General features: G+C 52.3%; 79 protein-coding genes and 1 pseudogene (1 of these 80 cut by a window edge). 49 read left to right on the top strand and 31 right to left on the bottom strand.

Annotated elements, in window-relative coordinates:
- Positions 1-368: 368 nt before the first annotated feature.
- Complete coding sequence (locus ACJY2G_RS17165; protein ID WP_430320940.1) at positions 369-1,058, top strand: FadR/GntR family transcriptional regulator; 690 nt, start codon at positions 369-371, stop codon at positions 1,056-1,058.
- Here the strand turns inward: ACJY2G_RS17165 and rbsR are convergent.
- The 7 genes from rbsR to kup form a co-directional block, all read right to left on the bottom strand.
- Entirely contained in the window at positions 1,041-2,051 is a 1,011-nt protein-coding gene (gene rbsR, locus ACJY2G_RS17160) for a ribose operon transcriptional repressor RbsR (RefSeq protein WP_430320941.1), read from the bottom strand. The genes ACJY2G_RS17165 and rbsR overlap by 18 nt on opposite strands.
- Positions 2,052-2,981: a ribokinase gene (rbsK, locus tag ACJY2G_RS17155; RefSeq protein ID WP_430320942.1), complete on the bottom strand. Its 930-nt coding sequence runs from the start codon at positions 2,979-2,981 to the stop codon at positions 2,052-2,054.
- Positions 2,982-3,049: 68 nt separating this feature from the next.
- The gene (gene rbsB, locus ACJY2G_RS17150; protein WP_112290844.1) at positions 3,050-3,940 is read right to left on the bottom strand and encodes a ribose ABC transporter substrate-binding protein RbsB; all 891 of its coding nucleotides are present in this window, start codon (positions 3,938-3,940) and stop codon (positions 3,050-3,052) included.
- Positions 3,941-3,963: 23 nt separating this feature from the next.
- Positions 3,964-4,935 (bottom strand): ribose ABC transporter permease, encoded by a 972-nt coding sequence (rbsC, locus tag ACJY2G_RS17145; protein ID WP_112290846.1) that lies wholly within the window; start codon positions 4,933-4,935, stop codon positions 3,964-3,966.
- A gap of 6 nt (positions 4,936-4,941) precedes the next feature.
- A complete protein-coding gene (gene rbsA, locus ACJY2G_RS17140; RefSeq protein ID WP_120163942.1) occupies positions 4,942-6,447 on the bottom strand; it encodes a ribose ABC transporter ATP-binding protein RbsA in 1,506 nt (501 codons plus the stop codon).
- A 7-nt stretch (positions 6,448-6,454) separates the two neighbouring features.
- A complete protein-coding gene (rbsD, locus tag ACJY2G_RS17135) occupies positions 6,455-6,874 on the bottom strand; it encodes a D-ribose pyranase (protein WP_095924061.1) in 420 nt (139 codons plus the stop codon).
- Positions 6,875-7,088: 214 nt separating this feature from the next.
- Positions 7,089-8,957 (bottom strand): low affinity potassium transporter Kup, encoded by a 1,869-nt coding sequence (kup, locus tag ACJY2G_RS17130; protein ID WP_430320943.1) that lies wholly within the window; start codon positions 8,955-8,957, stop codon positions 7,089-7,091.
- A gap of 272 nt (positions 8,958-9,229) precedes the next feature.
- Between kup and ravA the strand changes: the two genes are divergently transcribed.
- The 23 genes from ravA (at position 9,230) to phoU (ending at position 33,465) form a co-directional block, all read left to right on the top strand.
- Positions 9,230-10,738 carry an ATPase RavA gene (gene ravA / locus ACJY2G_RS17125; RefSeq protein WP_120163944.1) on the top strand — a complete coding sequence of 503 codons (1,509 nt, stop codon included), beginning with the start codon at positions 9,230-9,232 and terminating at the stop codon, positions 10,736-10,738.
- A gap of 2 nt (positions 10,739-10,740) precedes the next feature.
- Positions 10,741-12,210 (top strand): ATPase RavA stimulator ViaA, encoded by a 1,470-nt coding sequence (gene viaA / locus ACJY2G_RS17120; RefSeq protein WP_430320944.1) that lies wholly within the window; start codon positions 10,741-10,743, stop codon positions 12,208-12,210.
- Between the two features lie 20 nt (positions 12,211-12,230).
- Positions 12,231-12,692, top strand: coding sequence for a transcriptional regulator AsnC (gene asnC / locus ACJY2G_RS17115; protein ID WP_095924057.1), 462 nt, complete (start codon positions 12,231-12,233; stop codon positions 12,690-12,692).
- Between the two features lie 88 nt (positions 12,693-12,780).
- On the top strand, positions 12,781-13,224 hold the full coding sequence (mioC, locus tag ACJY2G_RS17110) for an FMN-binding protein MioC (protein ID WP_112290852.1): 444 nt from the start codon (positions 12,781-12,783) through the stop codon (positions 13,222-13,224).
- Between the two features lie 379 nt (positions 13,225-13,603).
- Positions 13,604-15,493, top strand: coding sequence for a tRNA uridine-5-carboxymethylaminomethyl(34) synthesis enzyme MnmG (gene mnmG, locus ACJY2G_RS17105; RefSeq protein ID WP_120163946.1), 1,890 nt, complete (start codon positions 13,604-13,606; stop codon positions 15,491-15,493).
- Positions 15,494-15,622: 129 nt separating this feature from the next.
- Entirely contained in the window at positions 15,623-16,243 is a 621-nt protein-coding gene (gene rsmG / locus ACJY2G_RS17100; RefSeq protein WP_120163947.1) for a 16S rRNA (guanine(527)-N(7))-methyltransferase RsmG, read from the top strand.
- Positions 16,244-16,892: 649 nt separating this feature from the next.
- Complete coding sequence (atpI, locus tag ACJY2G_RS17095) at positions 16,893-17,291, top strand: F0F1 ATP synthase subunit I (RefSeq protein ID WP_112290857.1); 399 nt, start codon at positions 16,893-16,895, stop codon at positions 17,289-17,291.
- Between the two features lie 22 nt (positions 17,292-17,313).
- On the top strand, positions 17,314-18,096 hold the full coding sequence (atpB, locus tag ACJY2G_RS17090; protein WP_112290858.1) for a F0F1 ATP synthase subunit A: 783 nt from the start codon (positions 17,314-17,316) through the stop codon (positions 18,094-18,096).
- Positions 18,097-18,145: 49 nt separating this feature from the next.
- Positions 18,146-18,385, top strand: a complete 240-nt coding sequence (gene atpE, locus ACJY2G_RS17085) for a F0F1 ATP synthase subunit C (protein ID WP_004093904.1) — start codon at positions 18,146-18,148, stop codon at positions 18,383-18,385.
- 65 nt (positions 18,386-18,450) lie between these two features.
- A complete protein-coding gene (atpF, locus tag ACJY2G_RS17080) occupies positions 18,451-18,921 on the top strand; it encodes a F0F1 ATP synthase subunit B (RefSeq protein WP_095924051.1) in 471 nt (156 codons plus the stop codon).
- A 14-nt stretch (positions 18,922-18,935) separates the two neighbouring features.
- Positions 18,936-19,469: a F0F1 ATP synthase subunit delta gene (gene atpH / locus ACJY2G_RS17075; protein WP_015699277.1), complete on the top strand. Its 534-nt coding sequence runs from the start codon at positions 18,936-18,938 to the stop codon at positions 19,467-19,469.
- A gap of 12 nt (positions 19,470-19,481) precedes the next feature.
- Positions 19,482-21,023 carry a F0F1 ATP synthase subunit alpha gene (gene atpA / locus ACJY2G_RS17070; RefSeq protein WP_013577682.1) on the top strand — a complete coding sequence of 514 codons (1,542 nt, stop codon included), beginning with the start codon at positions 19,482-19,484 and terminating at the stop codon, positions 21,021-21,023.
- 62 nt (positions 21,024-21,085) lie between these two features.
- Positions 21,086-21,949 (top strand): F0F1 ATP synthase subunit gamma, encoded by an 864-nt coding sequence (gene atpG, locus ACJY2G_RS17065; protein ID WP_112290861.1) that lies wholly within the window; start codon positions 21,086-21,088, stop codon positions 21,947-21,949.
- A gap of 32 nt (positions 21,950-21,981) precedes the next feature.
- Entirely contained in the window at positions 21,982-23,364 is a 1,383-nt protein-coding gene (gene atpD, locus ACJY2G_RS17060) for a F0F1 ATP synthase subunit beta (RefSeq protein WP_015699278.1), read from the top strand.
- Positions 23,365-23,391: 27 nt separating this feature from the next.
- A complete protein-coding gene (locus ACJY2G_RS17055; protein WP_095924048.1) occupies positions 23,392-23,814 on the top strand; it encodes a F0F1 ATP synthase subunit epsilon in 423 nt (140 codons plus the stop codon).
- 271 nt (positions 23,815-24,085) lie between these two features.
- On the top strand, positions 24,086-25,456 hold the full coding sequence (glmU, locus tag ACJY2G_RS17050) for a bifunctional UDP-N-acetylglucosamine diphosphorylase/glucosamine-1-phosphate N-acetyltransferase GlmU (RefSeq protein WP_430320945.1): 1,371 nt from the start codon (positions 24,086-24,088) through the stop codon (positions 25,454-25,456).
- A gap of 226 nt (positions 25,457-25,682) precedes the next feature.
- A complete protein-coding gene (gene glmS, locus ACJY2G_RS17045; RefSeq protein WP_430320946.1) occupies positions 25,683-27,512 on the top strand; it encodes a glutamine--fructose-6-phosphate transaminase (isomerizing) in 1,830 nt (609 codons plus the stop codon).
- Positions 27,513-27,677: 165 nt separating this feature from the next.
- Complete coding sequence (rluF, locus tag ACJY2G_RS17040; RefSeq protein WP_430320947.1) at positions 27,678-28,562, top strand: 23S rRNA pseudouridine(2604) synthase RluF; 885 nt, start codon at positions 27,678-27,680, stop codon at positions 28,560-28,562.
- 216 nt (positions 28,563-28,778) lie between these two features.
- The gene (pstS, locus tag ACJY2G_RS17035; protein WP_112290868.1) at positions 28,779-29,819 is read left to right on the top strand and encodes a phosphate ABC transporter substrate-binding protein PstS; all 1,041 of its coding nucleotides are present in this window, start codon (positions 28,779-28,781) and stop codon (positions 29,817-29,819) included.
- Positions 29,820-30,010: 191 nt separating this feature from the next.
- Complete coding sequence (gene pstC / locus ACJY2G_RS17030) at positions 30,011-30,967, top strand: phosphate ABC transporter permease PstC (RefSeq protein ID WP_112290870.1); 957 nt, start codon at positions 30,011-30,013, stop codon at positions 30,965-30,967.
- 1 nt (position 30,968) lies between these two features.
- Entirely contained in the window at positions 30,969-31,856 is an 888-nt protein-coding gene (gene pstA, locus ACJY2G_RS17025; RefSeq protein WP_112290871.1) for a phosphate ABC transporter permease PstA, read from the top strand.
- 99 nt (positions 31,857-31,955) lie between these two features.
- Positions 31,956-32,723: a phosphate ABC transporter ATP-binding protein PstB gene (gene pstB, locus ACJY2G_RS17020; protein WP_430320949.1), complete on the top strand. Its 768-nt coding sequence runs from the start codon at positions 31,956-31,958 to the stop codon at positions 32,721-32,723.
- A gap of 10 nt (positions 32,724-32,733) precedes the next feature.
- Positions 32,734-33,465, top strand: coding sequence for a phosphate signaling complex protein PhoU (gene phoU / locus ACJY2G_RS17015; protein ID WP_112290873.1), 732 nt, complete (start codon positions 32,734-32,736; stop codon positions 33,463-33,465).
- A gap of 85 nt (positions 33,466-33,550) precedes the next feature.
- On the opposite strand, the gene ACJY2G_RS17010 is transcribed toward phoU, so the two are convergent.
- On the bottom strand, positions 33,551-34,243 hold the full coding sequence (locus ACJY2G_RS17010; protein ID WP_113876811.1) for a TetR family transcriptional regulator: 693 nt from the start codon (positions 34,241-34,243) through the stop codon (positions 33,551-33,553).
- A gap of 110 nt (positions 34,244-34,353) precedes the next feature.
- Here ACJY2G_RS17010 and ACJY2G_RS17005 point away from each other — a divergent pair.
- Positions 34,354-35,151, top strand: a pseudogene (locus ACJY2G_RS17005) (sugar phosphate isomerase/epimerase family protein); the annotation flags it as partial.
- Between the two features lie 22 nt (positions 35,152-35,173).
- Here ACJY2G_RS17005 and yieH read toward each other — a convergent pair.
- A complete protein-coding gene (gene yieH / locus ACJY2G_RS17000) occupies positions 35,174-35,839 on the bottom strand; it encodes a 6-phosphogluconate phosphatase (protein ID WP_430320948.1) in 666 nt (221 codons plus the stop codon).
- 152 nt (positions 35,840-35,991) lie between these two features.
- Here yieH and ACJY2G_RS16995 point away from each other — a divergent pair, with 152 nt between their 5' ends.
- Entirely contained in the window at positions 35,992-37,329 is a 1,338-nt protein-coding gene (locus ACJY2G_RS16995; RefSeq protein WP_112292033.1) for an NCS2 family permease, read from the top strand.
- Positions 37,330-37,404: 75 nt separating this feature from the next.
- Here ACJY2G_RS16995 and ACJY2G_RS16990 read toward each other — a convergent pair whose 3' ends face one another.
- The gene (locus ACJY2G_RS16990) at positions 37,405-37,974 is read right to left on the bottom strand and encodes an NADPH-dependent FMN reductase (protein WP_430320648.1); all 570 of its coding nucleotides are present in this window, start codon (positions 37,972-37,974) and stop codon (positions 37,405-37,407) included.
- A 91-nt stretch (positions 37,975-38,065) separates the two neighbouring features.
- Positions 38,066-38,791 (bottom strand): 4'-phosphopantetheinyl transferase family protein, encoded by a 726-nt coding sequence (locus tag ACJY2G_RS16985; protein ID WP_112287214.1) that lies wholly within the window; start codon positions 38,789-38,791, stop codon positions 38,066-38,068.
- Between the two features lie 323 nt (positions 38,792-39,114).
- Between ACJY2G_RS16985 and ACJY2G_RS16980 the strand changes: the two genes are divergently transcribed.
- Entirely contained in the window at positions 39,115-41,010 is a 1,896-nt protein-coding gene (locus ACJY2G_RS16980) for a methyl-accepting chemotaxis protein (RefSeq protein WP_120163117.1), read from the top strand.
- Positions 41,011-41,086: 76 nt separating this feature from the next.
- Here the strand turns inward: ACJY2G_RS16980 and ACJY2G_RS16975 are convergent, their stop codons facing one another.
- Positions 41,087-41,974: a LysR family transcriptional regulator gene (locus ACJY2G_RS16975; protein WP_430320647.1), complete on the bottom strand. Its 888-nt coding sequence runs from the start codon at positions 41,972-41,974 to the stop codon at positions 41,087-41,089.
- Positions 41,975-42,074: 100 nt separating this feature from the next.
- On the opposite strand from ACJY2G_RS16975, the gene ACJY2G_RS16970 reads away from it, so the two are divergent.
- On the top strand, positions 42,075-42,674 hold the full coding sequence (locus tag ACJY2G_RS16970; RefSeq protein ID WP_430320646.1) for a short chain dehydrogenase: 600 nt from the start codon (positions 42,075-42,077) through the stop codon (positions 42,672-42,674).
- Positions 42,675-42,745: 71 nt separating this feature from the next.
- Here the strand turns inward: ACJY2G_RS16970 and mnmE are convergent, their stop codons facing one another.
- The 5 genes from mnmE to rpmH form a co-directional block, all read right to left on the bottom strand.
- On the bottom strand, positions 42,746-44,110 hold the full coding sequence (gene mnmE / locus ACJY2G_RS16965; RefSeq protein WP_112287217.1) for a tRNA uridine-5-carboxymethylaminomethyl(34) synthesis GTPase MnmE: 1,365 nt from the start codon (positions 44,108-44,110) through the stop codon (positions 42,746-42,748).
- Between the two features lie 112 nt (positions 44,111-44,222).
- Positions 44,223-45,857 carry a membrane protein insertase YidC gene (yidC, locus tag ACJY2G_RS16960; protein ID WP_113876819.1) on the bottom strand — a complete coding sequence of 545 codons (1,635 nt, stop codon included), beginning with the start codon at positions 45,855-45,857 and terminating at the stop codon, positions 44,223-44,225.
- A 2-nt stretch (positions 45,858-45,859) separates the two neighbouring features.
- Entirely contained in the window at positions 45,860-46,117 is a 258-nt protein-coding gene (gene yidD, locus ACJY2G_RS16955; RefSeq protein ID WP_112287219.1) for a membrane protein insertion efficiency factor YidD, read from the bottom strand.
- Positions 46,081-46,440, bottom strand: a complete 360-nt coding sequence (gene rnpA / locus ACJY2G_RS16950) for a ribonuclease P protein component (protein ID WP_071823635.1) — start codon at positions 46,438-46,440, stop codon at positions 46,081-46,083. Before rnpA ends, yidD begins: the two co-directional genes overlap by 37 nt.
- Positions 46,441-46,458: 18 nt before the next feature.
- Positions 46,459-46,599 carry a 50S ribosomal protein L34 gene (rpmH, locus tag ACJY2G_RS16945; RefSeq protein ID WP_009637487.1) on the bottom strand — a complete coding sequence of 47 codons (141 nt, stop codon included), beginning with the start codon at positions 46,597-46,599 and terminating at the stop codon, positions 46,459-46,461.
- A gap of 695 nt (positions 46,600-47,294) precedes the next feature.
- Here rpmH and dnaA point away from each other — a divergent pair.
- The 6 genes from dnaA to ACJY2G_RS16915 all read left to right on the top strand — a co-directional run bounded on the left by dnaA (position 47,295) and on the right by ACJY2G_RS16915 (position 55,704).
- On the top strand, positions 47,295-48,686 hold the full coding sequence (gene dnaA / locus ACJY2G_RS16940; RefSeq protein ID WP_112287221.1) for a chromosomal replication initiator protein DnaA: 1,392 nt from the start codon (positions 47,295-47,297) through the stop codon (positions 48,684-48,686).
- Positions 48,687-48,690: 4 nt separating this feature from the next.
- Positions 48,691-49,791 carry a DNA polymerase III subunit beta gene (gene dnaN / locus ACJY2G_RS16935; protein ID WP_013573353.1) on the top strand — a complete coding sequence of 367 codons (1,101 nt, stop codon included), beginning with the start codon at positions 48,691-48,693 and terminating at the stop codon, positions 49,789-49,791.
- A gap of 131 nt (positions 49,792-49,922) precedes the next feature.
- Positions 49,923-51,011 carry a DNA replication/repair protein RecF gene (gene recF, locus ACJY2G_RS16930; protein WP_113876820.1) on the top strand — a complete coding sequence of 363 codons (1,089 nt, stop codon included), beginning with the start codon at positions 49,923-49,925 and terminating at the stop codon, positions 51,009-51,011.
- A 19-nt stretch (positions 51,012-51,030) separates the two neighbouring features.
- A complete protein-coding gene (gyrB, locus tag ACJY2G_RS16925; RefSeq protein ID WP_430320645.1) occupies positions 51,031-53,445 on the top strand; it encodes a DNA topoisomerase (ATP-hydrolyzing) subunit B in 2,415 nt (804 codons plus the stop codon).
- Between the two features lie 155 nt (positions 53,446-53,600).
- Entirely contained in the window at positions 53,601-54,416 is an 816-nt protein-coding gene (gene yidA / locus ACJY2G_RS16920; protein ID WP_430320644.1) for a sugar-phosphatase, read from the top strand.
- A 25-nt stretch (positions 54,417-54,441) separates the two neighbouring features.
- Positions 54,442-55,704 carry a DUF3748 domain-containing protein gene (locus tag ACJY2G_RS16915; RefSeq protein ID WP_430320643.1) on the top strand — a complete coding sequence of 421 codons (1,263 nt, stop codon included), beginning with the start codon at positions 54,442-54,444 and terminating at the stop codon, positions 55,702-55,704.
- Between the two features lie 61 nt (positions 55,705-55,765).
- Here ACJY2G_RS16915 and ACJY2G_RS16910 read toward each other — a convergent pair whose 3' ends face one another.
- Positions 55,766-56,143, bottom strand: coding sequence for a YceK/YidQ family lipoprotein (locus tag ACJY2G_RS16910; protein WP_217172450.1), 378 nt, complete (start codon positions 56,141-56,143; stop codon positions 55,766-55,768).
- Positions 56,144-56,524: 381 nt separating this feature from the next.
- Between ACJY2G_RS16910 and ibpA the strand changes: the two genes are divergently transcribed.
- Together ibpA and ibpB are read left to right on the top strand one after the other, a co-directional pair.
- A complete protein-coding gene (gene ibpA, locus ACJY2G_RS16905; protein ID WP_112287226.1) occupies positions 56,525-56,935 on the top strand; it encodes a small heat shock chaperone IbpA in 411 nt (136 codons plus the stop codon).
- 156 nt (positions 56,936-57,091) lie between these two features.
- Positions 57,092-57,526, top strand: coding sequence for a small heat shock chaperone IbpB (gene ibpB, locus ACJY2G_RS16900; protein ID WP_112287227.1), 435 nt, complete (start codon positions 57,092-57,094; stop codon positions 57,524-57,526).
- A gap of 74 nt (positions 57,527-57,600) precedes the next feature.
- Here the strand turns inward: ibpB and ACJY2G_RS16895 are convergent, their stop codons facing one another.
- Together ACJY2G_RS16895 and ACJY2G_RS16890 are read right to left on the bottom strand one after the other, a co-directional pair.
- On the bottom strand, positions 57,601-58,389 hold the full coding sequence (locus tag ACJY2G_RS16895) for a YopT-type cysteine protease domain-containing protein (RefSeq protein ID WP_430320642.1): 789 nt from the start codon (positions 58,387-58,389) through the stop codon (positions 57,601-57,603).
- 215 nt (positions 58,390-58,604) lie between these two features.
- A complete protein-coding gene (locus ACJY2G_RS16890) occupies positions 58,605-59,855 on the bottom strand; it encodes a valine--pyruvate transaminase (protein ID WP_120163123.1) in 1,251 nt (416 codons plus the stop codon).
- 252 nt (positions 59,856-60,107) lie between these two features.
- Here ACJY2G_RS16890 and ACJY2G_RS16885 point away from each other — a divergent pair, with 252 nt between their 5' ends.
- A complete protein-coding gene (locus tag ACJY2G_RS16885) occupies positions 60,108-61,319 on the top strand; it encodes a hypothetical protein (RefSeq protein WP_430320641.1) in 1,212 nt (403 codons plus the stop codon).
- Between the two features lie 68 nt (positions 61,320-61,387).
- Here ACJY2G_RS16885 and ghrB read toward each other — a convergent pair whose 3' ends face one another.
- From ghrB to ACJY2G_RS16835, 10 genes are all read right to left on the bottom strand, one after another.
- The gene (gene ghrB, locus ACJY2G_RS16880) at positions 61,388-62,368 is read right to left on the bottom strand and encodes a glyoxylate/hydroxypyruvate reductase GhrB (protein ID WP_113876828.1); all 981 of its coding nucleotides are present in this window, start codon (positions 62,366-62,368) and stop codon (positions 61,388-61,390) included.
- A gap of 38 nt (positions 62,369-62,406) precedes the next feature.
- The gene (locus ACJY2G_RS16875) at positions 62,407-63,687 is read right to left on the bottom strand and encodes an MFS transporter (protein ID WP_120163126.1); all 1,281 of its coding nucleotides are present in this window, start codon (positions 63,685-63,687) and stop codon (positions 62,407-62,409) included.
- Positions 63,688-63,744: 57 nt separating this feature from the next.
- A complete protein-coding gene (locus ACJY2G_RS16870) occupies positions 63,745-64,509 on the bottom strand; it encodes a sugar phosphate isomerase/epimerase family protein (RefSeq protein ID WP_120163127.1) in 765 nt (254 codons plus the stop codon).
- A 213-nt stretch (positions 64,510-64,722) separates the two neighbouring features.
- On the bottom strand, positions 64,723-65,757 hold the full coding sequence (locus ACJY2G_RS16865) for a LacI family DNA-binding transcriptional regulator (protein ID WP_430320640.1): 1,035 nt from the start codon (positions 65,755-65,757) through the stop codon (positions 64,723-64,725).
- Positions 65,758-65,825: 68 nt separating this feature from the next.
- Positions 65,826-67,112 (bottom strand): MFS transporter, encoded by a 1,287-nt coding sequence (locus ACJY2G_RS16860; RefSeq protein ID WP_430320639.1) that lies wholly within the window; start codon positions 67,110-67,112, stop codon positions 65,826-65,828.
- Between the two features lie 58 nt (positions 67,113-67,170).
- Entirely contained in the window at positions 67,171-69,297 is a 2,127-nt protein-coding gene (locus ACJY2G_RS16855) for an alpha-galactosidase (protein ID WP_430320638.1), read from the bottom strand.
- 140 nt (positions 69,298-69,437) lie between these two features.
- Entirely contained in the window at positions 69,438-70,445 is a 1,008-nt protein-coding gene (locus ACJY2G_RS16850; protein ID WP_430320637.1) for a LacI family DNA-binding transcriptional regulator, read from the bottom strand.
- A 102-nt stretch (positions 70,446-70,547) separates the two neighbouring features.
- The gene (locus tag ACJY2G_RS16845; RefSeq protein ID WP_112287239.1) at positions 70,548-71,210 is read right to left on the bottom strand and encodes an OmpA family lipoprotein; all 663 of its coding nucleotides are present in this window, start codon (positions 71,208-71,210) and stop codon (positions 70,548-70,550) included.
- Between the two features lie 221 nt (positions 71,211-71,431).
- On the bottom strand, positions 71,432-71,875 hold the full coding sequence (locus tag ACJY2G_RS16840) for an N-acetyltransferase (protein WP_430320636.1): 444 nt from the start codon (positions 71,873-71,875) through the stop codon (positions 71,432-71,434).
- Entirely contained in the window at positions 71,872-72,444 is a 573-nt protein-coding gene (locus ACJY2G_RS16835; protein ID WP_430320635.1) for a DNA-3-methyladenine glycosylase I, read from the bottom strand. Before ACJY2G_RS16835 ends, ACJY2G_RS16840 begins: the two co-directional genes overlap by 4 nt.
- 192 nt (positions 72,445-72,636) lie before the next feature.
- Between ACJY2G_RS16835 and ACJY2G_RS16830 the strand changes: the two genes are divergently transcribed.
- The 11 genes from ACJY2G_RS16830 to ACJY2G_RS16780 all read left to right on the top strand — a co-directional run bounded on the left by ACJY2G_RS16830 (position 72,637) and on the right by ACJY2G_RS16780 (position 85,863).
- Entirely contained in the window at positions 72,637-74,643 is a 2,007-nt protein-coding gene (locus ACJY2G_RS16830) for an autotransporter outer membrane beta-barrel domain-containing protein (RefSeq protein ID WP_430320634.1), read from the top strand.
- A gap of 166 nt (positions 74,644-74,809) precedes the next feature.
- Positions 74,810-75,724, top strand: coding sequence for a glycine--tRNA ligase subunit alpha (glyQ, locus tag ACJY2G_RS16825; protein WP_014333298.1), 915 nt, complete (start codon positions 74,810-74,812; stop codon positions 75,722-75,724).
- Between the two features lie 9 nt (positions 75,725-75,733).
- Positions 75,734-77,803 (top strand): glycine--tRNA ligase subunit beta, encoded by a 2,070-nt coding sequence (glyS, locus tag ACJY2G_RS16820; RefSeq protein ID WP_113876841.1) that lies wholly within the window; start codon positions 75,734-75,736, stop codon positions 77,801-77,803.
- A gap of 284 nt (positions 77,804-78,087) precedes the next feature.
- Positions 78,088-78,810 (top strand): DUF3053 domain-containing protein, encoded by a 723-nt coding sequence (locus ACJY2G_RS16815; RefSeq protein WP_113876842.1) that lies wholly within the window; start codon positions 78,088-78,090, stop codon positions 78,808-78,810.
- Between the two features lie 177 nt (positions 78,811-78,987).
- The gene (locus ACJY2G_RS16810) at positions 78,988-79,782 is read left to right on the top strand and encodes a DsbA family protein (protein WP_120163133.1); all 795 of its coding nucleotides are present in this window, start codon (positions 78,988-78,990) and stop codon (positions 79,780-79,782) included.
- A 235-nt stretch (positions 79,783-80,017) separates the two neighbouring features.
- The gene (locus ACJY2G_RS16805; protein WP_430320633.1) at positions 80,018-80,197 is read left to right on the top strand and encodes a hypothetical protein; all 180 of its coding nucleotides are present in this window, start codon (positions 80,018-80,020) and stop codon (positions 80,195-80,197) included.
- A gap of 33 nt (positions 80,198-80,230) precedes the next feature.
- On the top strand, positions 80,231-80,713 hold the full coding sequence (locus ACJY2G_RS16800; protein WP_430320632.1) for a hypothetical protein: 483 nt from the start codon (positions 80,231-80,233) through the stop codon (positions 80,711-80,713).
- 5 nt (positions 80,714-80,718) lie between these two features.
- Positions 80,719-81,510 (top strand): deaminase, encoded by a 792-nt coding sequence (locus ACJY2G_RS16795; protein ID WP_430320631.1) that lies wholly within the window; start codon positions 80,719-80,721, stop codon positions 81,508-81,510.
- Between the two features lie 507 nt (positions 81,511-82,017).
- The gene (locus ACJY2G_RS16790; protein ID WP_113876846.1) at positions 82,018-83,931 is read left to right on the top strand and encodes a PTS mannitol transporter subunit IICBA; all 1,914 of its coding nucleotides are present in this window, start codon (positions 82,018-82,020) and stop codon (positions 83,929-83,931) included.
- A gap of 98 nt (positions 83,932-84,029) precedes the next feature.
- Positions 84,030-85,178 carry a mannitol-1-phosphate 5-dehydrogenase gene (locus ACJY2G_RS16785; protein WP_120163136.1) on the top strand — a complete coding sequence of 383 codons (1,149 nt, stop codon included), beginning with the start codon at positions 84,030-84,032 and terminating at the stop codon, positions 85,176-85,178.
- Positions 85,179-85,314: 136 nt separating this feature from the next.
- Positions 85,315-85,863: an MltR family transcriptional regulator gene (locus tag ACJY2G_RS16780; RefSeq protein WP_014411435.1), complete on the top strand. Its 549-nt coding sequence runs from the start codon at positions 85,315-85,317 to the stop codon at positions 85,861-85,863.
- 130 nt (positions 85,864-85,993) lie between these two features.
- Here ACJY2G_RS16780 and ACJY2G_RS16775 read toward each other — a convergent pair whose 3' ends face one another.
- The gene (locus ACJY2G_RS16775; RefSeq protein ID WP_112287248.1) at positions 85,994-86,602 is read right to left on the bottom strand and encodes a LysE family translocator; all 609 of its coding nucleotides are present in this window, start codon (positions 86,600-86,602) and stop codon (positions 85,994-85,996) included.
- A gap of 145 nt (positions 86,603-86,747) precedes the next feature.
- Here ACJY2G_RS16775 and ACJY2G_RS16770 point away from each other — a divergent pair, with 145 nt between their 5' ends.
- Positions 86,748-87,969: the 5' portion of a PLP-dependent aminotransferase family protein gene (locus tag ACJY2G_RS16770; RefSeq protein WP_113876852.1), read on the top strand. It continues 278 nt past the right edge of the window; only the first 1,222 of its 1,500 coding nucleotides appear in the window; it begins with the start codon at positions 86,748-86,750; its stop codon lies beyond the right edge, outside the window.

Below are 87,969 nucleotides of genomic sequence, written 5' to 3'. Positions count from 1 at the left end.
TTAAAGAGCGTACGTTGCGAGACTTAACTCAGCAACGTGGGAGGCAGATAATACTCTTTCCCCCTGAAGAGTCAACCATTTTCTTTTACAAGATGCGGTGTTTTCACCGGGTTGAATCTTCCTGACTGGGCGACTTGGTTCTCGTTAGAGGAGTCGTTGTTCCCGGTCAGTGGAGGCGCATTATAGGGAGTTCTCAGAAGGCCGCAACCCCTAATTTCAAATAATTTACTGACCGTTCGCAAATTAAACAATTTCGCCCAAAACGGACAAATAGCGACCTATTTCAGCGTAAAACACACCAGTTTTAGACCAGAGGCTGGAGTAAACTCTCCTTTATAATAAGAGAAAAACATTCAGGAATACCTTACATGTTACTTAATGCCCATCAGCAAGCGGCTCAGCGCAACCTTTCTTATCTGCTGGCAGAGAAAATTGCACAACGCGTTTTGTCTGGCGAGTATCCGGAAGGTGCAATCCTTCCTGGTGAGAATGAGTTAGGGGAGATTTTTGGCGTCAGCAGGACAGCGGTACGTGAAGCAGTAAAAACACTGACCGCAAAAGGAATGCTTTTACCCCGTCCGCGGATTGGTACCCGGGTAATGCCTCAATCGAGCTGGAATTTTCTCGATCAGGAATTACTGACCTGGTGGATGACACGCGAAAACTTCGATCAGGTGATGGCGCATTTTATCGTACTACGCCGGGCTCTCGAACCGCAGGCTTGTGCGCTAGCTGCACTTTCTGCAAGTGAAGAACAAAAGCATCAGCTCTCTCTATATATGTATGAAATGCGCCAGCTGCATAACAGCTTTGATCGGGAACGCTGGATAACGGTCGATACCCAGTTTCATCAGCTGATTTATGAGGCGGGGAAGAATCCATTCCTGACGTCTTTCTCGAATTTGTTCAGTTCGGTGTATCAAAGCTATTTTCGGGCGATTACCGGCAATGAAGTGATTAAGCTGGAACATCACCAGCGGCTGACGGATGCCGTTCTTGCCGGTGATGCCATTACCGCCCTTCTGGAATGCCAGAGGCTGTTACTTACCGATGTATGATCCGACGGACTGACGCACGACCAGTTCCGGCGTGAGCACTAAAACTTGCGGCTCGGAATCCGGGTCCTGCAACCGATGTAATAAAGCATCGACGGCCAGTTCGCCCAGCGAGTCTTTGGGCTGATGAATGGTGGTCAGCGGCGGCATCATATATTGCGCCAGCTGGATGTCATCGTAGCCCATAACTGCCACATCATCGGGAACACGTAATCCACGCTGATAAAGCGCCTGATAAACGCCAACTGCCATTGCGTCGTTGCCAGCGAAAACAGCATGAGGCGGTTCGGGCAGCGCCAGCAACTCCTGCATCGCGGCTAATCCGCCTTCAAATTCAAAATCACCACTCACTTCATAACCGGGCAAAATCTTCAGACCTGCTTTATCCATAGCCTGACGATATCCACTCAGCCGTTCCTGCGCGGTAGTTTTATCCAGCGGGCCGGTAATACAGGCAATACGCTGGTAACCCTGACGGATTAAAAACTCTGTCGCCATTTCCCCGCCTAGCAAGGCGTTATCCTGAATGATATCAATGGCGCCATCAAAGGGTGACCAGTCCATCATCACAATCGGTAATGACGGATAACGGCTGATCGCTTCTTTTGAAGGCCGGTGATTTTCCGTACACATGATAAGCAGCCCGTCGACCCGCTTTTGCAACAACGTTTCGAGGCTACGGTTCATACGTTCTGCATCATTATCGGTATTACACAAAATCAGACTGTATCCGCGCTCATAGCAACTACGCTCAACACCCCGCACCACTTCTGAATAAAAAGGGTTACTGCTGGCAGTCAGTAACATGCCGAGAGTACGTGTCTGGTTCAGTTTCAGGCTGCGCGCTAACGCGGAAGGTGCGTAATTGAGTTGTTCAACGGCGGCATTCACTTTGTCAGCGATAGATTCACTGACAAAACGATTCTTGTTGATCACATGGGAGACTGTCGAGGTTGAAACGCCCGCGAGGCGGGCGACATCTTTCATGGTGGCCAATCAGGCCTCCTGTTGTGCAAGAAAATCGTCGATTTCTTTACGCCACGGCACGGAAGGTTGCGCACCAGGACGCGTCACTGCAATCGCCGCTGCCGCGTGTGCGAATCGTACCGCACTGTCCATCGGTTTGCCTTCCAGCAATGCTGTCACCAGCGCGCCGTTAAACGTATCGCCGGCCGCAATGGTATCGACGGCTTTTACACGGAATCCGGCCACTAACTTACCTTCACCATTCTGGCTCAGCCAGACGCCTTTACTGCCTAACGTAATGATGACAGTCCCGATGCCTTTGTCGTGCAGCGCTTTCGCGGCCCGTGCGGCATCTTCATTATTATCGACTTTAATTCCTGTCAGCTTTTCAGCTTCGGTTTCGTTCGGGGTGATCATATCCACCCGCGCCAGCAACTCATCGGGCAATTCACAGGCCGGAGCAGGATTGAGGATCACCTGCGTTCCGTTGTCTTTGGCAATCTTCGCCGCCGCAATCACCGTCTCAAGCGGCGATTCCAGCTGCATTAATAATGCTGATGCGCCAATGACCTGCTGTTTATAGCGATCAAGGTAATCGGGCGTCACAGCTTTATTCGCCCCCGCATCGATACCGATAACGTTCTCACCTTCCGCATTCACGAAAATCAGCGCTACGCCGGTGGTTGTATCTTTGATGGCTTCGATGGGTTGCGTATCAATATGATCACTGACCAGCTGTTTACGAACGCGCTCGCCAATATCGTCATCTCCCACACAGGCAATAAAAGAAATATCAGCGCCACTGCGACCGGCTGCAACAGCCTGATTCGCCCCTTTACCGCCAAAGGCTACGGTGTATTGCTTACCGATAACCGTTTCGCCCGGTTGCGGGAAGTGGTTGATATTCAAAATGTGGTCAGCGTTGATACTGCCGAGTACCACCAGTTTGCCTGTCTTCATGTGGAGATCCCTGAGTTAAATAGCGCCTCCCCGAAGGAGGCGCAGTGACAGCATAAATAAAGAGGGTATTACGGCTGAGCAACCAGTTTCAAATCAACAGGGATAACAGCCGGAACTTTCTCGCCTTTCAGCACTTTATCTGCAGTCTGAACACCGATCACACCGATTTGCTCAGGACGCTGTGCCACAGTCGCGCCCATTTTACCGCTGTTAACCGCTTTAATACCGTCTTCGGTGCCGTCAAAACCTACGACCAGTACATCCGTTTTACCGGCAGTCTGCAGGGCACGCAATGCACCCAGCGCCATTTCATCGTTCTGAGCAAACACGGCCTGCACATCCTGATGCGCGGTCAGCAGGTTCTGCATCACGTTCAGACCTTTGGTGCGGTCGAAGTCAGCAGGCTGGCTGGCGAGTATCTGGAAATGATGTTTTTCAGCCGCCTGAGCGAAACCTTTACCGCGTTCACGGGCAACAGACGTACCGGCGATACCTTCCAGTTCGATAACTTTGGCATTTTCGCCCAGTTTCTTAGCGATGTAATCACCGGCCATTTTGCCGCCGAAGGCGTTATCAGAAGCCACGTGGCTGGCGACAACGCCTTTGGTTGCCTGACGGTCAAGGGTGATCACCGGGATTTTCGCCTGGTTTGCCATCGCAACGGCGTTACCTACCGCATCAGAATCCGTCGGGTTGATCAGCATCAGTTTGGTGCCGCGAACGGTCAGATCCTGCACGTTCGCCAGTTCTTTCGCCGGGTTGTTCTGAGAATCAAGTACCACCAGGTTGTAACCCAGTTTGTCCGCTTCTTTTTGCGCGCCGTCTTTCATGGAAACGAAGAACGGGTTGTTCAGAGTAGAAACGACCAGCGCAATGGTGTCTTTCGCCAGAACGTTAGCACTGAAAGAAGCGGTGATCGCTGCGGCGGAAACCCAGACAGCCAGTTTTTTCATATTCATGGTCATAAGTCCTGTAGGAGAGGTTATTTGTTGCTTTTGTTATCCACCAGTACCGCCAGCAGGATGACAACTGCTTTTACGATCATCTGGTAGTAGGAAGAAACACCTAATAAGTTCAAACCGTTATTCAGGAAGCCAAGGATCAGTGCCCCAATCAGCGTTCCGACAATGCGTCCTTTACCCCCGGACAGGCTGGTTCCCCCTAATACCACTGCGGCAATCGCATCCAGCTCGTAACCTGTACCGGCGTTAGGCTGCGCAGAAGACAGGCGCGCCACTTCGATGATACTGGCCAGAGCCGCCAACAAACCACACAGGGAGTAGACGATAATTTTAACTTTATCGACGCTGATACCTGACAAACGCGTTGCGGATTCGTTACCGCCCAGCGCGTAGATATAACGTCCTAAGCGGGTGTGATGGAGCATGTACCAGGCCGCAATAAACACCACCGCCATCAGCCAGACCGGCGTCGGGATGCCCAGCGGGCGGCCGATACCAAACCAGCCGAAGACATCGGCAACATCATTAAAACCCGTGCTGATCGGGCTGCCGTTGGTGTACACCATCGTGATACCGCGCAGCAGCAACATCATGACCAGCGTGGCGATAAACGCCTGCACTTTGCCTTTGGCGACAATCACCCCGGTCACCGCACCGACGGCGGCACCCAGCGCCAAAGCTCCCGCCACCGCGACTAATGCATTCACTTCCAGCCCGACAATCGAGGCTGCCACCGCGCCGGTCAGCGCCAGCAAAGAACCGACGGATAAATCGATACCTGAGGTGAGGATCACCAGCGTCATGCCGACCGCCATAATGGCGTTGACCGACGTCTGCTGAAGAATGTTAAACAGGTTATTGAGCGTGAAGAAATTCGGGCTCATGGAAGAAACCACGGCAATCAACACCAGCAGCGCAATCAGAGACTTTTGCTCCAACAACCACTCTTTACTGATCCAGCGCTTCTTGGCTGGCAATGTCTGAGAACTCATATCTGATTACTCCTGCGTCACGCCGTATTGCTTGCCGACAGCGGCTGCCATCAACACTTCTTGCGTAGCCTGTTCTATCGGGAATTCACCGCTTAAATGACCTTCATGCATCACCAAAACACGGTCACTCATGCCGATCACTTCCGGCATTTCTGAGGAAACCAGGATGATGCTCAGCCCTTCGCGCTTGAACTGGTTTATAAGCTGGTAAATCTCTTTTTTGGCACCGACGTCAACGCCACGCGTCGGTTCGTCGAGGATCAGGACTTTTGGCCGCGTCATCAATCCGCGGGCAATCGCCACTTTTTGCTGATTACCACCGGAAAGCAGGCCGATTGTCTGCATCATCGACGGCGTTTTAATATTGAAGAGACGGATAAAGTCGCCAACGGCCTGCTGTTCTTCCGCGTGCCTGAGACGTCCGCCACCATGGCTGAAATAGCGCAGCGCAGTCAGTGACATATTTTCTTTCACTGACATACCGAGTACCAGGCCATCGCGCTTACGATCTTCTGAGATGTAAACGATGCCGTTTGCCAGTCCGTCCTGCGGTGAATGCGTGACCACTTCGCGTCCATCAAGCGACACATAGCCACTTTTACGCGGCAATGCACCGTAGAGAATTTTCATCAGTTCAGTACGGCCTGCGCCCATCAAACCGGAAATCCCCAGAATTTCGCCGCTGTGCAGATCAAAGCTGACGTTATCCACGCCCGGACCGCTGACATCACGCACCTGCAGACGCAACGCACCGCGCTGATGATTAATACGCGGGTATTGTTCTTCGAGACGGCGGCCGACCATCATTTCAATCAGCGTGTCTTCTTCCAGCGAACTGACCGGACGCTCAGCGATAAACTGCCCGTCACGGAATACCGTCACGTCATCGCAGATTTCAAAGATTTCTTTCATGCGGTGGGAGATATACACCACGCCACAGCCTGCGGCTTTCAGCTCGCGGATCACGCTAAATAAAGAGGCGGTTTCGGTATCGGTCAGGGCGTCCGTGGGTTCATCCATGATGATGACTTTCGACTCAAAGCTCAGCACCTTGGCAATTTCGACCATCTGCTGATCGCCAATTGATAATTCGCCAACCAGACGATCGCTTTTGTAGCGCAGGTTCAGGCGCGCCAGCAGTTTATCGGCTTCGGCATACATCTTTTTCCAGTTAATGCGGCCAAAACCGTTCACAAACTCGCGGCCCAGGAAGATATTTTCAGCGATGGTCAGCTGTGGGATCAGATTCAGTTCCTGATGGATGATGCCAATTCCGGCTTCCTGAGAAGCTTTCGGGCCATTAAACGCCGCTTCCTTGCCCAGAAAATGTACTGAGCCGGCATCTTTCTGGTAGATGCCGGTCAGCACTTTCATCATGGTGGACTTGCCCGCGCCGTTTTCTCCCACCAGCGCCATCACACGTCCCGGATAGACGCTGAGCGCCGCGCCGGAAAGTGCTTTAACGCCGGGAAAGGCTTTATCAATGCCTGTCAGTTGCAGCAAAGGTTGCATAAAGGCCTCAGAAGGTTACGCCGGCACACAGAATAACGTTCGCGTAAGGCGAACATTCCCCGCTGCGGATCACAGCCCGACTTTTTTCGCTTTGCGCTTTGAATGCCTCATGACTGACGTAATCCAAAGCAATGGTGTTTCCCTGGTGTTGTTCGAGTTGTGTCAATTGGGCGAGCAACGCTTCATGGAGTTGAGGATTTTTAGTGAGGATTTCCTCGGCGAGGATAGCCCGCTCAACCTGCATCTCATGTGTCACTACCTCTAAGACTTGTAAAAAGGTGGGAACTCCCTGGGTCAGAGCCAGATCGATGCGTTGGCAAGCTGCTGGCACCGGAAGTCCGGCATCGCCAATAACCAGCTGATCGGTGTGACCTAACCGGGCAATAACATGTGAGATTTCGGCATTTAACAGCGGTGACTTCTTCATTGTGAACTCCTACAGCGAAACGTTTCGCTCACGGATGAGTTTATTAACTTCATCACGCATGGCAACGGACAAGTGATGGAATTGTGATCAGCGTCGAAACGTTTCGCTGAATGATTCAGAAACCGCAGGGAAATTTGAGTTAGTCGTTTCAGAAACGAGAAAGCGAAAATAAAACAGGGCACCCGAAGGTGCCCTGTGACGGCAGAAATTAGTGTTAAATTTCTACCTGCGTACCGAGTTCGATCACCCTGTTAGGCGGAATTTCAAACTGATCCGGTGCGCGTAAGGCGTTACGGCTGAGCGCCATAAAGAGCTTGCCACGGAAGTAGAGATACCACGGGCGTTTGGTCAGGATCAGCGATTCGTGCGACATAAAGAATGAGGTTTCCATCATCCGGCATGGCAGCCCTTCCAGACCACAGCGGTGGAAAACCTCTTCCACATTCGGCGTCTCTTTAAATCCGTAACTCGCGACCACACGCCAGAACGTCGGAGAAAGCTGTTCGATGGTGACGCGCCGGACGTTATGCACATAAGGCGCATCTTCGGTGCGTAACGTCAGCAGTACCACGCGTTCATGCAACACTTTGTTGTGCTTGAGGTTATGCAGCAAGGCAAACGGAATGACGTTGATGGCACGGGACATATACACCGCGGTTCCCGGAACGCGAACCGGCGGGGATTTCTCCAGAGACGCAATCATCGCTTCAAGAGAGTTGCCGTGCTCGTTCATGCGGCGCATAAGGCGGAAACGCTCGCTTTTCCAGGTAGTCATAACGATAAACATGCACAAACCCAACGTCAGCGGCAACCAGCCACCGGAGAACAGTTTCGTGGCATTCGCCGCGAACAGCGGGATATCCATAAACAGCAGACCGATCAGCAAAAGCCCCACCAGGAACGGTTTCCAGTGCCAGTTTTTAAGCGCCACCGTACAGGAAAGAATACTGGTCAGCACCATCGTACCGGTCACAGCAATACCGTATGCCGCCGCCAGGTTGCTCGAATGCTCGAAGCTGGCGATAACGATAACCACCGCAAAATACAGCAGCCAGTTAATGGCCGGGATATAAATCTGACCCGCTTCCATTTCTGAGGTGTGAATAATGCGCATCGGCGGCAGATAGCCCAGACGCACAGCCTGACGGGTCAGGGAGAACACTCCGGAGATAACAGCCTGAGACGCGATAATAGTCGCCAGCGTCGCCAGCACCAGTAACGGAATTAAAGCCCAGTCAGGTGCCAGCAGGAAGAACGGGTTTTTAATCGACTCCGGATCTTTGAGCAGCAATGCGCCCTGACCGAAGTAGTTAAGCACCAGAGAAGGCAGCACGACGGTGAACCAGGCCAGACGGATCGGGAATTTCCCGAAGTGCCCCATATCCGCATACAGCGCTTCCACGCCGGTAATCGACAGAACAACCGCACCGAGCGCCAGGAAGGAAAACGACTTATGCTCGACAAAGAAGTTAACCGCCCACATCGGGTTCATGGCGCGAAGTACTTCAGGGTTCTGCATGATGCTGTTGACGCCGAGAACAGCCAGCGTCAGGAACCACAACAACATCACCGGCGCAAACAGTTTGCCCACGATGCCGGTGCCGTGTTTCTGAATAATGAAAAGCAGCGTCAGGACAGTAATAGAAAGAGGGACAATATAGGGGTCAAGTGAAGGTGCTGCGATTTCCAGACCTTCCATCGCGGAAAGAACAGAAATAGCCGGAGTGATCACCACTTCACCATAGAAGAAGCTTCCCCCAATCAGGCCGAGAATGACCAGTACGGCGGTGGTGCGTGCCGAAGTGTTTCTGCCCGCCAGAGACATCAGCGTCAGAATACCGCCCTCACCTGCGTTGTCCGCCCGCATCACATACGTGAGGTACTTGAGCGAAACAATGAGGATTAACATCCAGAAAATCAGAGAAAGAAAACCAAAAACGACGCTGGGTTCAACGTTGAAACCATAATGACCGGAAAAACACTCTCTTAAGGTATAGAGAGGACTGGTACCAATGTCGCCATAGACCACACCAATGGCGGCCAGGGTTACTGCTGGGAGTGACCGTTTATGTTCAGTGCTCATATTTCGTTTCTTTTCTTTTTTGCTCGAACATCTGTAAGCGATGCGTGCGCTCAGTCTTATGATGCCCACTAAAAGGCGCACAGTATGCACGAATAAATCTGATTGCCTACCCTTAAATGTGCAGCTAAACCAGGGTTCAGATGAACGGGGTCACAATTTTGATAATAGAAAATTTTTAGTAATCAACAAGCTATAACGATAAAAATAATCGTAGCTTCTCATAAGAACCCAGTACACTATTCAACAACTAAATGGAAACCGGAAGAGACAGTATGGCGCAATCTCCCCTTCTGGCAGAACGGATCGCCCGTCTTGCTAACGCACTAGAACATGGCCTGTACGAGCGGCAGGATGCCATACGACTTTGCCTGCTGGCCGCACTGTGCGGTGAAAGCGTTTTCCTGCTCGGCCCGCCGGGTATTGCAAAAAGTCTGATTGCCCGCCGTCTGAAATTTGCCTTCCGTCACGCCCGCGCGTTTGAATATCTTATGACGCGCTTTTCCACGCCGGAAGAAGTCTTTGGTCCGCTGTCGATTCAGGCCCTGAAAGATGAAGGCCGTTATCTGCGTCTGACCGAAGGTTATCTGCCGGAAGCTGAAATTGTCTTCCTTGATGAAATTTGGAAAGCAGGCCCTGCCATCCTTAATACGCTACTGACGGCCATCAACGAACGTCGTTTCCGTAATGGCGAGCGCGAAGCCCCTATTCCGATGCGCCTGCTGGTCAGTGCGTCTAACGAATTGCCTGAAGCCGACGGCGGTCTGGAAGCGCTGTATGACCGTATGCTGATCCGTCTGTGGCTGGATAAAGTGCAGGATAAGCAAAATTTCCGCTCGCTGCTCACCAGCCGCAATAATGAAAGCACCAATCCGGTGGCAGAGTCCCTGAGTATCAGCGATGAAGAATACCAACAATGGCAGCCGGAAATCGACAAAGTTACGCTTTCAGACAGCTGCTTTGAACTGATTTTCCAGTTGCGCCAGCGTCTTGATGCCCTGGATACCGCGCCTTATGTCTCCGACCGTCGCTGGAAAAAAGCCCTGCGTCTGTTGCAGGCCTGCGCCTTCTTCAGCGGCCGGAATGCGATCACGCCAGTCGATCTGATCCTGCTCAAAGACTGTTTATGGCACGACCTGAACACCTATAACCTGCTGCAAACGCAGATCGAACAGCTGATCACCGAACAGGCTTTTCAGCAGCAAACATTGCTGATGAAAATCCAGCAGCTTAATCAGCAATGGATGCAGCATCAGCAGCAACAAAGCTCACAGCAGTCCATCAAGCTGAGCAAAAAAGCCGGAATATTCAGCCGCAAGCCGCAATACTCCCTGCCTGACACGATGACCACCACCAGCCTGACATTATTACTGCAAACGCCTTTGCATCTGCATGACATTAAAGTCACGCATTTGCTGTTTGAACGTATCGTTCTGGAGGATTGGCTCAATAAAGGGGGCGTACTGAAAGCCAAAATCAATGGCATTGGCTTTGCTCAGACCGTTGATCTGGAAATCGACGATAAACAGCAATTGCTGGTGCTGGATGTGAGTCGTCAGAGCACACCGCTGACCCTGCCAGGACATGAGCATATTGCCGTTCCCGATGAGATGAAAAATACGCTCAGCGATCTCACCGCAAAACTGGCTCAGCAAAGGCATGAATTCGGCCAGCAGCAAAACTGCCTGTTTGTGCCGGCAGAATGGATGGCAAAAATAGAGGCCAGCCTGTTGCAGGTATCTGAACAGCTGCGTCATCAGCAACAGACGTTCAGCGGACACTGATCATGTTCAGTCTGGAGTCTTTGGATCTTCTGCTGGCCATCAGCGAGGCTGAACTGATTGAGGAATCGATCATCGGCCTGCTGGCGGCACCGGCAATGGCGGTTTTCTTCAAGAAATTCCCACGTCTCAAACGGGCGCTGACCAAAGATCTTCCCGAATGGAAGATGCGCCTTCGCCAGAGGATCCACGAAACCCCTGTTCCGGAAGATCTGGCGAAAGAATTCTATCTTTATCAGCATTGCCAGCAGACTGATGCCGTTACTTTTCAGTCGGAACTGCCTGCGCTTCTTGAAGAGCTTGAACGGCTAAGCTCCCCTTTCACCACAGAAGCCCGAACGTTGCAGGAGAATCATGAAGCCTCCCGCACCGCCAAAACTGGCAACAGCTTTCAGACCCTGTTCCTGCAGCGCTGGCGCCTGAATCTGACCTTCCAGACGGTGACCGTTCATCAGCAGTTACTGGAACAGGAACAGGAGCAGCTGCAGGAAGAATTGCTGCAACGCCTGGAGCTCAGCAGCGAGCTCTCTCCTTTATTAGCAGAGAACGATACGGCGGCCGGTCGTTTATGGGATATGAGTAAAGGAAAGCGCATGCGTGGCGATATCCAGTCGCTGGCGCGTTTCGGGGCATTTCTGCAGCAGCAACCTGAACTGATGCATCTGGCCGAACAGCTGGGGCGCAGTCAGACCGTCAAAACCAGCCCGCATGAAGATGCCAAAATGGAAACGCACCGGCTGATGGTGCGTGAACCCGCGACGGTACCGGAAGAAGTCAACGGTATCCATCAGAGCGACGATATTTTGCGCCTGATGCCAACGGAACTGGTAACGCTGGGGCTTCCCGAACTGGAGTACGAATTTTACCGCCGCCTGCTGGAAAAGCGGCTGATGACTTATCGGCTGCAAGGTGATGTCTGGCGTGAGAAAGTGGTTAAACGCCCGGTGGTTTATCAGCAACAGGAACCACGACCGCGCGGGCCTTTTGTGGTGTGCGTCGATACCTCGGGTTCTATGGGCGGTTTTAACGAACAGTGCGCCAAAGCATTCTGTCTGGCACTACTGAAAATTGCACTGGCGGATAACCGCCGCTGTTACATCATGTTGTTCGCCAGTGAAGTGATCCATTATGAACTGACGTCCAACGGCGGTCTGGATCAGGCGCTGCGCTTTCTGGGACAGCATTTTCGCGGCGGTACCGATCTGGCAGCCTGTCTGAATGCCACGCTGGATAAACTGGCGTCACCACAATGGCATGATGCCGATGCCGTGGTCATTTCCGATTTTATCGCCCAGCGCCTGCCTGATGAGGTGCAAAGAAAAGTCAGAACGCTGCAAAAAGAAAAGCAGCATCGCTTTCATGCTCTGGCGATGTCACATTATGGCAAGCCCGGAATCCTGCGGATCTTCGATCACATCTGGCGCTTTGATACGGGCGTTAAAAGCCGCGTACAACGTCGCTGGCAGCGAAATTAAGCCTACAGAGAAAGATAACCATGACTGAAATCTATCAGCTCGATGAGCTGGATCGCGGGATCCTGAATGCATTGATGGAGAACGCCCGTACCCCTTATGCGGAACTGGCAAAAGTGTTCACGGTCAGCCCGGGAACTATCCACGTCCGCGTAGAGAAAATGAAGCAGGCAGGTATCATTACCGGCGCGCATATTACCGTTAATCCCAAGCAACTGGGTTATGACGTGTGCTGCTTTATTGGCATCATTTTAAAAAGCGCCAAGGATTATCCGTCAGCGCTGAAAAAGCTCGAGAGTATAGAAGAAGTGGTCGAAGCCTATTACACCACCGGGCATTACAGCATTTTCATTAAGATCATGTGCCGCTCGATTGATTCCCTCCAGCATGTACTTATCAACAAGATCCAGACAATTGACGAGATCCAGTCAACCGAGACGCTGATCTCCCTGCAGAACCCCATCACACGTACCATCCAGCCCTGAGCACTGATTTCTATACCCCTATTATCCACAGGTAGATCCCAGCTCATTCACAGCGTACAATAGCCTCCTTTTCCCGGGTGAGAGCACCATGTCTGACATTACCCTGATCAGTGGCAGTACGCTTGGCAGTGCCGAATATGTAGCAGAACACGTGGCTGAGAAACTGGAAGAAGCCGGTTTTTCCACTCAGATGTTCCATGGCCCCGAGCTCTATGAAGTTCCGCAGGAAGGGATCTGGCTGGTTGTGTGCTCGACACACGGCGCGGGCGAGTTACCTGATAACCTGCAACCTTTTTTGGAGCAGCTGGAAGATCAGCAACCCGATCTGTCTAAAGTACGCTTTGGCGCATTAGGCCTGGGCAGCAGTGAATATGACACCTTCTGTGGCGCGATCGGTACGTTGGATCAAAAACTGACGTCATTAGGGGCAAAACGGATCGGTGATCGTCTTGAGATCGACGTGACTCAACACGAAATTCCTGAGGATCCGGCCGAGGTTTGGGTGATCAACTGGATTAATTTGATCAAATAAGTGTAAATTTCAGGCGATCAGATGTGGATAACTATGCTTAAAAGCAGGGTAAAACCCGTAGTTATCCCTCTAACAACTCCTGTACGCTTTTCATGCTGTGCATAACTCTCACTTCTGATCCCAGCTTATACTGTCCAGGATCACCGATCATTCACAGCATTCGATCCTTCTTAGCATACTGATCTTCATAAACAAAAATGACTTATGCACAGAGGATCGCGATCTTAATAGAAGTATTAATAAGAGATCTTTAAATAAAAAAGATCTTCTTTTAATTAGTGAAGATCCCCGGGGACTTGTGGAAGCTCAAAACTTGAGTAGAATCCCTCCTCCCAACGCCATACAAAGAAAGTTCGCTTGAACGCCGAGGTGCAGTCGCATGTTTTATCCGGATCAATTTGACGTCATCATCATAGGTGGTGGTCATGCAGGTACCGAAGCCGCCATGGCTTCTGCACGCATGGGACGTCAGACCTTATTATTAACCCACAATATCGACACGCTGGGACAGATGTCGTGTAACCCTGCAATTGGCGGGATCGGGAAAGGACATCTGGTAAAAGAAGTGGACGCACTGGGCGGACTGATGGCCACGGCTATCGATCATGCGGGCATTCAGTTTAGGATACTAAACGCCAGCAAAGGCCCTGCTGTCAGGGCGACACGTGCTCAGGCTGACCGGGTTCTGTATCGCCATGCAGTACGCACCGCACTGGAAAACCAGCCAAACCTGATGATCTTCCAGCAACCGGTTGAAGACCTGATCGTCGAAAACGATCGTGTCGTGGGTGCTGTGACCAAAATGGGGCTGAAATTCCGCGCCAAATCGGTTGTTCTGACGGTGGGAACCTTTCTGGATGGGAAGATCCACATCGGTCTGGAGAACTACAGCGGTGGTCGTGCCGGAGATCCTCCTGCGATCTCCTTGTCCCAGCGCCTGCGTGAATTACCTTTACGCGTTAACCGTCTTAAAACCGGTACACCTCCGCGTATCGATGCCCGCACCATTGATTTCAGCGTGCTGGCACAACAACACGGTGATAATCCGGCACCGGTATTCTCATTTATGGGCAACGTGTCGCAGCATCCGCGCCAGATCCCGTGTTACATGACCTATACCAACGAAAAAACCCATGATGTGATCCGCAATAACCTGGATCGCAGCCCGATGTATGCCGGGATCATCGAAGGGATCGGCCCGCGTTACTGTCCGTCGATCGAAGATAAAGTCATGCGTTTTGCCGATCGCAATTCTCATCAGATCTTCCTTGAACCGGAAGGCCTGACCAGTAATGAAGTTTATCCAAACGGTATTTCCACCAGCCTGCCATTCGATGTGCAGATGCAGATCGTCCGGTCTATGCAGGGGATGGAAAATGCCGTCATCGTTCGTCCGGGTTATGCGATTGAATACGATTTCTTCGATCCGCGTGATTTGAAACCGACGCTGGAAAGCAAATTTATCGCCGGTCTGTTCTTTGCCGGACAGATCAACGGCACCACTGGTTATGAAGAAGCCGCTGCGCAGGGCTTGCTGGCTGGCATGAACGCTGCCCGTTGTGCCACTGAGCAGGAAGGCTGGGCACCGCGTCGCGACCAGGCTTATCTCGGTGTGCTGGTTGATGACCTGTGTACGCTGGGCACCAAAGAACCGTACCGCATGTTTACCTCACGTGCTGAGTACCGCCTGATGCTGCGCGAAGATAATGCCGATTTACGTCTGACTGAAAAAGGCCGTGAGTTAGGTCTGGTTGATGATGCTCGCTGGGCGCGCTTCAACGAAAAACTGGAAATGATCGAACAGGAACGTCAGCGCCTGCGTGGCATCTGGGTGAACCCGCATCATGCACAGGTTGAAGAAATTAACGCGCATCTTTCTGCTCCGCTTTCTAAAGAAGCCAGTGCGGAAGAGTTACTGCGTCGTCCTGAAATGACCTATGAGCTGATCACAAGTCTTTCCCCGTTCGCACCTTCCGTTCCGGATGTACAGGCGGCAGAACAGGTAGAAATTCAGATCAAATATGAAGGCTATATTGCCCGTCAGCAGGAAGAGATCGAAAAACAGCAGCGCAATGAAAACACCGTGCTGCCGGTTGATCTTGATTACCGGCAGGTGAATGGTCTTTCCAATGAAGTGATCGCCAAGCTTAATGATCACAAGCCGACCTCCATTGGTCAGGCATCGCGGATCTCGGGTATTACGCCTGCAGCTATCTCGATCTTGCTGATCTGGCTTAAAAAACAAGGCTTACTGCGCCGTAGCGCATAAATCACATCTCAATGACCGCCCTTTGTAGCCAAAGCGGCGGTCAGTTCTTACTTTTCCCATCTTTCTGAGTGTTTTATCATTTCTCTACCGGGCTGTTCCCGGAATATCGACTCTTTCTGAGGATTCACTGTGCAAAAGAAACTGGACTCGCTGCTTGCTGCGGCAGGAATAGCGTTACCCGATCAGCAAAAACAGCAACTGATTGGCTATGTTGAACTGCTGCATAAGTGGAACAAGGCCTATAACCTGACGTCTGTTCGTGACCCGATGCAAATGCTGGTACGTCATATCATGGACAGCATCGTGGTGAATGAACACCTGCAAGGCAGTCGTTTCATTGATGTCGGCACCGGTCCTGGTTTGCCAGGCGTTCCTCTGGCCATTGTTCGCCCTGATTCACACTTCACGCTGCTGGACAGCCTGGGTAAACGTGTACGCTTCCTGCGTCAGGTTCAGCATGAGCTCGGGCTGAAAAATATCGAACCGGTACAAAGCCGTGTGGAAGAGTTTGAGCCAGAGCCGCCGTTTGATGGGGTAATTAGCCGTGCTTTTGCATCTCTTCAGGATATGCTTTCCTGGTGCCATCATCTGCCGCAAAAAGGGCAGGGGCGGTTTTACGCCTTAAAAGGGGTCAGCCCTGATGATGAACTGGCCGCATTACCGGAAGGTATCACTTTGGAATCTGTCATAAAACTGCAGGTACCAGAACTTGACGGGGAACGTCATCTCGTCATTCTTCTCTCAAACTAAAGTTGCGTTTTATCAAATAATATTTAAAAAACGGCTGTGTTAACACAGTTAAAATGAGCAGGCTAATTATATAGCGGTGGCAAACTCTCTATCACCGCTTTTTTACACACTGATAGCATTTAAGAGATGTTTTTATTTTAATCCGGACTGTAATAGTCACTTGTGAAATTGAACGTCCGTCACCCTGCGGATATTCAACTTGTAATGAAAATGTTGTTATTTGTTGGGTTGTTGTGTCAATAAATCGTGGTTATTTTTAAATAAGTTTGTTTAACGAGCAGTGTTTTATTAACAAATTGATTTATAAAGGTTTTAAAAGGCCTGATTAGCTAAAGACATTCAAACAGTGCAGGGTATATAAAGTGTCCTGCGTTAATTATGTGATCCAGTGCACGCTTCTTTGTCGGGTGATGAAATAACCGTATCAAACCAAAAAGGGCAAATTCAGCTATAGTTTGGTTGTTAAAATAGTCGTGAAGGGGAAAATTTAAATAATTGTTCACCTTTTCGCTACTTATCCATTGAATTCGTCCCTGTGCCCCGTATAATTTGCTCGGTTTTTGCTGCTTGACTCAAAACAGTAAAGGCAGTGATATACGGCATTCAGTCTACCTCCAGCTAGGTACTTGATACGGAGAGAACAAACGTCATGTCTGTATCCGGTATTTTACACAGTACAAATAGTGTGAAGGTTGCCAGAAAGCTGTTGATACTGCAGTTATTGACCTTTGTTCTGCTCAGTGCAGTATTTGGTCTTAAAAGCCTGGAATGGACCACATCGGCTCTTATGGGTGGTTTGGCCGCCTGGGTGCCAAATGTACTGTTCATGCTGTTTGCATGGCGCCACCAGGCGCAAACAACGGTCTCTGGACGGGTTGCCTGGTCCTTTGCTATCGGAGAAGCGCTGAAGGTGCTGGTTACGGTGATCTTAATGGTTATCGCACTTGGCCTGTTTAAGGCGGCATTTGCTCCGTTGGGGTTGGCCTATTTATCGGTGTTGATGACCCAGATTTTGGCACCGGCCGTCATTAACAGTTACCGTACTTAACTACTAAAGGGTAAGAGGCATCATGTCTGCATCAGGAGAAATCTCTACTCCACAAGAGTATATCGGTCACCATCTGACTCAGCTTCAGATCGGGACGGGATTCTGGTCGATTAACATCGATTCGATGTTTTTCTCCGTGTTCCTCGGAGTACTCTTTCTGGTTATTTTCCATCGCGTAGCCAAAAACGCCACCAGCGGTGTCCCGGGTAAACTGCAAACCGCAGTTGAACTGGTCGTTGGTTTCGTCGACAGCAGCGTGCGTGACATGTATCACGGCAAAAGCAAAGTGATTGCACCTCTCGCGCTGACCGTCTTCGTCTGGGTGTTTATGATGAACCTGATGGATTTGCTGCCAATCGATTTGCTGCCATTCATCGGCGAGCACATCTTTGGTCTGCCAGCGTTGCGTGTGGTTCCTACGGCTGACGTGAACATCACGTTGTCCATGGCACTTGGCGTATTCATTCTGATTCTTTTCTATAGCATTAAGATGAAAGGCTTTGGCGGTTTCATTAAAGAACTGACAATGCAGCCATTCAATCATCCGGTTTTCATTCCGGTTAACCTGATTCTTGAAGGTGTCAGCCTGCTGTCTAAACCAGTTTCACTGGGTCTGCGACTGTTTGGCAATATGTATGCGGGTGAGTTGATCTTCATCCTTATTGCTGGCCTGTTGCCGTGGTGGTCACAGTGGGTTCTGAATGTGCCTTGGGCCATTTTCCACATACTGATCATTACGCTACAAGCCTTTATTTTCATGGTTCTGACGATTGTCTATCTCTCGATGGCATCTGAAAAACACTGATTTTCTTTCAACACTACTGCGTTTTAACTGAAACAAACTGGAGACTGTCATGGAAAACCTGAGTATGGATCTGCTGTACATGGCTGCCGCTGTGATGATGGGCCTGGCGGCAATCGGTGCTGCAATCGGTATCGGCATCTTGGGTGGTAAATTCTTGGAAGGTGCTGCACGTCAGCCTGACCTGATCCCTCTGTTGCGTACACAGTTCTTTATCGTTATGGGTCTGGTCGATGCAATCCCAATGATTGCGGTTGGTCTGGGTCTGTACGTGATGTTTGCTGTCGCCTAACACTGAGTTCGCTCAGCGTTAATCGAACTACATCAAATAATTCACTTTGAAAGAGGCATTGTGCTGTGAATCTTAACGCAACAATCCTCGGCCAGGCTATCGCGTTCGTCCTGTTTGTCTGGTTCTGCATGAAGTACGTATGGCCGCCAATTATGGCTGCCATCGAAAAACGTCAGAAAGAAATTTCTGAAGGTTTATCTTCCGCAGAACGTGCCAAAAAAGAGCTGGACTTAGCGCAAGCCGATGCGACCGACCAACTGAAGAAAGCCAAAGCAGAAGCTCAGGTAATCATCGATCAGGCGAACAAGCGTAAAGCTCAAATCGTCGACGAAGCAAAAGCTGAAGCCGAGCAGGAACGTAACAAGATCGTGACGCAAGCCAAGGCAGAGATCGACGCCGAACGCCAACGCGCCCGTGAAGAGTTGCGTAAGCAAGTCGGAATTTTGGCCATTGCTGGCGCCGAGAAGATCATCGAACGTTCCGTGGATGAAGCTGCTAACAGCGACATCGTTGATAAACTGGTCGCTGAACTGTAAGGAGGGAGGGGCTGATGTCTGAATTTGTAACTGTAGCTCGCCCCTACGCCAAAGCAGCTTTTGACTTTGCCGTTGAGCACCAAAGCTTAGATCGCTGGCAATCCATGCTAGCGTTCACGGCTGAAGTCACGCGCAATGAACAAATTGAAGAACTGCTTTCCGGTGCTAGCGCGCCTGAAACTTTGTCTAAAACGTTTATTGCCGTATGTGGTGACGAACTCGACGACGCAGGCCAAAACCTGATTAAGGTAATGGCTGAAAATGGACGTTTACGCGTTCTTCCGCAAGTGCTGGAGCAGTTTATCGAACTGCGCGCCTCTCTCGAGGCTGTTGCTGAAGTTGAAGTGACTTCAGCAAATCCGCTTACGGAAGAACAGCAGGCAAAAATTGCTGCTGCGATGGAAAAACGTCTGTCTCGCAAAGTTAAGCTGAATTGCAAAATTGACAAGTCTGTTCTTGCCGGTGTCGTAATCCGTGCAGGTGATATGGTGATTGATGGCAGCGTTCGCAGTCGTCTTGAACGCCTGGCAGACGTCTTGCAGTCTTAAGGGGACTGGAGCATGCAACTGAATTCCACCGAAATCAGCGAACTGATCAAGCAGCGCATTGCTCAGTTCAATGTGGTGAGCGAAGCTCACAATGAAGGTACTATCGTTTCCGTCAGTGACGGGATCATCCGCGTGCACGGCTTAGCCGATGTCATGCAAGGCGAAATGATTGCGCTGCCGGGTAACCGCTACGCTATCGCCCTGAACCTGGAGCGCGACTCTGTAGGTGCCGTTGTAATGGGCCCTTACGCTGACCTCGCCGAAGGTATGAAAGTAAAATGTACGGGTCGTATCCTGGAAGTTCCTGTTGGCCGTGGCCTGTTAGGTCGCGTTGTTAACACCCTGGGTGCACCTATTGACGGTAAAGGTCCGGTAGAGCATGACGGCTTCTCAGCTGTTGAAGCGATCGCACCTGGCGTTATCGAACGTCAGTCCGTAGATGAGCCTGTGCAAACAGGTTATAAGTCCGTTGATGCCATGATCCCAATTGGTCGTGGTCAGCGTGAACTGGTCATCGGTGACCGTCAAACCGGTAAAACAGCTCTGGCGATCGATGCGATCATCAACCAGCGTGATTCCGGCATCAAATGTATCTATGTGGCTATCGGCCAGAAAGCGTCCACTATTTCTAACGTGGTTCGTAAACTGGAAGAGCACGGCGCACTGGCAAACACCATCGTTGTTGTTGCAACTGCATCAGAATCTGCTGCACTGCAATACCTGGCACCGTACTCCGGTTGCGCAATGGGTGAATACTTCCGTGACCGCGGTGAAGACGCACTGATCGTTTATGATGACCTGTCTAAACAGGCTGTTGCTTACCGTCAGATTTCCCTGCTGCTTCGTCGTCCACCAGGTCGTGAAGCTTACCCTGGCGACGTTTTCTATCTCCACTCCCGTCTGCTGGAACGTGCTGCGCGTGTTAACGCCGAGTATGTTGAAGCATTCACCAAGGGTGAAGTGAAAGGCAAAACCGGTTCCCTGACTGCGCTTCCAATTATCGAAACGCAAGCAGGTGACGTTTCCGCGTTCGTTCCGACCAACGTAATCTCGATTACAGATGGTCAGATCTTCCTGGAATCAAACCTGTTCAACGCCGGTATTCGTCCTGCGGTTAACCCGGGTATTTCGGTATCCCGTGTTGGTGGTGCTGCTCAGACTAAGATCATGAAGAAACTGTCCGGTGGTATTCGTACTGCTCTGGCACAGTATCGTGAGCTGGCTGCGTTCTCGCAGTTCGCCTCAGATCTGGACGAAGCAACGCGTAAACAGCTGAACCATGGTCAGAAAGTGACCGAGCTGCTGAAGCAGAAGCAATACGCTCCGATGTCAATCGTCGCGCAGTCTCTGATCATCTTCGCAGCAGAACGTGGTTATCTGGAAGACGTTGAATTGTCTAAAGTCGGTAGCTTCGAAGCGGCACTGTTGGCTTATGCCGACCGTGAGCACGGCGAGCTTCTGCAGCAAATCAACCAAACTGGTGCGTATAACGATGAGATCGAGGGTAAATTCAAAAATATCCTCGATACCTTCAAAGCAACCCAGTCCTGGTAACACTAAACGGTCCTGCTGGTATTAAAACCCGGCAGGCCGTTTGGTCTTGAGGAGAAGCAGAGATGGCCGGCGGAAAAGAGATACGTAGTAAGATCAGCAGCGTGCAAAACACGCAAAAGATCACTAAAGCGATGGAAATGGTCGCCGCCTCCAAAATGCGTAAAACGCAGGATCGCATGGCGGCCAGCCGTCCTTATGCAGAAACCATCCGTGAAGTGATTGGTCACCTCGCGCTTGGTAATCTGGAATACAAGCACCCGTACCTGGATGAGCGTGAAATTAAGCGCGTCGGGTATCTGGTGGTGTCTACCGACCGTGGTCTTTGTGGTGGTCTGAACATTAACCTGTTCAAAAAGCTGCTGTCAGAGATGAAAGGCTGGTCCGAAAAAGGTGTTGAAGTTGATCTCGCACTGATCGGTTCCAAAGCAGCCTCTTTCTTCGGCTCCGTAGGGGGCAACGTTGTTGCTCAGGTGACTGGCATGGGGGATAACCCTTCTCTGTCAGAACTGATCGGACCCGTAAAAGTGATGTTGCAGGCTTTCGACGAAGGTCGCTTAGACAAGTTATGCGTTGTCAGCAATAAATTTATCAATACCATGTCTCAGGAACCCCGCATCGTTCAGCTGTTACCACTGCCACCGGCAGAAGATGGCGAACTGGCGAAGAAGTCCTGGGATTACCTGTATGAGCCGGACCCTAAAGCCTTGCTGGACACCCTCCTGCGTCGCTACGTGGAATCTCAGGTTTATCAGGGCGTCGTAGAAAACCTGGCCAGCGAACAGGCCGCGCGAATGGTAGCGATGAAAGCCGCAACCGATAACGGCGGCAGCCTGATCAAAGAGCTGCAGTTGGTATACAACAAAGCTCGTCAGGCCAGCATCACTCAGGAACTCACCGAGATCGTCGGGGGAGCCTCCGCGGTTTAAGCTAGGTTTACGAATTACGTAGAGGATTCAAGATGGCTACTGGAAAGATTATCCAGGTAATCGGCGCCGTGGTGGACGTCGAGTTCCCTCAGGATGCAGTACCGAACGTGTACAATGCTCTTGAGGTAGAAAACGGTACCTCCAAACTGGTGCTGGAAGTACAGCAACAGTTAGGCGGCGGCGTTGTTCGTTGTATCGCAATGGGTACCTCAGACGGCCTGCGTCGCGGTCTGAAAGTGAACAACCTGGAACACCCAATTGAAGTTCCGGTTGGTAAAGCGACTCTGGGTCGTATCATGAACGTATTGGGTGAACCAATCGACATGAAAGGTGAAATCGGCGAAGAAGAACGTCGTGCTATTCACCGTGCTGCGCCTTCTTATGAAGAGCTGGCAAACTCCCAGGAATTGCTGGAAACCGGTATCAAAGTTATGGACCTGATGTGTCCGTTCGCTAAGGGCGGTAAAGTCGGTCTGTTCGGTGGTGCGGGTGTGGGTAAAACTGTAAACATGATGGAGCTGATCCGTAACATCGCGATCGAGCACTCCGGTTATTCTGTGTTTGCGGGCGTGGGTGAACGTACTCGTGAGGGTAACGACTTCTATCACGAAATGACCGACTCCAACGTTATCGACAAAGTTTCTCTGGTCTATGGTCAGATGAATGAGCCACCTGGTAACCGTCTGCGCGTTGCACTGACCGGCCTGACCATGGCGGAGAAATTCCGTGATGAAGGTCGTGACGTACTGCTGTTCGTTGACAACATTTACCGTTACACCCTGGCCGGTACCGAAGTGTCTGCACTTCTGGGTCGTATGCCATCAGCGGTAGGTTATCAGCCAACGCTGGCGGAAGAGATGGGCGCTCTGCAAGAACGTATCACCTCGACCAAAAGTGGTTCTATCACCTCCGTACAGGCCGTTTACGTTCCTGCGGATGACTTGACTGACCCATCTCCAGCGACCACCTTCGCTCACTTAGATGCGACCGTGGTTCTGAGCCGTCAGATCGCGTCACTGGGTATCTACCCGGCGGTTGACCCACTGGATTCTACCAGCCGTCAGCTGGATCCACTGGTTGTTGGTCAGGAACACTACGATGTGGCTCGTGGCGTGCAGTCTATTTTGCAACGTTACCAGGAACTGAAAGACATCATCGCGATCCTGGGTATGGACGAATTGTCAGAAGATGACAAACTGGTCGTATCCCGTGCGCGTAAGATTCAGCGCTTCCTGTCCCAGCCATTCTTCGTGGCCGAAGTCTTCACCGGTTCTCCGGGCAAGTTCGTATCGCTGAAAGATACCATTCGTGGTTTCAAAGGTATTATGGACGGCGACTACGATCACCTGCCGGAACAAGCGTTCTACATGGTTGGCACCATTGATGAAGCAGTGGAAAAAGCCAAAAAACTGTAACGCTAGCTTGTTGTGAGAGAGGATGACATGGCTGAAAAAGCTTACCATCTGGACGTTGTCAGTGCTGAAAAACGTATGTTTGAAGGCATGGTACAAAAAATCCAGGTGACGGGTAGCGAAGGCGAGCTGGGGATTTTCCCCGGGCATGCTCCGCTGCTCACCGCCATCAAGCCTGGCATGGTGCGCATTGTTAAAGAACACGGTGAAGAAGAGTATATCTATCTTTCTGGTGGCATCCTTGAGGTGCAGCCGAATGCAACGACCGTGTTGGCTGATACTGCAATCCGTGGGCAAGACCTCGACGAAGCGCGCGCGCTTGAAGCTAAGCGCAAAGCGGAAGAACACATTAGTGGTTCTCACGGCGACGTTGATTACGCTCAGGCGTCAGCGGAACTGGCTAAGGCGATCGCGAAACTTCGCGTTATCGAACTGACCAGAAAAGCGATGTAACGACATCAGTTAGAAAAGCGACCTTCGGGTCGCTTTTTTTTTGCCTTTAAAAAAGTACATTTTCAGTGTTTTTCCCAACGCAAATTTTCGCTTTTAGTGGAATACTTGCGTGATTAATCGACACTTTACCCTCAGTTTTTTTGGTGTAGTCTATGCAGCATACAACCCTTGCTGACTGCGGTCTGCGGGTGGTTTTTGAAGCGAAATATGTAGTAATCCGCGCACTGAACGGGTTACTTTTGTCACTCAAATTGGATTTGTCAGGTTACTTATGTCGAACAGCGCACTGAGTGTGGTGATCCTTGCCGCGGGCAAGGGGACACGCATGTACTCCAACCTTCCGAAAGTTCTTCATCCTTTGGCCGGCAAGCCAATGGTTCAGCACGTCATTGATGCGGCCACGCAAGTGGGTGCCCGGAACGTGCATCTGGTCTATGGCCACGGCGGCGATTTACTGAAGAAAAATCTGGCAGGCAGTGATCTGAATTGGGTATTGCAGGCAGAGCAACTGGGCACAGGTCATGCAATGCAGCAGGCGGCGCCGTTCTTTGCCGATGATGAAGATGTGCTGATGCTGTACGGCGATGTTCCGCTGATTTCCGTCGAGACCCTGAACGAATTACTCAAAGCCAAGCCTGATGGCGGCATTGGTTTACTGACCGTTGTGCTGGATGACCCGACCGGTTATGGCCGCATTGTTCGTGAGAACGGTATTGTTACCGGCATCATTGAGCAGAAAGATGCCAGCGAAGAACAGCTGAAAATTCAGGAAATTAACACCGGTATTCTGGTGGCTAACGGCGCGTCATTCAAACGCTGGCTCGGTCAGCTGAACAACAATAACGCGCAGGGTGAATACTACATCACCGATATTATTGCGATGGCGCATGCTGAAGGGCATCTGATCGCCACCGTGCATCCGGCGCGAAACAGCGAAGTGGACGGCGTAAATAATCGCCTGCAACTTTCCCGTCTCGAGCGCGTATATCAGAGCGAACAGGCTGAGCGTCTGTTGCTGGAAGGCGTGATGTTGATGGATCCGGCGCGGTTTGATCTGCGCGGTGAACTGGCGCACGGTATTGATGTGGTGATCGACACTAACGTGATCATTGAAGGCCAGGTAAAACTGGGCGATCGCGTCAAAATTGGTACAGGCTGCGTGCTGAAGAACTGCGTGATAGGTGATGACTGTGAAGTCAGCCCGTACAGCGTGTTCGAAGATGCGGTGCTGGAAAGCGGTTGTACTGTCGGACCGTTTGCCCGTCTGCGCCCCGGCGCTGAACTGGCTGAAGGCGCGCATGTAGGTAATTTCGTCGAAATTAAAAAGGCGCGTCTGGGTAAAGGCTCGAAAGCCGGTCATCTTTCCTATCTTGGCGATGCCGAGATTGGCGACAACGTGAATATCGGTGCGGGCACCATCACCTGTAACTACGACGGCGTGAACAAGCATAAAACTGTCATCGGTAATGATGTCTTCGTCGGGTCTGACACACAGCTGGTCGCGCCAGTCACCGTGGGTAATAACGTGACTATCGCTGCGGGTACGACAGTGACGCGCGATGTGCCAGAAAACGGTCTGCTGCTAAGTCGTTTACCGCAGGTGCATAAACCTGACTGGCAGAAACCGGTGAAGAAAAAATAAGCTATTCTGAGATTTAAGCATTCAGGCGCAGTTCTCTGCGCCTGATGTTTGTTTATCTCATTGTGTTTTGGTCTGCGTTTTCTTCGAAATTCAGCCCAAAACATAATAATCCCCAACTCTCTACAAGGCTCGGGGAACCGCAAGTACACCGGAAAACGGGGCTTGTGGATAAATCAGGTCAGGCATCAAAAAAGGTCCCGAAGGACCTTCTATAGGAATAAAACTGATGTGTGGAATTGTAGGCGCTGTGGCGCAACGCGATATTGCTGAAATTTTGTTGGAAGGTTTACGCCGTCTCGAATACCGCGGTTATGACTCAGCCGGTCTGGCTGTGATTGATGCCGACGGGAAAATGGGACGTCTGCGTCGTCTGGGCAAAGTCCAGATGCTGGCCGATGCGCTGGATGAACATCCGTTGCACGGCGGTACCGGTATTGCTCACACCCGCTGGGCAACACATGGCGAGCCTTCTGAAGCCAATGCCCACCCGCATGTGTCTGATTACATTGCGGTAGTGCATAACGGTATTATCGAAAACCACGAACCTCTGCGTGAATTACTGATTGAACGCGGCTACCGTTTTGATTCTGAAACGGATACCGAAGTGATCGCGCATCTGGTGCATTGGGAACAACTTCAGGGCGGCACGCTGCTTGAAGTCGTTCAGCGTGTTATCCCGCAACTGCGTGGCGCGTACGGTACGGTAGTGATGGACCGCCGCGACCCGTCTGTTCTGGTCGCGGCCCGTTCCGGTAGCCCGCTGGTGATTGGTCGTGGCGTGGGTGAAAACTTCATCGCTTCCGACCAGCTGGCGCTGTTACCTGTTACCCGCCGCTTCCTGTTCCTGGAAGAAGGTGATGTTGCTGAGGTTAAGCGCCGTTCTGTCAGCGTATATGACAAAAATGGTCATGCCGTTGAGCGTGAAGAAATCGAATCCAAAGTACAGTACGACGCCGGTGACAAAGGCGTTTACCGTCACTACATGCAAAAAGAGATTTACGAACAGCCGCTGGCCATTAAAAACACCCTGGAAGGGCGTTTTAATCACGGCGAAGTCAATCTGAGCGAGCTGGGCGAAAAAGCTGACGAAATTCTGTCCCGTGTTCAGCACGTGCAGATCATCGCCTGCGGGACGTCTTACAATTCCGGCATGGTGGCTCGTTACTGGTTCGAATCTCTGGCCGGTATGCCATGTGATGTCGAAATCGCGTCAGAATTCCGCTATCGCAAATCCGCTGTTCGTCCGGGCAGCCTTATCATCACGCTTTCTCAGTCTGGTGAAACGGCTGATACGCTGGCAGCGCTGCGTCTGTCCAAAGAGCTGGGTTATCTCGGTTCTCTGGCGGTCTGTAACGTGGCCGGTTCTTCTCTGGTACGTGAATCCGATCTGGCGCTGATGACTAAAGCCGGAACCGAAATTGGCGTGGCCTCTACTAAAGCGTTCACCACGCAGCTGACCGTTCTGCTGATGCTGGTGGCTCGCATGGGCCGTCTGAAAGGGATTAGCCCGCAAGTTGAGCATGACATTGTTCACGCGCTCCAGGCGTTGCCTGCGCGTATCGAACAAATGCTGTCGCTGGATAAAACCATCGAATCTCTGGCTGAAGGTTTCTCTGACAAGCATCACGCCCTGTTCCTCGGTCGCGGCGATCAGTATCCGATCGCGATGGAAGGTGCACTGAAGCTGAAAGAGATTTCCTATATTCACGCAGAAGCTTATGCGGCGGGCGAGCTGAAACATGGCCCGCTGGCGCTGATTGACGCGGATATGCCGGTGATCGTCGTTGCACCTAATAACGAATTGCTGGAAAAACTGAAATCGAATATCGAAGAAGTGCGCGCCCGTGGCGGGCTGCTGTATGTCTTCGCCGATCAGGACGCCGGTTTCACTGACAGCGAAGGGATGAAAATTATCCAGCTGCCACACGTTGAAGAAATCGTCGCACCGATTTTCTACACCGTGCCGTTACAGTTGCTGTCCTACTACGTTGCGCTGATTAAAGGCACCGACGTTGACCAGCCGCGTAACCTGGCGAAGTCTGTGACCGTCGAATAAAATCGACCGGTTCAGTCGCTGATTCTCTGAGCGCCTTTCGGGGCGCTTTTTTATTGTTTCCGGTTTGTCTCTTTCTCAGTAAACGGTCACGATTTTCTTCTCTCAGACTTCGTAACCCGCGCCGGATAAGGTATAGTTCGCGTTTTTCTGAAGGTGCTTTGCTCAATGCAGACCGACTCCATTCGTCTTAACAAATACATCAGCGAGAGCGGAATTTGCTCGCGCCGCGATGCCGATCGTTACATCGAACAGGGAAATGTTTTTATTAACGGCAGGCGTGCCGCGGTAGGGGCTCAGGTATTTGCCGGCGATGTGGTGAAAGTGAATGGTCAGGTTATCGAGCCGCGTGATGAAGAAGATCTGGTACTGATCGCGCTGAACAAACCTGTCGGCATCATCACCACGATGGAAGAAGGTGAGCGGGACAACATCCGTGATTTCGTTAACCACAGCAAACGCGTCTTCCCGATTGGCCGTCTGGATAAAGATTCCCAGGGCCTGATTTTACTGACCAATCACGGTGATCTGGTCAACAAAATCCTGCGTGCCGGTAACGACCACGAAAAAGAATACATTGTGACCGTCAACAAGCCGATCACAGACGAGTTTATTGCCGGTATGGGCGCGGGCGTGCCGATGCTCGGTACCGTGACGAAAAAGTGCAAAGTGAAGAAAGAAGCGCCGATGGTGTTTCGTATTACGCTGGTTCAGGGGCTTAACCGCCAGATCCGCCGTATGACCAAGCACTTTGGTTTTGAAGTCACTAAGCTCGAACGCGTGCGCATCATGAACATCAATCTGAAAGGATTGCCGCTGGGCGAATGGCGCGACCTGACCGATGATGAACTGATTGAGTTATTTAAACTGATTGAAAATTCGTCGTCTGAAGATAAACCGGCGAAAAAAGCGCAGGCAAAAACTGCTCAGGCTAAGAAACCCACTGCTGCAAAACCCGCTGTCACAAAACCGAAAAATGCCGAAAAACCGGAGGGTAATTCAGGCTCCCGTAAGCGTTTTGCGCAGCCCGGACGTAAGAAGAAAGGGCGATAATTTGCCCGCTTTTTGTCATCTGCCGGTGTCACAACCGGCATTTCCCGCTTAAAACCCCCGCATTTTGCCCGTATGGTTCGAATTGTGACCAGTGTCATAAAACTGTCATATAACGTACATTTTACTGTCACTAAACTGTCCTATTTTCCTCCTGTGCCAAACACTTTAATTAACGTCGACATCAGTCGGGAAGTTTAAAACCACCAGGAGTGGAACATGAAATTGATGCGTAACACCGTCGCCGGTCTTGTAGCAGCGACTTTCTCCCTCACAGCAATGTCTGCTTTCGCTGCCACTAACCTGACTGGCGCTGGCGGTACCTTCCCAGCTCCTGTTTACGCTAAGTGGGCTGACGCATATCAGAAAGAAACCGGTACTCAGGTTAACTATCAGGGCATCGGTTCTTCCGGCGGCGTAAAACAAATCATCGCCAAGACCGTAGACTTCGGCGCATCTGATGCCCCGATGAAAGACGAAGATCTGGCCAAAAACGGCCTGTTCCAGTTCCCTACCGTGATCGGTGGCGTGGTACTGGCTGTTAACATCCCGGGGATCAAATCCGGTCAGCTGACGCTGGACGGCGCAACGCTGGGTGATATCTACCTCGGCAAAATCAAAAAGTGGAACGACGCGGCGATCACCAAGCTGAACCCGGGCGTGAAACTGCCAGACACCAACATCGCGGTCGTTCGCCGTGCTGACGGTTCCGGTACCTCTTATGTCTTCACCAGCTACCTGGCGAAAGTAAACAGCGAGTGGAAAGACAAAATCGGTTCTGGTTCTACTGTGAACTGGCCAACGGGTCTCGGCGGTAAAGGTAACGACGGCGTTGCAGCCTTTGTTCAGCGTCTGCCTGGTTCAATCGGTTATGTAGAATATGCTTACGCCAAGCAAAACAACCTGGCTTACACCAAGCTGGTTGATGCTGACGGTAAAGCGATCAGCCCGACTGAAGAATCCTTCAGCGCAGCGGCTAAAGGCGCTGATTGGAGCAAAACCTTCGCTCAGGACCTGACTAATCAGAAAGGTGACAATGCGTGGCCAATCAGCTCCACCACCTTCATTCTGATTTACAAAGATCAGCAAGATGCAGCGAAAGGCACTGAAGTGCTGAAGTTCTTCGACTGGGCTTACAAAAACGGCAACAAGCTGACGACCGATCTGGATTACGCAGCTCTGCCTGAATCAGTGGTTGAGCAGATCCGTGCAGCATGGAAAACCAACGTTAAAGACAGCAGCGGCAAAGCACTGTACTAGGAATACCCGTCATACCTGAAGCTGCACCGGCGTTAGCTGCGCTCGTTCACCCGAATCACTTACCTGAGTAAGCTCACCGGGATTCACTTGCAGCTGGCTTGGTGCAACTCCAATTATTTTGGGTATAGTAACTCTGCTTCATTCCCTCTCCGGCCGGGGAGGGAATTAAATCTGAATTAAAAGAGAGTGGTATGGCTGAATACAAGCCGGCTATCAAGGCACCCAGCAAAAACGGTGACATCATCTTCGGCGCTCTGGTCAAACTGGCTGCGCTGATTGTGCTATTCATGCTGGGCGGCATTATCGTCTCGCTGTTTATTGCTTCCCTGCCGAGCATCGAAAAGTTTGGTTTATCCTTCCTGTGGACGAAAACCTGGGATGCTCCGAACGAACAATTCGGCGCACTGGTGCCGATTTACGGCACGGTCGTGACCTCCATTATTGCCTTGCTGATTGCAGTTCCTGTCAGCTTTGGTATCGCATTATTCCTCACTGAGCTGGCGCCGAACTGGATGAAACGCCCGCTGGGTATTGCTATCGAACTGCTGGCGGCGATCCCCAGCATTGTTTATGGCATGTGGGGTCTGTTTGTCTTTGCACCGCTGTTTGCGCAGTACTTCCAGACACCGGTGGGTGATGTACTTTCCGGTATCCCGATTGTTGGCGCACTGTTCGCCGGCCCGGGTTTTGGTATCGGTATTCTGGCGGCGGGCGTCATTCTCGCCATTATGATCATCCCGTACATTGCCTCCGTCATGCGTGACGTGTTCGAGCAAACGCCGGTGATGATGAAAGAATCTGCTTACGGCATTGGTTGCACCACGTGGGAAGTGATCTGGCGCATCGTGTTGCCTTTCACCAAAAACGGCGTTATCGGTGGCGTGATGTTAGGTCTGGGACGCGCACTGGGCGAAACCATGGCAGTGACCTTTATTATCGGTAACACCTACCAGCTCGACAGCGCCTCACTTTATGCGCCGGGCAACAGTATTACCTCCGCACTGGCAAACGAATTTGCCGAAGCGGAAGCCGGCCTGCACACTGCCGCGCTGATGGAACTGGGGCTGATCTTGTTTGTTATCACCTTTATTGTCCTGGCGCTGTCGAAAGTGATGATCCTGCGTCTGGCTAAGAAAGAGGGCCGTTAAGATGACGACACTCGACATGCAAAGTAACGCAGCATTACTGGAATCACGCCGTAAACGTCAGGCATGGCGCCGTCAGAAAAATCGTATCGCGCTGATGGTCTCGATGATGACCATGGCTTTTGGTCTGTTCTGGCTGGTCTGGATCCTGTTTACCACCATCGTTAAAGGTGTGGACGGGATGTCGCTGGCGCTGTTCACGCAAAACACGCCACCACCGAACACGGCGGGCGGCGGTCTGGCGAATGCCATTGCGGGCAGCGGATTACTGATTTTATGGGCGACGGTCATCGGTACGCCGCTGGGCGTAATGGCGGGGATTTATCTGGCCGAATATGGTCGCAAATCCTGGCTCGCTGAATTCATTCGCTTCATCAACGACATTTTGCTTTCTGCGCCATCCATCGTTGTCGGCCTGTTTGTGTACACCATTATGGTGGCAAAAATGGGTCACTTCTCTGGGTGGGCGGGCGTTCTGGCGCTGGCGTTGTTACAAATCCCGATTGTTATCCGTACCACGGAAAACATGCTGAAACTGGTGCCCGACAGCCTGCGTGAAGCGGCTTACGCGCTGGGTACGCCGAAATGGAAAATGATTTCGGCCATCACGCTGAAAGCGTCTGTTTCCGGCATTATCACCGGTATTTTGCTGGCGATTGCCCGTATTGCCGGTGAAACCGCGCCGCTGCTGTTCACGTCACTCTCCAACCAGTTCTGGAGCACTGACATGATGCAGCCGATTGCCAACCTGCCGGTGACTATCTTTAAGTTTGCGATGAGCCCGTTTGGCGAGTGGCAACAACTGGCCTGGGCGGGCGTGCTGCTGATTACGGTGTGCGTGCTGCTGCTGAACATTCTGGCGCGTGTGATTTTCGCGCCGAAAAAGCAATAAGTTCATTCATTATCGATGGCAGACGAAAACGGCTGCCGTCACTGTTTACCCGGCGTCGCCACGCGGCGCGCGAATAAGAGAGATGTCTTAATGAGTCGAATGACTGACGCATCCAACAGCAAGATTCAGGTTCGCGATCTGAACTTTTATTACGGCAAATTCCACGCGCTGAAAAATATTTCCCTGGATATCGCCAAGAACGAAGTTACGGCATTCATTGGCCCGTCCGGCTGTGGTAAGTCCACGCTGCTGCGTACGTTCAACAAAATGTATCAGCTGTATCCGGAACAGCACGCAGAAGGTGAAATCCTGCTCGATGGCGAAAACATTCTGGTGGATAGGCAGGATATCGCGTTGCTGCGCGCCAAAGTCGGCATGGTCTTCCAGAAACCGACGCCATTCCCGATGTCGATTTACGACAACATCGCGTTTGGTGTGCGTCTGTTTGAAAAGCTTTCCCGTACCGATATGGATGAGCGCGTGCAATGGGCACTGACCAAGGCCGCGCTGTGGAACGAATCCAAAGATAAGCTGCACCAGAGCGGTTACAGCCTGTCCGGTGGTCAGCAACAGCGTCTGTGTATCGCCCGCGGTATTGCGATCCGCCCAGACGTTCTGCTGCTCGACGAACCTTGTTCTGCGCTGGATCCGATTTCTACCGGTCGTATCGAAGAACTGATCACCGAGCTAAAATCTGATTACACCGTGGTGATCGTGACCCACAACATGCAGCAGGCTGCGCGTTGTTCAGATCGCACTGCGTTTATGTATCTGGGCGAACTGATCGAATACAGCGATACCGACTCGCTGTTCACGTCGCCAGCGCGCAAACAGACTGAAGATTACATTACTGGCCGCTACGGTTGAGGTAAGAACAATGGACAACCTGAACTTAAACAAACACATATCCGGCCAGTTTAACGCCGAGCTTGAACACATCCGCACGCAGGTTCTGGCAATGGGCGGGCTGGTCGAGCAACAACTGACTGATGCCATTACGGCGATGCATAATCAGGATGCCGAACTGGCGCAGCGCGTCATCAAAGGTGATGACAAAGTTAACCTGATGGAAGTGGCGATCGACGAAGCCTGTGTGCGCATTATTGCCAAGCGCCAGCCGACCGCCAGCGATTTGCGTCTGGTGATGGCGATCATCAAAACCATTTCTGAACTCGAACGTATCGGTGACGTGGCAGATAAAATCTGCCGTACGGCGCTGGAAAAATTCTCGCATCTGCATCAGCCGCTGTTGGTCAGCCTGGAATCTCTGGGTCGCCACACCGTAGAAATGCTGCATGATGTGCTGGATGCGTTTGCACGTATGGATCTTGACGAAGCGGTGCGTATTTACCGTGAAGACAAGAAAGTGGATCAGGAATATGAAGGCATTGTGCGCCAGCTGATGACCTACATGATGGAAGATCCGCGCACTATCCCGAGCGTGCTGACTGCGCTGTTCTGCGCCCGTTCTATTGAGCGTATCGGCGACCGTTGCCAGAACATCTGCGAATTCATTTTCTACTTCGTGAAGGGTCAGGATTTCCGTCACGTGGGCGGCGATGCGCTGGACAAACTGCTGACAGACGGCAAAGACGCGCCGAAAGAATAATCGCTGGCTGATATTGCCCGACAAAAAAAGGCCTCTTACGAGGCCTTTTTGCTATCCGCTCTATAACAGCGTCCGATCAGCACAATTACTTCATCACGTAGCGCAGGGCAACCATGACGGCCAGCTGACGGTAATGGGCGGTCTGTAAATCCACTTCATCCGGATTTTCAAACAATGCGCCGAACGTGTACTGGTTGGCAACCTGGTGCACGCACAGGCTGCTGATCAGACGGTGAACGTCGCGTGCCTGCGCATCTTCTTTGAAAAGATGGCTTTGCTTGCCGCGCGCGAGAATATCTTCCAGCAGCGTTAATGCCGATTTGTTGATTTCACGGATGCTGGTGGACTGACGGATAAACCGGCCGCGCAGCATGTTTTCCGTTGAAACAATACGAATGAATTCCGGATGTGAGACGTGGAAATCAAAACTGGCTTCGACCAGTTTGACGATAGCTTCAGCGGGCGGAAATGACGAGAGATCCAGATCCAGCTCGTGCTGACGGATACCGCGGTAAACGTGCTCCAGCACCAGCATGTACAAGGCTTCTTTGGTCTTGTAGTGATAGACCACCATACGTTTCGTGGTGCTGGCGTTGGAAGCGATATTTTCCATGCGTGCGCCCATCAGACCGGATTCTGCGAATTCTGCCAAAGCGCTGTCAAAAATGCGCTGCTTCAGTCCTATCGGATCATTTTTACGTCCCGGCGCCGGGGAACTTTGGCTGCTCAGCGTCTTATCCTCATCATTAACCACATTCACGCCACAGAGATTAACCATTGCGTCGCTCAGTTACAATCTGCGCGTTCATACAACGCCTCTGCACTTGACGAACGTGGCGTGAGGGTCCACTACTGTAAGTATCGAAGCCTGACTTAAAGGACGCTATTTTGCCTGCAACCACCCGTTTACGTTCAATTGCGACAGTTTCAGTACCAGGAACCTTGCCTGAAAAGCTCACGGCGATAGCTGCTGCGGGATTTGATGGTGTGGAAATATTCGAAGACGATTTGCTTAAAAGCCCGGTCAAGCCGGTGGCTATCCGTAATCTCGCCGATTCCCTCGGCTTGCGTATTTTCCTGCTGCAGCCTTTCCGCGATTTCGAAGGCGTTCCGGCGGAAAAACGTATCGAAAAACTCGCCAGCGCGCGCCGTCAGTTTGACCTGATGCGCGAGCTGGGCTGCGATCATTTACTGGTGTGCAGCAACACCGATCCGCAAAGCTCGCCGGAGCGGGAGGTGCAGATTGCCGATCTCGCCGCGCTGGCTGAAATGGCGGAGCCTTATGATATCCGCATCGGTTTTGAAGCGCTGGCGTGGGGCAAACACATCAACCGCTACCGGCAGGCGTGGGATCGCGTACGTGAGGTGAACAGTCCGGCGCTGGGCATTGTGCTCGACAGCTTCCATATTCTCGCCGTGGGCGACAATCTTGACCGGCTGGACGAAGTGCCGCTGGATAAAATCAGCTTCCTGCAACTGGCTGATGCGCCCTACAAAGACATGAACGTGCAGCAATGGAGCCGCAGTTACCGCTGTTATCCGGGTCAGGGGGATTTACCTCTGGTGGATTTCGTCAGCACGCTGAACCGAAAAGGTTTCACCGGACCGTGGTCGCTGGAAATCTTCAATGATAAAATCCTGCCGCTGTCAGATGGCCTGCGATCCTTAGCGGAGCTGGAAAAGCGGATGCAGGCTTACGAAAATTCGCTCAGCGAGTGATTTGATACCCCATCTCCCGCCAGATCCCCGGCAGTTCGCGCATGTCGTGGAAAGTCGTCACCAGCGGGTGATCCAGCGGCGGGTTATGCGGATCGGCGCAGTAGTAAAACACCGGGATGCCTGCGGTGATCCCGGCCTGTGCGCCTGCCACGGAATCTTCTACCAGAATGCAGTTTTCCACCGGCACATCCATGACCTCGGCGGCTTTGTACAATACCGCCGGATCGGGTTTCCAGCGCTGCAAATCGTAGCCGCTGAACAGCTTATCGCCCATGAAAGGCAGTAAACCGGTCAGTCCGAGGGAGTGCTGCATTTTGGTGACTGGGCCGTTGGAGACGACGCACATTGGCACGGTAATGTGTTCCAGCAATTCACGCGCACCGTCAATCGGCTCAAGTTTAGTGTCGAAAAGCCGCGCGACGTGCTGGCGGAACACCACTTCCATTTCTTCTTTCGGCACATCGATACCGTGCTCTTTATTCACAATTGCGACGATTTCGTAAAGTTTGACGCCTTTGTATTTCTTATACATTTCGTCGAAAGAAACCGTCACACCAAAATGCGCGAACATTTCGACGTAGGCTTCGCAGCACAACAATTCACTGTCCACCAGCGTACCGTCGCAATCAAAAAAGACACATTCAACCTGTGACATACTTTCTCCCTGTGAGCGTTTCATCTATTGGCGTGCATTATGGCACTGTACCCGAACGATAGATTTAATCCCATACATCCAGTGCTGGCGCTTTCGGGCTAAAATCCTTAGGATACCCCCCGATTGTTTTTCCCCCATTTTGGAACTCACCAATGAGCACACCACAGAGCAATGCGACTGCGGGTAAAGGTCTGGCTGAACGTCTGTTTAAACTGACGCAACACGGCACCACTGTACGCACCGAAACTATCGCCGGTTTAACTACCTTCCTGACCATGGTCTATATCGTTTTCGTGAACCCGCAGATCCTGGGTGTTGCGGGGATGGATAAACAGGCCGTGTTCGTGACCACCTGCCTGATTGCCGCGTTCGGCAGCATCCTGATGGGCGTGATCGCCAACCTTCCGGTCGCTCTGGCACCGGCGATGGGTCTGAATGCGTTCTTTGCTTTTGTGGTCGTGGGCGCGATGGGCGTTTCCTGGCAGATCGGGATGGGCGCGATTTTCTGGGGCGCGGTCGGTTTGCTGCTGCTGACCATTTTCCGCATCCGTTACTGGATGATTGCCAATATTCCGGTCAGCCTGCGCGTGGGCATTACCGCCGGTATCGGGCTGTTTATCGGCATGATGGGGCTGAAAAACGCCGGCATTATCGTTCCGAACCCTGACACCATCGTGACCATCGGTAATCTGACCTCGCACAACGTGCTGCTGGGCGTACTCGGGTTCTTCATTATTGCCGTGCTGGCGTCGCGTAATTTCCATGCCTCGGTGCTGGTGTCGATTATTGTCACCACCGTGATTGGCCTGATGATTGGCGACGTGCATTACACCGGTTTCTGGTCGATGCCGCCAAGCATCACCACGGTTGTCGGTCAGGTGGATCTGAAAGGCGCGCTGAATATCGGTCTGGCGGGCGTCATCTTCTCCTTCATGCTGGTGAACCTGTTTGACTCCTCCGGCACGCTGATCGGCGTGACCGACAAGGCCGGTCTGGCGGATGAGAAAGGTAAATTCCCGCAGATGAAACAGGCGCTGTATGTAGACAGCGTATCTTCCGTTGCCGGCGCATTTATCGGCACGTCTTCTGTGGGCGCTTACATTGAAAGCACCTCCGGCGTCTCCGTCGGTGGCCGTACCGGTCTGACTGCGGTTGTCACTGGTTTGCTGTTCCTGCTGGTGATCTTCATTTCACCGCTGGCCGGCATGGTGCCGGAATACGCCGCAGCGGGTGCGCTGATTTATGTCGGCGTACTGATGACTTCCAGCCTGGCGCGCGTGTCATGGGATGACCTGACCGAAGCCGTTCCGGCGTTCGTCACTGCGGTGATGATGCCATTCAGTTTCTCGATCACTGAGGGTATCGCGCTGGGCTTCATCTCCTACGTGGTGATGAAACTGGGCACCGGCCGCTGGAAAGAAATCAGCCCGTGTGTGGTTGTGGTTGCGCTGCTGTTCGTGCTGAAAATCGCGTTCGTAGACGGGCATTAATCCGCTGACGTCTGCTTAACGCCGATAAAAAAACAGCCCGCATTTGCGGGCTGTTTGCATTTCTGATGACCGGAATTATTTGCTGACGCGGCGGGTATAGTCGGCAAATGCCGTCAGCTGGCCGCGCAGGAAATCGAGCGTCCCCTGATCAACCACTTCGCCTGTCTGCTCATCCACTTTGCTCTGAATGACGCCACCCATGAATTCAGGTTTGTTCATGACCATGGCATCAAGGAAAACCAGGATCTGGCGCAGGTGATACTGGCAGCGTGCGCCACCGACCGGACCCATTGAACTGGTTTGGATCAGCACGGGCTTTCCGGCCAGCGGCTGGTTTGGCAAACGTGAAATCCAGTCGATGGTATTTTTCAGGCCACCCGGTACGGAATAGTTATATTCCGGCGTGACGATAATGACGCCATCCGCCTGACGGATTTGTTCCGCAATCGCTTCAACATCCGCCGGAAAGCCTTCTTCCTGCTGAATATCCGCATCATAGAGTGGAATGGCACTGATGGAAGGTAATGCTTCAATCACGATGCCCTCAGGGGCGACATTCGGTAATGTACGCGCCACCATGCCGTTGTATGACGCTTTACGAAGACTACCTAACAGTGTGACAAACTTCAGTGGTGTAACTGACATGGCTAACTCCTGTTATGGATGATTTTACGAAAGGAACTGCCTGTAACCATAAACGAAAAACGGGTCGACGAGCGTAAACATAAGTGAAGTTTTATTTAGCAGGCGGCAGACTGATGAATTTCATAAAGTGCGGTGATTCGGACTGCTGATCTGTGGAAAGTGTTTGTGTGCGGGTGAAACCGTTTTCGGGTTCATAGCGCCAGCACTGCAAGCGGATTATCGAGGGGGATTGCGCGCATGACCAGGTTATCGACCCTTCAATATCACTCATTACCTGCGCCTCCGGTGTCACGGCAGACCGCAAACGGCCAGAAGCCGGATTCAGGCTGAGCGTCAGCGGACCCTGATCGTTGAGGCCGGACATCTTCAGCATGCTCTGGCGGATACACCACAGTTGCAGCGAGGATTCCACAGGATCGGATTGCATGGCAATCCAGGTTTTCTCCACCGCAGAAAGCTGTAACTGCTGTTGCGGATTCACCAGCGCACTGCGGGCATGAATGATTTCGAGATCCAGACCGACTTTCCCTTCGCTGCTGATTAAGACACCGACAGTGCTTCCGGCATACGCCAGGCTGAAATCAGGGAGATCAAGGGATTCGAAACTCGGACGACCGCTGGGTAAGGTGATCACGTTAGGTAGTTCAGCAATTCCGTACAGGTAGAAAATCATTTCTGCCAGAAGCACGCGGCCGTTTAAGAAACGCTTGCGCTGTTTTTCGGAAAGGTGTTTTGCGAATAATACGATCTCTTTGGGCAACCGGTGTGTATCCGGTTCTGCATCCGTCATTGCCCATCTTGCAAAATGGCACGCCATTGTTCACTCCATGATTAATGGTTCGACCGTATTTTCTCAATTGTTCTAAAGAATAACATTAAGAGAAATCATTAAAAACCGCTTAAAACTCGCAGTGGCGCACACTTCATTCACTTTTCAGACAGATTTTCATCACCATAAAGTGAAACAAATCACAGTTTTAATCGCCAGTTGAGAAGAAATCTCATCGGAATGATGTTCTGGATTTTCACTCATACGATCCGGGTTCCAGATATATCTACTATAGCAACATAAAGAATCGTCAGAAAATGCCGTTACTAGTTAAGCAGCGATCTCGCTGCTTCGCCTGTGAGTACCCTAAAATGTTAAAAACAACGCAATCCCGCTTTATCGCATTGATCAGCTTGTTTTTTATTGTGCTGGTCATCGTTACGCTTATCGTGATCCAGGTCTTTATTGCTCCTCAGCTGAAACAAACGGAAAGTAATCTGGTGGCTAACCAGGTGGATGATGTGGCCGTCGCCATTAACGATCGCCTGAATAAAGTTGAGTCTCAGGTACGCACTATCACCCAGACCGTTGCTCAAATGGACAGCGACAGTATCGACCGGCTGCTGCCTGCTCTGGTTGATCAGTATGGTGATGCCGCCGTGTTTGGTGGCGGTATCTGGCCGTTGCCGAACCAGCGCGATCCCGCAAAAATCAAATTCAGCACCTTCTTTGCCCGAAACAGTAATAATCAGCTGACGGTGAATACTTTCTGGAATAGCGCAGAATCGCCGAATTATTTCGATCAGTCCTGGTATCTCGCAGCATCTAAAGGTGAAAAGGGGCAGTGCGTCTGGGCTCCGGCCTATTTCGATGACGCCAGCACCCAGCCACGCACCAACTGTGCGATGCCGATTTATAAAGGCGACAAACAGTGGGGCGTTGCCACTATCGACGTGACGCTGGGCTTCTTTAACCAGCTGGTGACGGAAATGGAGAAAAAGGTTCACGCGACAATTTATATTGTGGAGAAAGACGGCACCATTGTCGGGACCAGCCATTCCACGGATGAAAAGCTGCCGAAACTGGCGTCTCTGGGCGAAACTTCTCCGCTTGCGATGCAAATCCGCAAAGGTCTGGATCAGATTAACGATCAATCCTCTCTGGTGGCGGATTACGACAACGACGGCACGTCGCATACGATGTTCATGAGTAAAATTCAGGGCCCGTGGTATATCGCCACCGATATGCCGACCAGTCAGTTGCTGGCGCGCAGCCATAGCATTCTGACGAGTCTCGGGCTGGTACAAATCCCGATGGTCTTACTGCTGCTGATTGTACTGATTGCGGCGATTAAAGTGTTTATGCGCCAGCTTGCAGCACTGAATAAAAATATCGCTCAGCTTTCAGCGGGCGGCGCGGATTTAACCCGACGCTTACCGGACAGCCGCAGTCCTGAGTTCAATCAGATCAATCAAAGTTTCAACAGCTTCCTGTCTTTCCTGCAATCCATTTTGCGTCAGGTCGGTGACAGCAGTCTGGCGATTACCTCGGCGTCGCGCCAGATTGCCAGCGGTAACCTGGACTTGTCCGCGCGAACTGAAGAACAGGCCAGCTCAATTGTCGAAACGGCAGCCTCAATGGAACAGCTGACCAGCACCGTTAAGCAAAATGCAGCCAATGCGGAGGGCGCTAACCAGCTGGCGCGTGATGCATCGGCAGTCGCGGAAAAAGGTTCGGAAGTGGTGAAGCAGGTGGTTGAAACGATGGGGTCGATCACCCGTTCCTCCCACAAAATCGTCGATATCATCAGTGTGATCGACGGCATCGCTTTCCAGACCAACATTCTGGCGCTGAATGCGGCGGTAGAAGCAGCGCGTGCCGGTGAACAGGGGCGCGGTTTTGCCGTGGTGGCCTCCGAAGTGCGCAGTCTGGCGCAACGCTCGGCGACCTCTGCGCGTGAAATCAAAAAGCTGATTGAAGATTCTGTGGCGGATATTTCCACCGGCAGCAATCTGGTGGCAACGGCGGGGACGACAATGGATGAAGTCATGGGCGGCGTGAACAACGTGGCGACACTGATGAACGAAATCATGTCTTCCAGTCAGGAGCAAAGTCTGGGCATCGAGCAGGTAAACGTGGCCATCACGCAGCTGGATAACGCCACGCAGCAGAACGCCGCGCTGGTCGAACAGGTTTCTGCCGCCGCGCAGGCGATGCAGGATCAGACCGTTCAGCTGGAAACCGTGGTTGCGGGCTTTAAGCTCTGATTTCGTCTGATTCAATATGTTCAAAACTGAGCGGTAAGTGAGCGATCACTTACCGCTTTTTGTTTTTGCGCAGTGATCAGTAAAAAGTGTTTTCAGTCATGTAGTTAATCAGGCTGGTCAGTTTAGCGCGCGGCCTGAAATCAGGCAGATACACCAGATGCACCACCCGGGGTTTCGGGATAAAAGACTCCAGCACCGGGATCAGCTTGCCGCTGGCGATATCCTCCGCCAGCAGGACTTTGGGCTGCAACAGCAAACCGGCGCCTTCCAGTGCCGCAGCACGCAGCGCATGACCGTCGTTGGACACATAGCGGCTGTTAACCGGCCACGCTGACGTGGTGCGTTCTGCATTCGCCAGATGCCAGCCTTCGCTCTGATTCCAGACGGTATGCACCAGACACGGATGCGTTTTCAGGTCTTCGGGCGTCGCGGGCGTGCCGAACTGCTGCAAATACCCCGGAGACGCGCAGATCACCATTTCATAAGGTTTCACCGGCTTCGCGACCAGCCGGTCATCGCCGATTTCGCCAATACGAATTGCTGCGTCAAAACCTTCGCCGATCAAATCCACCCTCGCGTTACTCAGTATCAGCTCCACATTCACTTTCGGGTGTGTTTGCAGATAACGGGCCAGCATCGGTGCTATAACGCTCGAGCCAAGGGATACCGGCGCGCTGACCCGCAGCAATCCGGTCGGCACACTTTGCAGGCTTTCCATCGCGCTTTCCGTAAATTTCATCTGATCCAGCACCCGTTTGCCGTTTTCATAAAACACTTCACCGGCATCGGTCAGGCTTTGCCTGCGCGTAGTGCGTTGCAGCAGACGGGCATTGAGATGTTTTTCCAGTTGCTGAATGTGTTTACCGACCATCACCGCCGAAATCCCCAGTTTTTCCGCCGCAGTGCTGAAATTTCCGGTTTCTACTACGCTGACAAAGACTTCAATATTCCGCAGCTTATCCACATTACAAACCCTGAGTTAGTACAGAACGAATAATACGAGTCTATATCTAACTCTCAGTTTGGTGAAAGATGATCCAACAAACAACGTTGAGGAAGCTGTGATGAAAATTTTAGTGATTGGCGGGACGGGTACATTGGGTAAAGCGGTGATCCGGGAATTCGGCGCAGAACATGAAATTATCACCGCAGGCAAGACGCGCGGTGATTTTCAGGTCGATATCACCAATGAAAACAGTGTAAAAGCGCTTTTCAAAAGTACCGGGAAAGTCGATGCGATTATCGCGACGACCGGCAGACTGCACTTTGGTCCGCTGACTGAAATGACCGCAGAGCAATTCAATATCGGCTTGCAGGATAAACTGCTCGGGCAGGTACGCATTGCGCTGATCGGTCAGTCATTCCTGAACGATGGCGGCTCCGTCACCCTGACCAGCGGGATCATTGCTGATGAACCTATCCGTCAGGGCGCAAACGCCACCACGGTCAATGCGGCTGTGGAAGGTTTTGTCCGTGGTGCGGCGATTGAACTGCCACGCGGCATCCGCATCAACGTGGTCAGCCCGACCGTAGTAGAAGAGTCGCTGAAAGCTTACGGCCCGTTCTTCCCGGGCTTTGAAGCCGCTCCGGCAGCACGGGTGGCGAAAGCGTATCGCCGCAGCGTGGAAGGGGCGCAGACCGGACGCGTTTATAAAGTCTGGTAAGCTGTAATACTTTGAATACAATAAAAAACCCACATTTTGCAATGTGGGTTTTGTTTGATGCGAAGCGCGGATTACTTACCGATACAGAAGCTGGAGAAGATGCGCCCCAGCAAGTCATCCGACGTAAATTCGCCAGTGATTTCGCTCAGCGACTGCTGCGCCATGCGCAGTTCCTCTGCCAGTAATTCACCGGCCCGGGCGCCAAGCAGCTGGTCTTTACCCTGAACCAGATGCTGTGCGGCGTCTTCCAGTGCGTGCAGATGACGGCGACGGGCGAGGAATCCACCTTCCATATTGTGATTAAAGCCCATGACCTGTTTCAGATGGTCACGCAGCAGATCAACGCCATCGCCGGTTCGGGCTGAAAGCCGAATAAGTGAGTGACCATTTACTTCGGTTTGCCCCAATGCTTCGCCGGTGATATCGGCTTTATTACGCACAACGACAATCGGTAAAGACGCGGGCAGACGTGCCATAAACTCTGGCCAGATTTCCGCGGGCTCAGTCGCGGCGGTTGTGGTGCCATCTACCATAAACAGCACTAAGTCAGCCTGTTCGATCTCATTCCATGCACGTTCAATACCAATGCGCTCAACTTCATCGCTGGCTTCGCGTAACCCGGCGGTGTCGATAATATGCAAAGGCATACCGTCGAGGTGGATGTGTTCGCGTAAAACGTCACGCGTGGTGCCCGCGATATCGGTAACGATCGCCGCTTCACGACCGGCCAGCGCGTTCAGCAGGCTGGATTTACCGGCGTTCGGACGCCCGGCAATTACCACTTTCATCCCTTCGCGCAGCAAGCTGCCCTGACGTGCTTCAGCACGTACCGCATCCAGATCGCCCATCACTGTATTGAGTTTGGCTTCGATTTTGCCGTCAGACAGGAAGTCGATTTCTTCATCCGGGAAGTCGATAGCGGCTTCAACAAAGATCCGCAGGTGAGTGAGTGCTTCCACCAGATGATGAATACGGTGAGAGAAAGCGCCCTGAAGTGAGTTAACTGCAGAACGTGCGGCCTGCTCGGAACTGGCGTCGATAAGATCGGCAATCGCCTCTGCCTGTGCCAGATCGAGCTTATCGTTGAGGAAAGCACGCTCAGAGAATTCGCCCGGACGCGCAATGCGCACGTTTTCCAGCGCGATAATGCGTTTAAGCAGCAAATCCAGGATCACAGGGCCGCCGTGGCCTTGCAGCTCAAGCACGTCTTCACCGGTGAAGGAATTCGGGCCGGGAAACCACAGCGCGATGCCCTGATCCAGCGTGCTGCCGTCTGCATCCTGAAACGGCAGATAATCGGCATAACGCGGCTTGGGCAGTTTACCTAAGACAGCCTGTGCCACATCACGCGCCGCACGGCCGGAAATGCGCAAAATGCCCACACCACCGCGGCCGGGTGGGGTTGCCTGGGCAATAATGGTATCTGAGGTGCTCATAGCAATGATCTCTGTTGGTCTTTTTACGGATATGCAAAAGGCGGTCAAATGACCGCCTTTGTCTTTTATCATCAAGTTTAGCGGTCAGGACGAAAGCCGCCCTGACATTCACTTATGACTTTTTCTTATCGCGGCTGTGCAGGCCACGTTTTTCCAGCCCGCGATAAATCAGCTGCTGCTGGAGAATGGTTACCAGGTTACTGACGATGTAGTACACCACCAGACCGGACGGGAACCACAGGAAGAACACGGTGAAGATGACCGGCATGAAGGTCATGATCTTCTGCTGCATCGGGTCAGTGACGGTGGTCGGCGACATCTTCTGAATGAAGAACATCGTGATACCCATCAGAACCGGCAGAATGTAGTACGGGTCTTGCGCTGACAGGTCATGGATCCACAGGATGAATGGCGCGTGGCGCAATTCAATGGAACCAGACAGCATGTAATACAGTGCCAGAAAGATTGGCATCTGAATAACCAGCGGCAGACAACCACCCAGCGGGTTCACTTTCTCAGACTTATACAGCGCCATCATTTCCTGACTCATGCGCTGTTTGTCATCACCGATACGTTCACGCATGGCGGCCAGTTTTGGCTGCAGCATACGCATTTTCGCCATCGACGTGTACTGAGCGCGGGTCAGTGGGTACATGATACCGCGGACAATAAAGGTGATTACGATGATCGAGAAGCCCCAGTTACCGACGAACCCTTGAATGAATTTCAACAGTTTGAACAGTGGCTGAGAGATGAACCACAACCAACCGTAGTCAACAGTCAGATCAAGGTGAGGCGCGATGGCCGCCATCTTGTCCTGAATTTCCGGGCCAACCCACAGAGTGGAAGCCACTTGTTGTTGTGCGCCTGGTGCAACGGTAAACGGCGTGCCTTTGAAACCAATCGAAGAAATGCCGTTGTTGGTGCTGGTAAAGAAGGTATTGGTGTCTTTCGCTGACGGGATCCACGCAGTCGCAAAGTACTGCTGCAGCATCGCAACCCAACCGCCCTGAGTGGTGACATTCAGTACTTCGCTCTTATCGAACGCGTACTTCTGATATTTGTCATCACTTGAGGAGTATGCCGCGCCGCGGAACGTGTGCAGAGCAAAGTTATTGCTGCCGGTGTCACGGTGCTTAGGCAATTCGGTGGTTTGTTTCAGCTGACCGAACAGAGTCAGTTCAAGCGGAGCTGCTGTGGTGTTGTTGATATTGTATTCAACACTCACCGCGTAAGAGCCACGTTTGATCACGAAGGTTTTGGTGTAAATCGCACCGTTTGCCGCCGTGTAAGTCATCGGAATGCGCAGTTCAGACTGGCCTTCAGACATCGTGAAGTTATCCGAGCTGGTCTGGAACAGAGGACGTTCGCCGTTAGCCGGATTATCTGGACCGTTTTTACCTGTCAGACCGCTTTGTGCCTGATAGATGAAATTAGGAGTGGTTTCCAGTAACTGGAAAGGCTGGTCAGAGCCCAAAGTCGTCGGGTAAGCCTTCAGCAGAGCCTGCTCAATGTCGCCACCACGGGTGTTGATTGTTAATGACAGCACATCACTGTTAACTGTAATTAATTTGCCCTGTCCGCTACCAGGAACAGCCTGGTTAGCAGCATCACCGTTTGCAGTGTTCGCAGTCTGTTGCGTGGTCTGGTTGGCCGGTTGCGGAGCGTGGTCCGTTTGCCATGCCTGCCAGATCATGAAAGACACGAACAGCAGAGCGATGAGGAAAAGATTGCGTTGCGAATCCATCGTTAGAGTTCTCTGTTATTGTCGGTTTTCGGCGGTACGGGGTCATCACCACCTGGGTTCAAAGGATGGCATTTTAATACGCGTTTCAAAGTCAACCAACTGCCTTTTAACATGCCAAAACGACCAATTGCTTCAATACCGTATTGAGAGCAGGTTGGTCGAAAGCGGCAATGTGGCCCGAGCAACGGACTGATGAATAACTGATAACCACGTATCAGCTTTATCAGGATGCGGGAGCCTGTCGGCAATGTCGACGCCATAATTTCTCCAACGCTTCCGTCAGCGCGCGATTATCTAAATCGGCGACACCCTTCTTGGCGACCACCACAAAATCCATCGACGGCAGCGTATGCTGATTCAACCGGAAACTTTCGCGGGTTAGGCGTTTAATCCGATTGCGTTCATGTGCGCGTTTGACGTGTTTTTTTGCGACGGTGAGACCGATGCGGGGATGCCCCAGCTCGTTCAGGCGGCCGAGTATAGTGATTTGCGGCGTGCCAGCCCGTTGTGGCTGCTGGAAGACGAAAGTGAAATGACGGGGAGTTAACAAACGTAACTCCCTGGGAAAAGCGAGCTTAACCACTAAATAGGTTAGCTTTTATTACTTAGAAGCTGACAGACGGGTACGGCCTTTCGCACGACGGCGAGCCAGAACCTGACGACCATTTTTGGTGGCCATACGAGCACGGAAGCCGTGGCTACGGTTGCGCTTCAATACGGACGGTTGGAAAGTGCGTTTCATGGCGATTTCTACCTAAACTTAAATTATTACTGATCAGTAAACGCGAAGACATTTCGGCGAAAAAAAGACCGGTGCCTTTGTCGCAACATATAAAGAAGCGGGATTGTAATAACTGTACAGTCCTGAGTCAATTTACATTGCCAGAAATGGTTCAAGTGTTTACCAGAATTGCCCGTGGTCACACCGCAATATCCATCTGGTTATGACCATCAGGAACACAGGCTTCACACGTAGGGCTGAAGATTATACGGACTCTGCCGTAAATCGCAAGGATCCTCGCCTGATCCTTATCCACAGGGCGGAGATCTTTCTCGCAATGTGATGAAATTTAGCTCAGCGGACTCCTATTTTTTCACCACAGTGATGATTACATCGCCTATTTTAAAAAGGATCGGCTAAGCTTACCCACTTGCCGACCGCTGCCTGTGGATAAAAAGGATCTAAACTGTCAGGAAGGGGAGGATCTCTGTGTCGGATTGCGTTATGATCCGCCATTCCGATCGCGATCCCGGCTGGGTAGCTTTCGACACAAACCGTAAAAAGCGGTTCGCACGTGACTTTACGCCACTGACAGGGTGGTGAGAGAAATTTCCCCCATCCCCTTATACAGGCAGGCGGGACGTGTGCCAAAAATCATGATTTAAAAAATATCCTGATCCTTTTCTTTTTTGATACTTGTTCGAGTGGAGTCCGCCGTGTCACTTTCGCTTTGGCAGCAATGTCTTGCCCGTTTGCAGGATGAACTACCTGCCACAGAATTCAGTATGTGGATACGCCCCCTGCAGGCGGAACTCAACGACAATACGCTGGCGCTTTACGCCCCGAATCGTTTTGTCCTTGATTGGGTTCGTGACAAATACTTAAACAATATTAACGGCTTGCTCAACGATTTCTGTGGGGCGGATGCGCCGTTGCTGCGTTTTGAAGTCGGCAGCAAACCCATGATTCAGCGCGTCAGTCAACCCGTTGCGGCCAGCGTCAGTTCTCAGACTGCGCCTGCTATTCCGCGTCTGGCGCCTTCACGTCCGAGCTGGGACAGTTCGCCTGTTCAGCCCGAGCTTTCATACCGCTCGAACGTCAATCCAAAACACACTTTTGATAACTTCGTAGAAGGTAAGTCTAACCAGCTGGCCCGCGCGGCGGCGCGTCAGGTGGCGGACAATCCGGGCGGCGCCTACAACCCGCTCTTCCTTTATGGTGGCACCGGTCTGGGTAAAACCCACTTATTGCATGCGGTCGGTAACGGCATCATGGCGCGTAAAGCCAATGCAAAAGTGGTGTACATGCACTCCGAGCGCTTTGTGCAGGACATGGTAAAAGCCCTGCAAAACAATGCCATTGAAGAGTTCAAACGTTACTACCGTTCAGTCGATGCGTTGCTCATCGATGACATCCAATTCTTTGCTAATAAAGAACGTTCCCAGGAAGAGTTCTTCCACACCTTTAATGCCCTGCTGGAAGGCAATCAGCAGATCATCCTGACCTCGGATCGTTATCCAAAAGAGATCAACGGTGTTGAAGATCGTCTGAAATCGCGTTTCGGCTGGGGCCTGACGGTGGCGATCGAGCCGCCAGAATTAGAAACCCGCGTGGCGATCCTGATGAAAAAGGCCGACGAGAACGATATCCGTCTGCCGGGCGAAGTTGCCTTCTTTATTGCTAAACGTCTGCGTTCTAATGTGCGTGAGCTTGAAGGCGCACTGAACCGCGTGATCGCCAATGCCAACTTTACCGGCCGTGCGATTACCATCGACTTCGTTCGTGAAGCGTTGCGCGATTTGTTAGCGCTTCAGGAGAAGCTGGTCACTATCGATAATATTCAGAAAACAGTGGCCGAATATTATAAAATCAAGGTCGCTGACCTGCTTTCCAAACGGCGCTCCCGTTCGGTAGCCCGCCCACGCCAGATGGCGATGGCGCTGGCGAAAGAGCTGACCAACCACAGCCTGCCAGAAATCGGCGATGCGTTCGGTGGTCGGGACCATACCACGGTGTTGCACGCCTGCCGTAAAATCGAGCAGTTGCGTGAAGAAAGTCACGACATCAAAGAAGATTTCTCCAACTTAATCAGAACATTATCTTCCTAGCGCTATGAAATTTATTGTTGAACGTGAGCATTTGCTGAAACCACTGCAACAGGTCAGTAGCCCGCTGGGTGGACGACCGACGTTGCCTATTCTGGGTAACCTGTTATTACAGGTGACGGATGGCGCGCTGTCGCTGACCGGGACGGATTTGGAAATGGAGATGGTGGCGAAAGTCGCGCTGTCTCAGCCACATGAAGCGGGTGCCACCACGGTACCGGCGCGTAAATTCTTTGATATCTGCCGTGGATTGCCCGAAGGCGCGGAAATTTCCGTTGCTCTCGACGGCGACCGCATGCTGGTAAAATCAGGCCGCAGCCGTTTCTCGCTGTCGACCTTACCGGCAACAGATTTCCCTAATCTCGACGACTGGCAAAGCGAAGTAGAATTCACCCTGCCGCAGGCCACGTTGAAACGTCTGATCGAAGCCACGCAGTTTTCTATGGCGCATCAGGACGTTCGTTATTATTTAAACGGTATGCTGTTCGAAACCGAAGGTGAAGAATTGCGTACTGTTGCGACCGACGGTCACCGTCTGGCCGTATGTTCGATGCCAATCGGCCAGTCGCTGCCTTCGCATTCGGTGATCGTGCCGCGTAAAGGCGTGATGGAACTGGTGCGTCTGCTTGACGGCGGTGACACCACATTGCAGCTGCAAATCGGCAGCAACAATATCCGTGCTCACGTCGGCGACTTTATCTTTACGTCCAAACTGGTTGACGGTCGTTTCCCTGACTATCGCCGCGTGTTGCCGAAAAATCCGGACAAAACGCTGCAGGCCGGGTGCGATTTGCTGAAACAGGCATTTGCCCGTGCAGCGATCCTGTCCAATGAAAAATTCCGCGGCGTGCGTTTGTATGTCAGCCATAACCAGCTGAAAATCACCGCGAATAACCCGGAACAAGAAGAAGCAGAAGAAATTCTGGATGTCGGCTACGAAGGCACCGAAATGGAAATCGGCTTTAACGTCAGTTACGTGCTCGACGTACTGAATGCGCTCAAGTGCGAAGACGTTAATCTACTGCTGACAGACTCTGTTTCCAGCGTGCAGATCGAAGACGCTGCGAGCCAGTCGGCGGCTTACGTCGTTATGCCAATGAGGCTCTGATCGGGCTATCTTACTTGTCATTTTGCGATTGGGCAGTGCTCGCAATGCTCACGTACTTGAGTACGCTCCGCTTGTTGTGCGCTGTCCGCACGCAAACTGACCGCGACGAAGACGCCCTGGAATTGGTTTAGATGGCCTTAACGCGCTTACTGATAAAAGATTTCCGCAACATCGAGGCGGCGGATTTAGATCCGTCGCCCGGTTTTAACTTTCTGGTCGGTCCCAATGGCAGCGGTAAAACCAGCGTGCTCGAAGCGGTCTATACGCTGGGGCATGGCCGCGCTTTTCGCAGTTTGCAGGCCGGACGGGTTATCCGTCACGATCAGCCGGAGTTTGTTCTTCACGCCCGTGTAGATGACGGCGGCGATCGTGAGTTGTCGATTGGCCTGAGTAAAAGCCGTCAGGGCGATAGCAAAGTGCGCATTGATGGCACTGACGGTCATAAAGTGTCTGAACTGGCACAAATGCTGCCGATGCAACTGATCACACCCGAAGGCTTCACCCTGCTCAACGGCGGACCGAAGTACCGGCGGGCATTTATTGACTGGGGTTGTTTTCATCACGACCCCGGTTTTTTTATCGCCTGGAGCAACCTGCGACGGTTACTCAAGCAGCGCAACGCCGCGCTGCGACAGGTGAGTCGTTATGCGCAAATTCGTGCCTGGGATCAGGAACTGATCCCGTTAGCCGAGCGCATTAGCGAATGGCGGGCAGCGTACAGCGACGCGATCGCGGCTGATATCAGCGCGACCTGCGCACAATTCCTGCCTGAATTCGCCCTCAGTTTTTCTTTCCAGCGTGGATGGGACAAGGAGACTGAGTACGGCGAGTTGCTGGAGCGTAATTTTGAGCGCGACAGAGCCTTAACTTACACCGCATCAGGCCCGCATAAAGCGGATTTCCGCATTCGTGCCGACGGCACGCCGGTGGAAGATTTACTGTCCCGTGGACAGCTGAAGCTACTGATGTGTGCGCTGAGACTGGCGCAGGGTGAGTTTCTCACCCGACAGAGCGGGCGGCGTTGCCTGTATCTTCTTGACGATTTTGCCTCTGAGCTGGACGCCGACCGACGTCGGTTGCTGGCCGATCGCCTGAAAGCCACCCAGGCACAGGTTTTTGTCAGTGCAATAAGCGCTGAGCAAGTGACCGACATGATGGGTGAAAAGGGCAAGATGTTCCGCGTGGAACAAGGTAAAATAGCCGTTCTATCACAGGACTAAAAATGAGCGAGAAACGTTGATGTCGAATTCTTATGACTCCTCAAGTATCAAGGTATTAAAAGGGCTGGACGCGGTGCGTAAGCGCCCCGGCATGTATATCGGCGATACCGATGACGGCACTGGTCTGCACCACATGGTATTCGAGGTTGTGGACAACGCTATCGACGAAGCCCTCGCGGGCCACTGTAAAGAGATTCAGGTCACGATCCATGCGGATAACTCTGTTTCCGTACAGGATGATGGTCGTGGCATTCCGACCGGTATTCATGAAGAAGAGGGCGTTTCTGCTGCTCAGGTCATCATGACCGTTCTTCATGCCGGCGGTAAATTTGACGATAACTCGTATAAAGTTTCCGGTGGTCTGCATGGCGTGGGTGTTTCCGTCGTTAACGCCCTGTCGGAAAAACTGGAACTGGTTATCCGCCGCGAAGGCAAAGTCCATACTCAGACTTACGTGCACGGTGAGCCTCAGGATCCGCTGAAAGTGATTGGCGATACTGACGTGACCGGTACCACGGTACGTTTCTGGCCAAGCTTCAACACCTTTACCAATCACACCGAATTCGAGTATGACATTCTGGCGAAACGCCTGCGCGAACTGTCATTCCTGAACTCCGGCGTGGCTATCCGCCTGCTGGATAAACGTGATGGTAAAAATGATCACTTCCATTATGAAGGCGGTATCAAAGCTTTCGTGGAATATCTGAACAAAAACAAAACCCCAATCCATCCAACCGTGTTCTATTTCTCCACGGTAAAAGATGACATTGGCGTTGAAGTGGCGTTGCAGTGGAACGATGGTTTCCAGGAAAATATTTACTGCTTCACCAACAACATTCCACAGCGCGATGGCGGGACTCACTTAGCCGGTTTCCGTTCGGCGATGACCCGTACCCTGAACGCGTACATGGATAAAGAAGGCTACAGCAAGAAATCTAAAATCAGCGCCACCGGTGACGATGCCCGTGAAGGCCTGATTGCTGTGGTGTCGGTGAAGGTTCCGGATCCTAAGTTCTCTTCTCAGACCAAAGACAAACTGGTTTCTTCCGAAGTGAAAACGGCCGTTGAAACGCTGATGAACGAGAAGCTGGTGGATTACCTGATGGAAAACCCGTCAGACGCCAAAATCGTTGTCGGTAAAATCATCGACGCGGCGCGTGCCCGTGAAGCGGCGCGTAAAGCGCGTGAAATGACCCGTCGTAAAGGCGCGCTGGATCTGGCTGGCTTGCCAGGCAAACTGGCGGACTGTCAGGAACGTGACCCGGCGCATTCCGAACTGTACTTAGTGGAAGGGGACTCAGCGGGCGGCTCTGCAAAACAAGGCCGTAACCGTAAGAACCAGGCGATTCTGCCGTTGAAAGGTAAAATCCTCAACGTCGAGAAAGCGCGCTTCGACAAAATGCTCTCTTCTCAGGAAGTGGCAACGCTGATTACCGCACTCGGTTGCGGCATTGGCCGTGACGAATACAACCCGGACAAATTGCGCTATCACAGCATCATCATCATGACCGATGCCGACGTCGATGGTTCACATATCCGTACCCTGCTGCTGACCTTCTTCTACCGTCAGATGCCTGAAATTGTAGAACGTGGCCACGTGTTTATCGCACAGCCGCCGTTGTACAAAGTGAAAAAAGGTAAACAGGAACAGTATATTAAAGATGACGAAGCGATGGATCAGTATCAGATTTCCATCGCCATGGACGGGGCAACGTTACACGCCAACGCCCATGCACCGGCCCTGGCGGGTGAACCGCTGGAGAAACTGGTGGCTGAACATCACAGCGTGCAGAAAATGATTGGCCGTATGGAACGTCGTTATCCGCGTGCGCTGCTGAACAACCTGATCTATCAGCCAACCCTGCCGGGTGCGGATCTGACCGATCAGACGAAAGTTCAGGCCTGGATGGAATCGCTGGTGGCGCGTCTCAACGAGAAAGAGCAGCACGGCAGTTCTTACAGCGCGATCGTGCGTGAAAACCGCGAACATCAGCTGTTCGAACCGGTTCTGCGTATCCGTACGCACGGTGTCGATACGGATTACGATCTGGATGCAGACTTCATTCAGGGCGGCGAATACCGCAAAATCTGTGCGCTGGGCGAACAGCTGCGCGGCCTGATCGAAGAAGATGCTTACATCGAACGTGGCGAACGCCGTCAGCCAGTGACCAGCTTCGAACAGGCGCTGGAATGGCTGGTGAAAGAGTCCCGTCGTGGTCTGTCGATTCAGCGATATAAAGGTCTGGGCGAAATGAACCCTGATCAGCTGTGGGAAACCACCATGGATCCTGAGCAACGTCGCATGTTACGTGTGACCGTGAAAGATGCCATTGCCGCTGACCAGTTGTTTACCACGCTGATGGGCGATGCGGTTGAACCGCGCCGCGCCTTCATCGAAGAGAACGCGCTGAAAGCCGCCAACATAGATATCTGATAATCGATATCTGATCAAGGCATGAGCTGATACAGAGTCCGAACCGGGAAACCGCTTCGGACTTTTTTTCGTCTGTGCGAACCCGCTTTCCGGCTGGCTTTACAGCGGGTAATCGCGATAGCATTGAGGAAGATTTCTTAAACTCTGAGGATGCTATGGCTATTGAATTAATTGCAATTGATATGGACGGGACGTTGCTCAATCCGCAGCATGAAGTAACGCCTGCCGTTAAAAAAGCGTTGTCAGAAGCACGGGCGAAAGGTGTGCAAATCGTTCTGGCGACCGGGCGTCCGTTCGTCGGCGTGCAGCGTTACCTGATTGAACTGGATTTGCAGCAGGACGGTTGTTACTGCATCACCAATAACGGTGCGCTGGTACATAATGCCAAAGATGGCAGCGTGATTGCCGAAGTAGCCCTCAGGATTGAAGATTATCATTACTTTGAACAACTGGCGCGCGAGCTGGGTGTGCATTTCCATGCACTCACCAAAACTGACCTGTTTACCGCCAACCGCTTTATCAGCAAATACAGCGTGCATGAATCTTTCACCACCGGCATTCCGTTGCAGTTCTGTCCGGCAGACGAAATGGATCCGGCGCTGACCTTCCCGAAAGTGATGATGATTGATGATCCTGAACTGCTGGATCGCGCCATCAGTCAGCTTCCGGCCGAAGCCAGAGAACGCTATACCATCATGAAAAGCTCGCCGTACTTCCTCGAAATTCTGGATAAACGCGTCAATAAAGGCGAAGGCGTGAAAGTGCTGGCGGAAAAACTGGGTATCGCGCGCGAGAGCGTAATGACGCTGGGCGACCAGGAAAACGACATCGCTATGCTGGAATACGCCGGAATTGGTGTCGCAATGGGCAATGCGCTGGACAGCGTGAAAGCCGTCAGCCAGTTCGTCACCAAAACTAACACCGAAGACGGCGTGGCGTTTGCGGTCGAGAAGTTTGTTCTGAACGACTGAGTTGGCAGAAAGGAACCTCGCAGCCATGGAAAAACAATTAACCTCTGATGCCCGCGGGCATCAGCTGACTAACATTAATGTCTGGACGCCGGACAGCCAGTGGCTGGTGTACGACGTGCGGCCGCATGGCGGTTCTTTCACCGGCTCAACCATTGAGCGGGTGAATGTCGAAACCGGTGAGGCGGAAGTGGTTTATCAGGCGCAAGATGGCGCACACGTGGGTGTGGTAACGGTCAGCCCCGACCTTCCCGCCCGTTATGCGTTTATTCATGGCCCGGAAAACCCGGATGTCAGCTGGCAGTACGATTTTCACCATCGTCGCGGCGTTATCGTGTCTGAGCCCTTCTGTGAAAAGGCGGTCACGCTGGATGCGATGGATATCACCGCGCCTTATACCGCCGGAGCCCTGCGCGGCGGCACGCATGTCCACGTTTTCAGTCCGGACGGTTCGCGTCTGAGTTTTACCTATAACGACCATGTTTTGCATGAACTGGATCCGGCTCTCGACCTGCGCAATGTCGGTATCGCCCTTTCCGGCTATCCCGTTACGCCGCCAAAGCATCACCCTCGTGAATACGATGGCAGCCATTACAGCGTACTGGTCAGCGAAACAACGCCTGCTCCTCAGCCGGCCAGCAATGATATCAACCGTGCTTATGAAGAAGGCTGGATCGGGGAGGAAGGCTATGTAAAAGCCGACGGTTCCCGGCAGCGCTGGGCGCTGGCCTTTATCGGCGATACCCTTTCTGCTGATGGCAAAAAGCATCCGGAAATCTTCGTGGTGGATTTACCTGAGAACGATGCGGATTACCGTCAGGCGGGTGATAAACCTTTGCAAGGCACGCCGGAAACATTGCCTGCGCCACCGGCGGGCGTGAAGCAAAGACGGATCACGTTCACTGAAAAGGGCATTGCCCTGCAACCACGCCACTGGCTGCGCGCGTCAGCGGATGGCGCACAGATTGCGTTTCTGATGAAGGATAAAAACGATGTGGTTCAGGTCTGGACGGTGTCACCCAACGGCGGTGAACCTGTGCAGATCAGTCATTCTGACAACGGCATTCAGTCGGCATTCAGCTGGAGCCCGGACGGAAAATCGCTGGCGCTGGTCTGCGATAACAGCGTGATGCGTCTTGATGTTAAAAGCGGAGTAATGCAGCGTTTGACGCAGAGAACAGAGATTGCGCCTTGCGCCGATGCGGTAGTGTATTCACCGGATGGCGGCAAAGTGGCGTTTATGCGTCAGTGCGGAGAATTCGCTCAGATTTTTGTGACCGACGCTCAGTAGCGCATTGAGTAAACCGGCCAGGTTTCGAAAGGATCTCATCATGTTGGCCGGTTTTTTACGCTTATTTTTTATGCGTTGAAGACTTGTGTCCGCGATCGGTGGTGGTCATTGGCGGAACGTGGTCGATATCCACGCCGTTGCTCAGCGCAATATTGTGTTCTTCACTCGCTCTGACGCGATCGCGCGTCGTCACTTTTCCGCTGCGGTAATAATCATAAGGCAGTAATACCGTATCCAGCAGGGCGCTGAACGGTAAATCAATGAGCAGCAGAGGCGTCATCGCCCAGCTGGTATCATCGCTTTTCATCATGTTCACATCAGCACGTGCGCCTGAATAATATCCGGTGTCTCCCCCGGTATGGCTCATCACGCTGGAACAACCGCTCGTCGCTAAAAAAACACATCCTGTCATCAGCGGCGTCAGTGCAAATTTCATCATGTTAGAACTCATCTTATGCTGTCAGGCTGAGTTTTTAAGTCAAAGTGACTTATACCACTCAGCACAAAAAATTAACAAAGCAAGCTGTAGCTCTGTGGCTGCGATCCCATTAAGTGTAATTACTATTTGAAATCTTGCAGGAATCTGCCTGCTCTCCCTGGCTTTTCGCTCTGACCTGTCATGTATTTTGGCTGTCAGCATATAAACAACAGCCAAATTTTTTTGTTTTTACCGGCTTGAAAAAATCCCTTTCGTCTCCATTTTTACTGTACGACGCAGGAGGAGGAACGCCGGAAGGGTTCTCCTGTCATCACTGCGACGCTGGCCTGTCCGAATGGAAGGCTATTTAAAAATACTCGCTGAATATCAGGAGAAGTGGGCATGCGTAATTTTGATTTATCCCCGTTATATCGTTCTGCCATTGGTTTTGACCGTTTATTTAATCTTATCGAATCGGGTCAGAATCAGGGCGGCGGCTATCCCCCATATAATGTCGAGCTGGTTGACGAAAACCATTACCGGATTGCTATCGCGGTCGCGGGTTTTGCCGAGTCAGAGCTGGACATCACGGCCCATGACAACATGCTGGTGGTGAAAGGCGCACATGCACCGACTGAAACCGACCGCACTTATTTATATCAGGGCATCGCTGAACGTAATTTCGAACGCAAATTCCAGCTGGCGGAACATATTCAAATAAAAGCCGCCAATCTGTCGAACGGTTTGCTGTATATCGATCTGGAACGCATCGTTCCTGAAACGTCCAAACCGCGGCGTATCGAAATCCGCTGATTTGTCGGCAATAAGTGCCGGCACTAAGTCACTGGCGGCCATCGTTATTGACCGCCAAAAAATGAAAAAGTTTAGGCTCGCCGTCAGGGAGCTGCACCGTCACATCCAGACAGGATGACGGAATGTTAAATCTCGCTTCAAAGAAGGAGTTATACCATGCGTAATTACGATATTTCCCCATTACTGCGTCAGTGGATTGGTTTCGATAAATTAGCCAGTTCAATGCAGGGCGCGGATCAGGCTTTTCCTCCTTACAATATTGAAAAGTCTGACGACAATCATTATCGCATTTCACTGGCGCTGGCCGGTTTCCAGCAGAGCGAGCTGAATATTGAGGTCGAAGGGCCACGTTTAACCGTCAGCGGTACACCTGCTCAGCCGGAAACTAAAGTGGAATATCTGCATCAGGGGTTAGTGATCAAGCCTTTCACCCTGAGCTTTACTCTGGCAGAGCATATGCACGTATCGGCAGCTGAATTTACCAATGGCCTGCTGCATATCAGTCTGGTGCGTGATGTTCCGGAAGCGTTGCAGCCGCAGAAAATTGCGATTGGTACAGAAAAACCTGCGCTGGAAAACACGTCGGCTTAAGAAGTGATCTGTTTATGTTCCCCCTGTAAGGGGGGAACATAAAACAGGGCGGGATGAGGAGTATATTATGTAAATCAGTAAGTAAAACGAGAGATAATTATTATGTTAAACTTTTTATAAACTTCGTAAAATAAAAAATAAAGAGCAGACTTGAAATACTTTCGTCCTGCTTCTGTGTCAGGGTAGGATATTTCACCGAAATTAGGATCAAAAAGTTTTATCCTTTTTTTTCCGGTTGTAAGACTTACTGAATGTCCGCTGCCCCCGCCTCTGATGCTTAACTGGTAGCCAAAGTTTGAATCAATATGTTTCATTAAGGTTTCTATTCTTTCCTCAATGTCTTCAATCGGTGATAGTTCAATTTTGCTGATAAAGTTAATATTCCCCTGAACCTTTATCAATAACTTAATCGCATCTGCAGTACTGACGTATTCTATTTGTTTGGGGGCAGTTATCTTTTTTGAATTGCTGACTGCTGATGTGCCTTTTTGTGCCATTGCCTGAGAGTTTGCCTGTTCAGCGGCAATTTTCCTCGCCCGACTGACCTCACCCATTTGTTCCTGATAATTCATGATGCCGAGTGTGAGCCGGTGGCACTCAGCGGAATCAAGATATTGTTTGAATGTGCTCCAGTCATGTCCTTTCACCAGATAGGCCGCAGACAGGCCCAGGCACACCCCTTGTAAACCATATAAGTTTTTATTTATCCCCGGAAGTCGGAAACTGCCAATCCAGGCCCCTTTCAGGTTTCGTGGATTGTCGCCTACCCAGTGATTTTTCCGCATATAAGCATTTTGATCAAAAGTAGAGTATTGACCCTGAGTTTGAGAGGCAAGTAGCGCTAATTTATTTTCTATAGGCATGGGCGATTTTTCTAAGAGTTAATTTATGAATGATTGTCTTACGAAAAAGTAGGGTTTCATACTAAGGTTTTTTCATAAGCGAAGTGCTTAATGATGAATTAAGTATGTGTTTAATTACGAAGATATTCAGGATTTGTTTTTAAATAAAAGATGCTTTCTGAAAACAAAAAGGCCAGGGTAATTAAGCTGTTACCCTGGCCTTAAATAATCGACTCTCAACCTTCCGCGTGCGCTTTTTCCACTTCTTCCGCCAGAATCTTCACACCGCGCTCGATCTGCTCTGCGTCAGGCACGTAATTCATGCGCATACATTGATGCGTGTGCGGCCACGGATGTTCCAGCCCCGGGAAGAAATAATCGCCCGGCACCATCAGAACACCGCGCTGTTTAAGGCGCTGATACAGCACTTCGGTGGTGATCGGCAAATCTTTGAACCACAGCCACAGGAAAATCGCACCTTCCGGTTTGTGGATTAAACAACGTTCTTCCGGCAGATAACGGCGCAGCGTGGCGATAGTTTCCTGCACGCGCTGGAAATAGAATGGTTTGATGACCTCGTTTGAAAGGCGCAGTAAATCGCCACGCGCAATCATCTCATGGGCAATCGCTGGTCCGACGCTGCCCGGAGACAGGCTGATAATGCCGTTCATATTACTGATCGCTTTGATGATTTTCTCATCGGCAATCACGATGCCGCAGCGTGAGCCCGGCAGGCCGAGTTTCGACAGACTCATGCACAGAATAATATTCGGGTTCCACAACGGCGTCGCGTCAGTGAACACAATGCCGGGGAACGGCACGCCATAGGCATTATCAATGAGTAACGGAATATCTTTCTGCTGTGCCAGTGCATCGAGGCGGATCAGCTCTTCGTCGGTAATCACGTTGCCGGTCGGGTTGGTAGGACGGGAAACGCAGATCAGGCCGATGTCATCAGTAATATTCAGATGATCGAAATCGACGTGATACTTGAACTGGCCTTCCGGCAGCAATTCGATGTTTGGCTTGGCTGAAACAAACAGATTTTCGTCCAGACCGGCGTCGGCATAACCGAGGTATTCCGGTGCCAGCGGGAACAACACTTTGGACATGCTGCCATCGGCACGACGTCCGGCGAACAGGTTGAATAAATAGAAGAAGGCGCTCTGGCTGCCGTTGGTCAGCGCAATGTTTTGCGCATCCAGCTGCCAGCCGAGCTCTTTCTGTAACATCTCTGCCAGCGCGTGGCGCAACACGTCTTTGCCCTGCGGACCGTCGTAGTTGCAAAGCGCTTCGGTCAGCTTGCCGGCGGCCAGCATTTCCGACAGCAGCGTCTGGAAATAATCCTGCATCTCAGGAATTTGCGCCGGATTGCCCCCGCCCAGCATCACGGCGCCGGGTGTGCGCAGACCGTCATTCATATCGCCCATCAGGCGTGTAATGCCTGAAAAACGGGTAAATTTGTCACCGAAAGCAGAAAACGTCATAGAAAACTTTGTATGTTATCAAAATGTGTCTTCCACCATAACGCCTGCAGCAAAACAGTGCAATCGGACCAGCGGGTTTTGACGCGGAGAAGTATTAAAAAAGATGAATACGAAAAATCATTCACTGTATTTTTGGGAATATCCCTGAACGGATCCCTTTATGCTTAATGACGGAGTAATAAAAAACGGCTTATGATATTTTTTCTCCCTTGGCATAATTATGTTTAAGAATATATAAATCAGGTTGATAAAATGAAAAGAAGCATACTTATACTGAATATCTTCACGGCAGGCGGAGGAGACCATGCGCTGGGAAAGAAAATAAAAGACATCGCGCGGAGCACACAGGCTGAAGGGGCTTTAATTACGGTAAATGCCAAAACCAGACATATTAACATCCAGGGAAAGGAAGTGTTCAATCAGGGTAAAAAATTGAATTATGATGACCCGGTAATTATTGTAACGCCCCACAGTCTCCTGTCTCCCGATGTATTATCGACAATGCTGGCTGATTTTTTCTATCAGCTGGACATAATAACGTGCGATACCGTTATTCTGATTGATGAGATGGACGTCACCCGGGATGCCGCTTCATCTGATCGTGATTATAAAGCTGCCCTGTTGAGTCTGTGCTTAGAAAACATCATTGTCCAAAGCCTTGGATTCGCTGAGAAATCGCTGGGTTATTTGCCCATGCCTGAGCAGGAAGTTATCAATGTAAAAAAATCAGCGAAACAGGAAATCATTAAATTACTGGACAGTTACAACTTATCGTTGCCGGCAAACTGTAGCTTATATCTTGCTTATTTAAGTTCTGACACCGTGACAACCTGCGCTCAGATTTTTATTGTTAATTCATTGATAGAAGACAGTGGTTTACTGAATAATTCAGCTTATGTTCTGGTGTGTAGAGAAAAAGGAAGCATTGAACGATTACTGAAAAACCTCAAAGAGTCCTTGTCAGGGTCAATTTATAATGATTTGTTTTCTGAATGTCATTATTCAACCATGAATGACGAAAATATATTCCAGTGCCACGGCTTTTCCCGCGGTACGGGGAAGAAAAAAGTACATATTGTTATTACCCAAACCATTCCCGGCACGACGTTTAAAAATCTGACCAGTATCAGCAAGACCGGCATGATGTCGGGCGATCAAAGCCTTTCCGACTATTTGTCACTGAAAAAGCGTTTACCTTATTACGACAAGCAAACCTGGAAAGATCCTCTTATTAAAGGATTGAATGCCCGTGCCCGCGAACTGGGGGGCGAAGAGCTGCTTAACAAATTTAAGTCGATGGTCGCCGGAAGAAAAGCCTTTAATGGCAGCCTTTCCTTTAAGCTTCTGGCACCCGACGATGCCCCGACGCTGGCAATGAAAAGCAGTCTTCATGCGTTTAACAAGGAAATATATGTAAGAAAAGCCGACGGGAAAATCAGAGAGATATTAATGAGGTACCTCTGACCCTTCGAAGAATAATCGGGAGACCGGCCGCAGAATTTCGCACGGACCGGTCTTGCCCCTTCTTTATCTTACTTCTTCAGAACTTCCGGATTCACGCAGAACTGTTTCACGTCACCCTTGAGTGCAGCAATCAGGTTATCCACCGCGCAGGCCGCCATATCGTAGCGGGTCTCGTGGGTCGCGGAACCGATATGCGGCAGCGCTACCACGTTTGGCAGGCTCAGCAGCGGAGAATCTTTTGGCAGCGGCTCAGTCTCGAACACGTCCATACCCGCACCATAAATCGTACCGGCTTTCAGTGCTTCAATCAGGGCCGGTTCATCAATGACCGGCCCGCGACCTGCGCTGACCAGAATCGCGCTGGATTTCATTTTCGCCAGTTCTTCCTTACCGATCAGATGGAAGGTTTGTTCGGTCATTGGCAGCAAGATACAGACGAAATCAGACTCTTTCAGCAACTCGTCCAGCTCGCATTTACGTGCGCCAAACTTCTCTTCCGCTTCTTTATGCTGGCTGCGTGCGTTATACAAAATCGGCATATCGAAACCGAAATGCGCACGTTGCGCCAGCGCCAGACCGATACGGCCCATGCCGACGATACCCATGGTTTTGTGGTGAACATCGATGCCGAACCAGTCTTCACCAATGTTTTCGTTCCACTCACCGGCTTTCACGCGCTCGGCCACATTCACCACGCGGCGTGCAGTCGATAACACCAGCGCCATCACGGTATCAGCGACGGTATCGGTCAGCGCCGTCGGTGTGTGCATCATCGGGATTTCGCGACGTGTCAGTTCTGCCACGTCAAAGTTATCGTAGCCGACGGAAATGGTAGAAACCCCACGCAGGCGTGGCGCATGGTCGAACAACTCTTTATCGATTTTTCCGCCAGAACCCAGCAGCCCTTCTGCGTTTTGCAGAGCATCAAAAACCTCGGCACGATTTTTGTCAGTGATGCCATCGAATTCGGTAATAGCAAAATGCTCTTCAAGACGTTGATGCAAATCGGCAGGCAGTTTTTTGTACAGAACAATTGACGGCTTATTCATTACAAACTCCAACTCTTTAAATGAGTATTTTCAGATTTTCAGGTTAAGGAAACTTTCCCTTTCGGTTTCATTGCGGCCTTTCGTGGCCTGACGACCAGGGTTAATCCCGCAGAAAGCAGCAGCGAGACGGCCATAAAAATAAATGAGGCGGCCGGGCTACCGGTGCTGCCGTTCAGATAGCCGACAAACCAGGAGCCAAAGAACGAGCCCAGCGCACCGAGGCTGTTGATTAAGGCCATGGCGCCGCCGGACACATTCTTCGGCAGCATTTCAGGAATGATGGCAAAGAACGGACCATACGGGGCATACATTGCGGCAGCGGCGACTACCAGTAAACTGTACGAAAGCCAGAAATTGTTTGTGCCAACGGCCCAGGATCCAAAGAACGCCAGGGCGCCGACCAGCAACAGCGGCCAGACAAACAGCTTACGGTTTTGCATTTTGTCTGATGCCCATGACACCAGAATCATCGCGATGGTTGCCGCCAGATAAGGAGCGGAAGAGAGCCAGCCCGCTTCGACCATGCCCATCGACTTACCATCACGCAAAATCGACGGCAGCCAGAGCACAAATCCATACACGCCGATGCTCCAGAAGAAATATTGCAGACAGAGGAAAATCACATTTCGCGAGCGGAAGGCTTCGCGGTAACCGCCGACTGCCTGAATATCTTTCTGTTCTTCTTCCAGCTGTTCGGCCAGGGCTTTTTTCTCCTGCTCACTCAGCCAGCTGACTTCTTCGGGTTTATCTTTGACGCTGAACCACCAGATAATCGCCCAGATCACCGCCGGAATGCCTTCAAAGATAAACATCTCCCGCCAGCCAAACGATTTGATCAGATAGCCGGAAAGCACTGACATCCACAGCACCGTGACCGGATTACCCAAAATCAAAAACGTATTGGCGCGCGAGCGTTCGGATTTCGTAAACCAGTTGCTGATGTAGACCAGCATAGCGGGCATCACGGCTGCTTCCACCACGCCGAGGGCAAAGCGGATCACCGCCAGCATCGGGATATTCGTCACCACGCCGGTCAGCGAAGCAAAACCGCCCCACAGCAATAAACACCAGAAAATCAGTTTCTTTACGCTGCGCCGTTCGGCATAAATCGTGCCGGGGATCTGGAAGAAAAAGTAGCCGAGGAAAAACAGGGCACCGAGCAGGGAGGACATGCCTTTGGTGATGTGAAGATCATCATTGATACCGGCCGCCGACGCGAAACTGAAGTTTGAGCGGTCGACGTACGCCAGACTGTAAGTGATGAACACGATTGGCATGATGTACCACCAGCGGCGCGAGGCCAGTCTGGACTTGTTCATAACGGTATCTCCTGATAATGCCTCAGCCTTCCCCGCACCGGTGAGGGTGCCGCGAAATCAGCCGCGTAAAACGTCCACGTAATGGCGAGTTACGGCGGTCAAATCATCCCCTTCAAGCGGGAATTCGATGCCGCGCGGAACATCCTGAGGCAACATTTTCAATAAGGGTTCCCAGCTGCCATCGCTGTTATCGAGCGCCACGGCGTGCCATTTACCAGCACGTTTTTCCGCTGCTTTCACATGCACATAACCGACATGACGTGCCAGACGCTCAGCGGCAATCGCCGGATCCTGTCCGACCCACAGCCAGTTGGCCATGTCGAAAGTCATACTCAATGGCAAATGCAGGGATTCCGCGGCAAACATGAAGGCATTGATGCGCGACAGAATTCCGCATTCCGGGGTCTGATCGTTCTCCACTACCAGCTTCACCGGGCTGGATGCCAGCACCACTTTCAGCGGTGTCAGATCCTGACCCGGTTCAAATTCACCGAGTGAAAACTTAATCGTGCGGGCATTGAGAATGCGCGCCTCTTCAAAATATTGTGGTGCATCAGGATTAAGCTCGCCACCCGACAACTCTCCACCCGACAAAAATAGCGGGAAGGGCACCGAGTAAACCGCAAACAATCCGTGATGCTGAATTTTTTCCGCCAGCGCCGGCAACGTATCCAGCTCCTGCGGGGAGAACAATTCACGGCGGATTTCCACGCCATCGGCTTTTGCCGCGGCAATGACAGAAAGCAGTTCAGCCTGACCACCGAGGTCTTTCACTACGCTGTTGCCGTAGGCGGCGGTGACAATGACGATTTCTCTTTTCATGAACGTTTTTCCTGTGTGGGCGCGCTGCCAATAAGGTGCAGGCAATCATTTCGACACCTCATTTTAGTCAAGCAAATGAGACGTCGTGCCGTTGTTAACGTTTTGTTTCGTTTTATACAACCTAATTGGAACCGGTTCCAGACGACAGAACAAAAGCCCGAAAATATGATCCCGCTCACGAAGAACGGGCAGGAAATCGGGAAGTAAAAGGGATCAGCGAGCTGCGGTAGAACCGCGCGCAATGAGTTCGCCGGAAAACTCCAGGTCTTTAACCGGCTCAGTATTGCCCTGAATGCGGGTCACCAGTTGTCTGAGCGCCGCCACGCCCATGTCGTAAGTGGGTTGCTTGAGGGTGGTAATGCCGACGCCCGCCAGATCGGCCCACACCAGTTCATCGAAACCGGATAAACCGATGTCCGGCCCCCAGCGGAGATTCAGCCGCTGCATGGCGCGCGCGACCTGTAGTGTCAGTGCGCCATTCACGCACATCACCGCTTTGTGTTTATCTGCGTGTCGCGCGACAAAATCGCGCAGCAAATTGTCCAGCCCTTCGGTGTTATACAGCTCAATTTCACCCTGTTCGCCCGTCAGTTGCGGGGATTGCTGCATCCGTTGCAGGAACGTGCGCAGGCGGTCGAAACGGGTATTGACGGTGGCGGGTTCGCTGACGAAAAGCAGCGCTTCGAAACCTTGTTGTACGAGGTGATCGGTCATCATCTGTGTGGCTTCGACGTTTTTCAGGCCGATGACGTCGCAGGCGAAATTCGCGACTTTGCGGTCAATCAGCACCATCGGTAAATTGGCCTGTTGCAGCGTGGAAATCGCCGCTTCGCGCATACCCACGGCGTTCACCACAATGCCATCCACGCGATAACTGCTGAGCAGTTGCAGGTAATGCTTTTCCTGATCCAGCTCGTTGTTGGTGTTACACACCAGCAGCGTCAGCCCTTCCTGACGGCAGGCGGCTTCAACGCCGCGCATCACATCGACAGAATAGGGATTGGTAATATCGGCGAGGATCAGCCCGATAAGACGCGTCTGGCCGCTTTTCAGGCTGCGCGCCATCTGGCTCGGCTGATAATCGAGCAGGGAGATGGCCCGCCCGATGCGCTCTTTCAGCGAATCGGACAGCAGGTGTTGTTCACCGTTGAGATAACGTGAAACGCTGGTTTTACCCGTTTTAGCGGCGCTGGCGACGTCACGTATCGTGGCCCGAACCGCCGCGCCCGGTTCCTCTTTTTTACTCACAGCCTTTCTCCCCTCATGCTTGTCCCACGGAGACTAGCACAGAGTGCTGAAAGGCTGCATCCCGTAAGTTAGCGCAATCCTTCTGCCGTCTGGACGCCGGAAACCGCTCCGGGCTTCGGTCTGCTGCTCAGCGTAAAGGCCGAAATGATCGTCACGCCAAAGGCAATACCGCCGAGGATCAGGTAGGTATCGCTGAACCCGATGCGGTCGTACAGGTTACCGGCGAAGGCGGAAAGGAAAATCGCTGCCAGCTGTTTGGCAAAGTTAAACCCGATCAGATAAATGGTCGCCGAGAACCGGACATCAAAAATCTGCGTGATGTATTTGAACACACCGACCAGCAGGAACGGCACTTCCAGCGCGTGCAGCATTTTCAGCAGGATCACTTCGATGGCCGTGGTCGCAAATGAGGAACCGACAATGCGGATCGACATAATCGTACCCGCCAGCAGCAACGTATTTTTTGCGCCGATGCGGTTAATAATCCACGGAGAACAGAACATAATCAGCGCGTTACACAACTCACCGGCGGTGGTGACGTAGCCGAACATTTCCGTGCCCTGTTGCGGAGAAGCAAAGAAGGTTTTGAAGAACGTCGCGAACTGCTGGTCAAACACGTCATATACACAGGCCACGCCAATCACGTACAAAATCAGCATCCACAGTTTGCGATCTTTCAGTAACAACGCCGCCGTTTTGAGCGAGAATTGCGGCTGATTGGCTCCGAGTTTATCCAGCACCTGCGCGTTTTTGTTTTCCTGCGGGCGGGCAATCAGCAGCAAAATCATCAAAATGATCGCCGCGCCGGAACCCATCCAGAACACAATGTCCGGATTGATGTTAAACAGCACGCCCGCCGTCGAGGCGCAAATTCCCCAGCCGAAACAACCGAACATCCGCGCCTTGCCGTATTCAAATGAGCTGTTGCGGCTGACCCTTTCGATATACGCCTCAGTCGCGCCCGAACCACCCGCGAACACGAAACCGATGTAGGCGCCGCCGAGAATGGCCCCGAGCACAATATTGAGTTTTAACAACGGTGCGAAGACGTAAATAAAGAACGGCGCAAACAGGAACAGCAGCACGGCGATGACCCACAGAAGATGTTTCTTCAGGCCGAGCTTGTCAGAAATGATGCCGAAAACCGGCTGAAACAGAATAGCGAACAGCGACATGCTGGAAAACACGATGCCAGTTTCCGTTTTGCTCAGGCCGATCACGTCAGAAAGCCAGATTGGTAAAAACGGATAACAGGTCGCCATAATGAAGAAGTAGAGGAAGAAATAGCTGCCAAATATCCAGAAGTTAGTATTGTTTTTATAGAAGCAACGATCGGAAGTTTGTGTAGGGTTCATAGTGATTTCCTTGCCGAAACCATGAAAACCGGCACTGTCGCACCGGCGTTTTTTGTTGTTATCTGATTTCTTCGAAGCCCAGAAGCAGGGCGCTTTCCGGATCCAGCACCGGCAACGCCAGCCCGGCATTCGCCAGCCATTCACCGCTCAGCACCGGCGATTCATGCAGCCAGGCCGGTTGCACGCGCATGGTGTGACCGCTGCCGCCGCCTTTCAGCAACGGCGGTTCGTCCAGCACCGTCACGCGATAACGCGCTTCAGGTTTCAGCCCCGGCACCCGTAACGATCCGGGCAATGACCAGGTCGGCATCGCCAGCTGGCTGATCAGAAATACTGCGCTGCCGGCGTTTTTACTGACCACGCCGTTAATCAGCACCGTCTCGTCATGCGTATCCACGCGGTACACATCGCCGCTGTGTAATAACGGGCGCAACTGCTGATGCAGCCGGGTGTATTTCGCAAAACCGGCGCGCTCCGCCTCGCCTTCTTTCACCGGATCCAGCTCAATGCCCATGTGACCGAACAACGCGGTCAGGCCGCGGAATTCAATGCTGTGCTGGCGTGACGTGGCATGGCACAGCTTGTTGCCGATGTGCGATCCCATCACTTCCGGCGGGAAGAAATAGCTCATGCCGCGCTGAATTTTCTGTCGCTCCAGCGCGTCGTTATTGTCAGATGTCCAGAAACGATGGCTGCGTTTAAGCACCTCGAAATCAATACGGCCACCGCCGGACGCGCAGGATTCAAACTCGATGTGCGGGAAGCGTTCGCCCAGCACATCCAGCAGACGGTAAAACTCATGCGTTTGCGCCGTCAGCGCCGCGCGACCTTCGTGACCGGGCTGAACGATTTCGCGGTTCATGTCCCATTTCACGTAATCCACATCGTGCTCGCCGAGCAGCCAGCTCATGCGTTCCACAAGATAATCAAAGACCTGCGGATTATTCAGGTCGAGCACGAACTGATGACGCCCGCTAGGTTGCTGATAACCGGGCAATGCCAGCAGCCAGTCGGGATGGGCGCGATATAAATCTGAATCCGGGTTAATCATTTCCGGCTCGACCCAGATACCAAATTCCATGCCGAGATTTTTGACGTGGTCGATCACCGGTTTCAGGCCGTGCGGGTATTTCTTCTCATCGAGATACCAGTCACCCAGCGCGGCGCGGTCGTGGTCGCGGCCACGGAACCAGCCGTCGTCGATAATGAAGCGTTCCACGCCTAACGCGGCGGACTCAGTCGCCATCTGCATGATGTAGTCTGGATCGTGATCGAAATAAATCCCTTCCCAGGTGTTGAGATGCACCGGACGCGGTTTCTCAGCCGGGAAGCGCAAAATCTGTTCGCGCACAAAGCGGTGGAATTGCTGACTCATGCGGTTCAGGCCGCAGGCGGAATAGCTGGCGTACAGCCACGGCGTTTCCAGCGTTTCACCTTGTTCAAGCCGTTGTTCGCCCGGGAAATACAACGCTTCGGCCTGCACCAGACGCCGGCCGTCGATTTTGATGTCAGCGCGCAGACGATGGTTGCCGCTCCAGCCCAGATGAATCCCCCAGACTTCGCCCTGTTCTTCGCTGAAACCCGGATGACCGATCATCATCGCCGGGAAATATTCGGAAGACGTTTTACCGCGCCGGTTTTCCTGAATGATGCCGCCGTGATCCAGCTGCGTGCGGTGTGGCTGGAACTCTTTGATCCAGCGGCCATGAAACGCCATTACCTCGGCGGCGCGCTCCGGCAGCGGCAGCGTCACAGCCAGCCGCGTCACCTGATAGGTGCCAGGCTTGAGATTGGTCAGCGCATTACGCGTCTGCAAAACACCGCTTTCATCAAGGCGCAATTCGCTGCGAAATTGCAGATCGGCGATCGCGTCTTCGGTGGTGATGGTGAGCTGATTCCCGTCGTGCTTTACCTGTGTGGTATTGAACACCGGCGACCAGTCCAGCCCGTCGCGATGGCCTTCCATCCCCGGTGTGCCGAAAGAACCGCGTCCGGAATCCGCGCTGACATTCACCGGCGCTTCCACATCAATCCGGCCATTGGGCACGGCGCGGCTCAGCGAAATGATGTCATCTGCGGAAAACTGACTGAGGCGGTTTCCCCAGTAAAGAATTTCGGCGTAAGGCGTGCAACGGACGATCAGGCTGGTATGCCCGCCGGTTAAATGAACAATCTGGTTTTCCATATAGTCACTGCTCCAGAGAAAGATTTGCGCTGATAAGACGCGATCAGGTGGAGTAACTATTGATCCGAAACGTTTCGGATGGGAAATGTGAAGGTTAAAAACTGTGATATAGGGTGGAAAAATAATCTTAGGGGGAAATATCAGCGTGGTGGATGGACGGTGACGCCCGCCTGCAATTCCGGTTGCCAGAGAACCTGCAAATTTTTCAGCGGTTCGTTGCGGATCAGCGCCATGGTCATGGTGGCGATTTGCAGCCCGACCGCTTCACGCGTGCCCTGACGGACAGCGGTCACAGCCACATCGGGCACGCTGTCGCACGGCAATCCGTCAAAGATTATCAGGGAAACAGCGCCGCTGAGCAGTAAACCGGCTTCATGCAACGCCAGCGCAGCGCCTTCGCCATGCATATTACAGTCGCAGACGATCGCCGTCGGTGGCACCGGTAAGGCCAGCAGCGCCTGCGTAGTCTGATAACCGGCGCGGCGGCTCGGGCTGATTTTATGCACGTAATCAGGATGATGTGGCAGGGCGTTTGACTGCAATCCGTCGAGATAACCCTGATAGCGCTGACCAATAAACGATTGCTGGTTATTTTCGCCGAGAAACGCGATGCGCTGATGCCCGAGCGCGGCGAGATGATCGACCGCCATCTGCATACCGGCCCGGTTATCGAAATCAAACCAGGCGTAATCCTGCGTCAGACATCCGCTGCGCCCGAGCGCCAGAAACGGAAAATTACGCTGCTGCAAATCCAGCAGTCGCGGATCGTTATCCAGCGTATGCGCCACCAGCATGGCATCGACGCGTTTACTTTCGATGAGTCTGCGCCACGAAAAGGTGCCCAGTTCATCCGGCACCAGCAGTAAATCGATTTCATATTTTGCCAGTTCGCGGGTGATACAGCCGACCATTTCGATAAACGCGGAATTGCTTAACGGATGAGACGTGAAGGGGATAATGAGGCCAACGGCGTCGATTTTACCCATTTTCAACCGGCGGGCGAGGGTGTTGGGCCGGTAGCCACGCAAATCTGCCGCCGCCTGAACGCGTGCTTTGGTGTCCGCTGAAACGTCATCGTACCCGTTCAGCGCACGGCTGACGGTGGTGACAGAGAGACCGAGATCTTTCGCAATGGCTTTCAGAGACATACTCACATCCGTTACACAGGTGGAAAGGCACGTGGCGGGAGAATATCACAAACGCGAAAACGGAGCCGGGTGGCTCCGTTTTTATCAGGGGGATGACGAAATTTACTGCAACGGACTGAGGGTGATCTCGACGCGACGGTTCTGCGCTTTGCCCGCTTCGGTGCTGTTGCTGGCGATCGGATTGTCCGGGCCAGCGCCAGTGGTATGGACACGGCTGCCTTCAACACCTTGCGTGATCAGCGCGCTGCCCACGCCGTCAGCACGTTGCTGCGACAGCTTCATGTTGAGCGCACGGGTGCCGGTGCTGTCGGTGTAACCGACGACGTTGACGGCGGTTTTCGGATACTCTTTCAGTACCATCGCCACGCCGGTCAGCGTGTTAGCGCCAGCGGGTTTCAGCGTGCTGCTGTTGGTATCGAAGGTCACGTTATTTGGCATGTTCAGCACGATGTTATCGCCCTGACGGGTCACGCTGACGCCGGTGCCTTTCATTTTGTCGCGCAGTTTAGATTCCTGCACATCCATGTAATAACCTGCACCGCCACCCAGCGCGGCACCGGCTGCGGCACCGATCAACGCGCCTTTGCCGCGGTCGTGTTTAGAAGAAGACAGCATACCGACGCCTGCGCCGAGCGCGGCCCCAAGACCTGCGCCAATGCCGGATTTCCCTGCTTCTGATTCGCCGGTGTAAGGGTTAGTGGTACAGGCCGACAGGCCCAGGGTGGCGCAAAGTACGCCCGCAACCACAACTAATCTTTTGCTCATCTTATTTCCTTCAGGATGTTTATTATTCAGAACTTCACCGCTGCATTATGACTGCCTGATTTCCGACAAGTTGCACAGAAAAAGGTGTCAAAACATAAACAAATGCAACGGGAGGACATCAGTCCTGCGGCGTTCTGGCGCTCTTTATGCGCAATTTCGCGGTGTTAAGCAGTAGGAGAATTCCGGATATCCCTTTTTGTATTTTTACCGGTTTCAGGAACTTATTCAGAAAGGGGCTGGAACCAGCGCAGGATATAGGTCGGTAAGTCAGTGCCGGGATGGCGGGTGCGGGCGGAGATTTCAAACTTTTCTTTGTGATAGAACGCGACAGCGCGGTGATTTTGCTGATAGACCTCCAGCAGCAGCACCGGATATTCCTCTTTAGCGGCGCCCATCAGCCGTTGTGCGGTGCCGTCGCCGTAATGGGATTCTTCGACAAATAGTGCACCGATAAACTGCTGATTGAGCACGCCGATAAATCCGCAAATCACATCATTCACATCACAATCCACCCAGACGCGCGCTTTGGGCAGAAACTCTTCCCTGACCATTTGCAGGCTTTCAATCCAGTAAGAATCGGCAATAAAAGGATGGGAAAGTAATGAGCTGCGCAGCCACAGCATCAGAATGGTTTCGGTATCGCCGGGCTGCGCAGCGCGGATCATGATGGCTGATTCGCGGGATGGCAGAAGCAATATGACTGATGATCGTTCACCAGCCCGGCGGCCTGCATAAAGGCATAACAAATCGTGGAGCCGATGAATTTAAAACCTTTATTTTTCAGCGCTTTGGACATGGCATCTGACACCGCCGTTTTCGCCGGAACGCCTTCGGGACCGGGGGGATTATTGATGACCGGTTGACCGCCGACAAAATCCCAGATGAATTCTGAGAAGTCCTCACCGCTGGCCTGCATCGCCAGATACGCCTGTGCGTTGCCGATAATGGCTTTGATTTTGCCACGGTGACGAATAATACCCGCGTCGAGCACCAGACGTTCCACATCGTCATCGGTCATTTTCGCGATACGTTTGGGGTCAAAATTATGGAAGTTCTGACGATAATTCTCACGCTTTCTCAGCACGGTGATCCAGGAAAGCCCCGCCTGCTGGCCTTCGAGGCACAGCATTTCAAACAGTTCGCGGCCATCCTTAACCGGAACGCCCCATTCTTTATCGTGGTATTCGAGATAAACCGGCTCTTTTGAAACCCAGCTGCATCGGGTGGTCGCCATTCTGTTGTCCTTATAAGAGGCTGACATGCGTGGCGTCAGTGTGTGGCTTCTCGGATAACTCTGCAACGTCGCAATTTCTGAACCTCTGCCTTGACGCTGGTCGGATCTGAACAATATTTAAAGCCACTTATTACGCAATCCTTACATTTATTCATAGCGTTGCGACACCGATCTTTTAGGGATATCACACTTATGAGCGGCAAAAAGACGTCCAGATTACGGCTGACGAAAGGGGCATTCGCGGTGGCACTGTGCCTGGGATTACAGGTTCCGGCGCAGGCTTTTGACCAGCTTTATGTTTTCGGCGACAGCCTGAGTGATACCGGCAATATTGGCCGCTGGACCTTCGACAGCAGCTCACATCAGCTCTATGACGAAATCCTGGCGAACAACATCGGCACAACGTTAACGCCATCCTCAAAAGGTGGCCTGAACTATGCCGAAGGCGGCGGCGTCGCGGTACCGGGGCTGGATTCTGACTACACCACGCAGGATCAGGTCAAAAGCTATCTGGCCTCGACCGGCGGCAAAGCCGACCCGAACGGGCTGTATACTCACTGGATTGGCGGTAACGATCTGGCCGCTGCGGCGCTGAGCCTGAACCCGATCACGGCGGTGGAAATTGCCACCAACAGCGCGACGCAGGCGGCGTCCCAGGTGAACGATTTACTGAAAGCCGGTGCCGGAACCGTCGTGGTGCCAACGGTGCCCAATATCGGCCTGACGCCGGTGCTGATGGAAGGCGTGATACAGGTCGGATTACTGCCAGTGCAGCAACAGGCGCTGGAAGCGGCATATCAGTATCTCAATGCACAAAATACGCCGAATGCCGATGCCCGCACCGAAGCCATTCACAATGCACTGGCGGCCGCTGCAGCGGAAGGCTCCGGTATTCCGCTGGTGCAGGACGTGATCGCCAAAGGGCTGGCAGCGGCTTATGACGCGCTGAAAGACGTGGCTGGCGGTCTGACTGACACCTACAACACCACCGAAGATATCGCGCTGGCGAAAACCGGTGGCAATATTGCGCGTGTGGATATCAACGGGCTGTTCAACGAAGTGGTGGCCGATCCGGCGTTATACGGTTTCGCCAATACTGCCGGTACCGCCTGTCCGGTCGGGACATCCGCGTCGGAATGTACCTCGAACCTGCCGGGCTTCGACACCAGTAAAGCTTTCCTGTTTTCTGACCATTTCCACCCGACACCTCAGGCGCACGCGCTGATTGCCCAGTATATGCAGTCGGTGATCGACGGCCCGCTGGAAGCCTCGGCGCTGAGTCAGGGGTCACTGGCGCTGGCGAGGAATACGCAGGGATTGCTCGACAGCCGTTATCAGCAGCTGCGCACGCAGGATAATGACGCCGGAACTTTCGGCATGTTTGGCGGCTACGCCGGACAAAGTGCGGACAGCAAATTCAGCCCGTCGATGGGGCTGGGCGATGGCGACCTGACATCTAACTCGCTGAATATCGGCATGGATTATCAGATGACCGATCGCTGGATGATGGGGCTGATGCTTTCCGGTTCCGATGATAAAGACGATCCGACCGATCATTACAGCTACCGCACGCGCGGCTGGATGGCGACCGCATTCACGGGCATTAAAATCGCCGAAAATGGCTGGATCAACGGCGATGTGCATTATGGTTCGCTCAATTATGACGACATCAAACGTCGCATCACCCTCGGGCCAACCACCCGTACCGAACGTGGTGATACCGACGGCAAACAGATCGGCGGACGCGTCACCGCAGGCTGGGATTTCCCGGTGCTGCCGGTGCTGAAAACCGGGCCGGTGGCGCAATACAGCTGGGATTACAGCAGTGTTGACGGTTACAGCGAGAAGGGGAATAACAGCACCTCAATGCGCTTTGGCGATCAGACTTCCCATTCACAAATCGGCGCACTGGGCTGGCGTGTCAATGCCGAACTCGGCATCGTCAATCCGTACGCGCAGGTAACGTATGACCGGCAGTTTGGGGATAAAACCTACACCACCACTGGCGCGATCAAATCCACCCGCACGCGGTTCAGCCGCACTACCGGCGAGCAGGATGACGACTGGGTTGATATGACCGCAGGCTTAAACGTGCAAATCACCCACAGCATTTCAGCATTTGCGGCTATTTCTCAAACCACCGGGCTGGATTCCGGCGAGCAAACTTCCTATAACGCGGGGATCAGTGCGCGGTTTTAAGGGATAAAGGGGCGTTCAGCCCCTTTTTACTGCGCCAGCAGATCGCTGAAAACTAAACAATACCTTTCCGAATCTCTCTGCTGCCTGATTCTGGCTGATTATCTTCCGTGCAGCGGGTATACTGTCGCACTCTCTTTACACCCACTTTCTCGCGTGCGAATCCAACATGCAAAAGTTTGATACCAAGACATTTCAGGGCCTGATCCTGACACTGCAAGATTATTGGGCGCAGCAGGGCTGCACCATTGTTCAACCGCTGGATATGGAAGTCGGCGCGGGCACCTCGCACCCGATGACCAGCCTGCGCGCACTCGGCCCTGAGCCTTTTGCGGCAGCGTATGTTCAGCCATCACGCCGTCCGACCGACGGCCGCTACGGCGAAAACCCGAACCGTCTGCAGCACTATTATCAGTTCCAGGTGATGATCAAACCTTCACCGGAAAACATTCAGGAGCTGTACCTCGGCTCGCTGAAAGAGCTGGGTCTTGACCCGCTGATCCACGACATCCGCTTCGTTGAAGACAACTGGGAAAACCCAACGCTCGGCGCCTGGGGTCTTGGCTGGGAAGTGTGGCTGAACGGCATGGAAGTGACGCAGTTCACTTACTTCCAGCAGGTCGGCGGCCTGGAATGTAAACCGGTAACCGGCGAAATCACTTACGGTCTGGAACGTCTGGCGATGTACATCCAGGGCGTGGACAGCGTTTACGATCTGGTCTGGAGCAACGGTCCGCTGGGTAAAACCACCTACGGCGACGTGTTCCATCAGAACGAAGTGGAGCAATCGACGTATAACTTTGAATACGCCGACGTCGATTTCCTGTTCACCTGTTTTGAACAGCACGAGAAAGAAGCGCAAACCCTGCTGGCACTCGAAAAGCCACTGGCACTGCCGGCGTACGAGCGCATCCTGAAAGCGGCCCATTGCTTCAACCTGCTCGACGCGCGTAAAGCGATTTCTGTGACTGAACGTCAGCGCTACATTCTGCGCATCCGTACCCTGACTAAAGCGGTAGCTGAGGCGTATTACGCTTCCCGCGAAGTGCTGGGCTTCCCGATGTGCAAAAAGAACGAGAAGTGAGATAAGTCAATGACTGAAAAAACATTTCTGGTGGAAATCGGCACGGAAGAACTGCCACCGAAGGCTCTGCGCAGCCTTGCTGAATCTTTTGCAGCTAACCTGACTGCGGAGCTGGATGCGGCGAACCTGCCACACGGCGACGTAAAATGGTTTGCAGCTCCGCGCCGTCTGGCGCTGAAAGTCTCCGGTCTGCATGAATCTCAGGCTGACCGCGAAGTTGAAAAACGCGGCCCGGCTGTCGCGCAGGCATTCGATGCTGAAGGCAAACCAAGCAAAGCCGCTGAAGGCTGGGCTCGCGGTTGCGGTATCACCGTTGATCAGGCCGATCGTCTGGTCACCGACAAAGGTGAATGGCTGGTTTACCGTGCGCACGTCAAAGGCGAAAGCGCGCAACAACTGCTGCCGGCGATGATCGCCACTTCACTGTCTAAACTGCCAATCCCTAAACTGATGCGCTGGGGCGATTCCGACGTGCAGTTTGTGCGTCCGGTTCACACCGTCACGCTGCTGTTAGGCGATGAGCTGATCCCGGCGAAAATCCTCGGTATCGATTCTGCCCGCACGGTTCGCGGTCACCGCTTCATGGGTGAGCCTGAATTCACCCTCGACAACGCCGATCAGTATCCACAGATTTTGCTGGAACGCGGCAAAGTCATTGCGGATTACGAACAGCGTAAAGCGCTGATCAAACAGGATGCGGAGAAAGCGGCGAAAGAGATTGGCGGCATCGCTGATCTGAGCGAAAGCCTGCTGGAAGAAGTGGCGTCTCTGGTCGAATGGCCGGTGGTGCTGACCGCGAAATTCGAAGAGAAATTCCTGGCGGTTCCGGCTGAAGCGCTGGTTTACACCATGAAAGGCGACCAGAAGTATTTCCCGGTGTACGACGCTGCGGGCAAACTTCTGCCGAACTTTATCTTCGTGGCTAACATCGAGTCGAAAGATCCGCAGCAAATCATTTCCGGTAACGAAAAAGTGGTGCGTCCGCGTCTGGCCGATGCCGAATTCTTCTTCAATACCGACCGCAAAAAACGTCTCGAAGATAACCTGCCGCGTCTGGAAACCGTGTTGTTCCAGAAACAGCTGGGTACGCTGCGCGACAAAACCGACCGTATTCAGGCGCTGTCAGGCTGGATCGCTGAGAAAATCGGTGCCAACGTTGAGAACGCAAAACGCGCCGGTCTGCTGTCAAAATGTGACCTGATGACCAACATGGTCTTCGAATTCACCGACACGCAGGGCGTGATGGGCATGCACTATGCGCGTCACGACGGCGAGCAGGAAGAAGTCGCGGTTGCACTGAACGAACAGTATCAGCCACGCTTTGCGGGCGACGAGTTACCGGCATCGCTGGTAGCGTGCGCGCTGGCAATCGCTGACAAGATGGACACCCTGGCCGGTATTTTCGGCATCGGTCAGCATCCGAAAGGCGATAAAGACCCGTTCGCATTGCGTCGTGCCGCGCTCGGTGTTCTGCGTATCATCGTTGAGAAAAACCTGCCGCTTGATCTGCAAACCCTGACCGAAGAAGCAGTGCGCCTGTACGGCGACAAGCTGACTAACGCCAAGGTTGTCGATGAAGTGGTTGATTTCATGCTCGGTCGTTTCCGCGCGTGGTATCAGGAAGAAGGTCACGCGGTCGATACTATTCAGGCTGTGCTGGCACGTCGTCCGACCAAACCGGCAGATTTCGATGCGCGCGTGAAAGCGGTGAGCTACTTCCGTACGCTCGATGAAGCGGCAACGCTGGCTGCGGCCAACAAGCGTGTGTCCAACATTCTGGCGAAATCCACAGACGTTCTGCTGGATCACGTTCACGCATCCGTGCTGAAAGAACCTGCTGAGCTGAAACTGGCGACGCATCTGGTGGTTCTGCGCGACAAACTGGAACCGCTGTTTGCGGCCGGTGAGTATAAAGAAGCGCTGGTGGAACTGGCTGCGCTGCGCGAAACCGTCGATACGTTCTTTGATACCGTGATGGTAATGGATGAGAACGAAGCGGTGCGTATCAACCGTCTGACGCTGCTGTCCAAACTGCGGGAGCTGTTCCTGCAAGTCGCGGATATTTCGCTGCTTCAGTAAATTTAGCTTTTGCGCCCTCCCCTGCGAAGGGGAGGGTTGGGGTGGGGTATTACAGCAACATCAAAAAGTTGAAGTATGCGTTGACCCTTGTTTTGTCTTTAATACCCCCTCCCGGCCTCCCCCTTCGCAGGGGGAGGAGCAAGGCACCTTATCGGATGCCAATTTCTACGCTTTTTTAAAAAGCGTTCTCCCCCCAATTGTTCTATCCTATAACCCGCATGGAATGCACAGCATCGGCAGGGAACTGGCCGGAAGAAGAACATTGAAATCAGGAGTCAGGACTCATGGCTGTAGGGATCAGAAGCGGTGTATTTTCTCGCTGGCTGGCGCCGTTTATCGCATTGCTGGTCGTTTTCCAGCTCACTGCCTGTGGCGATAAAGAACCGGAACAACGCAAAGCCTTTATCGATTATTTGCAAAATACCGTCATGCGCAGCGGGCAAAATTTGCCTTCGCTGAGTGAAGATCAGAAACAACGTTTTGGTAATTACGCGAACGACTACGGCATTATCCTGTCATTCTCCCGCCAGATGAAAGGCGCCGTAGATGGCAGCCTGGTACCGGTGGTCAGCGCGATTGGTCAGGTGCGTACTCCGCAGGATTACATGACCCAGCGCAGCGCATTGCAACAGGCAGCCAGCACGCTGAGTATGCTGAATGCACAGTTGCGTGATTCAAAAGTGAAAGCCGATACAGCGATGGCTGCACTGAAACAACCGGATGATCTGAAAGCGGTTTACGGCCAGGTGTACAACACGGTTGTCACCCAGCCAGCGAACGTGCTGACGCCTCTGGTGCCAGCGCTGCAAAGCTTCACGCAGGATATCGTCTCTGTCGGTGATTATCTGCAACAACAGGGCCCTCAGGTCGCGTTTGCCAATGGTGGCGTACAGTTCCCGACGCAGCAGCAGGCAACACAGTACAACACCATGATGTCCAATCTGGTTGGTAAACAGCAGACATTGCTTCAGGCGCAGAAAGTCGCCCAGGGCGATTTCAGCAACTAAGCCAGAGCATCGTTTTCAAACAAGCCACGTCATCGCGTACGTGGCTTTTTTATTTCCATCGTTCCTGCCCTTATATTTATAAAAAATGACAATTTTTAGCCTGCAAATCCGGCCAAATTCCTCTACTTTTGAAGGCAACTGTCCGATTTTCCCCGTATTTCACTTTAAGGATTTTTGATGAAACGTCAGACGATGACTCTGTTGGCTTCTCTGGTGCTGGCGCCGACGCTGGCTTTTGCTGCCGACAGCGCAACCGCAGATTTCACCCCGGCGCAGCAGGAAGCCATTGGTAAAATTGCGGCGGATTACATGTTGCAGCATCCGGAAATTCTGGTGCAGGTCAGCCAGAAATTGCAGGCACAGCAGGCTGATCAGCAACAACAGCAAACCCTGAGTGCAGTGCTGGCAAACGCCAAAGCGCTGGTGAATGACCCGGCGACCCCAAGCTACGGCCCGAAAGATGCCAAAGTGGCATTCGTGGAATTCTTCGATTACCAGTGCCTGTATTGCAGCCACATGGCGCCGCTGGTTGAGCAGACAGTGAAAGCCAATCCGAACGTGCGTTTCGTCTTTAAAGAATGGCCAATCTTCGGTGACCGCTGGAAAGCGTCCATCACTGCCGCTGAAACCGGTATGGCTATATGGAAAGAAAAAGGCGCTCAGGCGTACTTTGATTACCACAACAGCATTTACCGCTCCGGCCACGACGAAGGTAAACTGACCGATGCCGACATCGCGGGCGCAGTGAAAGCCGCCAAAGCCACAGCACCGACCGACGCACAGCGTAAAGCAACGCACGAAGCCATCGCATCGAACGATGAACTGGCACGTACGCTGGGCTTCAGCGGCACGCCAGGTTTCGTGGTGATGCCAACCAGCGGCGCGACCGCTGAAAACACCACCGTGCTGCCGGGCGCCGTGTCTGCCGAAGATTTGCAGGCAGCCATTGTGAAGGCGCAGGGCGGGAAGTAATTCGGGGTTCAATCCGGCAGCCAATGCTGTCGGATTTTCTTCTCAAGTATAGTTTGGAAAGCACTTCTCAGTATTGAATGTAACGGCTGAAACTGGGTAAATTTTTACTCACTTCGTGGGTTTTGACGTGGTAACCTTCCTTTCTTCATGGATATTTATTCCAGTGAAGCAATCTCTGATTATTTAGGTCTGACATCAGAGTTCCTCAAATTCTCACTTATTACATGGATAGTTTATGATTGTTCAATTCGCTGATTATGCTGCGTTGAAAAAAAACGAGCGTCGTGAAAACCCAAGCGTAAAAGAAGCGACAGGTTTACATAAAGTGATTGATCTTTCAGCCTGGCAAGAGTTTGCCGAGTATGAGAAAGCCAAAGCGCGAGTACAGGAAGCTGCCGCTAAACTCGACTGGTAACCCGGCCTTGTCTGTCCAGTCATTGGAGTTTTTATGACTGTTCCTGCACAAAAAATCATTCCGATTGAAAAATTAAACCGCTCTACTGAACATGACAGTATTGATGCTTTGCAACGACACCGTTCCCAGGAATTAATTATTGGATTATGTGGTGCCAGCGGCTCAGGTGTTAACACACTAAAAGAAAAGCTGAGCGAACAACTTACTGCTGGGTCATATCATGTTGAGCATATCAGGCTCAGTTCATTAATGGCGAATACGAAACCCCATGATATTGCGAGTGAATTAATTTCACTGAAAGGCTATGAACATTACGTGCAACTTCAGGATCTGGGAGATGCCCTGCGAAAAGAGCATGGGACGATGATTGCCGCTCAAATGGCTATTCGTAATATCAGTTCGCTGCATAATAAGTTACTGGGACTACGTCAGGCAGAGGGGCTAATGGAAAAACAACCAGTAAAGTTGCTTATATTATCGATCAATTTAAACACCCTTCTGAAATTGAATTACTGAGAGAGGTGTATCGTAATAATTTCTACCTGCTTGGTGTACTTCGAACATTAAAAGAAAGAAAAAGTAACCTTAGACGAGATGGGATCAGCAAGGACGATATAGACAAGCTTGTCGAAAGGGATCGACGTTCACCTATTAAGTATGGGCAGCAAGTAGAAGAAACATTGCAATGCTCGGATTATTTTATCAAAAATATCAGTGATATCCGCATAGAAAATGCCGTCCAAAGGTTCGTTAATCTGATACATGGCGCAAAAAACCTTACACCAACACGAGATGAAACGGGTCTGTTTAACGCCAGCACTGCGGCCTTACGTTCTGCATGCCTGTCACGACAAGTTGGAGCTGCCATCATGGATGCCATAACTACTATGGCAAGAATTGCTCAAGTGAGCACGGTAGGCAAGACGCTTTATTGTACTACCTATCCTTGCCATAATTGCGCGCGCCATATTATTGCCGCCGGGATTAAGCGAGTGGTGTATATCGAGCCTTATGAAAAAAGTTTAGCAGAAGATCTCCATGGAGATTCTATAAGCCACGGCGAGCCAGCGGGTGATGATATTTCTAAAGTGGTTTTCGATAATTTCGAGGGTACTGCACCGAGGAGATACGCTAAGTTTTTCGGGTACAATCGACCAAGAAAAAATCAGCAGGGTAAGTCGATCACTTATGACATCAGAACGTCACATCATGTCGATTCTCAACAGCTTTACAGCTATACCGATTTTGAACTGAAAATAGTCAAAGATGTAACGACCAAAATTGGTAAAGAAATTACATTACCTCCAGTCTGATTTTGATAGTGCATTTGGGCTGCATTTTTTTGTAGCCCCAGCATTCCCCCCGCCTGTAATTTTATTTCAACCTCTCCTCCGTAAACTCACTTTTCCATTACCGTGACACGTCTGAATGCTTTTTAAGCGAAATAAGCCCGTCTGCCCAAAAATACTTTGTGATGAATATCACGTTTCAATGATAAAGAATCGTTAACAAATAATGATTCAAGTCACATTTTTGACGGTGTTGCGTTTAAATAATAATCAGTGTAGCCGGGTTACAGGGTGTTTTTGTGATCATGATCACCAAAAGTGAGGGGGTGATGGCCGTATACGTGTGATCTCCGTCACGGGCTGCCGGGTGGCTACGCGAGGCCTATAATCACGTGGTAGAGTCCGCCTCGCAGACAGCAATTCGACGGACGGATTTTTAAAGCAGTGGCACAAAAACCGAAATAACCGTCACCGATAATTAACTGATATCACGCGCTCTATTGTCAGCGCGTATCAATAGGGGTGCGTTTTATGTTTTCACCAGACGTTAAGATCAAAGTTCAAAACTTTGGTCGCTTCCTGAGTAACATGGTAATGCCCAACATCGGCGCGTTTATCGCCTGGGGTATCATTACCGCTCTGTTCATTCCTACCGGCTGGATCCCTAATGAAACATTAGCGAAGCTGGTTGGCCCGATGATCACCTATCTTCTGCCATTGCTCATCGGTTATACCGGTGGTCGTCTGGTCGGTGGTGACCGCGGTGGTGTGGTCGGTGCAATCACCGTTATGGGTGTTATCGTTGGTGCGGATATGCCAATGTTCCTCGGCGCTATGATTGCAGGTCCGCTGGGCGGCTGGTGCATCAAGCGTTTCGACCGCTGGGTTGACGGTAAAATCAAAAGCGGCTTCGAGATGCTGGTTAACAACTTCTCTGCCGGTATTATCGGTATGCTGCTGGCGATCCTTGCCTTCCTGGCGATTGGTCCGCTGGTAGAAGCGCTGTCTAAAGTGCTGGCTGCAGGCGTGCACATCATGGTTATTCATAACCTGTTGCCGCTGGCCTCTATCTTTGTTGAACCGGCGAAAATCCTGTTCCTCAACAATGCCATCAACCACGGTATCTTCTCTCCGCTGGGTATCCAGCAGGCGACTGAAACCGGTAAATCAATCTTCTTCCTGATCGAAGCGAACCCGGGTCCGGGTATGGGCGTTCTGATGGCGTACATGTTCTTCGGTCGTGGCAGCGCCAAGCAATCTGCTGGCGGCGCGGCAATCATCCATTTCCTGGGTGGTATCCACGAAATTTACTTCCCATACGTTCTGATGAACCCGCGCCTGTTACTGGCGGTCATTCTGGGCGGTATGACGGGCGTGTTTACCCTGACTCTGCTGAACGGCGGTCTGGTGTCTCCGGCTTCTCCGGGTTCTATCCTGGCCGTGCTGGCGATGACGCCAAAAGGTGCGTACTTCGCTAATATCGCGGCCATCGTGGCAGCCTTTGCGGTGTCCTTCGTTATCTCTGCTTTGTTGCTGAAAACCACCAAAGCGAAAGACGGCGACGATCTGGACGAAGCAACACGCCGTATGCAGGACATGAAAGCCCAGTCTAAAGGCGGCAAACCTGCTGTTGCAGGCGTAGCAGGCGACCTGTCTACCGTACGTAAAATTATTGTAGCCTGTGACGCCGGTATGGGTTCCAGCGCAATGGGTGCGGGTGTTCTGCGCAAAAAAGTGCAGGATGCAGGACTGACCAACATCAGTGTCACCAACAGCGCCATTAACAATTTGCCTGATGATGTGGATCTGGTGATTACGCACCGTGACCTGACTGAACGCGCCATGCGTCAGGTGCCACATGCGCAGCACATTTCGCTGACCAACTTCCTCGACAGCGGCCTGTACACTGACCTGACTTCCCGTCTGGTGGAAGTGAACAAAGCCAGCCAGTACAAAGAGAAAGTGACGACGACGCTGGGCGACAGCATCGTGGCAGACAATGAAAACGAAAACCTGTTCCGTATCAGCGAAAGCAATATCTTCCTCGGCCTGAGCGCTGGCACGAAAGAAGAAGCGATTCGTTTTGCGGGTGAGCAACTGGTGAAAGGCGGGTATGTTCAGGCAGAATATGTCGACGCGATGCTGGCACGTGAGCAACTGACCTCGACGTACCTGGGCGAATCCATCGCCGTGCCACACGGCACCATCGAAGCAAAAGACCGTGTACTGAAAACCGGTATCGTGTTCTGCCAGTATCCGGCGGGTATCCGCTGGGGCGATGATGAAGATGACCGCGCACGTCTGGTCGTCGGTATCGCAGCACGCAATAATGAGCACATCAACGTCATCACCAAACTGACCACGGCGCTGGACGAAGACGGTGTTATCGAGCGTCTGGCGAACACCACCAGCGTTGAAGAAGTACTGACTATTCTTCGCGGCTGATACTGAGCAGTTAATCGAAAAGTAATTACTAAGCGGGTCTTGCGAGACCCGCTTGTTGATTCGGAGCCCGGTGCTCCTCACGATTTGAAGGAATAAATATGAAAGCATTACATTTTGGTGCAGGTAACATTGGTCGCGGTTTTATCGGTAAATTACTGGCTGATGCCGGGATTGAACTGACGTTTGCCGATGTCAGTCCTGCCTTGCTGGATGCGCTGAACAGCCGCAAAGGCTACGACGTGCACGTTGTCGGTGAACAGGCCACCGTTGAGCCTGTCAGTAATGTGAATGCCGTAAACAGCGCCGGTCAGGATGCCATTAACCTGATCGCCGAAGTTGATCTGGTGACCACTGCCGTCGGCCCGACCGTGCTGGAAAAAATCGCGCCAAACGTGGCTAAAGGTCTGGTTCTGCGTCATCAGCAGGGCAACGAAAAGCCGCTGAATATTATCGCCTGTGAAAACATGGTGCGCGGGACCAGCCAGTTCAAACAGCACGTATTCAACGCGCTGCCGGAAGATGAAAAGGCCTGGGTTGAAGCGCATATCGGTTTTGTCGATTCCGCCGTAGACCGTATCGTTCCGCCAGCGGCAGCCGGTACTACCGATCCGCTGGAAGTCACCGTGGAAACCTTCAGCGAATGGATTGTGGATAAAACCCAGTTCAAAGGTGAATTGCCGCACATCGCCGGTATGGAGCTGACCGATAATCTGATGGCGTTCGTCGAACGTAAACTGTTCACCCTGAACACCGGTCATGCAATCACCGCGTATCTCGGTCAGCAAGCCGGTCACGCGACAATCCGTGATGCAATCCTCGACGAGAAAGTGCGTCTGGTGGTTCGTGGTGCGATGGAAGAAAGCGGTGAAGTGCTGATCCGCCGTTACGGTTTTGACCCGGAAAAACATTTTGCCTACATCGAAAAAATTCTGACCCGTTTCGAAAACCCGTACCTGCATGACGACGTTGAGCGCGTTGGCCGTCAGCCACTGCGTAAACTGAGCGCAGGCGATCGACTGATTAAACCGTTGCTGGGCACGCAGGAATACCGCCTGCCAAACGACAACCTGATCAGAGGGATTGCCGCCGCGATGCATTACCGCAGCGAGCAAGACCCGCAAGCTAAAGAACTGGTAGAATTGCTGGAGAAAGTCGGGCCAAAAGCCGCCCTCGCCCAGATTTCAGGTCTGCCAGAAGATGGCGAAGTTGTGGCGAAAGCCGTCGCTCTCTACGAATCGATGCACTAATACTGCGTTTATTTTGATTTCGCCAACACCAGGCAAAGAAAGCCCTGTCGGGCAGGATGTTTCTGTCCGACATGCGCGCATCATGGATGACGCCAGGGGCGCTGTCAGCATCGGCACTTTACTGCAAGTAAGCCCTATGGAAAAAGCTCAGGCGTTTGAAAACCGTGTACTCGAAAAGCTCAATGCGGGTAAAACCGTGCGCAGTTTTTTGATGACTGCCGTGGAATTACTGGCCGAAGCGCTGGATATTCTGGTGGTGCAGGTTTTTCGCAAAGACGATTACGCGGTGAAATATGCGGTCGAACCGTTACTGACCGGCACCGGTCCGCTCGGTGATTTGTCGGTGCGTCTCAAACTGATTTATGCGCTGGGTGTGATCAGCCGTCATGAATATGAAGATGCGGAATTACTGATGGCGCTGCGTGAAGAGCTGAATTACGACGGCGAAGAGTATCGTTTTACCGATGATGAAATTCTTGGCCCGTTCGGTGAACTGCATTGTGTGACGGAGCTGCCGCCGGCACCGACGTTCCTGAAACCGGGAGAAGCTGACGAATCGCTGATCGCCATGCAACGTCAGCGTTACCAGCAAATCGTCCGCTCCACGATGGTCCTTTCCGTGACCGGGCTGATCGCCCATATCAGTAATCAGCAGCCTTCCAGGCTCTCTCCGGTTCAGAAATAAATCCCCGTCATACTTCGAGCCGCAGATGCGTTAGCTGCGTTCAGTTACCCCAATCACTTACTTGAGTAAGCTCATCGGGACTCCATCACTTGCCGCCTTTCTGCAACCCGAACTATTTTGGGGATTCGTTTTAGTTAAGCGCATGGCGCACTTCGCCGACCAGCAGCCACAGCGCGGTTAACGCCATCATCCCGCCCATGATCGTGTTGAACATCTTCAGTTTCCATTCCACACGTAACGCCTGACGTAACCTGTCACCCATCACTACCCAGACCAGAATGCACGGCAGATTGATCAGCGCAAAGCCGAGGCAAATCAGCAGCGTGTGATGCAGCATATTGCCATCCGGCGGGGTAAACAGAATCGCAACATTGGTCGCCATCAGCCAGGCTTTCGGATTCACTGCCTGAAATAACGCGCCATTAATCATATTCATCGGCTGTTGTTTTTCGCCTTCTTTCGGCGAGCCGGAACGGTAAATTTTCCACGACAGCCAGAACAGATACGCGCAACCGATCGCCGCCATTGGCAGGCGCACGACCGTCATCCAGCTGAGTAAAATCGCCAGCATAGACGTCATCAGGGCGCACTGCACCACGCAGCCGAGGGTTATCCCCAGCATCATCGGCACGCTGCGGCGCAGCCCGAAATTCACCCCGGAAGCCGCCAGCAAAAGATTGTTCGGGCCGGGCGTAATTGACATCACGGTGACGTAACTGACAAAAGCGGTATCTATCATTTTAGTTTTCCTGCATCCCCTGTTTTCCAGACAACCAGAGTAAACAGTGAACAGGAAAGGTAACAGAACCAGAAATACGCTATTGTCATGGTTACAGATTGTGTAACGAAAAACTGTATCCATCACTTTTCACGGAACTGACACCATGACTGATACTGCGGATTTCAGCGACACCCGATATAACCAGCTGGCGGAACAACTGGCCGATGCCATTCGTCGCGGCACACTGGCGCCCGGCAGTCGTTTGCCATCGGTGCGGCGCAGCGCGCAAACCTGGTCAGTCAGCATCAATACCGTGGTGGCGGCTTACCGGCGGCTGGAAGATCGCGGATTTATCGAGGCGCGTCCGCAGTCCGGATTTTATGTCCGTGCAGCATTGCCTGCGCTGACCCATCAGCCGCATGAACAACCGCAGACGCCCGCCGCAGAACCGGCAGATGAAGTGCTGGATTTGATCGACAAAGTTTTCGCCTCACAAATCGACCCGACGTATACCAATCTGTCGCTGGCCTGCCCGCAGTCGAATGATTTTTATCCGACCGGAAAGCTCGGACGGATTATGTCGTCTTTGCTGCGCCGTCAGCCAAATCTCATCGGGCAATACGCGTTGCCGCCGGGCAGTCCGGCGTTACGCCAGCAAATCGCCCGCCGTGCGCTGACGCTCGGCATGATTTTAGAACCGGCCGACATCACGATTACGCACGGTTGTATGGAAGCGTTACAGCTGGCGCTGCGCGTCACCACCAAACCGGGCGACAGCGTCGGGCTGGAAACGCCGACTTATTTTTATCTGCTGCCGATGCTGGCGAGCCTCGGGCTAAAAGCGGTGGAAATCCCGACTGATCCGCAAACCGGTTTATCCCTGGATGTGCTGGAAATGCTGCTCACCGAGAAACGGCTGAATGCGGTGATCGCCATGCCGACGGCGCAAAATCCGCTCGGCTTCACTATGCCGCTGGCAGCGAAGAAAAGGCTGGCGCGCCTGATGAACGATCATCAGGTTCCACTGATAGAAGACGGGCTTTACGCTGAAATTCAGTTTGGCGCGACGCTGTCTCCGGCGGTGAAATCTTTTGATCGTGACGGCTGGATCCTGTTTTGCACCAGCTTTACCAAAACGCTGGCGCCCGATTTCCGCATTGGCTGGGTAGAAGGCGGGCGCTTTGCCGATAAGCTGCATAAACTGAAAGCGGTGTCATCGATGGCAGAATCCGCGTTGCTTTCTCAAACGCTGACGGTGTTTCTGGAATCGGGCGGTTATGACCATCATCTGCGGGCTTTGCGTAAGCGCTATGCGTCACAAGTTGAACAGGCGCGCGCGCTGATCGCCCGCCATTTCCCGCAGGGGACGCGTGCCACACAACCGG

The organism is Rahnella sp. ATs2 (genome assembly GCF_051851855.1).
In the GTDB taxonomy this organism is placed as follows: domain Bacteria; phylum Pseudomonadota; class Gammaproteobacteria; order Enterobacterales; family Enterobacteriaceae; genus Rahnella; species Rahnella variigena.
The sequence above is the reverse complement of the archived record's forward strand: the minus strand, read 5'-3'. Positions and strand labels throughout refer to the sequence as shown.

Coding starts and splice junctions, on each gene's coding strand:
- ACJY2G_RS16855 (WP_430320638.1), bottom strand. CDS start 69,297: ATGGAAAACCAGATTGTTCATTTAACCGGCGGGCATACCAGCCTGATC.
- pstA (WP_112290871.1), top strand. CDS start 30,969: ATGACGACACTCGACATGCAAAGTAACGCAGCATTACTGGAATCACGC.
- pstC (WP_112290870.1), top strand. CDS start 30,011: ATGGCTGAATACAAGCCGGCTATCAAGGCACCCAGCAAAAACGGTGAC.
- rbsK (WP_430320942.1), bottom strand. CDS start 2,981: ATGAAGACAGGCAAACTGGTGGTACTCGGCAGTATCAACGCTGACCAC.
- ACJY2G_RS17165 (WP_430320940.1), top strand. CDS start 369: ATGTTACTTAATGCCCATCAGCAAGCGGCTCAGCGCAACCTTTCTTAT.
- ibpA (WP_112287226.1), top strand. CDS start 56,525: ATGCGTAATTTTGATTTATCCCCGTTATATCGTTCTGCCATTGGTTTT.
- ACJY2G_RS16775 (WP_112287248.1), bottom strand. CDS start 86,602: ATGATAGATACCGCTTTTGTCAGTTACGTCACCGTGATGTCAATTACG.
- ACJY2G_RS16815 (WP_113876842.1), top strand. CDS start 78,088: ATGGCTGTAGGGATCAGAAGCGGTGTATTTTCTCGCTGGCTGGCGCCG.
- rbsC (WP_112290846.1), bottom strand. CDS start 4,935: ATGAGTTCTCAGACATTGCCAGCCAAGAAGCGCTGGATCAGTAAAGAG.
- ACJY2G_RS16985 (WP_112287214.1), bottom strand. CDS start 38,791: ATGGCGTGCCATTTTGCAAGATGGGCAATGACGGATGCAGAACCGGAT.
- glyQ (WP_014333298.1), top strand. CDS start 74,810: ATGCAAAAGTTTGATACCAAGACATTTCAGGGCCTGATCCTGACACTG.
- ACJY2G_RS16790 (WP_113876846.1), top strand. CDS start 82,018: ATGTTTTCACCAGACGTTAAGATCAAAGTTCAAAACTTTGGTCGCTTC.
- pstB (WP_430320949.1), top strand. CDS start 31,956: ATGACTGACGCATCCAACAGCAAGATTCAGGTTCGCGATCTGAACTTT.
- mioC (WP_112290852.1), top strand. CDS start 12,781: ATGTCTGACATTACCCTGATCAGTGGCAGTACGCTTGGCAGTGCCGAA.
- atpG (WP_112290861.1), top strand. CDS start 21,086: ATGGCCGGCGGAAAAGAGATACGTAGTAAGATCAGCAGCGTGCAAAAC.
- ACJY2G_RS16805 (WP_430320633.1), top strand. CDS start 80,018: ATGATTGTTCAATTCGCTGATTATGCTGCGTTGAAAAAAAACGAGCGT.
- rluF (WP_430320947.1), top strand. CDS start 27,678: ATGCAGACCGACTCCATTCGTCTTAACAAATACATCAGCGAGAGCGGA.
- mnmG (WP_120163946.1), top strand. CDS start 13,604: ATGTTTTATCCGGATCAATTTGACGTCATCATCATAGGTGGTGGTCAT.
- ACJY2G_RS16915 (WP_430320643.1), top strand. CDS start 54,442: ATGGAAAAACAATTAACCTCTGATGCCCGCGGGCATCAGCTGACTAAC.
- ACJY2G_RS16995 (WP_112292033.1), top strand. CDS start 35,992: ATGAGCACACCACAGAGCAATGCGACTGCGGGTAAAGGTCTGGCTGAA.
- ibpB (WP_112287227.1), top strand. CDS start 57,092: ATGCGTAATTACGATATTTCCCCATTACTGCGTCAGTGGATTGGTTTC.
- glmS (WP_430320946.1), top strand. CDS start 25,683: ATGTGTGGAATTGTAGGCGCTGTGGCGCAACGCGATATTGCTGAAATT.
- atpI (WP_112290857.1), top strand. CDS start 16,893: ATGTCTGTATCCGGTATTTTACACAGTACAAATAGTGTGAAGGTTGCC.
- ACJY2G_RS16890 (WP_120163123.1), bottom strand. CDS start 59,855: ATGACGTTTTCTGCTTTCGGTGACAAATTTACCCGTTTTTCAGGCATT.
- rbsB (WP_112290844.1), bottom strand. CDS start 3,940: ATGAATATGAAAAAACTGGCTGTCTGGGTTTCCGCCGCAGCGATCACC.
- ACJY2G_RS17055 (WP_095924048.1), top strand. CDS start 23,392: ATGGCTGAAAAAGCTTACCATCTGGACGTTGTCAGTGCTGAAAAACGT.
- asnC (WP_095924057.1), top strand. CDS start 12,231: ATGACTGAAATCTATCAGCTCGATGAGCTGGATCGCGGGATCCTGAAT.
- yieH (WP_430320948.1), bottom strand. CDS start 35,839: ATGTCACAGGTTGAATGTGTCTTTTTTGATTGCGACGGTACGCTGGTG.
- yidD (WP_112287219.1), bottom strand. CDS start 46,117: ATGGCGTCGACATTGCCGACAGGCTCCCGCATCCTGATAAAGCTGATA.
- recF (WP_113876820.1), top strand. CDS start 49,923: ATGGCCTTAACGCGCTTACTGATAAAAGATTTCCGCAACATCGAGGCG.
- ACJY2G_RS16785 (WP_120163136.1), top strand. CDS start 84,030: ATGAAAGCATTACATTTTGGTGCAGGTAACATTGGTCGCGGTTTTATC.
- atpH (WP_015699277.1), top strand. CDS start 18,936: ATGTCTGAATTTGTAACTGTAGCTCGCCCCTACGCCAAAGCAGCTTTT.
- ACJY2G_RS16980 (WP_120163117.1), top strand. CDS start 39,115: ATGTTAAAAACAACGCAATCCCGCTTTATCGCATTGATCAGCTTGTTT.
- ACJY2G_RS16885 (WP_430320641.1), top strand. CDS start 60,108: ATGAAAAGAAGCATACTTATACTGAATATCTTCACGGCAGGCGGAGGA.
- ACJY2G_RS16830 (WP_430320634.1), top strand. CDS start 72,637: ATGAGCGGCAAAAAGACGTCCAGATTACGGCTGACGAAAGGGGCATTC.
- glyS (WP_113876841.1), top strand. CDS start 75,734: ATGACTGAAAAAACATTTCTGGTGGAAATCGGCACGGAAGAACTGCCA.
- ravA (WP_120163944.1), top strand. CDS start 9,230: ATGGCGCAATCTCCCCTTCTGGCAGAACGGATCGCCCGTCTTGCTAAC.
- yidC (WP_113876819.1), bottom strand. CDS start 45,857: ATGGATTCGCAACGCAATCTTTTCCTCATCGCTCTGCTGTTCGTGTCT.
- pstS (WP_112290868.1), top strand. CDS start 28,779: ATGAAATTGATGCGTAACACCGTCGCCGGTCTTGTAGCAGCGACTTTC.
- ACJY2G_RS16780 (WP_014411435.1), top strand. CDS start 85,315: ATGGAAAAAGCTCAGGCGTTTGAAAACCGTGTACTCGAAAAGCTCAAT.
- ACJY2G_RS16970 (WP_430320646.1), top strand. CDS start 42,075: ATGAAAATTTTAGTGATTGGCGGGACGGGTACATTGGGTAAAGCGGTG.
- ACJY2G_RS16840 (WP_430320636.1), bottom strand. CDS start 71,875: ATGATCCGCGCTGCGCAGCCCGGCGATACCGAAACCATTCTGATGCTG.
- ACJY2G_RS17010 (WP_113876811.1), bottom strand. CDS start 34,243: ATGGTTAATCTCTGTGGCGTGAATGTGGTTAATGATGAGGATAAGACG.
- atpA (WP_013577682.1), top strand. CDS start 19,482: ATGCAACTGAATTCCACCGAAATCAGCGAACTGATCAAGCAGCGCATT.
- rbsD (WP_095924061.1), bottom strand. CDS start 6,874: ATGAAGAAGTCACCGCTGTTAAATGCCGAAATCTCACATGTTATTGCC.
- ACJY2G_RS16800 (WP_430320632.1), top strand. CDS start 80,231: ATGACTGTTCCTGCACAAAAAATCATTCCGATTGAAAAATTAAACCGC.
- ACJY2G_RS16835 (WP_430320635.1), bottom strand. CDS start 72,444: ATGGCGACCACCCGATGCAGCTGGGTTTCAAAAGAGCCGGTTTATCTC.
- atpD (WP_015699278.1), top strand. CDS start 21,982: ATGGCTACTGGAAAGATTATCCAGGTAATCGGCGCCGTGGTGGACGTC.
- phoU (WP_112290873.1), top strand. CDS start 32,734: ATGGACAACCTGAACTTAAACAAACACATATCCGGCCAGTTTAACGCC.
- atpE (WP_004093904.1), top strand. CDS start 18,146: ATGGAAAACCTGAGTATGGATCTGCTGTACATGGCTGCCGCTGTGATG.
- dnaN (WP_013573353.1), top strand. CDS start 48,691: ATGAAATTTATTGTTGAACGTGAGCATTTGCTGAAACCACTGCAACAG.
- kup (WP_430320943.1), bottom strand. CDS start 8,957: ATGAGCACTGAACATAAACGGTCACTCCCAGCAGTAACCCTGGCCGCC.
- ACJY2G_RS16870 (WP_120163127.1), bottom strand. CDS start 64,509: ATGAAAAGAGAAATCGTCATTGTCACCGCCGCCTACGGCAACAGCGTA.
- ACJY2G_RS16860 (WP_430320639.1), bottom strand. CDS start 67,112: ATGAACCCTACACAAACTTCCGATCGTTGCTTCTATAAAAACAATACT.
- atpB (WP_112290858.1), top strand. CDS start 17,314: ATGTCTGCATCAGGAGAAATCTCTACTCCACAAGAGTATATCGGTCAC.
- glmU (WP_430320945.1), top strand. CDS start 24,086: ATGTCGAACAGCGCACTGAGTGTGGTGATCCTTGCCGCGGGCAAGGGG.
- ACJY2G_RS16845 (WP_112287239.1), bottom strand. CDS start 71,210: ATGAGCAAAAGATTAGTTGTGGTTGCGGGCGTACTTTGCGCCACCCTG.
- viaA (WP_430320944.1), top strand. CDS start 10,741: ATGTTCAGTCTGGAGTCTTTGGATCTTCTGCTGGCCATCAGCGAGGCT.
- ACJY2G_RS16810 (WP_120163133.1), top strand. CDS start 78,988: ATGAAACGTCAGACGATGACTCTGTTGGCTTCTCTGGTGCTGGCGCCG.
- ghrB (WP_113876828.1), bottom strand. CDS start 62,368: ATGAATAAGCCGTCAATTGTTCTGTACAAAAAACTGCCTGCCGATTTG.
- ACJY2G_RS16990 (WP_430320648.1), bottom strand. CDS start 37,974: ATGTCAGTTACACCACTGAAGTTTGTCACACTGTTAGGTAGTCTTCGT.
- rbsA (WP_120163942.1), bottom strand. CDS start 6,447: ATGCAACCTTTGCTGCAACTGACAGGCATTGATAAAGCCTTTCCCGGC.
- rpmH (WP_009637487.1), bottom strand. CDS start 46,599: ATGAAACGCACTTTCCAACCGTCCGTATTGAAGCGCAACCGTAGCCAC.
- ACJY2G_RS16910 (WP_217172450.1), bottom strand. CDS start 56,143: ATGATGAAATTTGCACTGACGCCGCTGATGACAGGATGTGTTTTTTTA.
- ACJY2G_RS16850 (WP_430320637.1), bottom strand. CDS start 70,445: ATGTCTCTGAAAGCCATTGCGAAAGATCTCGGTCTCTCTGTCACCACC.
- ACJY2G_RS16895 (WP_430320642.1), bottom strand. CDS start 58,389: ATGCCTATAGAAAATAAATTAGCGCTACTTGCCTCTCAAACTCAGGGT.
- ACJY2G_RS16875 (WP_120163126.1), bottom strand. CDS start 63,687: ATGAACAAGTCCAGACTGGCCTCGCGCCGCTGGTGGTACATCATGCCA.
- yidA (WP_430320644.1), top strand. CDS start 53,601: ATGGCTATTGAATTAATTGCAATTGATATGGACGGGACGTTGCTCAAT.
- mnmE (WP_112287217.1), bottom strand. CDS start 44,110: ATGAGCACCTCAGATACCATTATTGCCCAGGCAACCCCACCCGGCCGC.
- gyrB (WP_430320645.1), top strand. CDS start 51,031: ATGTCGAATTCTTATGACTCCTCAAGTATCAAGGTATTAAAAGGGCTG.